The sequence below is a fragment of the Bacillus sp. FSL H8-0547 genome (assembly GCA_038002745.1).
In the GTDB taxonomy this organism is placed as follows: Bacteria; Bacillota; Bacilli; order Bacillales; family Bacillaceae; genus Bacillus_P.
In genome coordinates this window covers 1-115,343 of the sequence record JBBODD010000001.1, presented here as the reverse complement: position 1 = coordinate 115,343, position 115,343 = coordinate 1, and the positions used below count along the sequence as shown (strand labels likewise).

The following is a 115,343-nucleotide window of genomic DNA, read 5'->3' as shown; positions in this document are numbered from 1 at the left end:
GCGGATTATTAAAAATGAAGAAAACAAAGTGACAGGTGTTGAATGCATTAAAATGGAGCTTGCTTCAGCAAGTGAAGGAGAGCGGCCGCGTCCAGTGCCTGTTGAAGGATCTGAATTCATCATTGAAACAGATGCGGTCATCCGGGCGATCGGCCAATCAAGATATGTATCTCTCATAGAGAGTTTTGGCCTCGATCATGCAGACGGAGTCGTAAAGCTCACAGCAGGGACTTATCAGACCTCAAACGAAAAAGTATTTGCCTGCGGTGATGTTATCTTCGGCAAAGGCCAGGGTGAAGCCATGGTCGTCTCCGCTGCCCAGCAGGGGAAACTGACAGCTTATCAGATTCACAAAAAACTAATTTCAGAGGCGCTGAACCCGGCTTTGTAATTTCTTTTGTCATTAGGAACTGCCCAAGGCGGTTCCACATTTCGCATTGTCCAGTTCCACCGCCTAACTCCTCGGCCAGAACAAAATCCCCGTAAAAGGCAAACCCGGCCTTTTCCGGTGATTTCTTTTCTGTCTTTCGGAGCTGATCGAGGCGGTTCCACATTTCGCATTGTCCAGTTCCACCGCCTAGCTCCTCGGCCAGAACAAAATCCCCGTAAAAGGCAAACCCGGCCTTTTCCGGTGATTTCTTTTCTGTCTTTCGGAGCTGATCGAGGCGGTTCCACATTTCTTATAAAGGAGGATCCAAAACATGGCTGATTTAAAGATTGATCTTGCCGGGATACGGTCTCCGAATCCGTTCTGGCTTGCTTCAGCTCCGCCTACAAACTCGGGCTATCAGGTTCAGAGGGCATTTGAAGCAGGCTGGGGAGGAGCTGTCTGGAAAACACTCGGTGATCCGATTCTGAATGTTTCTTCAAGATTTGCAGCAGTCAGTTTTAATGGACAGCGCGTTGCAGGCTTTAACAATATTGAGCTTATTACGGACCGGCCGCTTGAAGTGAACCTGAAGGAAATTTATGAAACGAAAAAAAGGTTTCCGAATCATGCAATTATCGCTTCTTTGATGGTTGAGCCAAAACAGGAAAAGTGGCATGAAATTGTCAAGCGTGTTGAAGATGTCGGAGTTGACGGGCTTGAACTAAATTTCGGCTGTCCTCACGGAATGGCAGAGCGCGGAATGGGCGCGGCCTCCGGACAAGTGCCTGATCTCGTCGAAAGGCAGACCTACTGGGCGAAAGAAGCTGCGAAAACGCCTGTTATCGTGAAGCTGACGCCGAATATTACCGATATCACCGTGACCGCAGAAGCTGCAGCGGCAGGCGGAGCTGATGCCATCTCGATGATCAATACGATCAACAGCCTTGCAGGGGTGGATATTGATACATGGAATACAATTCCGCATGTAGCAGGAAAAGGGGCCCACGGAGGATATTGCGGTCCTGCTGTTAAGCCGATTGCGCTGAATATGGTCGCTGAATGTGCGAGAAATCCCCGCATTAATGTTCCGATATCAGGAATAGGAGGGATTTCAAACTGGAAGGACACAGTTGAATTCATTCTGATGGGAGCAACCGGAGTGCAAGTATGCACAGCTGCCATGCATCATGGCTTCCGAATTGTTGAGGACATGATTGAAGGTCTTTCAAACTACTTGGATGAAAAGGGCCTTGCATCTGTTATGGACCTCGTCGGGAAATCGGTTGAAAGGTATTCAGACTGGGGCGAGCTTGATCTGAATTATAAAATTGCTGCAAGAATTAATGAAGACGTCTGCATTAACTGCAATAAATGCCATATTGCGTGCGAAGACACGTCCCATCAGTGCATTGATATGCTGATGACGTCTGACGGAAAACCATACTTAAAAGTAAGGGAAGAAGATTGCGTAGGCTGCAATCTCTGTTCCATCGTCTGTCCTGTTGACGGGGCTATTGACATGGTTGAACTTGCAAATGAACTGCCTCCAATGACTTGGAATGAGCGGCAGTCAGCGATCGCTTCTCTTGGAACGTCCAATGCTGTGAAATAGGAAAGGGGGAGGAATTGTGAAAAAACTCATTAAAAACGGAACGATTGTGACAGCTTCGGATACATTTCAGGGAGATATTCTCATTATCGGAGAACAGATTGCTGCAATTGGCCTCAATCTGACAGAAAACGGTGCAGAAATCATTGATGCAAACGGATGCTACATTTTCCCGGGAGGAATTGACCCTCATACACACCTTGATATGCCGTTTGGAGGAACCGTTACAAAAGATGATTTTGAAACAGGGACGACGGCAGCGGCCTTTGGAGGCACAACGACCATCATCGATTTCTGCCTGACGGAAAAAGGAAAGCCATTAAAGGATGCCATAAAGACTTGGCATAAGAAATCCAAAGACAAAGCCGTAATCGATTACAGCTTCCACTTAATGATCTCAGAAATCAATGATCATGTCCTTGATGAATTGCCTTCAGTCATTGAAGAAGAAGGAATTTCTTCCTTTAAAGTCTTTATGGCCTACAAAAATGTTTTTCAGGCAGATGATGAAACCCTTTTCCGGACACTGCTGACCGCAAAAGAGCTCGGCGGACTTGTCATGGTCCATGCAGAAAACGGGGATGTCATTGATTATTTAACAAAAAAAGCACTGGAAGAAGGCAAAACAGATCCGGTTTATCATGCTCTTACACGTCCGCCTGAAGTAGAAGGCGAAGCGACGGGAAGAGCAGCCCAGCTTACAGGTCTTGCGGGATCGCAGCTGTATGTCGTTCATGTTTCCTGTGCAGAAGCTGTAGAAAAAATAGCCGAAGCAAGAAGCAAAGGATTTGATGTCTGGGGAGAAACATGCCCGCAATATCTTGTACTTGATCAGTCTTATTTAGAAAAGCCTGAGTTCGAAGGCGCCAAGTACGTCTGGTCACCGCCGCTCCGCGAGAAGAAGCACCAGGATGTTTTGTGGAACGCTATGAAGACAGGCGTACTGCAGACACTCGGTTCTGATCAGTGCTCGTTTGATTTTAATGGCCAAAAGGATCTTGGCAAAGGCGATTTTACGAAAATTCCTAACGGCGGGCCGATTATTGAGGACCGTTTCAGCATTCTTTTTTCTGAAGGGGTAAGTAAAGGAAGGATCAGTTTAAATCAATTCGTTGATTTGACGAGCACCAAGGCTGCGAAGCTGTTCGGCCTGTATCCGAAAAAAGGAACCATTGCAGTTGGATCTGATGCCGATCTTGTTCTGTTTGACCCTGCAGCTGAGAGAACGATTTCTGCTGCGACCCACCACATGGCTGTGGACTATAATGCGTTTGAAGGCATGGAGGTGAAAGGAGTGCCTGTTTCTGTTCTTTCAAGAGGGGAATTTGTCGTGCGCGACAGACAATTTGCAGGCAAAACCGGGAGCGGACAATATATAAAACGCGCTAAATATGGGAAACAGCTTGGAACAGCCGGCTCTTCAAAGGTCTCAATCTAAGAGTATGGGCAACCTCAAAATTTAATTGTTTCATGCGGAAGGGGACATGTATTGTGGCGAAAGGTTATTTGAAATCTCCGGATTTGCTGCCGATTCCTCATCATAAGAAAAACATCGGTTCACTTGGTTTTGGCCTGATTTGGGTAGGGATGGCTGTTGTTCTTGCTGCATTTGCCATTGGGGGTTCCGGGGTCCAGTCTCTTCCGCTTGGATGGGTCGTGGCCGCCACAATACTGGGATCCGTTGCTCTTGGTTTTATTATGACGCTTACGGGCGACATAGGTGTTGAGCACGGCTTGAGTTTTCCGGTTTATATGAGAGCGCCGTTTGGGACATTTGGGACACACATTCCTTCTATTGTGAGGGGATTTGTTGCTTCCTGCTGGTTTGGAGTCAATACGTTTTTCGGAGCAAGCGCGATGAATGCGATTCTTGCAACGTTATTTGGATTTGATAATTGGATGGTCTGCTTTTTCATCTTTGCCATTCTGCAAGTTGTCAACACGGCTCTCGGCATGAAAGCGATCGAGCGCTTTGCAGATCTTGCGGCACCCGTTATTATTCTTATTTCCGGATGGATGTATTTTACGCTGTCAGATCAGGCGCTGGCGCAGGGAAGAAGCGTCTGGTCGTGGGTAGAGAGTCCGGCAGCCGGAGGGGCAGCTGTCACCGCTTTTATGGTTGTCATCATGGCGAACATGGGGTTTTGGGGAACGCTTGCGGCAGATATGCCCTCCCTTTCCAGGTTTGTAAAGGCTCCTAAAATGGAGCGTAATTGGTTTAAGCGGAACAGGAGCCAAATTGCAGGAAATCTGATCGCTTATCCCATTGTTCAAACGTTTATGGTCGTGATTGGTGCGGTTTCCTATATCGCTGTGACGAACTACGACCCGGTTGTTGCCCTGCAGCAGTCTGCAACAGGCATCGTTCTCGGCGTACTGCTCATCATGATAGTCCTTGCGCAGTGGTCGACCAATACGTCAGCCAACCTGATACCTGCTGCCACTATCTTTTCAAATGTAGGGGGTCCGAAAGTGCCTTTCTGGGCGGGAGTTGCCGTTGCAGGCCTAATTGGAATTGTCGTGCAGCCTTGGAGCCTGTTTGGTATCATAATTGAAATTCTGCTCGTCGTCGGGGGCATTCTTTCCGCCATCTGCGGCATTTTAATTTCAGACTACTATCTTCTCAGAAAGCGAAGAGTGAATGTAAAGGACCTCTACGAAACAGAAGGACAGTACAAATACTATAAAGGCATTAATGCAGCGGGCTATATAGCATGGATAGCCGGGGGAGCGGCTGCTGTCATATTTAAAGACTACTCATTTATCATTGGTTTTGCAGCCGGTGGGGCAAGCTACTATTTTCTTGCAAAATACTGGTGGTTTAAAAAATATGCACAGGCTGAAATCACTGACCCGGATGATTCAAAATACCTCGGCATCACCGCAGGAAACGACTGGATCATTGATCTTGAAGAAGAATATGAGCCGAACATAGCAATCTCGCCTGCTCCAACAGAACACATATAATAGGAGGAGAAAGATGTCAGATTACCAGGAGTATCTTGCTGAACGGGACAAAATCGATTACTATCTCGGAAAAGGGTGGAAGATATCTTCCGTTACAGAAAACCTCAACGGAGCATTCCTTGTCTTCAAAGATCAGGATGATTCTGAAGCGGAAATGCAAGTGAAAACGGCTGATGGCAGAAAATACTTTTCGGCCATGCTGATTGCACAAGCTAAAAATTGACATTGTTCGACGCGGATAGGGCAGATTTTGTCCTATCTTTTTTGTGAGAAAAGCTGACAAACGTATAGTGTTCACCCTGTGCCTCTTTTATAATATAAGGAAGCGACATCAAAAAAGGGGTGTGCGGATGAAATCATACATAACGATTGATGAGATTTTAAATCGAAAGCATTTTTCCCGGACTGAAGTCATTGCAGGAGCAAATGGCCTGCGGCGGCAGTTAAAATGGGTGCATATTGTCGAATCGATTCAAATCAGCAATCTCTTAAATGGTCATGAACTGATTCTGACTACCGGTCTTGGTTTCAAGGATCATCCCGGACAACTTGTTTCTTTTCTTCAGCAGTTAATCGACAGGCAGGCTGCCGGACTGTGCATTGAGCTCGGCACTCATATCCATACCATACCTGAAGATGTTATTGAACTTGCTGATTCCCGCCATTTTCCCATCATTCTGTTTCATCACGAAGTGCCTTTTGTTGAAATTACACAAGATGTGCATTCCCTCATCATCAATAAACAATATCAACTATTATCTGAACTTGAAACCTATTCTCAGCAGCTGAACAAAATGCTTCTTGAAATTGAAGATTACAAACAAATCCTCAAATTTATGCAATCTTATCTGGAGGTACAGGTGGCGGCTGTTCTTGGAGGGAATAAAACCGACTTTTTCCCGGAACCTGACATCAGCGAAAAGGAAGCATTGCTATTTTCATTAAGAAGTGAGGAAAAGAAAGCATGGGCGGCCAGACAGCCCGTCCAAATTCTCGGCGAAACATATGCAGAATTGCATATATGGACCGAGTGCAGAGAACTGAACGAATTTGACCTTCTTGTACTGGACCGAACGGCAAATGCATTTGCCCAGCATTTGCTTAGGGACCTCTATGTAAAAGAGAAAAAAATGGCTGAAGAAAGCGAGTGGCTGACCAACTGGCTTGAGGGGGAATATACCGATGAAGTGATCAAAGAGCAGCTTGCTTTTCAAGATCCTATGCTGAGGCTTAACGGAGGCGCGGTGTGCATCTGCAAATTATCCCCTGATGCCGCAGGCCAGACCCAAAATGCAGACAGCACTTACTTTAAGTTATTATTCAGAACCGTTTTTGAACAATTCGGCTTTCACTTGTTTACCGTAGAAGTCCGCCATCACCTGATTTTCATTGCAGGAAACAAACGGAACAAGCAGGACTGGAAAGACCGCATGAGCGGAGCGATTTACAGAATATATTCAGGAAGCGGAACAGAGAGGCAGAGAGCCTCCTCCCTCACTATCGGTGTGGGAAAATTCGCGGACAGACTGGGGAATATACCGTACAGCTATCAGACGGCCAAAGAAACTCTCGCCCTGCAGGACTCACTCTCAGCAGAAGGAAAAAGCTGCTTTTATCAGGATCTTCATATGTACAGAATGATGTCTCTCTTAAAAAAACACGGTGACCTTGAAGAGACAATCAATGAATACCTCGGTCCTGTTCTTGAATACGACCGCAAGTACAACGGTGATATGCTGATTACGCTGAAAACCTATCTTGCCTGCAGCGGGTCGAAGCAGGAAACCTCCAAAAAGCTCTTTATTGTCAGGCAGACCCTGTACCACCGCATCGAAAAACTTGAGCTGTTGCTTGGGGAGAACTTCATGAATTCAGACAAACGCCTAGCCCTTGAGTTTATGCTCATGGCCTATGATTTTATCCGGAACACAGAAGGGACCATTCCGCTGCAGCATAAAATTGAATAATAGATTAGGAGCACTTCTAAGTGGAGGTGCTCTTTTTTGCTGTGCGGGAGGGGAGATTGCATCTAGTAAAACTGAAAATCGGTTTTGGAGGGCGAGATAGCTGCTGGACCTGACCCTCGAAAACCGTAAATCGATAACGGAGGGTAAGCAAGCGTTAGAATCGTACCCTCGGAAACCGAGAAACGATGTGGGAGGGTAAGCAAACGCGTGAATCGTACCCTCGGAAACCGAGAAACGATGTGGGAGGGTAAGCAAACACGCGAATCGTACCCTATCAAACTGAAAATCGATAACGGAGGGTAAGCAAACGCGTGAATCGTACCCTCTTAAACTGAAAATCGATAACGGAGGGTAAGCAAACGTTGGAATCGTACCCTGTCAAACTGAAAATCGATAACGGAGGGTAAGCAAACGTTGGAATCGTACCCTCTCAAACTGAAAATCGATAACGGAGGGTAAGCAAGCGTTGGAATCGTACCCTCTCAAACCGAAAATCGATATCGGAGGGTAAGCAAACGTTGGAATCGTACCCTCTTAAACTGAAAATCGATATCGTAGGGTAAGCAAGCGTTGGAATCGTGCCCTCTTAAATTGAAAATCGAAATCGGAGGGTAAGCAAACGATCGATTCCGGTGATTTCTTATCTGACTGCCAGGCCTGAACAGTCGGCTCCGCTTTTCTTGTGTCCAGCTGCGCCTCCTAGTCCTTCTGTCAGAACAAAATCCCCGAAAAAGTCAAAATCGGACTTTTCCGGTGATTTCTTATCTGACTGCCAGGCCTGAACAGTCGGCTCCGCTTTTCTTGTCACTATGTAGCATTCTTCCTTTCTTTTGTTTTACAGTGTGTCTAATGAACATGGTGGTGTTGTGGGGGATAATGAATTTATAGAATTTTCAGTAATCAGGAGGGATGAGAATGACAGTTGCTAATGAGGCAGCGGTTATAAAGAATTTTATTAACGGGAAATGGGTGAGTGCTGCTGGAAGTGAGATGCAGGATGTCATCAATCCTGCGACGGGAAAGAAAATAGCATCGGTGCCGATTTCAACTGGAGAGGATGTGCATGCAGCTGCAATGGCAGCGGCAGAAGCTTTTAAAACCTGGAAGCGTGTGCCTGTTCCAAAGCGGGCCAGAATTCTTTTTGCCTATCATCACTTATTGTCCCAAAACCATGAGGAGCTTGCGAAACTGATTGTTTCAGAGAATGGCAAGGCTTATAAAGAAGCCTACGGGGAAGTCCAAAGGGGAATCGAGTGTGTGGAGTTTGCGGCTGGGGCTCCAAGTCTGATGATGGGCGAGTCGCTTTCTGGAATTGCTGAGGAGATGGACTCTGAAATGTTCCGTTACCCGCTTGGGGCAGTCGGCGGCATTACGCCTTTTAATTTTCCGATGATGGTGCCGCTTTGGATGTTCCCTCTTGCAGTAGCATGCGGAAATACTTTTGTGCTGAAGCCTTCTGAACGAACTCCGCTCCTGTCAAACAGACTTGCGGAGATGTTTACGGAAGCTGGGGCTCCGGCCGGTGTGCTGAACGTTGTTCACGGAAGCCGCGATGTGGTTAACGGCCTGCTCGGGCATCCGGAAATAAAAGCGATTTCATTCGTCGGCTCACAGCCGGTCGCCAAATATGTCTATGAAAAAGCTGCTGCTAACGGAAAGCGCGTGCAGGCGTTATCGGGAGCAAAAAATCATCATGTCGTAATGCCGGACGCTGACTTTGAAAAAGCAGCCCAGCATATTGTCAGTTCGGCATTCGGCAGCGCGGGCCAGCGGTGTATGGCATGCAGTGCAGTTGTCACGGTCGGAGACGGAACCGAGTTCATGAAGATCCTTAAGCGAAAAGCGGATGAACTTGTGATGGGGAATGGCCTTGATGATGAGGTTTTACTTACACCGGTTATCAGGGATTCCCATTTGAAGAAAGTGATAGGCTATATTGAGAAGGGGATGGAAGAAGGAGCGGCTCTTGTCAGAGACGGACGGAGAGATATGGAAGCCAACAACGAAGGCTATTTCCTCGGAGCGACCATTTTTGACGAAGTCACCCCGGACATGACCCTTGCAAAAGAAGAAATCTTTGCGCCGGTACTCAGTGTTCTGAGAGCATCAGACCTTGACGTGGCTCTTGAATATATCCGCAAATCCCGTTATGGAAACGGGGCAACCATTTATACGAAGGATGCGCATGCTATCCGCACATTCAGAGAAGAAGCGGATGCGGGAATGCTCGGCATCAATGTAGGCGTGCCTGCGACGATGGCATTCTTCCCGTTTTCAGGATGGAAGGATTCTTTTTACGGTGATCTACATGTTAACGGAAAAGACGGCGTAAACTTCTATACGCGGAAAAAAATGATTACATCCCGATTTGATTTTTAACAGACAGGGAGGATGATTATGCAAAAGAGTACAGATGTAAAAGATGCCCTGCAAAAAGACGAAGCGCATCTGTGGCATTCCATGAAGCCGTTCAATCCAGAGGCAACCATAATCGCGAAAGAAGCTAAGGGAGCATGGGTGACAGATGCCGGCGGCAAGAGGTACCTTGATGCCATGGCTGGATTATGGTGCGTCAATGCTGGCTACGGGAGAACAGAGCTTGCAGAAGCAGCCTATGAACAGCTGAAAAAGCTTGCATATTTTCCGCTGACACAGAGTCATCTGCCTGCCATTGAGCTTTCGGAGAAGCTGAATGACATGCTTGGCGGGGATTATGTCATCTTTTTCTCAAACAGCGGATCTGAGGCGAATGAAACAGCGTTTAAAATAGCCCGCCAATACCATCACCAGACAGGAAGCAATGAGCGGTACAAGATTATTTCACGGTACAGAGCCTATCACGGCAACACTCTTGGTTCACTGGCTGCAACCGGCCAGGCGCAGAGGAAGTACAAATATGAACCTCTCGCTCCGGGCTTTATCCATGTAGCACCGCCCGATCAGTACCGTTTTCCTGAAGAAGAAGGAACAAAGCCTGCTGAGCTCAAATCGGTTCAGGCGATTGATCAGGCCATGACGTGGGAGCTCAGCGAGACAGTCGCTGCGGTTATTATGGAACCGATCATTACCGGAGGCGGCATTCTGATGCCTCCTGAGCAGTACATGCAGGGTGTTAAAGAATCGTGCGAGAAGCACGGCGCACTCCTGATTGTGGATGAAGTCATCTGCGGATTCGGCCGGACCGGGAAAGCATTCGGCTTTATGAACTACGGAGTAAAGCCGGATATCATCACCATGGCAAAGGGAATTACAAGCGCCTATCTTCCTCTGTCTGCAACGGCTGTGAAAAAAGAAATCTATGAAGCCTTTAAAGGGACGGAGGAATACGATTATTTCCGCCATGTGAATACCTTTGGAGGAAATCCGGCAGCATGTGCCCTTGCCCTTAAAAACATTGAAATCTTTGAAAAAGAGAATTTGTTTGAGCGCTCAGCAGAGCTTGGCGCAAAAATAAGATCGGAACTCACCTCAAGGCTGCAGAAAAATCCTCTGGTCGGCAATGTGAGAGGGAAGGGTCTTCTTATTGGAGTCGAGCTTGTCGAAAGCAAAGAAACAAAAGCCCCGTTAAATGCCGGTCTTGTCAATAAAGTCATGGCTGCATGCAAGGAAAAAGGGCTGCTGATCGGCAAGAACGGGGCTACAGTGGCAGGCTATAACAACGTGCTGGCCATCTCACCGCCTCTGAATATCGAGGAAGAGGATGCAGCATTTATTGTAGAAACGCTGATTTCAGAATTGAATGCAATCGCGGACCTGTCTTAAATACCTCGAGCAGTGCAGAGAAATCTGTGCTGTTTTTTTATTTTGCAGTGCTTAACAAAACATGAAAAAAAGAGTAAGATTTTAGGTATCAAAAATCAGAAGGAGCGACAACTATGAGAACGGAAAAAGAGATCATGCTGGCAGGAGAAATGTACGACCCTCAAGACAAAACGCTCGTAGAGGAGCGAATAAGAGCAAGGAAACTTGTCCGTCATTTTAACGAAACAACTGAAACAGACCCTGAACGTGTCAGCCTTCTGAAAGAGCTTTTAGGTTCAACTGGCGACCATGTCTACATAGAGCCGACCTTCCGCTGTGATTACGGCTCGAATATCCATGTCGGCGAAAACTTTTTTGCTAATTTTGACTGTGTCATTCTGGATGTATGCGAAGTAAGATTCGGAGACAACTGCATGCTTGCACCTGGTGTTCACATCTATACGGCAACTCATCCCTTAAACGCGAAAGAACGTAACAGCGGCAGAGAGTTCGGTAAGCCGGTTACCTTTGGAAACAATGTATGGATCGGAGGAGCTGCTGTTATCAATCCTGGCGTAACGATTGGCGACAATGCTGTGATTGCTTCCGGTGCGGTCGTGACAAAGGACGTGCCTCCAAACACAGTTGTCGGAGGAAATCCGGCAAAGGTTTTAAAAGTAATTGAAAATAACTGACACCAAAAGCTGAAATCGACCACGATTTCAGCTTTCATTATGTAATGAATGAGGAACTTTCCGGATGTTCCTATTCATCCCGCCTTTTTCGAATGGTTGTCTTCGGCCCTGCTTCCCCGGATTGTTCAAACAGTCTGTTTGTTTTTTCAGAAATCTTATCCGAAAGTTTCGATTGATACGTTGTGCCGATGTTCAGCTGGCCGCTTAATTCGTTGATGCCAAGCTGCCCAAAGTTGCTGCTGAGATCGGCCTGATCGATGTTCAGGTTTTCAATGGTTACGTTCTCGATAATGATCGAACGGGATTCATTCTTCCAAACATCTTTCACCTGTTCTTTAGCCAAATGCTTAACAAGAATGCCGATTTCGTTTTCAAGAGATTCAATTTTTTTCACCAGCTGATCCCGTTCAATCATTGTCTGATCTGTAAGGTCTGCCAGCAGTTTTCTTTTTAAGTAGGAAAATAGCATAGTATCACACACTTAAGTTAGATTGTTGTGACCTTCTATTGGCTGAATGGGTTCCGCTCTCGAAACAGGATAGGCAGCATAAACAAGACCATGATCAAAGTGGAGGCTGATTTGACTGGCGTGAGCAGGTTCAGGAAGCCGGATGACCCACTCGAAATCCCCGTAGGCCCGATGTTTTTCAACTTCCATCTCCTGGGGGTACAGGGCCCTTTTATGACCTTTTACTATTAAATCGATATTGGATTTAAGCGCAAATGTGACATCATCCCGTCCAACCCCGGGGAGCTCAATGACTGCACATACATGTGTATCGCTTTTATATAGGTCATAAAGAGGCTTATGGTTTTCCTCAAAAAGCCGCTCAGGCTTTTGCTGATCAAAAATATTCTGCCAGAAATCATTCTTCTGATTGGCATTCGTAAATTCCAGCCATTTTTGAACCTTGTGAATATCCATAGAGCTCCTCCTTTAATCCCATTTTTATATCTGACTGACAACCGGCATCGACGGATTCGCGATTTGATCCTGATCGCTTACGTCCGGATCAATTGTACATGTGTTCATTTGTGAAAAAGTTGGAGAAAAATTGCCGAGGGAAAAATTAACGCCAAAGAATTTGCTGTTTGCGGTATGACTGTTATGGACAGTAGGACCCAAGTCAACATTCCCGTTCTGGGTAACACCGTTGACCTGAAAGTTAAACACATTTATCTGAAAGGGCATATCTTTAACTCCTTACTTTTTAGTAATCGGAACATATACCTCAGGAGGTAAATCCATATTTGAACCAGGACCAGCCATTGCGGGCACCGGAAATGGAAACCCGTTTACCGGCGGATTTGGAATGGGAACAGGAACCTGCGTCGGAACACCTATACTGATAGGATCAGAGTTGGCAATATCGGTTTGATCATTGACATCCGGATCAATATAAACGTTTTCCATCAATGCCTCTGCAGGGGAGGTGTCACCGTAAGAAGAGTTAAGTCCCTGAGATTTATTGTTGGATGTATGACTGTTGTGAATCGCTTCCCCAATTGTTACGGATCCGTTGCCTGAAATACTGTTTACCTTTAAGCAGTAGAGATTAACAACTGTAGGCATTGCTTCACCTTCTATTCATCTTTACGTTATCCATATGCAGAAAAGGGCTCATCGGTTCTTGCCCGGAAAAAATAAGAAACGGGAAGAGTCATTCTTCCCGTTTTCAATAATAGCCGTAATAAGGATAATAAGGATATCCGTATCCATAATAATATGGATTGTACAGCGAGCTCAGCGCGAGTCCTCCGAGAAGTCCGCCAAAGAACGGAAAACCAAATCCAAACGGATAAAATCCAAACGGTCTGCCAAATCCAAACCCAAATGGACGTCCGAAGCCAAACCCGAACCCCGGTCTGCCAAATCCAAATCCCGGTCTCCCGAAACCAAACCCCGGTCTTCCAAACCCAAATCCCGGCCTTCCAAAACCGCCAAATCCAAACGGTCTTCTGACATCATTCATATCAAGCAGTTCCTGCTGATTTTCCATTTTAACATCTCCTTGAACAGGGATAAGCATTTCATTGATGCCTGCACAAAAAAAGTATATGCTGGGAAAAGCTTTGCCGGGTGGGCGTCTTTGGAGAAAAATCGTTCGTACCGAAGTCATGCAAAATGCTTTAAAAAAGCTTACAGGTAATGGTACGATAGTCAAGGTGAATTTTTATAAAGGAGTCCTGCATATGAAAATTGAGCTTGCGGCATATGATCCGGCTTGGAAAACACTGTTCCAGCAGCAAAAAAGAAAGCTTGAAAAATGCTTTAAAAATGCGGAATTTAAAATTGAGCATATCGGAAGCACGTCTGTTGAAGGTCTGTCTGCCAAGCCGATAATCGATATTCTGATCGGCGTCCCTGGTGAAAAGGACTTGCCCGATGTGGTTTCAGCTCTTGCAGGAGAGCCATACATATACAAGAAAGTTTACGATCAGGCACTGCCCTTCAGGCGGTTTTTTATTGGGGTAAAAGAGGATGTGCTTGACCTCTATCCAAATCCTGTTGAAGATGAGGGTCTGACGGTTGCCAGGGAGCACAGAACCGCTCATATTCATGCTGTGCCGGTTACGCATCAGTGGTGGGAGGATCATCTTTTGTTCCGTGATCATCTTCGGGCCAGTCCCGATGACCTCAAATACTATGAAGAAACAAAAAGAGCCCTCTCTGAAAAAGAGTGGGAAAGCGGCAATGACTATGCATCTGCAAAATCAGATTGTGTCATGCACATACTAAACAAAGCAAAACAGCTGAAAACAAATCAAGAGGAAGTGTCGGAATGAGTTTATTAGCCATATATGGAAGCAGCCGGGAGAACGGCAATTCAGAAAAATTGGCAGATTGGGTGTTAGAGGGAACAGAGCATACGGCTATCCATCTCCGTAAAAAAACCATCCTGCCGATTGCTGATAAGCGGCATGAGGAAGGGGGCTTTCAGCCGGTTGAAGATGATTTTGATTCTGTCATTGACGCCTTTCTGAAGGCGGACACGGTTGTCTTTTCAACCCCGCTGTACTGGTACGGAATGTCTGGTTCAATGAAGGACTTTTTCGACCGGTGGTCACAGGCATTACGGGATGAAAAATTATCTTTTAAAGAAACAGTTAAAGGGAAAAAAGCCTATGTAGTCATTGCTGGCGGAGACTCCCCTAGAATAAAGGCATTGCCGCTGATTCAGCAGTTTCAGTATATCTTTGATTTCGTCGGCATGGAATTTTGCGGCTACATTATTGGGGAAGCCAATGCGCCCGGAGATATGGAAAAAGACAAAAAAGCAGCTGCAGAAGCAAAAGTCATGAACGCGCAGATTAAGCATATGAATAGGTAATGTTCAGAAAACATGGATGAGTTCATCCATGTTTTTTTCATGTAAGACCATGGATGGAGGCGTTTCATGATAAAGTTTTAAACCTGTTTCATTAATTAGCATTAATTTTTTAAAAATTGAGTAAAATGACTAGAAATATATTTCGAAACCCGATATATTAAGTAATACGTTGTAAATTTAAACAGTTGAGGAAACGGTTGAGGCCGGAGGAGGGATAAGAAGTGGAAACATTTAAGAAGCTTAAGGCCTTCTATATGCCTTACAAAAATGATTTTTTATGGTCAATGGCTTTTTTGCTCATTATGACGGGGATTACTGTTGTGTATCCAATGGTGCTTCAGTTTACGATTGATGATGTGGTGCTGAAAGAGCAATTTTCGCTTGTGCCGTGGATTGCCCTGGGCTTTGTCGGAATTATGGTGGTTAAAGGAGTTGCGACATACTTTCATCAGTATCTTGGCGACATGTTCGGCATCAAATCTGTTTACAGATTGAGAAATGAACTATATGAAAAACTGCAGAGGCTTCCGTTCCGCTACTATGATAATGCGAAAACAGGCGACTTGATGTCACGGCTGACAGCAGATGTAGAAGGCTTCCGGTTTTTTCTTTCATTCGGGATTGCTGAACTTATCCGCTTCATTATTCTTATTGCCATCAGTCTGTGCGTCATGTTCTATTACTCTGTGCCGCTCACTTTTGTTACAATTGCGGCTCTTCCGTTTCTTGCCGTAGCGGTCTACCGTTTTGACAAGAGGGTTCATCCGGCATTCAGAAGCATCAGAAAATCGTTTGGAAAGCTGAACACAAACGTGCAGGAAAACATCAGCGGCATTCATACTGTAAAATCATTATCCAGAGAAGATTTTGAAATTTCAAAGTTTAATTCCTCCAACAATGAATACAGACAAAAATATTTGGATACTTCTGATGTCTGGGCAAAGTACTTTCCGCTGATGGAGTTTATCGGCAACATCTCCGTAGTTGCTTTATTGGGCTTTGGAGGATATATGGTCATAAACGAAAGTCTTCAGCCCGGGGAACTTGTAGCCTTTTACAGTCTCGTCTGGTACATCATGTGGCCGATTATGAACCTTGGATTTGTCATCAACTTATTTTCCCAGTCAAAGGCATCCGGGGAAAGGCTGCTCGAAATTCTGGAAGCAGATGAAGAAATTACGGACAGGGATGAACAGCTTTCCAGAGAAAAGCTGTCAGGGCATGTCACCTTTAAGAATGTCTCCTTATCATACAATGATCAAGATGTTCCTGCCCTTACAAATGTGTCATTTGATGCGCCTCCAGGGAAAACAATCGGGCTGATAGGCGCCACAGGTTCAGGAAAGACGACGGTCACCCAGCTGATGACACGTTTTTACGAAGCCACTTCAGGACAAATCCTTTTGGACGGCAAAGATATAAAAGATCATACAATTAAAACACTGCGGGGCAGTATTGGAGTTGTCCTCCAGGAATCATTCCTTTTTTCTACGACAATCAAGTCTAATATTGCTTACGGGAAACCAAATGCCACGATGGATGAGATTGTAAATGCGGCAAAACGGGCCCAGGCGCATGATTTTATTATGGAGCTTCCTGAAGGCTACGACACGATGCTCGGTGAGCGGGGAATGGGACTTTCAGGCGGTCAAAAACAGCGGATTTCGATAGCGCGGGCTATATGTGTTGATCCGAGCATTCTGATTCTGGATGACTCAACGAGTGCTGTTGACATGGAAACAGAATTCCGGATTCAAAAGGATTTAAAAATGGTGATGAAGGACCGTACAACGATCATCATTGCCCACCGCATTTCTTCATTAAAACATGCAGATGAAATTATTGTCTTTGAAGACGGCGGGGTCGCAGAGAGAGGGACGCACGAACAGCTGCTTCAGGCTGAAGGCCCATACAGACGAATCTATGATATCCAGTACAAAGATCAGCAAGCCGTAGTTCAGTCAAACGCAGGGTAGGTGGGAACATGAAAACGGATGAAAAACAAAATTTGATTAAACAGAGGTTCTATTATTCAACGGACCAGATTATTGAAAAACCTTTTAACTGGAAGCAGATGGGGCGTCTGATGGGCTATATTAAGCCTTATTCAAAGAATCTTCTGCCGCTGTCTTTTTTAACGGTCATTCTGACAACGATCGTCAGGCTGATTGTGCCGATCCTGATTGGCGTCTATACCCTTGACAAAGCGATCGTCCAAAAAGACCTTGATCTGCTGTGGGTGCTTGTCGGTTCGATTTTCGGACTGTATCTCGTTTCCTATGTTGCGAATACCCTCCGGATCAGGTGGATGAATATGCTCGGGCAAAACGTGATCTATGATTTGCGCAAGCATTTGTTCACCCATGTACAGTCCCTTTCCCACCGTTTCTTTGACTCAAGGTCGGCGGGGTCCATTCTGGTAAGGATCATGAATGACATCAATTCCCTTCAGGAGCTGTTCACAAGCGGGGTTATCAATCTATTAATGGATTTCCTGCTGCTGATCGGCGTTATCGTCATTCTCTTTACCATCAGTCCGCCGCTTGCCCTTGCCATTATGATTATTCTGCCGGTGATGTTCTTTATCTCAACAAGCCTGCGGAAAAAAATCAGAAGATCATGGCAGACAGTAAGACTTAAGCAGTCCATGCTGAATTCGCATTTGAACGAGAGTATTCAGGGAATTCGCGTGACGCAGGCGTATACTCAGGAAAAAGAGAACATCGAGTTCTTTGACGGAATCAACACAGAGAACTTCAGCAGCTGGCAGGATGCGACCCAGAAGAATGCCGTGTTCCGTCCATTCGTTGAAATGACTAATGCGATCGGAACAGCGATTCTTATCTGGTTTGGCGCTTCTCTCATTGCAAATGAATCGATTACAATTGGAGAATTTGTTTCGTTTGCTTTTTATCTGGGCATGTTCTGGGAGCCGATTTCAAGACTTGGGCAGGTGTACAATCAGCTGCTGATGGGGATGGCTTCCTCTGAACGGATTTTTGAATTTCTTGATGAAAAGCCAATTGTTTCTGAAAAGGATGACCCTGTTGTCCTGCCGGATATGAAAGGAAACATCGCCTTTGATGAAGTCGAATTTTCCTATGACGGCACCCGAAAGGCATTAAACAGCGTTTCTCTTGAAATCAAGTCCGGCCAGACTGTAGCACTTGTCGGACATACCGGCTCAGGAAAAACAACGATTGCGAGTCTGATCAGCAGGTTCTACGATGCTACCGGGGGCGAAGTGAAAATCGACGGCTACAACATTAAAGATCTTTCAATAGGAAGTCTCCGTTCACAAATCAGTGTGGTTCTGCAGGATACGTTTATCTTTTCCGGCACAATAATGGAAAATATCCGTTTCGGCAGACCGTCAGCGTCAGATGAAGAGGTGATTGCAGCAGCCGAAGCGGTAGGTGCTGATGAATTTATAAAAGATTTGGCGAACGGTTACGCGACAGAAGTGGAAGAGCGGGGGAATGTTCTGTCTGTCGGTGAGCGCCAGCTTCTTTCTTTTGCAAGAGCCATTCTTGCAGACCCCAAAATTCTCATACTTGATGAAGCAACAGCAAGCATTGATACGGAGTCTGAAATGAAAATTCAGCAGGCATTGAAAACGCTGTTGAAGGGCAGAACCGCCATTATGATCGCCCATCGCCTGTCAACCATCCGCGAGGCAGACAACATCATCGTCCTCGACCACGGAAACATTATGGAGAAGGGCAATCATGATGCATTAATGAAACATCAGGGAATTTATTTTGAACTGGTAAAGTCACAGTTTAAAATGCTTGATGCAGGATAACAGCAAAGAGTCAGCCGTTTCGGCTGGCTCATTTTTTTAAGTCTTAATGCTTATTTTGAGGGAAGATTCTATTAAAATGAAACGTTTAGTCAATTGAATCGTATTTTCTAAGAAAGGAGAGTGATATTTTATGGTGAAGAAAAAATCGCTTCTGATAGGTGTGATTTTGATTTTGGCAGCACTTTTTACAGCAGCATGCAGCGGTGAAGAAGACAGGAAGCAGGAAGAGACAGCAGTCAACGAAGTACTGAACCGTCTTTTCACAGGTCCTGATGAAACATTTGCAGATTTAATGCTGAATCCTAAATACAGGAAGGTAGTTAATGGCGAGGAAAAGAATGAGAAATTGGATGCATACATAAAAAAAGAATATGGGCCGTACATGACAGAAGATTACTTAAATACGTTCCTGTCGACGATTGGTGCTCAATACACAATACTGGCATACGAAAATGGATACACGCTGAGTCTTAAAAATCTGACGGTAAAACAGGATGAGAACCAATCCGCGCTTTATATGTTCAGTGCAGAGGTCGGCTATCAGCATAAAAATGGAGAAGAAAAAACGGCAAATGTAGAAGGGGAAGCATTATTCTCAACGCAGGAAAAAGAAAAGATCCAGGGATTTCAGAACCTGGATGACGATGGACTGGCAGAAGATTTGAGAGAGGCCGAATAAGCCAGGAATCAGCCGTATGAAAACTCATTAACTGCAAAATATTTTGGGAGTTTTAAAGAAAAACTGAAACCTTCTGCTAAAATACACGTATTACTTACAGAATACATAAAAAGTGGAGGTATATGGATATGGAACATCAAACGAATCCTGTTTTGGAAGGAAACACACCGCCGCCGAATAAACCATCATTATTCGGTATGATTATGAACCCGGGTGAGCAATTTGACCGCATCCGCCAAAACCCTAAAGTGCTTGCGGGTTTTCTGCTTGTTACACTCATGATTTTAATCGGGACAGTGCTTACCGTTTTTCATACGCCGGCGCTAACTGAGGATATGCCGTCTGATATCGGAATGTCATCAGAAGAAGCGGCCATGTTCACTACTGTGATGACTATTGTCGGCATGGCTGTAGGAGCAATCGGAAGCATTGTTGTTCTTATTATTATGGCTGCTATCACTTTAGCTATCGTGAAAATGACCGGTTCGGCTGTAAAGTTCAAACAAATTCTTTCTATGACAATCTATATTTCTTTTGTTACGTCAATCGGCACTCTTTTAAATGGACTTATTGCTTTCTTCATTAAAGATGAAAATTATGTGAATCCTTATACTAGTGTGAACAGCATTGTCGGCGCTGAGGGCGGCCTTGGCGGTCTTTTAATGACGGTTGAAGTTTTCACAATCTGGGGTGTTGTTCTGACGGCGCTGGGTCTTCAGAAAGTGGCAGGTCTATCTAAAGCAGCTTCATGGACAATCGCCCTTATCTTCTTTGCACTTGGAGCTGTTCTTGCTGTAGCCGGCGGAGTGCTGCAAGGACTTGTACCGGCAGCATGAAGAAAAAAATCTGGATATCCATCGGAGTTGCAGCCATTATCGTATTACTTGCAGGTGTGAATGTATACCGTGCCATGAATACAGAAGAGGTTAAAGTCAGCACAGTGAATCTATCAGACCGGGAAATCGTTTCAAATGTAATGGTTCCCGGGACACTTAAGTTTCAAAGCGAGCAATACATCTATCAGGAACCTGAGAAAGGCCGGATCGTCGAAATTCTGGTGAAAGAGGGGGATGCTGTTAAAGAAGGAACCCCTCTTCTCCGGTATGAAAATGAACAGGCAGCACTTGAAAAAGAACAAAATATGCTATCTATTGAATCAAGCTATCTTAAGATCAGCCAGCTGAAAGATCAGCTGGAGGATCTTGATGAAAAAGAAAAAGAGTTAGCTGAGCAGGCAGGTAAAAAAGAAGCAGAAAAAACTGTTGAAGCAGAGCGTGACCAGCTGAAGATGGAGCTTAAAATGGCAGACATCGAATTGCGCCAGCTGAATCTTCAAAAAGAAACAGTCCAAAAGCAGCTTGAGAATCTTGAAGTAAAAAGCGAGATGGCCGGCACCGTTATTGCCGTTGAGGATCAGCATACACAGTCTGCAGACGGTACGCTGAAAGCGGTCATACATATTGCAAAAACAGATTCCTATATTGTAAGCGGAGTTCTGTCAGAATATGATTCTCTTAAAGTTGCCAAAGACCAGCCTGTAACCCTTCGTTCTGATGTTGTGACAGATGCTGAATGGAAGGGGAAAGTCAGTAAAATCGGCCTTCTTCCAGAAGTTGCAGCAGGAACGATGGGAACTGAAAATACAGCCGTTCAATACCCTGTTGAAGTCATCATTGAAGGCAGTGAAATGCAGGCAAAACCCGGTTTTAAGCTGATTATGGAAATTGAAACAGAAAAGCGGAACGTACAGACAGTGCCTGTAGATGCGGTCAAACAGGACGGGGAAGACTATTATGTCTATACAGTAGAAGAAGGCAAAACAAAGAAGAAAACAGTTGAAATTGGTACAGCTTCTTCTGACTATATGGAAATTAAAGAAGGGCTGACAGACAAAGATCAAGTGGTGGCAAAACCCCAAGACAATCTTCTGAGCGGGACGGAAGTGACGGTGAAATGATCAGTCTTTCCGGCATCACAAAGAGCTATAAGGTCGGAAAAGAATCCTTCGACGTGCTGAAGAACATCAACCTTGTCATTGAAGAGGGAGAATTCATCTCGATCATGGGACCGTCCGGTTCAGGCAAGTCAACGCTGATGAACATTATCGGCTGTCTGGACCGGCCGTCAGAAGGCCAATACTTCCTCGATGGTACAGATGTGGCAGGCTATCAGGATTCAGAGCTTGCAAGTGTGCGGAATCTCTCCATCGGCTTTGTTTTTCAGCAGTTTCAGCTTCTTCCGAGACTTACAGCGATTAAAAACGTTGAATTACCCATGGTTTATGCCGGCATTAAAAAGAAAGAGCGCGAAGAAAGAGCAAGACTTGCGCTTGAAAAGGTCGGCCTTTCAGAGCGAATCAATCATCTTCCAAATGAACTGTCGGGGGGGCAAAAGCAGCGTGTTGCCATTGCCCGTTCTATCGTTAATCAGCCCCGTCTGATTCTTGCTGACGAACCGACAGGGGCTTTGGATACAAAAACAAGTGTATCAATCATGGAGCAATTTGCTGCCCTTAATCTGGAAGGCACGACTGTCATAATCGTCACTCATGAACAGGAAGTAGCCGATTATACAAAAAGGGTCATTATGGTCAGAGACGGTGAAATTATCTCTCAGGGAGCAGAAAGGAGAAACGCATGAGTTTTGTTGAAAACATCAGAATGGCGTTCTCCTCTGTTCTGGCTCATAAACTTCGGTCGATCTTAACAATGCTTGGCATCATTATCGGGGTTGCGTCCGTTATTTTAGTTGTAGCCATCGGGCAGGGCGGAGAGCAAATGCTTAAATCACAGTTTACCGGTACCAGCAATACGATCGAAGTTTTTTACCAGCCGAGTGAGGAAGAAATGCAATCAGACCCCAATGCGTATATGAAGTCTGCTTTTGACCAGTCAGATATTAATGACATGGCAGGCATTCCAGAGGTTGAAAAAGTTGTTGCTTCAAGCTCTGAGTTCATGCCGGTGCGTCATAAAGAGGAAACGGCGGATACGTCAATTTTCAGCATTAATCAGGCTTACATCGAAGTAAATCAGCTGAAGATCGAATCTGGAAGAAATCTGATGGAAGCTGATTTTATCGGAGGCGAAAGGGCCGGCATTATCAGCCAGGAGACGAAAAAAGAGCTCTTCAAAGACACTGACCCGATCGGGGAAATTGTCTGGATCAATGGTCAGCCGATTGAAATTGTCGGAGTTCTTGAAAAACCGGAGGGGCTGTTTTCGTTCGGTTCAATGGAAATCTACATCCCGTCCAATACGTATCGCGCTTCTTTCGGCAAATCAGATTTTAATCAGGTGACGCTGCAGGCAAAAGATGCAGAAAGCCTGCAGGAAGCAGGAAAAAAAGCCACTTCCATGCTGAATCAAAAGCATGATACGGAAGATTCCTATCAAGTGTTTAATATGGAAGAGATTGCCCAAGGGATTGGTCAGGTAACAAGGATCATGACCTTGATCATTGGTTCAATCGCAGGCATCTCATTGTTTGTCGGCGGAATTGGCGTCATGAACATCATGCTCGTTTCCGTAACAGAAAGAACCCGTGAAATCGGCATAAGAAAAGCGCTTGGAGCGACAAAGCGTCAGATCCTGACCCAGTTTCTCATCGAATCCATCACGCTTACCCTCATTGGAGGCATCATTGGCATCCTACTCGGTGCAGGAGGGGCTTCACTCGTTTCCGTGTTTGCCGGATGGCCGTCACTCGTATCCTGGCAAGTCGTCCTGGGAGGACTAGCATTCTCAATGGTCATCGGCATCATTTTCGGCATGCTGCCGGCAAACAAAGCAGCCCGTCTTGATCCGATCGATTCCCTGCGTTATGAATAAACATCTTCCTTTGAACCGCTTTGGTTCAGGTTGACTGAGAAAGATATTTTTAAGACACACCGAAGAGCTATAGCAATCGGTGTGTTTTTTTATGAGTGCTTTTAAGAAGTACGAATTAATACTAGTGGACTGAAGCGGAAGGCACTTGACTCCTTGTCCAGCTGCAGCGCCCAACTCCTCGGTCAGAACAAAATCCCCCAAAAAGTCAAACCCGGACTTTTCGGGTGATTTCTTATCTGACTGCCGGAGCAAAACGGGCGCTTCCGCTTTTCTACGGGAAGAAGAGGGCACTGAAGATCCCGCAAGCGCAGCGAGGAAGCTTCAGGAACTCCCCGCGGAAAGCAAGTGACTGGAGCGCAAGGGAACGGTGTTGCAGAAGCTGAAAGTATTAAATCATTCAATAGAAACCAAATCTAAGCACCATCCAGAAAAAGGAAAATCTAAGAAAACCCTTGCTACGCGGTTGTGATGATGATACAAAGGGAATAGAGATTTTATGTGCCACGAGATTGGAATGATGTAAGATGAAACTTGCAGGAACGCTTATAAAACTGACAATGATAGCGGTTATCGGACTGTTCCTTTATTCTTCAGCAAGCATATGGTTCTATGGAAACAAACATGATTCAGTCAAAACAGATGCAGCAGTAGTTCTTGGAGCAGCCGCCTGGGGAGAAGATCCGTCTCCTGTTTTCAAAGAACGCATCAATCATGCCATTAAACTGTACAAGGAAAAAAAGGTGGAGAAAATTATTTTTACAGGCGGAAAAGCGATTCAGACCGATCTTCCTGAATCTGTAGTCGGTAAAAACTATGCAGTCGATCATGGTGTCCGCGAATCAGATATTTTAGTTGAGACAAGTTCCAGACTGACAGAAGATAATTTGAAATTTGCCTATGAAAAAGGGAAAAAAGCAGGCATTGAATCATATACCATTGTGAGTGACCCCTACCATATGAAGCGATCGGTGCTGCTGGCAGAAAAAATCGGGATGAACGTTTACTCATCTCCAACCACCACATCCGCATACAGAACATGGGAAACGAAACTTCCCGTTTACTCAAAGGAAGTGCTGTTCTATGCAGGGTATCTTGTGACGCTTCCATTTGAAATGATGAACAAAAAAGAGGAATTGCCCAGCGGGTAATCCTCTTTTTTGTTTAAATAAGCAGCGTGAACAAATGTGAAAGCAAATAAAAACTGTACCCAAGGAGATAAGCTCCGGCAGCAAACGATACAGCTTTTAGAATCCAATCCTTCAAATAATTTCTTAGAAAATGAACCGTCATCGCAACATTGATGTTCCATAATATAATCCCTGCAATGATCAGCATGCTGAAGAGGAAAAGGTACATGAAAGAATGTCCAGGGCCAAGAGTTGTTAAACTTGAACCGTAAACACCAAGCCAGAAAATGAAAATAAACGGATTGGCAAGAGCAATGGAAAACCCTGTCCAGTAGGAACTCTTTTCAGCAGTGGTTTCACTTGCGTGGTCCAGCATGTTTTCATCAGACAGCGCGCTCTTCATGCTTTTTATGCCAAGCCTGGCCAGCAATAAAAAACCGGCCGCGCTAAGAACATAAGAAAAGAACGAATGAGTAAGATAAACGGCAAGTCCGAGAAATATAAGAAACATAAGGACCATATCGATCGTGACCGCACCGAGTCCGACGAACATGGAAGGCCAAAACCCCCCTCTAATCCCCCTTCTGATCATCTCGAGCTTTATCGGGCCGACCGGAGCAGCAAGACTGATCCCAAGCACAAGCGGTTTTATAATAAACAGAATCATATCCAATTTGTTCATCTGCCTTTCCATCCTTGTCCCTAAAGTGTATTCAGATGGCTGTCTATTTCGTCCTTCAATTTTGGGGGAAGAGGAATTTTTTAACTTTAGAGGAATTTTACTTGTTTTCGGCAAACTTAATTACAAACGCCTGCTTTTTTGGAATTTCACAAATAGGTTGTCTGGAAGGACTGCAGAGGAGGTTGATTAGTCGAATGAAGCGGCATTCTTTTATTGAATGGGGAAAGGCAGTTCTTTTTGCAGCAGGACTGGCTCTTTTAATCAGACTGTTCTTATTTGAACCCTACATGGTGGAGGGTTCTTCGATGGATCCGACGCTTCATGACGGAGAGAGACTGTTTGTAAACAAAGCCCTGTTTGTCTCCGGTGGCATAAGGCATGGTGATATTGTGATTATCAGCGGACAAGAGAAAGGGATTCATTATGTCAAGCGGGTGATTGGACTGCCGGGAGATCGTATAGAAGTGAGAGACCACAAGGTGCGTGTAAATGGAATGCCGTCAGATGAACCGTATATCAAATCGAACGAGCAGAAGGCAGCGGAACTTGGCACATACATTATGGAGGACTTTCCGCCAGTCAAAGTTCCAAAAGACAAGGTGTTTGTCATGGGCGATAACCGCGCGAACAGCATGGATTCACGAAATGGACTCGGCAGCATTAAAATCAGCCGCATCGAGGGAAAAGCGGCATTCATTTTTTATCCTTTTGAAAAAATAAGGTCAACAAAATAATAGAAAGAATGTAACGAAATGGAAAACACTCTCGTCTAATCGTGTAAAGAAAAAGGGGAGTGTCAATCCATGAGAAAATTCGCGGTATCTTTATTCATGATTATTTTAATCCTGATCGTCTCAGCCTGCAGCAGCTCAGAGGAATCAAAAATGGACAGCTCAGGAAGTTCATCAGGAGAAATGTCCAATGCTGACTTTGCGGAGAAATCCGAAAAACCGGCTCCTGAAGAAACGACGATGCAAAATGACAGCAAAACAGCAGCACCTATTCCGCAAGACCGCAAAGTGATCTACACGGCTGACATGTCCGTGAGGGTGAAAAGCTATCAGGAAGCTGTGTTATCCATACAGAAAACACTTGCTTCACTAGGCGGATATATCATGGAATCAAATACATATTCAGGGGAAGAAGACCAGCCCCAGGAAGGGACGCTGACCGTAAAAGTCCCTCAGGAAGCCTTTCAGTCATTCCTGAATACGGTTGAAAAGGGAAGCATCAAGGTTGAAAACCAAACAGTTTCAGGACAGGATGTAACGGAGGAATATGTGGATTTAGAATCAAGGCTTAAATCAAAAAAGACTGTTGAGGAGAGGCTCCTGAGCTTTATGAAAGAAGCTCAAAAAACGGAGGACCTTTTGAAAATTTCAAATGATTTAAGTGCTGTTCAGGAAGAAATTGAACAGCTTACAGGAAGAATCAATTACTTAAACAATCAAACATCTTTCGCCACTGTTTCCATACATCTATCAGAAAATAAAATCAATGTTCCCGGCCTTGAGAATGAAAACCTGAATACATGGCAGAAAACAAAACAGAAGTTCATGGAAAGCTTAAATACCCTTTTGTCAGCAGGTTCAGCCTTCATCGTCTTTACAGCAGGAAATTTGCCTGTACTTGCCGTGCTCTTCCTTGCCGGCTTTGCCATATGGCTTGCTGTAAAAAAACGTATGAACAGGAACGATCCGGCACCTCCGGCTGATATGGGTGACTGATTCTGTGTTTTCTTTTTTCTCAGATTGGGAAAAAGAAGGAAAAGGCGGGATGAATAATGACAATAAAAGCATGTTCAAAGCTTACAAAAAATTGTGTGTCAACGGCAAATGAAAAAGGCGGACGGAGCATGAATCCCATCACGTATTCATGCAGTGCATCTGAAGCAATGAATCACCTGCGCAATGTTCTTTATTCCATGAAGGGCGCTGAAATTGCCGAGCAGAGCGGTACCCGTCTTCATGCGGTATTTACGTCGGATAAAATGAAATTTAAAGATGATGTGGAATTTGAAATGAATGACAAAGCAAAAAAAATTCATTTTAGATCGGCTTCCCGAACCGGCTATTATGACTTCGGTGTTAACCGCAGGCGCATGGAGGAGATTGAGGAGAGATTTAAAAAAGAATGCGGAACGTAAAAAATCAGACAGGTGTCTGATTTTTTTTACGTATAGATGAGGGTTAAGATCAGCATGGTGATAAAGACAGAACCAATTATCCCAAGGATTGTTTTTGGAAACGAAACTCTTTCATCTATTTTTCCAAGCCGGGTTAGAATCTTTTTGCTGAAGTAATGCACTAGCAGATAAATAATCACAAGACCAATGAAAAAGGTCATGTTGCTTGTTTTAAATCCTGTATAAGCGAGAAAGAGCCCCGTAAAGAAGATATACAGAGAATATTCCATTAAAGTCAGTAATTTCATAGCAGATACCTCCGTGATGTACTGAACATAATCCTACCATAAAAACCGGAGATTCAACATGTCAGGACTGTGAACATTGAAATCAGTTCCTGTATGCATATTTTTTTCTTCCGGTTCGTGTTATAATTTTGTAGATATTGTATAGATGGAGGCTTAACTTTAATGATAACAGTAAGCAATGTAGGATTGCGCTATGGTGACCGCAAACTTTTTGAAGATGTTAATATAAAATTCACACCGGGAAACTGCTACGGATTAATCGGGGCAAACGGTGCAGGCAAATCAACATTTATTAAAATTCTCTCTGGAGAAATTGAAGCACAGTCCGGCAATGTAAGCATGGGACCTGGAGAGCGTCTTGCTGTCCTGAAACAGAACCACTTCGAGTACGAGGAAATTGAAGTGATGCAGGTCGTTATTATGGGCCATGCACGTCTGTATGAAGTCATGCAGGAGAAGGATGCAATCTATATGAAAGCTGATTTCTCAGATGAAGACGGCATGCGTGCGGCTGAGCTTGAAGGTGAATTTGCAGAGCTTAACGGATGGGAAGCAGAAAGTGAGGCTGCCATTCTTTTAAAAGGACTTGGCATCACTGAAGATCTTCATGCGAAGAAAATGGCAGATCTTACGGGCGGAGACAAAGTGAAGGTTCTTCTTGCACAGGCTCTGTTCGGCAAACCGGATGTTCTTCTTCTGGATGAGCCTACCAACCACCTTGACATCAAGGCGATCCAATGGCTTGAAGAATTCCTGATCAACTTTGAGAATACCGTCATCGTTGTATCCCATGACCGTCATTTCCTGAACAAAGTATGTACTCATATCGCTGACCTTGACTACGGTAAAATCCAGCTTTATGTCGGAAACTACGACTTCTGGTACGAATCAAGCCAGCTTGCATCCCGAATGGCTTCGGATGCGAACAAGAAAAAAGAAGAAAAAATCAAAGAGCTTCAGGCGTTCATTGCACGCTTCAGTGCGAATGCATCAAAATCCAAGCAGGCCACTTCAAGAAAAAAACTGCTTGATAAAATATCGCTTGATGACATCAGGCCTTCTTCAAGACGCTATCCGTATGTCGGATTTTCACCTGAGCGCGAAATCGGGAATGATGTTCTCCGCGTAGACGGCATTTCTAAAACGATTGACGGCGTGAAAGTGCTTGATAATGTCAGCTTTATCATGAACAAAGAGGACAAAATTGCGTTAGTCGGCCGCGACGAAATTGCGATTACAACGCTCTTCAAAATTCTGATGGGTGAAATGGAGCCTGACAGCGGAACGTTCAAATGGGGAATTACAACTTCCCAGGCCTATTTCCCTAAAGACAACAGCGAGTTCTTTGAAGGGGTCGACATGAACCTTGTTGACTGGCTCCGCCAGTATTCGCCGAATGACCAAAGCGAGAGCTTCCTTCGCGGTTTCCTTGGCAGAATGCTGTTCTCAGGTGAAGAAGTGCTTAAAAAAGCAAGCGTTCTGTCCGGAGGAGAAAAAGTACGCTGCATGCTTTCAAAAATGATGCTCAGCAGCTCAAATATCCTGCTTCTTGACGAACCGACGAACCACTTGGACCTTGAGTCGATTACAGCACTGAACAACGGTCTTATTGCTTTCAAAGGCGCTATGATCTTTACGTCACATGACCATCAGTTTGTACAGACGATTGCCAACCGCATCATTGAGGTAACTCCAAACGGCGTTGTCGACAAGCAAATGACGTATGATGAGTACCTTGAAAATGAAGATGTTCAAAAGCAAGTACAGGGGTTGTACGCTTAATTTAAACAAATAAAAGACCGCCGATTCATTCGGCGGTCTTTTGTTCTGCTCTTTTTTGAGCTTGAAGTATTCTCGAGGTGTGTTATTCTTCGGTCCAGCTGTCGACAAGTTCCCTGTTTTTCTCAATCCACTTTCTTGCCCCTTTTTCATAGGCATCAGGTTCCTGAGTCAGTGATTCTTCCTGTACTTCTTTAATGAGGGAATTCAGCTGTTCATCATTCATTTCCCATTCAGACATCCATTTGCCGATTTCAGGATGGTCCTTTTCGAATCCTGTTCGTGACATAGAATGTATTTTATCAGGCGCACCAAATACGTTTTTAGAATCCTTCAGATACTTTATTTCATAATCTGCAAAAACCCAATGAGGATTCCAGAGAGTGACTGCAATTGGCTGTTTCTTTTCATACGCTTTTTTAAATTCAGTCAGCATGGCAGCTTCCGAAGACTCGACAAGTTCAAGTTCAAGCCCGTACTCTTTTTTGGCTTTCGATGTCAGCTGCATCAAGCTTGATCCCGGGTCGATTCCGATGATTTCCCCGTTTAGCTGCCCTTTTTTTGAATTCAGATCTTCGATGCTGTTAATATCTTTTACGTATGCCGGTACAGCAATCCCCATTTTTGTACCTTCAAACCAAGGTTCCCCGATTTCCACATCTTCTTTAAACTTATCGTACAGGGGCTTGTCTGTCAGAGGGAGCCATACTTGTCCGGTGACATCAATATCACCTCTGGATATACCGGTCCATAGAGCAATTTTTTCAAGTTCGATAATTTCTGTATCATAGCCTTTCTCTTCCAGGATGATTTTCCACAAGTAAGCAGTAGAAATGTTATCAATCCAGTTCACCATGCCGATTTTTATCTTCTTGTCTGAATTTGCCGGGGCACAGGATGCAAGTAATGCTGATAAAAGAATAATTGAAGATAGTGCATAAAAATATTTTTTCACGTATTGAACCTCCAAAGGATATATGTATATCACGTTATATTCCCTTAAAAACTTTTCTGGAAACATAAAATTGTTTTGTTTTTCTTAGGATCGGGTACTATCTATTAGGTCCCAAACATCCGTCCTTCTTTATTCTGCCAATTAGAACGGAAAACTTACATATTTCATTTTTATGATGTGAAAACTGATACAAAGAAGTCGCTAGCGAGAGGTGTATGATGAAAACGGTAAAGTTGAAAGTTGATGAAGTCACAAAAGTATTCGGAAAGAACCCGCAAAAAGCAGTTGCTATGCTTAAAAAAGGGAGCTCAAAGGCGGATATTCTGAAAGAAACCGGAATGACCGTCGGTGTTAACCGGGCGAGCTTTGAGGTCTATTCGGGAGAGATCTTCGTCATTATGGGTCTGTCAGGCAGCGGGAAATCAACGTTGGTCAGGCTGCTGAATAAGCTTATTGATCCTACATCCGGCCATATTTTTATAGATGATGAAGACATTATGAAGCTGAAGGGAGATGCTCTCAGAGAAATTCGGAGAAAGAAAATGAGCATGGTTTTTCAGCGATTTGCTTTATTTCCCCACAGAACGGTCGTTGAAAACGTTGAGTATGGTCTTGAAATTCAGGGCTGGAAGAAAAAAGAGCGTTATCAGCGGGCCAGAGAATCTCTTGAGCTCGTAGGATTAAAAGGGTACGCAGACAGCTATCCGGGTGAACTGAGCGGGGGCATGCAGCAGCGGGTGGGCCTTGCCCGTGCACTGGCAAACGCACCGGATGTTCTTTTAATGGATGAAGCCTTCAGCGCACTTGATCCGCTGATTCGGAAAGATATGCAGGATGAACTTCTTGAGCTTCAGGAAAAAATGGAGAAAACAATTATCTTTATTACCCATGATCTTGATGAAGCACTTCGCATTGGGGACAGGATTGCTCTGATGAAGGACGGATCAATCGTCCAGATAGGGACTCCTGAGGAAATTATGACTCATCCGGCTGATGAATATGTTGAGCGGTTCGTAGAAGATGTGAATCTGTCCAAGGTCATAACGGCAGGATCCATCATGAACCGGGCGGAAACCATCCAGATCGACAGAGGACCTCGTGTAGCATTGACGCTTATGCGTGATGCAGGCTATTCGAGTGTGTATGCCGTAGATAAAAAGCAGACACTGATCGGCCTGATCACAGCTGACGATGCGGTAAAAGCGATTAAAGAAAACGTGCCGACTGAAACATATGTGAAAAGAGAAATGCCTTATGTGGAGCTTGACACAGTGCTTGAGGATCTTTATGAAAAGATGGCTGCGAGCAAGTACCCTCTGCCGGTAGTAGATGAAAACAGAAGAATCAAAGGTGTTATAAAACGCGAGAAAGTCATTCAGGCACTGGCGGGAACAGAATCAAAGGAGGTGCAGCCGCATGAATAATATCCCCAAAATACCTGTTGGAAAATGGGTCGATGGATTTGTTACCTATTTAAATGAAAGCTTTGAAGGTTTCTTCGGATGGCTTTCAAATGGTATTGAAGGATTTACTGATTTCATTGTTTACGGGCTGATGGCGATACCTGCACTGCTGCTGATAGTGATTGTCGCAGCAATAGCCTGGTTTGTCAGCAGAAGCTGGTCCCTTCCTTCACTGTCACTGGCAGGGCTTCTGTTTATTTTGAATCTTGGATACTGGGAGCAAATGATAGACACACTCTCACTGGTCCTTACTTCTGTAATCATTTCCGTTATTATTGGAGTGCCTCTTGGTATCATTGCTTCACAAAACGATACCTTTTCAAAGATTTTAACGCCAATACTGGACCTGATGCAGACTATGCCCGCTTTTGTTTACTTAATTCCAGCCATTCTCTTTTTTGGAATCGGCGTTGTGCCTGGCATTATTGCTTCTGTCATTTTTGCCATGCCGCCTACCATCAGGCTTACTAACCTTGGAATCAGACAGGTTCCGGAGGACCTCGTTGAAGCGGCGAACGCTTTCGGATCGACTACCGCTCAGAAATTGATGAAGGTAGAACTGCCGCTTGCCACAAAAACCATTATGGCAGGTGTCAACCAGAGCATTATGCTTGCGCTGTCCATGGTGGTCATCGCTTCTCTGGTCGGTGCACCGGGACTTGGAGTCGACGTTTACCGGGCGGTCACACGTATTGAAGTAGGAAGAGGATTCGAAGCAGGAATATCAATCGTTATCCTTGCCATTATTCTGGACCGTATCACACAGCATTTGGGCACTCGTAAAAAAGAGGTATAAAGAGACTTTGCACAAGTATGAAATACTGAAGACTGTGCAGCTCAGTATAGACGTTAAAAAACCTTCCTGCAGCAGGTGTGCAGGAAGGTTTTTCAGTGCTGCAGACTGGTAAGCTTTTGCTTCAGCCAGTCATGATCCAGGTTTTCTCCAATAAAGACAAGGGTTTTTTTCATTTTAACAGGTTCTTTCATATAAAGCGGCATCCCGTAGGAATACTGAAAAAGATACGTTTCCGCCGAGCGGGTAAAAGCAACATAGCCTTTTACCCGGTAGATCGTATCAGGCATCGTTCGCAGGAAGTTCTCAAATGAGTCAAAATCAATTGGACCTGTAAAGGTATGAACATACGTTTTTAAATGAAGCTGGTGCTCGACATGTGTCTGCTCGTGCTCACGTCTCTTCATGCGTGACACCTGCTGAAAATCACTCAGGCGGACGGATGCAAACTGGGTAAGAAGTACCTTGGATGCAGGAGCTATGTTCTGAATATCCATTACAAGGGACGCCTGCTCAGAATCTGATAAGGAATCGATTTTATTAAGAAGCACTACATCTGCATGATGAATCTGCTCCTGAAGCAGTTTCTGAAGCTGAATGCTGAGACCGGTACGGTCGTGATAGCGTGGGCCGTCAACAAGGGTGACAATGGCTCCAATAGCAAGTTTGTCTGCAAAAACAGGAGACAAACAGGCGTCAAGGACTTCAATAGGATGTGCTGCACCTGTTGTTTCAATATAGATGGCATCAAGCTCATACTGCGAAAGCATGCCTTGAAGCTGTGCTTCGAGCTGTCCCTGCATCGTGCAGCAGACACACCCGTTGAGCAGTTCTTTCAGCGGAATATCATCAGAAACAGCATCCGAATCTATGGATATTTTACCGAGCTCGTTCATCACGACGGCAATTTTTCTTCCGTTTTCTTGTTCCTGTTTTAGAATATTTTTTAATAGAGTGGTTTTCCCTGCCCCTAAAAATCCGGACAGAATGTAGACTTCAACAGATTTCATATCATGTACGCTCCGTTCTATAAGCTATTTTTCTATGGTACATGAAGGCTGTATGCAGCGTCAATTCCAATAGAAAAACCTGCACGAATGCCATGCAGGTTTGGGTAAAGCCGCTTGAATTAAATAGCCCATGTTCCTTTTCTGAAAATCGGTTCGCTTGTGCCGTCTTCAAGAATGCCGTCAATATCCATTTCTTCAGAGCCAATCATAAAGTCAACATGAGTGATGCTTGAATTGACGCCGTTTTTCTCAAGCTCTTCTCGGGACATTTTCTTTCCGCCTTCAATGCAGAATGCATACGCATTGCCGATTGCCAGATGGTTCGACGCGTTTTCATCAAACAGCGTATTATAGAAAAGAACATTTGACATTGAGATCGGGGAGTCATGAGGTACGAGAGCAACTTCGCCAAGGTAGTGAGATCCCTCATCAGTAGCGACAAGCTCCTTCAAAATCTCTTCGCCCTCTTCTGCTTTCACATCTGAGATTCTCCCGTTTTCAAACGTGATGGAGAAGTTGTCGATCAGATTCCCGCCATAGCTTAACGGCTTTGTGCTGGTTACTGTGCCGTTTACGCCTTCTTTTGCAGGTACAGTAAAGACTTCCTCTGTCGGCATATTGGCCATAAAGTCATGACCTTGTTCATTTGTGCTGCCTGCGCCGATCCACAAATGTTTTTCGGGAAGCTCTATCGTTAAATCGGTTCCTTTTGCACGGTAGTGAAGCTTTTTATATTTCTTGCCGTTTAAATACTCGACTTTGCTGTTCAGTGACCGGTCATGTTCTTTCCATGCCGAAACAGGATCTTCAAGGTCAGTGCGTGTTGCTTTAAAAATAGCATCCCACAGCAGATCTACAGCCTGGTCTTCTGCATCAGGGAACACTTTTGCCGCCCACTTTTCAGAAGGAACAGCAATGACAGACCAGCTGACTTTGTCTGCCTGTATGTAATTTCTGTAGGTTGAAAGCGCCGTTCCTGCAGCTTTTGAACTGGCTGAGATGCGTTTTGAATCAATGCCTTTCAGCAAATCAGGCGTTGATGAAACGATGGACATGAAGGCAGCTCCGCCTTCGGCAAGTGCTTCAAGCCCTTTTGCGCGCCACTCAGGAAATTCACTGAACGCTTCCATCGGAGCAAGCTCAAAACGGGCGCGCGTCACTTCATCATCCGCCCAGTCAACCTGAACGTGTTTTGCGCCAGTCTCATATGCTTTTCTGACGACAAGACGGACGAATTCCGCTGCATCAAGAGAAGCATTGATGACAAGCGTTTGTCCTTTTTGAATATTTACGCCGACTTTAACGGCTAGCTCAGCATATTTTTCTAAGTTTGTTTGAAAAGAAGTCATTTGTTTAGCTCCTTATATGTAAGATTGGTTCTATTTTATCAGAACTGGCGGTTTTAGGAAATAAAAAAGACTGAGTATTCTATTTTCTGGAGCTGCTCAGACCGGAATTCTTTTCAACGATGTATGAAAGAGATAAAATATAGTCAGAAAGCGGGTGAGTGTATGCTGAATTCATCTTTTATCAAGACCGATAAACAAAAACAGCTTGCCGCAAAGGCGGAGAAGCTTGCTGAAACCTTTTCTGAGCGTGCGGAATATTATGACCGCCATGCGCTCTTTCCATTTGAAAACTTTGATGACTTGAAAAAAGCCGGTTTTTTGACATTGTCTATACCGGATGCATACGGCGGATCAGGACTGTCTCTTTATGACTTTGTCATGGTCCAGGAAACCCTGGCGCAGGGAGACGGACCGACAGCGCTTTCGCTTGGCTGGCATCTCGGCATTTTAATGAATATAAGAGAAACCAATAGATGGCCGGAAGAAGTGTACGCGCAGATTTCCCGAGAAATCATACAGTTCGACAAAATCATCAACAGCGCTGCTTCCGAGCCGAACAGCGGCAGTCCAGCAAGAGGGGGAAAACCGGAAACAACGGCTGTCCGCAGGGGGGATAAGTGGGTCATCAACGGGAAGAAGATCTTTACATCGCTTGCCCCTGCCCTTGATTATTTTTTAATTACAGCAACAATAGAAGAATCCGGTGAAGTGGGAGAATTTATTATTCCGAAGGATTCAAAAGGACTTTCCATCATGGAGACGTGGGATACGCTTGGCATGAGAGGGACCAGGAGCGATGATCTCATTCTGGACGATGTTGTGCTCGAAAATCAGGCGCTTGCTTCTTACCGTTCAAAACCTGCCAAAAAACCGATGCCGCAGGGCTGGCTCCTTCATATTCCGGCCTGTTATCTTGGAATCGCGATTGCCGCAAGAAATTTCGCCGTGGAGTTTGCGAAGAAACATCAGCCAAACAGTTTGGACCATCCGATTTCTGAGCTTCCTGAAGTCAGAAGAAAGACAGCAGAAATGGATGTAAAGCTTATGACGGCAAGGCACCTTTTGTACGGCACGGCAGAAAAGTGGGATGAGAGTCCCGATACGCGGCACACACTTTCAGCAGAACTGGCGGCTTCCAAAACGGTTGCAACCAACACGGCCGTAGAAATCGTTGATCTTGCAATGAGAATTGTCGGCGGACAAAGTATATTCCGTTCTCATCCAATTGAACGCTATTACCGGGATGTAAGAGCCGGACTTCATAACCCCCCGGCAGATGACATTACTTATAAGCTTCTGGCCGACCAGGCATTCAGTGAAGGATCATGATGTTTCCTGAAACGTTCAAGCAGACAATCCGCGGCGTTCATGGTGAGAATGGAGATGTCTGGCTTCGGGAACTTCCTGCCAGGCTGGCCGGGTGGGAGCAAAAATACGGCATCAGGATTGGCAAATTCTATCCAATGACCTTTCATTTTGTTGCTGAAGTTACGCTTAATGGCGGCGTGGAAGCGGTTATTAAAGTGGGATTGCCTGCTAATAAAGAGCTTATTAACGAAAAAAACGCCCTTGCTGTTTTTGGAAAAGGCGCCGGAATGATCAAGCTGCTTGAGGATCATACCGATGAAGGATTTTTGCTGCTTGAAAAGGCAGTTCCGGGTACGGTTCTCTCAGACAGCATGGAAGATGAAAAAGCAGTCGCTGCGGCAGCGGCTGTTATGGGGAGTATTCGTACTGATGACTGGGGCAGCATGCACTTTCCTCATTTATCTGACTGGTTTAAAGGTTTGGACCTTGCAGAAGATATTCCTGAAAGGTACCTCAAGAAGGCATCTGTGATCGTAAATGAGCTGCTTTTTGAAATGCATCATCCCTCTCTTTTGCATGGAGACCTGCATCAAAATAATATCCTCAGCCATCAAGGGGAATGGAAAGCGATTGACCCGAAGGGCGTGATTGGCGAAAAGGAGTTTGAAGCTGCCGCTTTTTGCAGGAATTATCTTTTTGACAAACACCATCCATTTGCTGTCCTTCAAAACAGACTGTCATTATTTGAGAAAGCAGCCGGACTTAACCTTAAAAAGATGATCCGGTGGGGCTATTGCGGGGCCGTTTTAAGCGCCTGCTGGTGCAAAGAAGATCATATGCCGTGCGCTGATGAAAATCTGATACTCGCTGATTTGTATGAAAAACTGCTTTGAATATGCCATTTTTTGTTGACTTCTAATCAGAATACTGAATATACTGAAGTATAGTGTATTTTTGGAAAGGAAAAGGTGCTTGAAACAATGTGGAACTAATCTTATTTTCTAAACGTTTTTTGAATAAAGAAAAAACGGGACCTAGAGAATAGGATGAGTGCGCTCATTTTTCATACCATTTCCGAATTGAAAAGATTTTTCTGTGCATCTGTATGCCAGGTTCTTTCGGTTTCTTTCATATGGTTGAAAATCCTCTCTAGGGCAAACTGGGAGGTTTTTTTATGGCTAAAAATAGTCGAAACGAAAAAGCAATTGTAAAAATAAACGGACTGACAAAGCATTTTGGAGATAAATTGGTTTTTGAGGATGTCAGTTTTGACATCAGAGAAGGTGATCGTGCCGGACTGGCAGGCTATAACGGTACGGGAAAGACAACACTTGCGAATTTGCTGTATGGAACAATTGAACCTGACAAAGGCAGCTTGACAAGGAAAGCAGGCCTTGAAATTGGCTATTTGCTTCAGTCGGTAGATTATTCCGTACAGAATTTTAAAGACGCATTGAACAGCGAAGGGGATCAAACAGTGCTTGAAGCAGCAGGCAGGCTTGGACTTGAAAAGGTGGCTGACTGGGAAGAAGATCGGCTCCTGCATTTGAGCGGGGGAGAAAAGCTGAAGCTTGCTCTTGCTCAGGTCATTTCATCAAATCCCGACCTGCTGATTCTGGATGAACCAACCAATCATCTGGATTATCATGGCATTGAATGGCTGGCAGACTGGCTCCAAACATTCAGGGGAGCAGTACTGATCATCTCCCATGACCGGCATTTTCTGGACCGGACTGTTTCACACATTTTTGAACTTGAGAACAAAAAGCTAAAGGAATACAAAGGAAATTATACTGCGTACAGACAGGAAAAAAAGCGGCAGCTTGAGGAACAAAAGCATGATTATGAATTGCAGCAGAGGCATAAAGCGAAAATTGAGGGACAAATGGAGAACCTGCGCAGCTGGTCTGAAAAGGCACACCGGAATTCAACAAAACAGGGAAGTCTGTCTGAGCGCAGGCAAATGGGCTTTAAAGAGTATCACCGGGCAAAAGCAAAAAAGATGGATGTGCAAGTTCGGTCTAAAATGAAAAGGCTCGAAGCAGAGCTTGAAAAAAATAAAATTGAAAAGCCTCTTGAGGATACGGCTGTACAGTTTGAATTTGATGCTGCAGGGAAGAGGGGAAAACGGATTTTTGAAGCAAAAGGTCTTCAGAAATCATTTGCAGGACGCACTCTGATCGGCAGCAGCCATTTTTACATGAAACATGGAGAAAGAATAGGAGTCATCGGGAGAAACGGTGCAGGAAAGACGACTCTTATAAGGATGCTTCAGGGAATTGAAGGATTGTCCGGCGGAGAATTATGGAGGAGCCCTACACTGAAAATCGCTTGTCTGAGCCAGGATGTGGGTGACTTAAATGCAGATGAAAGTGTTCTCGAAGCCATGCAGGCAGCCGACAGGGATAAGTTGCTTAAAGCAAGGACACTGCTTGCCAATATGGGGCTTAAAGAAGACAAAATAGAGCAGAAGATTGGCTGCTTGAGTCTTGGTGAGAGAACCAGAGTGAAACTTGCCGGGCTCATCTTAAACGAATACGATTGTCTGATTCTGGATGAACCGACGAACCATCTTGATCTGCCAAGCAGGGAGCAGCTGGAGGAGACGCTCAGTCAGTTTGAAGGCACCCTCATCATCATCTCCCACGACAGATATCTTGTTGAAAAACTGTGCGATAAACTGCTGGTTTTTGAGTACGGGAGCATTAGAAGAGCCGAGATGAGAATTGGTGAGTATTATTCTGCATTAAAGAATGAAAATACCGTGCCTAATGACGATGAGGAAGAACTGCTGAAAGTGAATAACCGTCTGACAGCAGTCATAGGAAATCTCAGCCTTATAAACAGAGATCATCCAGAATTTCAGGAATATGACAATGAATTTGCAAGGCTTATCCGCGAGAAAAATCTTCTTGAGAAACGCAAAAAAGGCTGAGACGGAATTCCGTCTCAGCCTTTTTCCATGCAGCGACCTATTTTATTTTACTGCTTCTATGATCTGAACTTGAAGGCTGCCGTTTGTTAGATCTGTCATTGTTTTAATAATAACAGGATGGTCTTTGCTGTTCATAAACTTAAAATCATATCCGTTCCATGAAACGGTAGCATCCTTATTGATCGGCACATAGCCGACTTCTTTGGAATGGTGGTGAAGCTCAATGATTTCAAGTCCTGCCTGTGCCACTGCGTTGTACAGGGTGCTTGAAGTCTGGCAAATTCCGCCGCCTATGCCTTCTACAAATTCCTTGTTGACGATCTCCATTGCTTTTTGGTAACCGCGTGCCGGAGTCCGTTCGCCAACTGTCTGATTGAAATAAAATCTGTCTCCAGGACCAAGTACAATCTGGTCAATCGCATTTGCAGACAAAGCGATATTCATGCTCCTGCCCTTTACTGAAGCATTAAATGTTGTTCTGTAGGTTCCAATCACTTTCTGAGAAGCTCCGGTCAATGATTCTGCCGTAACGTTTGGTGATGTTTCTGTGATCGGAAGGATAATATCCCTGTCAAAAGCAGGAAGCGACATCAGCTGCTGGAGCAATGCTTTTTCATCCAGAATTACTCTGCTTTGACCAGGTTCCAGCTTGCCGTTTCTTATCTTTGAAGGTGTCATTGGCCTGTCATACTGTCCGGCAAGCTCTTTCACAAGCTTTTCCATATTTTCTGCGTGAGCTGCTTTATCTGACAGAGGAGCGGCTTCAATGGTTTTGACCGCTTTGCCGTCCCTTGGGTCGATTAAGGCAAACTCCCGGCTGATTTCAGCAGCTTTTGCTGAGACCGCTTTGGCGCTGACGGCATTTTTAGCTGTCAGCAGCACCTCTTTTTCTCCCAATCCGCATCCGCTTAAACCTGCAACAATACATACAGCAATTAAAAAGCGTTTAATGGTGTTCTCCCCCAGTTATCTATCATTTATTGTGAATCATACATTAGATAAGACGAAAAGGAAAGAGATAAAGTTTCAAAAATTTGGAGAAAAAAAGAATATTTTGCTAAGGTTGAATTTGGTAGCAAAAGCTGATAAAATAAAAAAATAGGAACGCATGTTCTGATATTAACGAGAAAAAGAACCGCTCAGGGAGCGGTCCATTTCCGGTTATTTAGAGACTTTCTGAAGCTTATGAATAACCTGCAGAGATCTTCCTGTTCCAATCGCCACAGATTCCAGAGGGTTTGGTGCAAGGTGAACAGGAACGACAATCTCTTCGCTCAGCCACTCCTGCATGCCTTTCATTAAAGCCCCTCCTCCTGTCAAAATCACACCGCGGTCTACGATATCACCGCTCAGCTCAGGCGGGCAGTCTTCAAGAGTAGCGCGTATCGCTTCAAGAATGTGAAGCAGTGATTCTCTCATAGCGTTTTGCATTTCTGCAGATGACAGTGTAATCGTTTTTGGAAGTCCTGTCACAAGATCACGGCCTCTGACATCCATATGAAGCTCTTCATGTTTGACCAGGGCATAGCCGATTTCCATTTTGATGTTCTCTGCTGTGCGTTCGCCAATCAGCAGGTTGTAATTTTTGCGGACGTAGCCGATAATATCTTCATCAAGCTGATCCCCGCCAATTCTGATAGAGTGGCACGATACAACACCGCCGAATGAAATAATGGCAACTTCAGTCGTGCCGCCGCCGATATCAACAATCACATTTGCGATCGGTTCATCAACTGGCAGATCAGCGCCAATTGCAGCAGCAACCGGCTCTTCAATTAAATGAACAATTTTTGCACCTGAATTCTTAACAGCATCGTGGATGGCGCGGCGCTCAACGCTTGTAGCGCCAGAAGGCGTGCACACGACAACGGTTGGTTTTCTGATTGAAAATCCAAGTTTCTTCGACGCTTTTTTCATGATTTGCTTAAGCATTTCGGTGGTCACATCATAATCAGCAATGACACCGTCTTTAAGAGGCCGTACAGCCACTATTTTACCAGGCGTTTTGCCGATCATGCTTTTTGCTTCCGTGCCGACGGCGAGTACATTTTTTGTAACAGTATCAATCGCCACTACGGACGGTTCATTAAGAGCAATTCCTTTATCCTTGCTGTAGACAAGAATGTTTGCTGTGCCTAAATCAATTCCAATTTCAGAAGTAGAAAACATTTATCTTCACCCAATCCTCATAGATTTCGAGTCTTTCATAAGTATTCTGCAAAGAGTGTCGATTTATGGGGGCAGGATCAACTATTTCCTCATGAATTTTTTCGGTTTTTATGGGCATACAAAGTAAAGGACCGAAAAAGGAAGTGAATGTAAGTGGAAATAAAGTTCTGCCGACACTCTTTTGTTGTGAAAACGAGCATTGTCCTTCCGTCAGATACAAATAACTATGGTACGTTATTCGGTGGAAGGCTCATGTCGTATATTGACGATGTTGCAGCAATTGCAGCAATCAGACATGCAAGGACGCCGGTCGTCACGGCATCCACAGATTCTGTTGATTTTCTTCATCCTATTTATGAAGGGAATTCAGTCTGTCTTGAAGCATTTGTGACGTATACAGGAAGAACGTCAATGGAAGTATTTGTGAAAGTCATTTCCGAAGATCTCCTGAACGGCAACAGAAACCTTTGTGCCATGTCGTTTTTAACAATGGTTGCCGTAGACAAACATAACAAGCCTACTCCTGTTCCGCAGGTGGTGCCTGAATCAGAAACAGAGAAAATGCTGCATGACTCCGCTCTGAGGAGGGCAGCAATCAGAAAAAAACGCAAAGAAGAAGCTGCTGGCATGGCAGCTGCATTTGGAACGGACTATCCGTGGTGCTGAAGCGAAAGCTGCAGGACCACGCGGTTTTTCAGGAAATCAGCATACATGTTCCCTGAGATAGATTTTAAGTATACTGGCTTTATAAATTGTTTGTTTCTTTACTTAAAGTTTAGCATGCATGCACCGCTGAAATGAACAAGAACAAACTTCCAGGAGGATGGATATTGGGATGAAAGAGCTTTGTATTATACCGTGCGGGAACAGGAAAATATGGGATAAGGAGCCGCATATTGGTGAAGTGGAAGCAAAATACGCCTATACTGGAACGTTTCATTTGCTTTGCAGACAGTATGCAGATCTTTTCTATAGTGATCAATGGGTGATTCTTTCGGCTAAACACGGTTTCCTGCTGCCGGTAGACCCCGTGCCCGGTTCGTATAACCTTTCTTTCAGCATGAAATCAGACGAGATTATAAAACTGGAAGACTTGAAGAAACAGGCAGCAGATAAAAATCTGTTGCAGTATGAGCGGCTAATAGTCCTTGGCGGAAAAAAATTCAGACCTATAGCAGCTGCGGTGTTTGAAGGTGAAGCTGTTTTTCCTTTAAGCGGGTGCAGGGGAATCGGCTATATGCAGCAAAAACTGAAAAAGGCCATTGCAGAAAAAAGAAGGATTCACTGCTGAATTGCCGGTTCTGTCTGAATATACCGACAAATAAGGAAATGGTATACTTGGGTAAATCATCCGCTGGTCTTGCAGAAAGACAAGCATGAAAGGAGCAAGAAAGCATCATGAACGTTCACTTGTTTATTTATGGAACACTCCGCCATGGAGAAAGCAATTTTACATATATGAAAGGCGCCTTGTGCCTGGCTGAACAGGCGCGTACGTCAGGAAGACTTTATGACACAGGGGAAGGATATCCTGCGATGACAGCTGAATCCGGAGCGGTTTATGGTGAGCTGTTGGAACTGGACGAAGAGAACCTTGAAAAGATCCATGAATTAGAGGGGTACCTCGCTGAAAACCATCAAGATAACTTATTCGAACTTAAAGAAATCACTGTTATGACGGATACCGGAGAATTCCGGGCTTTAAGCTACATCATGAACACAAGCAAAACAACCCGAATGAAACAGATTCAAAGCGGCGACTGGAAAGAATACATGTTTGCTTCCGAATTACCGGAAGAAACGCTGTATTTTGCTTACGGATCGTGCATGGATACAGAACGGTTCAAACTTGCAGGAGTCGATCATCACTTTGCTGAAGTAATAGGGGCGGGGAAAATTGAGCGATATACGGTGAAATTCACGATTTCCGTACATGACGGCGGACGTGCAGATCTTGTTGAGGAACGCGGGGGAGCAGAAGGAATTCTGTACAGAGTTCCAAAAGAAGCTGTCGAGTATCTTTATGTGAGAGAAGGGGTAGGAACAGGAATGTACCGGCCTGCATTTGTAAAAGTGGAGGTGAATGGCCGGGTATACGAGCAGTGTCTGACTTTTACAGTCATCGACAAGAAAGAAGAGTTTCGGCCACCTGGTCATTATTCGTCAGAGATTTTAAAAGGTGCTGAAGGCAGATTGAGTCCGGAGTATGTGAAGCGAATGAAACGCTATATGGATGAGCTGCCTGAAATGTAGTATTCCACTTTTGGAAAAGACATCTTGATTAAGCGGCAGATGCTTGCCATTTTAGTTCATTGGGTTTAAAGTAATGGTAACATTTGTTTAAAGAATGATAGCTGGAGGAAATACATATGAAAAAAGATTTTGCAGTTATCGGCCTTGGCCGTTTTGGCGGGAGCATTTGCCGCGAGCTCAGCGAAGAGGGCATGGAAGTAATGGCGATTGACCTTGATGAAGATAAAGTAAACGAATATGCTAATATAGCTTCACATGCCGTAGTAGGAGATACAACAGATGAAGCTGTATTAAAAAGTCTTGGAATCCGTAACTTTGATCATGTCATTGTTGCGATTGGGGATAACATTCAGTCGAGCATTCTTACAACGCTGATGCTTAAAGAGCTTGGAGTGAAGTTTATTACAGTCAAAGCCCAGAATGATTATCACGAAAAGGTGCTTTCCAAAATAGGCGCCGATCAGATTGTCCATCCAGAGAGGGATATGGGAAGACGGATTGCCCATAATCTTATTTCAAACAATGTGCTTGATTATCTTGAGCTTTCTGATGAACACAGCATCGTTGAGATTGTGGCAAACAGCAAGCTCGATGGAAACACGCTGATTGATCTTGATATTCGTGCCAAATACGGCATTAACATTGTTGCCATTAAAAGAGATAAAGAAATTTTTGTTTCTCCCCAGGCAGATGAAATTATCCAAAAGGGCGATATTCTGATCGTCATCGGTGCAGATACAGATATAGACCGGTTTGAAAAGCGGGTTCTGGAAGCTTAAAAAGACACATTTCGTGTCTTTTTTTTCTTAGTTCCTGCCTTGTCTGTCCGTTTGTGTTTTTGGAAAAGTGGCATACTTGATAATGTATACATGCTGGATTCCAGCTGGGCGGTCGGCTGAGCCCCTGTCTCTTTTCTTTTGAAGCAAAGGAAGGGGGTGATGCCCGGATGACAGTCTTTGAAAGCTTGACGTTAGCTATCTCTTTCGCCACGCTTATCATTGCCATCCTGTCATTTGACCAAAAAAAATAGACCCCCGGCTGTTCGGCTGCAGGCGAGGTCTGGAATGTTCTTTGACTGTTTCTTTCAGGCCGGCCCCAGATTCGGGACCCTTGTATGCAGGCCGCAGGCTGTAAGGGCACCTGCGGCTTTATCTATTGCCTTCCTTTTATAGCCTTCCTCAGGAGGCGTTTTTTATAAGCAGAAAAAAAGATTGACTGCAAGGCTGATGTGTCTTAGTATATGAAACTAATTAAACATCTTTTCTCGTATAATTTTGGAAATAAGGTCCAAAAGTTTCTACCGAACTGCCGTAAAAAGTTTGACTGCGGGGATTATATTAGAACAGGCGCAAACACATGCGTCTTTCTTTTGCATCCTCTTCGCAATCCTATAAAAGCGAGGGGTTTTTTTATGACTGAAAAAGAACAATTGAAATACAAGATCTGGGCTGCATCAAAAAAAGAAAAAGCAGAGCTTGTTTTTAAAAATGCCCGTATCGTGGATGTGTTTAATTTGGACATCATCCATGGCGATGTTGCCGTTTCAGCGGGGAAAATAGTCGGCATCGGGGACTATGAGGGGCATGATGAAATCGATGCATCAGACAAATTCATCTGTCCCGGCCTGATTGACGCTCATGTCCACATTGAATCCTCCATGGTTCCTCCTCACGAATTTGCTAAAGCTGTGCTTCCGCACGGAGTAACTGCCGTGATAGCAGATCCTCATGAGATCGCCAATGTCTCGGGTGCGGCCGGCATACAGTACATGCTTGACAGTTCAGAGGACATACTGCTTGATGTTTTTATCATGCTGCCATCTTGTGTACCGGCGACAAGTTTTGAGCATTCTGGTGCAAAACTTGAAGCGGAGGACCTTGAACCTTTTTTTCAGCATGAACGTGTTATTGGGCTAGCGGAAGTGATGGATTATGTGGCTGTGAAAAATACGTCGGACAGTATGATGGATAAACTTAAAATGGCGCAGAAGCATTCCAGCTTGATTGATGGCCATATGGCAGGGCTTCCTGTGGATATGGCCAATGTTTACAGATCGGCCGGAATAAGTACGGATCACGAAGTGACGACTGCCCAAGAGGCAATTGAACGGGTGCAGCGGGGAATGTATGTACAGATCAGGCAAGGTTCTGCGGCAAAAGACTTCCACCGTGTTATTGGGGCGGTCAATGAGAAAAATGCACGGAGATTTTTATTCTGCACAGATGATAAACACCTTGATGATCTTGTAAAAGAGGGAAGTGTAGACCATCATATCAGACTTGCAGCCAAACATGGACTGAATCCTGTGACAGCCATTCAGATGGCGACTTTGAATGCTGCAGAATGCTACGGTCTTAAAAGCAAAGGGGCAGTAGCGCCGGGATATGATGCAGATCTTGTGCTGGTAGATGATTTAAGCAGTTTTAAAGTTGATTCTGTGTACAAGCGAGGGGTGCTTGCCGCAATCCATGGAAAAACGGTGAAAAAAGCTGCAGACCGGAGAAAGGTTCCCGGCATGCTGCTGGGTTCTGTCGTTCTTCCTGAAATCGATTCCTCCATGCTTGCTGTACGTGCAGACGAAAATCAGCTGATGACCATGATCGAAGCAGTGCCGAATCAGCTTGTTACACGAAGGGCCGAGGAGATCGTTCATACTGTAAACGGATTTTTTGTGCCATCGGCAGACCTTGGGCACGCAAAGCTGATCATGGCTGAACGCCATAAAGGAACCGGGCTGATCGGCAAAGGAGTTCTGAAAGGGTTCCCCATGAAGCGCGGCGCCATTGCAGCGACGATTGCACATGACTCCCACAACCTCATTGCAGCCGGAATGAGTGATGAGGATCTGATACTCGCTGCAGCAGCAATCAAGGAAATGGGGGGAGGACTTGCTGTTGCGGCTGACGGGGAAATCCTCGCACAGCTGCCTCTTCCTGTATCGGGTCTACTGTCAGATCAGCCTTATGAAAAAGTTCTTGATGGCCTGCAAAAAATTCATGATGCCCTTGCTGAAACCGGACTTCCGGACAGCTTTAATCCATTTCTGACATTGTCGTTTCTAGGCCTTCCGGTTATTCCCGAGCTGAAAATAACGTGTGAAGGGATATTTGATGTTACTCAATTCAGACATATTTAACAGAAAAAACCGGTCTCAGAAATTTCTGAGACCGGTTTTTTAATTTATGTAAGAATGCAATGCTGCTCTAATTTTCAAACTGAGTCTTTCTGTCGATCTGCAAAAGAGTGACCGCCTTTTTAGTGGCAGGGCTGATCACGTCCGCCTTGACACCTTTTTCTTTTAAACGCTGTACAAATTTTTCAAGAGAGGATGGCTTTTTCATCGCTTAGGCACTACCTTTCTGAATCTAAAAGTACTTGACTGAACGGTCAGTTCATTATACCTTAAATAACACTCAGCTTCAAGATGGTTTAAGGAGGAGAATGTGCCGGTAAAAGCAAAATAACTTCGGAGAATGAAAAAGACTGCCGCTAGACGGGCAGTCTTCGTCAAAGAATATAAGATGGTGCGTCCGGAAAGAATTCCGGATTAGCAGTCATTTAGATTAAACCTCCATGATGATCGGCAGGATCATCGGGCGGCGTTTTGTTTTTTCATACAGGAACGGTGCAAGTGTGTCTGTTATTTCATTTTTGATTTCAGACCACTGGCTTGTACGGCGTTCCATCACTTTATTCAAGTGTTTTGTAATCAGAACCTGGGCGTCATTGATCAGGTCGCCTGATTCTCTCATATAGACAAATCCGCGAGAGATGATGTCTGGACCGGCTGAAATTTTAAATTCTTTCATATTAATGCTCACTACTACAATCACAAGGCCTTCTTCAGAAAGAATACGGCGGTCTCTGAGAACGATGTTCCCGATATCGCCAATTCCGCTTCCGTCAATGTAAACAGAGCCTGAAGGGATTTTGCCTGCTACGGACACTTCGCGGTCGCTTAATGCAAGCACTTCGCCGTTGTCCATGATAAAGCAGTTTTCTGCAGCTACTCCGCAATCCTTTGCGAGCTTGGAGTGCATAATCTGCATGCGGTATTCACCGTGAATCGGCATAAAGTATTCAGGTTTCATAAGGCGCAGCATCAGCTTTTGTTCTTCCTGGCCGCCATGGCCTGAAGTATGAACGTCACTCAATGAACCGTGAATGACTTCTGCTCCTGCACGATAGAGCTGGTTAATGGTCCGGCTTACGCTGATTGTGTTGCCCGGAATCGGTGAAGATGAAAAAACAACAGTATCGCCTGGAATAATCTGAATCTGGCGGTGTGTTCCGTTCGCTATACGGGACAGAGCAGCCATTGGTTCACCCTGGCTTCCTGTGCAGAGAATGGTGACTCTGTTTGCAGGAAGGCGGTTAATTTCATGAGGCTCAACGAATGTATCTTTCGGACACTGAATGTAGCCAAGGTCCTGGCCGATTGTAATGGCAGATTCCATACTCCGGCCAAAAACAGCAACTTTTCTGCCATGCTGAACCGCAGCTTCTACTACTTGCTGAAGCCTGTGAATGTTAGATGCAAAGGTAGCGAAAATGACGCGTCCATCGACTTTCCGGAAAATTTCCTGGATGCTTTCGCCAACGCGGCGCTCTGACATAGTGAAATGGGGAATTTCGCTGTTTGTGCTGTCTGATAACAGGCACAGTACGCCTTCTTTGCCGATCTCAGCCATTTTCGTCAAGTTGGCAGGTTCGCCGACAGGTGTGAAATCAAATTTGAAGTCACCTGTATGGACGATATTTCCCGGCGGTGTTTTGACAACGATTCCATAAGAATCCGGAATGCTGTGAGTTGTACGGAAGAAAGTAACAGACGTTTTTCTGAACTTAATGATGTCATCTTCTTTAATTTCGATGAGTTTAGCCTGGCGAAGCAAACCGTGCTCTTCTAATTTGTTGCGGATAAGTCCGAGGGCAAGCTTGCCTCCGTAGATCGGAATGTTCACTTGCTTTAAAAGGTAGGGAATTCCTCCAATATGATCTTCGTGGCCGTGCGTGATGAAAAGTCCCTTAATTTTATCCTCGTTTTTTACTAAGTACGTATAATCGGGTATAACATAATCAATTCCAAGCAGTTCCTCTTCAGGAAACTTAATGCCGGCATCAATCATGATGATCTCATCCTGGAACTGGACACCGTACGTGTTTTTCCCGATTTCTCCAAGTCCACCAAGAGCGAAAACCGCTACCTGGTCATTTTTAACAAATTTCATAAAATCAAATCTCCAATACTTTAAAGTTTTCGTTTTGTTTTTCGTATTCTAAGTAAGCACCTTCAACAGATTGAATAAATTCAATGTTGTGATTGCGTTCCTTCAGTTTATTGCGTGCATCGCCTTCTGTTCTCGCTTCAATATAAAGGGTTTTTGTTTTTTCGCGAACAGGAACCTCTCCGAGTTTTTCCTGAAAATAAACTTTGTATAGCATTGCCAAATCTCTCCTTAACTGCCGTATGTTAGACTAACTTGTTCTATTATATTCGATAATGGCCTCTAAGCCAACCCTCACCCGGTCCCGGGGCGTTTTTGGAGGAAAGAAAAAACCTTTCTGCGGGCAGAAAGGTTTCATTACGCTATTGATTTTCTGCCAAGAATGCTATTCCATTGAGACCGCAATCTGCGTCTGAGTTTTTTCATCATGATTTTCCACACTCCCATCTTGTCCAATTTTCGGAATGTTTACCGTTCGAATCTGCCAGACTTAGTATATGTGAATATCGGAAAAGATAACATGGATATTTATGGCAGGTGCAGCTGCGGGAAAAAATACAGGTGTTTTGGTTGTGGCTCCATTTATTTTCCGCTATGATGAGTCATGTAAAAGCTGTCAAAACTACGAACAAGTAAGGAGACCTATATTATGACCGGAAACGTAATCTTTTTTGATATAGACGGAACATTGCTTAATCATGATAAGGAAATTCCTGATTCAACTAGAAAAGCGATAGATGATTTGAAAAAAGCGGGACACCATGTTGCAATTGCAACAGGGAGAGCTCCGTTCATGTTTGAAGACCTCCGCCGCGAGCTTGGAATCGATTCCTTTGTCAGCTTCAACGGGCAATATGTTGTTTTCGAAGGTGATGTGATTTATAAGAACCCGCTTCATACAGAACGTCTGGAAGAATTATATGAGTACGCAAAAACTTCGGATCATCCGCTTGTCTTTATGAGCAATGAAACAATGATGTCTACAGAAACAGATCATCCGTACATACATGAAAGCATGGGAAGCCTGAAATTCAAGCACCCTGAACTTGATCCCGAGTTCTACCGGAATCATGAGATTTATCAGACACTGCTGTTCTGCAAAGAAGGCGAAGAAGAGGCGTATAAAAAATACGAGGATTTTCACATCATCCGCTGGCATGAACTTGCGACAGATATTCTTCCATTTGGCGGATCAAAGGCAGAGGGGATAAAAAAGCTTATCGAACGCCTCGATATCAGCAAGGAAAATGTATATGCGTTTGGTGACGGACTGAATGACCTTGAAATGATTAAATTTGCCGGAACTGGTGTGGCTATGGGGAATGCCGTTGCCGAATTAAAGGAAATTGCAGATGAAATCACAACGAATGTAGATGAAGACGGCATTTTGAACGGCTTGAAGAAAACCGGTCTTCTATAAGAAAAAACCTGTCTGCTAAGCAGACAGGTTTTTCGTGCTTCCTTTTACCGTTCGATTGCGATGGCGCCTTCAGGTTCTTTCAAAGGATCTTCGCTGCTGATGTGATCGTAGAACATTACACCGTTTAAATGGTCAATTTCATGCTGAAAGACGATGGCAAGCAGCCCGCGAAGTCTGAGGTCCACATTTTCTCCTTCAAGGGATACTGCTTTTACCCGGATTCTCGCATAGCGCGGAACGTATCCCGGAACAGGTCTGTCAACTGAAAGACATCCTTCTCCGCTTGTTAAGTAGCTTTTCTCAACTGAATGGCTTACAATTTTAGGGTTAAACAGAGCGTAACTGTGCAATTGGCCCTTTTCATCTGTTAACCGGATGGCAATCATCCGTTTGGAGACATTTATTTGAGGGGCTGCAAGGCCAATCCCGGGTCTCAGGCCGTATTTTTCGATCATCTCGGGATTCTGGCTGTTCTGGACATAATCAAGCAGCTCCTGTAGCGTTTTTTTATCTTCATCAGAAGGCGGCATCGGCACTTCTTCTGCAGCTTTACGCAAGGTTGGATGACCTTCCCTGATAATATCCTCCATAGTAATCACCCGGACTCACACTCCTTTTCCTGCTGAATTATCTTACTAAGTATAATGGAACTTAGATCAAACGAAAAGTCCTGCTTGTCCACCAGTATCATTTTTGGATGCGGCGGCCCACATTGTATGTGGGCTCTGCTGCCGCAAGCCATTATTAGCAGTGGCCTACAAACGCTGCTCCTACGATAATTAAAAGAATAAACAATACAACAATCAGAGCAAACGTGCGTCCATAACCAGGATAGCCGCAGCCGCCATAACCGTATCCAGGATAACCGTACATGAGAAAACCTCCTTTGAATGTAACGCTTTACCTCTGCAGCCTGTGCATCAGCCTTCAGCGTCTAATATAACCTATGTTTTTTGGTTGAATGTGTATAGACGATAGCCCAGTTCCCCAAAAAATGAATGTCATTTTGAGTTTTGAAACAAATAAAAATATTGTAAAAATAACCAGAACCTTTTATAGTAAATATGTTGAATGGGTTAGGGGGACTCGCGGTGAAAAAAATGGTTGCAGCTTCTGCAGCGCTGCTTGCCGGAGCATTATTTCTGGCAGGTTGCAGCGGACCTTCTGCAGAAGAAGAAATGTATAATGCTCTTGAAAAAGCCGTTGCGGCGGAAAGTTCGTTCGAAGATCAGCAGAAGCCATTGGTGGAACTTGAGAAAAAAGAAAACGAACTTTACGAAGAAATTATTTCACTCGGCATGAAAGAGTATGAAAAAATTGTTTCACTTTCTGAAGAAGCGCTTTCTGTCGTTGAAGAAAGAGAAAAAAGAGCCGAAGATGAAAAAGAGAGCATCATGGATTCAAAAGAAGAATTCAAAGCAGTTGAGGACATTTCAAAGGACCTGGATGATCAGGCGCTGAAAAGCAAAGCTTCTGACCTGCAAACATTGATGCAGCAGCGCTACGATGCTTACGATACGCTTTCTCCAGCATATAATGAAGCAATCGCTCTTGATAAAGAGCTGTATCAGCTTTTTCAGAAAAAAGATCTGAAGCTTGAGGAACTGGAAGCGAAAATTACGGAAATTAACAGCAGCTACGAAAAGGTGGCGGCTCTGAATAAAGAATTCAACGATCTTACTGAAAAGTACAACAAGGCTAAGATGGATTTTTACAAAAAAGCCGGAATTGAAGTCGAGCAGTCAGATGATAAAGGAAAAACGTCATGATCAAGTTCAGTGAATGCAGGGAGCAGCCGCCCCTGCATTTTTTGTATGCTGCCGAAGGATGTGTTTGGAACTGCCAAAACAAACAATGCTGTATCGATTTTTATAGTACAGAATATCAAATAGTTATAGTACAGATTGATTAAAAGGGAATAAAAGTAAAATAAAATGCGGCAAAAAGGTTGAAAGAATATCAGTATAAATCAATTGACGTATACATTTTTAATGGTGTACACTAAAACATGTTGAAATGAATTGTATTAATTTTTTTCTTCCCTTTAATTAGTACAGATTTTTGTACTGTCCAATACATAGAGAACGTTTCGGCATTCTCTAAAGTGGTATAAAGATATGTAGAGTGAAGCCTAAAAGAATGTGTCATAAGATGTCATTTTGGGAAGGCTAATGCTGTATGTGTCATATAATCAAGAATTATTTTTTATAAGAGAAAGGACAGGTGACTTAGATGGCTGCTAAAACGAAAAATGCTGTAGTTGACAGCAAAAAGCAATTTGAAGGAATTGCCAAGCAGTTTGAAACGTTCCAAATTCTGAATGAGCAGGGCGAGGTAGTAAATGAAGCTGCAATGCCGGACTTGTCAGATGACCAATTAAAAGAATTAATGCGCCGTATGGTGTATACGCGTATTTTGGACCAGCGCTCAATTTCATTGAACCGCCAGGGCCGTTTAGGCTTTTATGCACCGACAGCAGGACAGGAAGCTTCACAGATCGCTTCTCATTTTGCACTTGAAAAAGAAGATTTCGTTCTTCCTGGATACCGTGATGTGCCTCAGATTATCTGGCACGGACTTCCTTTGTACCAGGCATTCCTTTTCTCACGCGGACATTTCCACGGAAACCAGTTCCCTGAGGAAGTAAATGCATTGTCTCCTCAAATTATCATCGGTGCGCAAATCATCCAGACAGCGGGTGTTGCACTTGGTCTTAAAAAGAAAGATAAAAAAGCTGTTGCAATTACTTACACTGGTGACGGCGGAGCATCTCAGGGCGATTTCTACGAAGGAATCAACTTTGCAGGCGCTTATAAAGCACCGGCTATCTTCGTTGTGCAAAACAACCGTTTTGCAATCTCAACTCCGGTTGAAAAACAATCAGCTGCACAGACAATCGCTCAAAAAGCGGCTGCTGCAGGTATCGTAGGTATTCAAGTTGACGGCATGGATGCACTTGCTGTATACGCTGCTGTGCGTGATGCACGCGAGCGCGCTGTAAACGGAGAAGGCCCGACACTTGTTGAAACACTTACTTACCGCTATGGCCCGCATACAATGGCCGGCGATGATCCGACACGCTACCGCACAAAAGAGCTTGACACTGAGTGGGAAGAAAAAGATCCTCTTGTACGCTTCCGCAAATTCCTTGAAACAAAAGGCATCTGGAGCGAAGAAGAAGAGAACAAAGTGATCGAACAGGCGAAAGAAGATATTAAAGAAGCGATCAAAAAAGCGGATGAATATCCAAAACAAAAAGTAACAGATCTAATGGATATCATGTATGAAGAAATGCCATTCAATCTGAAAGAGCAATATGAAATCTACAAAGCAAAGGAGTCGAAGTAAGCCATGGCTCAAATGACAATGATTCAAGCAATTACGGATGCTCTCCGCACAGAACTTAAAAACGATTCAAACGTTCTTCTATTCGGAGAAGACGTTGGCGTAAACGGAGGAGTATTCCGTGCTACAGAAGGACTTCAAAAAGAATTCGGCGAAGACCGCGTGTTTGACACGCCGCTTGCTGAATCAGGAATCGGCGGTCTTGCAATCGGACTTGGCCTGACAGGTTTCCGTCCGGTTGCTGAAATCCAGTTCTTCGGTTTCGTTTACGAAGTAATGGATTCAATTTCAGGACAAATGGCACGTATGCGCTACCGTTCAGGCGGCCGCTGGAATTCTCCTGTTACAATCCGTTCACCGTTTGGCGGAGGCGTTCATACTCCTGAGATGCATGCTGACAGCTTAGAGGGTCTTATGGCGCAGCAGCCTGGTGTGAAGGTTGTTATTCCTTCAACTCCATACGATGCTAAAGGACTTTTAATCTCAGCTATCCGTGACAACGACCCAGTCGTTTTCCTTGAGCACATGAAGCTTTACCGTTCATTCCGCCAGGAAGTTCCGGAAGAAGAGTACACAATTGAAATCGGAAAAGCAGAAGTGAAGCGCGAAGGTTCAGACCTTTCCATCATCACTTACGGAGCAATGGTTCATGAATCTTTAAAAGCGGCTGAAGAGCTTGAAAAAGAAGGCGTTTCTGCAGAAGTTATCGACCTTCGCACAATCAGCCCGATTGATATTGACGCAATTATTGCATCTGTTGAAAAAACAGGACGTGCAATCGTTGTACAGGAAGCTCAAAAGCAAGCCGGCATTGCAGCTAATGTAGTGGCTGAAATCAACGACCGCGCTATTTTAAGCCTTGAAGCACCTGTGCTTCGCGTAGCTGCTCCTGACACTGTTTTCCCATTCTCTCAAGCAGAGGGCGTTTGGCTTCCTAACTTCAAGGATGTCATTGAAACAGCTAAGAAAGTAATGAATTTCTAATTATACATTTATGAAAAGAAATCAGTTGGTCCGGGCAGAGTGTTATTGTTTCATGATGGAGCGCATCGAAGGCGCAAAAGCATTTGAACGAACAAAGTTCTTCCGAAACCTGATACCTGGTTTCTTTTCCATATGAAAAATAGGAGGTAGTATACCGTGTCTTTCGAATTTAAAATGCCGGATATCGGTGAAGGTATCCACGAAGGTGAGATTGTAAAGTGGTTTATCAAGCCTGGCGATGAAGTAAACGAAGATGATGTTCTGGCTGAGATTCAGAATGATAAAGCAGTCGTAGAAATTCCTTCTCCTGTTAAAGGAAAAGTAATTGAAGTTAAAGTAGAAGAGGGAACTGTTGCTACAGTTGGACAAACCCTGATCACATTTGATGCACCAGGTTACGAAAACCTTAAATTCAAAGGTGACGACCATGGTGATGAGCCTGCTAAAGAAGAACCTAAAAAAGAGGAAGCTCAAGTTCAGGCTACAGCTGAAGCCGGCCAGGACGTGAAAAAAGAAGAAGCTCCTAAACAGGAAGCAGAAGCAGCAACTGGTGCAGGTGCACAAGATCAGGCTGATGCAGATCCAAACAAGCGAGTAATCGCAATGCCTTCAGTACGTAAATATGCCCGTGAAAAAGGCGTTGAAATCCGCCAGGTATCAGGTTCAGGCAAAAACGGCCGCGTAAGCAAAGAAGATATCGACGCATTCCTTGAAGGCGGTTCGAAACCTGCTGCTGAAGCTCAGGCTGAAGCTCCGCAAGCAGAAGCTAAGGAAGAAAAAGCAGAGCAAAAAGCACCTGCTAAACAAGCTGTTCCAGAAGGCGATTTCCCTGAAACACGCGAAAAAATGAGCCCGATGAGAAAAGCTATCGCTAAAGCAATGGTTAACTCCAAGCATACAGCTCCTCACGTAACATTGATGGACGAAGTGGACGTAACAAAACTTGTTGCTCACAGAAAACAGTTCAAAGGTGTTGCAGCCGAGCAGGGTATTAAGTTAACATATTTACCGTACGTAGTGAAAGCTCTTACATCAGCGCTTAAGAAATACCCGGTTCTTAATACTTCAATCGATGACAAAACCGAAGAAGTTGTTCAAAAGCATTACTACAACATCGGTATTGCTGCTGACACAGAAAAAGGACTTATGGTTCCTGTTGTTAAAAACGCAGAACGCAAATCAGTCTTTGAAATTTCTGATGAAATTAACGGCCTGGCAACTAAAGCCCGCGACGGTAAACTTTCTGCTGCGGAAATGAAAGGCGCTTCTTGCACGATTACAAACATCGGTTCTGCAGGCGGACAGTGGTTCACTCCGGTTATCAACCATCCAGAGGTTGCGATTCTTGGAATCGGCCGCATCGCTGAAAAAGCAATCGTTGTTGACGGAGAAATTGTTGCTGCTCCAGTACTTGCGCTGTCACTTAGCTTTGACCACCGCATGATTGATGGTGCTACAGCACAAAATGCTCTAAATCACATCAAGCGTTTATTGAACGACCCACAACTTATTTTAATGGAGGCGTAATTCAATGGTAGTAGGAGATTTCCCTATTGAAACAGATACTCTTGTCATTGGTGCGGGACCTGGCGGCTATGTAGCTGCCATCCGCGCTGCACAGCTCGGACAAAAAGTAACAATCGTAGAAAAAGCAAACCTTGGCGGCGTTTGCCTTAACGTAGGATGTATTCCTTCAAAAGCTTTAATTGCTGCAGGTCACCGCTTTGAGAATGCCAAGCATTCTGAAGACATGGGAATTAAAGCCGAAAACGTAACAGTTGACTTTACAAAAGTACAGGAATTCAAAGCTGGCGTTGTAAAGAAACTTGTCGGCGGAGTTGAAGGACTTCTTAAAGGAAACAAAGTTGAGATTGTCCGCGGAGAAGCTTACTTTGTTGACAGCGAATCTATTAAAGTAATGGATGACAACTCATCTCAAACGTACAAATTCAAAAACGCAATCATTGCTACTGGATCCCGTCCAATTGAAATTCCAGGATTCAAATACTCTAAAAGAGTGCTTGATTCAACTGGTGCTCTAAGCTTGAACGAAATTCCAAAGAAAATTGTTGTCATCGGTGCAGGCTACATAGGCACTGAGCTTGGTACAGCTTATGCCAACTTTGGTTCTGAAGTTGTCTTCATTGAGGCAATGGATGAAATCCTTATGGGCTTTGAAAAGCAAATGAGCTCTCTTGTTAAGCGTAACCTTAAGAAAAAAGGCAACGTTGAAATTCATACAAAAGCAAAAGCAAAGTCTGTTGAAGAAACAGAAAACGGCGTAAAAGTAACCTTTGAAGTTAAAGGCGAAGAGCAGACAGTTGAAGCGGATTACCTGCTTGTAACGGTTGGCCGCCGTGCGAACACAGATGAGCTTGGACTTGAGCAGGTAGGCGTTGAAATGTCAGACCGCGGCGTGATCAAAATTGATAAGCAGTGCCGTACAAGCGTTTCTAACATCTACGCAATCGGTGACATCGTTGAAGGTCCTCCGCTTGCTCATAAAGCTTCATACGAAGGTAAAATTGCTGCTGAAGCAATTGCCGGCGAGCATGCTGAAATCGACTACCTCGGAATTCCTGCAGTTGTATTCTCTGAGCCTGAACTGGCTACAGTTGGATACACAGAAACACAGGCTAAAGAAGAAGGAATCGAAGTTGTTGCAGCGAAGTTCCCATTTGCTGCTAACGGACGTGCTCTTTCTCTTAACGAAACAGACGGCTTCTTGAAACTTGTTACACGCAAAGAAGACGGACTTGTCATCGGAGCGCAAATTGCAGGTGCGGCTGCTTCTGATATGATTTCAGAACTTAGCCTTGCAATTGAAGCTGGCATGACTGCTGAAGATATCGCAATGACGATTCATGCGCATCCAACATTGGGAGAAATCACAATGGAAGCTGCTGAAGTTGCAATCGGAAGCCCAATCCACATTATTAAATAAGTACCAAACCCCCTGATGGCATGCATCAGGGGGTTTTTTTGCATAAAAAAATAGACGGTGTGAAAGCCGTCTATCGATCTCCGCTGCTGCCTGAAAGTGCTTTAACAACGGGATTAATAATTTCTTCCTTTGTTCCTACGTGGCCTTCAATCTGGAAGAGGACGCGATTATCGTCTACAACCACAAGGGAAGGAAATGTATCAATATCTACCGGATAGTCTTCATCACTGCTTGTTTCAACAAATTCCAAGTCTTCCACTTCGTCGGGAAAATCCTGTTTCAGATCAATCAGAGCATCAAAATAAACAGATTCCCGGTGTTCATCTTGTTCATCTGAAAAAAACAGCAGTTTTTTATCATCGTCTTCTGGACGCAGCGATTCAGAGGATATATTCAGACTGCAAGATGAAAGAAGAAAAACTGGCATGATGAAGGCGACAATGACCGACTTTGCCATATTGTCCACCCCTTTTAATGAAATGGTCGTAACGGTCCGAACTAAGTCCTACTTCGTACCCATTTTACAGTTTCCGTTAATCTAAATTAATGCTATTTTATCATGTTTTCCGAATATTCCCCTGAATGTTACCTATTTGTCACAAAAATGAAAAATAGAAAGACAGTTTGTCGCTAAAATTAACAATTAACTTTAAAACAAGGTGGATCGGTGAGAGGGAGACGGAAGAATGCATACCCTTCAAAACTGAAATTCGATATGGGAGGGTAAGAAAGAGGAGAATGCGTACCCTCCGAAACTGAAAAACGATATGAGAGGGTAAGCAAGAGGAGAATGCGTCCCCTCGAAAACTGAAAAACGATATGGGAAGGTAAGCAAGAGGAGAATGCGTCCCCTCGAAAACTGAAAAACGATATGGGAGGGTAAGCAAGAGGAAAATGCGTACCTTCCGAAACTGAAATTCGATATGGGAGGGTAAGCAACAGGAGAATGCGTCCCCTCATAAACTGAAATTCGATATGGGAGGGTAAGAAAGAACAAAGAAAAAGACACTTTTTTATAAAGTGTCTTTTTTAGTCTCAGTCCGATTCATGACAGGGAATTTTTCGCGTCTCAATGATTTCATCAATGATATGACCATCAAAATCATGATGACAGCAAACGGAAGTGCAGCAATTATCGATGCCCTCTGAAGAGCTTCAAGACCGCCAATCCATAATAGAACGGCAGCTGCAGCAGATTGGATGATGCCCCATACAAATTTGATTTTGCCAGATGGATTTAAGTCTCCGTCTGTTGTCTGCATGCCAAGCACGAAAGTTGCCGAATCGGCTGAAGTAATAAAGAAAGTGCTGATCAAAAGAATAGCAAGCAGAGACATAAACATGCCAAACGGGAATTGTTCAAGGACAGCAAACAGGGCGACTTCCATTCCCTTGTCATTGACAATATCCATAATGGGCTTTTTCATAAAGTGCTGCAGGTATAAAGCAGAACCTCCGAATACTGAGAACCACAATGCCCCGAAAATGGTTGGAACAGCAAGAACACCAATCAGGAATTCTCTGATCGTTCTTCCTCTGGAAATCCGCGCGATAAATGTCCCCACGAACGGAGCCCACGAAATCCACCATGCCCAGTAAAAGATTGTCCAATCCTGAACCCATGTGCTTTCCTCGTTAAATGGCGTAAGGCGGAAGCTCATGTAGGTTAAATTCTGCAAATATCCGCCAATGGTTGTCGTGAACAAATCCATGATGAAATTTGTCGGCCCTGCAAAAAGCAGAAAGAGCATGAGGGCAATAGCAAGGATAATATTTACATTACTGAGAATTTTAATTCCTTTATCAAGCCCTGTTTGAGCAGACAGCATGAAAAGAAAGGTTACAATCACAATAATAATCAGCTGGGTTGAAAACGAATTGCTGATTCCATCAAACAAGTAGGAGACACCTGCACCAATTTGAATGGCGCCGAGTCCAAGTGACGTTGCGACTCCAAAAATGGTGGCAAACACTGCAAGGAAGTCTATCAGTACACCAAGCTTTCCATCAGCACGGTCTCCAAAAAGCGGTCTGAGAATATTGCTGATGACTCCGTTTTGATTTTTCCTGAACGTAAAATATGCAAGTGATAAAGCGATAACCGAGTAAATGGCCCATGGATGAAGCCCCCAATGGAAAAAGGAGTAGCGCATTGCAGCACGGGCAGATTCATCCGTAAACCCTTCACCGGATGGAGGTGCGCTGTAATGATTCATCGGCTCAGATACTCCCCAGAACACAAGCCCGATTCCCATGCCGGCACTGAAAAGCATCGCAAACCAGCTGAGGTAAGAATACTTCGGTTCATCATCATCATTTCCAAGCTTGATATTTCCGTATTTTGTAAATATTAATCCGATGGCAAAAATGAGAAAAAAGGAAGCGGTCAGCATATAAAACCAGCCGAATTTTTCAATAATAAATCCGTGGATAAGTGTCGTTACGTTTGACAGATTGGCACTTCCGATTATGCTCTTTGGAATGGCTCCCCATACAATAAAAAGAACAGAAACGATGAGAGAAAGGACAAAAACAGGTGTCAGTTTTTTCATATTCAGACCTCCTTCAAAATAGGAAATAAGAAGTGTTGTTAATTAATTCCTCTTCCTATATAGTGAAGCAATCGGCGGCAAATTATTCTAAAAAGAATATACCGGGGAGGAAAGAACGTGAGAAAAGCACTCTGTATGACGGCAGCAGCTTTTTTGCTTGCAGGATGCACTGCATCAGGGACCGGCGGCAATAAAGAAGAAAATCCTCCTGCGGAAAAGAAAACGGTACATGAAGCAGGGAAGGAAAAACCAGAGCCTGCAGCGGATTTGGAATCAGATAAAAAGGCTGAACAGCCAGCCATATTGGATAAAACACCAAAATATAAACTTGATCCGGCAAATTGGTCAATTAAGCCTTTGAGTCCTGACGTCAGCCCGAAAGCGGTGCTTCTGACTATCGATGATGCTCCAGATCAGTACAGTGTGGGGATGGCACAGACATTGAAAAAGATGGGAGTAAAGGCGATCTTCTTTGTAAATGGTCATTTTCTGGATACGGAAGAGGAAAAAGCAAGACTAAAAGAGATTTATCAGCTTGGTTTCCCTATAGGAAATCATACAATGACCCATTCCAATCTTAAGGACCTGACCCCTTCAGAACAGAAAAGCGAAATTGCCGGTCTGAATGATCTTGTTGAGCAAATAACGGGTGAACGTCCCCGTTTTTTCAGAGCTCCGTTTGGAAGCAACACAGATGAAAGCAGAAAAATTGCGGAAGAGGAAAAGATGGTGCTGATGAACTGGACGTACGGCTACGACTGGGAAAGTGATTACCAGACAAAAGAAGCACTGACAGAAATCATGATCAATACTCCATACTTGACTGATGGTGCAAACTTGCTGATGCATGACCGCAAGTGGACAAGCGAAGCATTAAGCTCCATTGTGACAGGACTTAAGCAAAAAGGGTATGAAATTGCTGACCCTGATGCAATTGAAACTCCACTTTAGAACAAAAAAAGCGATCTTTGATGATCGCTTTTTTCATCGTTTATAATAGTACATCTTCCTTCCATTGAATAAGGTCAGTTCCCCTTTTAGTTTTTTTGCCAGAAACTTTGAAAATTCATTTGCTTTATTTCTGTCGCCGTATTTCGAATCTGCCGGCAGGGTAATTTGCAGAAATGAAAAGGCCTCTTCATTTACGGGACCTGCTCCAATATACATTTTTGCATAGCCGCGCTCCTCAGAAGTAAGGGAGAGATACCCTTCCTTTTGAGTGCACTCGTATGGAAAAGCTGACTGGTCATAGTCAAACTGCAGCTGTTTGCCCGTTTTGCCTGTTATCTCTTTGTAATAAAGAAAGAGCTCCTCAACCTGTTCAAGGGATATTGTCTGCTGAGCAGAACCTTCAACTAAATGAATAAAAGCGTGTGAGGCCATTGCGTCAACTCCTAAGCACAATTTTATAACTGTCCGATTATTTAAAATATTACATATTATCCGCCTGCTTGCAAGTTCAAGGGGAAATGATTGTGCTCTCTTGAATTATGAAGTATAATTAATCTGAATAATCTGATAAAAAGAAGGAGGCCATCATGAACACATTGGAAAAGTTTTATGATGATACCGAACAGGCGAATGTCAGGTATGTTGGTTTTGCTTCCAGTGATTTGAGGTACGATATGGCCATCGTGTATTCAGGCATGTTTTTTGGCAAACCGCTCGTCATCTGCCTTCAGACCGGAAAATCAGTTCTCCTTGACTCATCAGATATCGAAGACCTCGAATTCCTCATGCGCACCTTTCGGATTGAAACACTGCAGCAGGCAGCAGAACTGTCAGATTTCTTCCGTGACGTCATCCCTTCCGCCCAATTAACCACTCAATATGAATAGTGAACTAAAAACTGGCGAACAGATCCGTTCGCCAGTTTTTTTATACCTTTTCAAAAAAAGAATACTTTTAGAGATAAAAAGATTAAATGTGTTATACAATTTAGGCTTGACGGATTAAATGTGTTATATTATTATAAACTTACAAAGTATTAAGCGCTTTCAAATAGTGCTAATCCATTCAAAAAGGGGTATGGAAATGGGAACAATCGTCTGTCAAACCTGCAACGGAACAATCGATCATTTTGAAGATGAAAAGGTCAGTGTTTTGTACGGAAAATGCACAAGCTGCGATTGCCAAGTACTAGAGAGAGAAATGACAGTTATTCAAGGGGTTTAAATAGAGGATTGAAAAGCATGCAGGGGGGCCTGCATGCTTTTTTTGCTGTCTAAAAAAGGGCGGTGCACAAGGCAGAGATAGAAACCTATAAAGCAGACGGAACAAATTATAGGTATGCAAAGCGTTAAAATGGTACCTCATAAATCAGACAGAACAAATTATAAGGATGCAAAGCTTCAAAATGATACCCCATAAATAAGTCGGAGCAAATTATAGGGAAGCAAAAAGCGAAATTGGTACCTCATAAATCAGACAGAATAAATCATAGGGATGCAAAGCTTCAAAATGATACTTCATAAATCAGACGGAGCAAATTATAGGGATGCAAAGCGTCAAAATGGTACCTCATAAATCAGACAGAACAAATTATAGGGAAGCAAAAAGCCAGAATGATAACCCATAAATCAGACAGAACAAATTATAGGGAAGCAAAAAGCGGAAATGGTACCCTATAAATAAGACAGAGCAAACCATAAGGCTGCCCAGCATCACACCGACCACTGTTATCCTCAGCACAATGGCTGAGCAATTCAGTCAGATAAATGATAAATCAAACCCCCGGGAACTGAATCCCGGGGGTTTTAGCATGCGCCATGCTTCGATTAGATTATTTAATTGCTCTATGCTCTTTGATTACGCGCAGGTAATGGAGTTCCGGATCTTCCGGCCCCTGGACGGGAAGACCGACTTCAAGATTTTTGCGCACATATGAGAGATTCTCTTCTGAAATGATTTCTCCTGGAATGAAAATTGGAATCCCCGGAGGATACACCATGATAAACTCTGCAATGATCCTGCCTGCAGATTCTGAGAATGGAACGATTTCTGTGTCAGCGTAGAAAGCGTCACGCGGCGTTAAAGCTAATACTGGAATATCCGGCAGCATGACCTCCGGCTTTGCTTTATCAGCTGATGCGTGTGCAAATTGCGCGGACAGCGCCTGCAGCGCTTCAACGAGGATTCCGGTTTCTCTTTCCGTGTCACCAGGTGTGATGATGCAGAGAATGTTGTATAAATCGGACATTTCCACTTCGATGTTATAGTTTTCGCGCAGCCATTTTTCTACATCGTAGCCGTTCAGTCCGAGTTCCTTAATGGAGATAATTAATTTCGTCGGATCGTAGTCATAAGCAGCCTTTGTGCCGATGATTTCTTCTCCGATGCATTCAATTTTATCAATCGCGTTGATTCTGTTTCTTGTCTCATTGGCAAGCTGTATCGCTCTTTCAGCAAGAGCGCGTCCCTCTGTGGCCAGCCTCTTTCTTGCAACGTCAAGTGATGCAAGAAGCAGATAGGAAGTGGACGTTGTTGTCAGCATGCTCAGGATTGTCTGGACTCTCTGAACCGAAACAAGTCCTTCCCGTACATTGAGGATCGAACTTTGGGTCATTGAGCCGCCGAGCTTATGAACACTTGTAGCAGCCATATCAGCGCCTGCCTGCATCGCTGAAAGCGGCAGGTCATCATGAAAATGAATGTGCACGCCGTGTGCTTCATCGACAAGGACCGGCACGTTATAGGAATGGGAGATTTCTACGATTTTTTTCAAATCAGCTGAAACGCCAAAGTACGTAGGGTTGATGACGAGCAGCCCTTTTGCATCAGGGTGCTGCTCAAGCGCATGTTCAACAGATTCGGTTGTTATGCCGTGTGAAATGCCGAGGTCTTTGTCAATCTCAGGGTGGATAAAGATCGGTGTTGCACCTGAGAAAACAACAGCGGACATAACAGATTTATGAACATTGCGCGGGACAAGAATTTTATCTCCAGGTCCGCAAACGGCCATTACCATGGTCATGATGGCTCCGCTCGTGCCCTGCACAGAGAAGAATGTATAATCAGCTCCGAATGCTTCTGCTGCGAGTTCCTGGGCTTTTTTTATCATGCCTTTAGGAGAGTGGAGATCATCCAGAGGGCCGATGTTGATCAAATCTATAGATAAAGCAGATTCCCCGATAAAAGATCTGAATTCAGGGTCAATGCCTGCTCCTTTTTTATGTCCAGGAATATGGAATTGTACAGGATCTTTCTTTGCGTGTTCTTTGAGCCCTGTAAATAACGGTGTTTCATATTGCGACAATTTGTATTCCCACCTTCTTTAGTGCGTAATCTATTTTCATCACGTTCATTTACACATAAAACAAGTGAATTATATCACTTTCTACAAGGATTGGAAAGGAGTTTTTAGCGGGCAGATATACGAGGGACAGTGAATATTTAACAGAATTTTTAGAATAATAGTTGTCTTTTTTGGGAGAATCATATTATGATAGAAACAGAACTACATACCAACCGGTTAGTAAGGTGGATGAAAGGGTGATGAGAGTTGAATTTCTCGTATTCAGAAAAGGTAGTTGAGCTGCAGAAGCAGGTAATTTCTTTTATGGAAGAATTCGTCTATCCGAATGAAAAGAAATATGAAGAGCAATTAAATGAACAGGAAACGAGATGGTCTGCTATTCCTCCAATTATGGAGGAGCTGAAAGCCAAAGCAAAGGAACGGGGACTGTGGAACTTGTTCCTGCCTGAAAGCGAATATGGTGCCGGGCTGACAAATCTTGAATATGCTCCGCTCTGTGAGATTATGGGCCGTTCGCTGCTCGCTCCGGAAGTGTTCAACTGTGCCGCACCAGATACCGGAAACATGGAAGTGCTTGTGAGGTATGGATCGGATGAACAAAAAGAAAAATGGCTGAAACCGCTGCTTGCCGGCGAGATCCGTTCTTGCTTCTCCATGACAGAACCGGACGTTGCGTCAGCCGATGCGACAAATATTGAAGCGAGCATTATCCGCGATGGCAATGAGTATGTCATCAACGGGAGAAAATGGTGGTCCTCAGGTGCAGGCGATCCGCGCTGCAAGATTGCGATTTTTATGGGGAAATCCGATTTTCATGCTCCTAAATATGAACAGCAGTCTATGATTCTCGTGCCGCTCGATACTCCGGGAGTTACCATTGAAAGAGTCCTTCCTGTTTTCGGCTATGATCACGCTCCGCACGGCCACGCTGAAATTACGTTTAAAGATGTCCGCGTTCCTGCAGAAAATATGCTTCTTGGAGAAGGAAGAGGATTTGAGATTGCACAGGGACGTCTTGGCCCGGGCCGCATCCATCACTGCATGCGTTTAATAGGAGCTGCAGAACGTGCTCTTGAAGAATTATGTAAGCGTGTACAAACAAGAGAAGCCTTCGGCAAACCGATTTCAAGCCAGGGGGTTGTCAGAGAATGGATCGCTGATTCCCGGATTGAGATTGAGCAGGCCAGGCTGCTGACGCTGAAAGCCGCCTATATGATGGATACGGTCGGAAACAAACAGGCGAAAACGGAAATTGCCATGATTAAAGTGATTGCTCCAAACATGGCATTGAAAGTCATTGACCGCGCCATCCAGGCATTCGGAGCAGCTGGGGTCAGCGAAGATACACCGCTTGCGGCTCAGTGGGCAGGTGCAAGAACGCTCAGAATCGCCGACGGTCCTGATGAGGTTCACCGTGCACAGCTGGCAAGACTTGAACTGAAAAAATACGATGTGAATCTGCAGACCGTATAAGGAGGAATATCATGCACATCAAGGAACTTTTTGATCTAAAAGACAAGGTCGCCATTATTACAGGCGGCGGCAGGGGTCTTGGTGCCCAGATGGCGGAAGGCTTCGCCCAGGCCGGCGCATCACTTGTGCTCTGCTCCAGAAAGGCTGCTGCATGCGAGGATACAGCCCAAAAGCTGAGCCGTGAATACGGAGTCAAGGCGATCGCACTCGGCTGTGACGTGACGAATCAGGATGATGTAAAAAATGTGGTGCAGACAGCAGTGGACACGTTCGGAAAAATTGACATTCTCGTCAATAACAGCGGTGCTACATGGGGAGCTCCGGTACAGGACTTGCCGCTTGATGCGTGGAATAAAGTCATGAATGTGAATGTAACAGGCACCTTCCTGATGTCACAGGAAGCAGGAAGGCACATGATCCAGCAGAAAAGCGGAAAAATCATCAACATTGCTTCCGTTGCAGGCCTTGGAGGGACGGACCCCCGTTACATGGACACGATTGCCTATAACACCAGTAAAGGAGCCGTTATTACCTTTACAAAAGATTTAGCTGTGAAATGGGGGCAGTACAACATCAATGTCAACGCCATTGCCCCGGGATTTTTCCCGACAAAAATGTCCCAGGTCATTATTGAAAATGGAAAAGACCATTTCCTGAACATGACGCCGCTCAAGAGGTTTGGGACGGACCAGGATTTAAAAGGAGCTGCATTGTTCCTTGCAGCTAAAGCATCAGACTTTATGACTGGTGATGTTCTCGTCATTGATGGCGGAACACATGCCATGTAAGGAGGAAGAAGAATGAACAGAGATCCTGTCATTGTAGCGGCAGTCAGAACACCCATCGGACGGCAGGGCGGTGCGCTCTCCGCCATGGAACCGAATGAGTTCGGGGCAATCGTGATAAAAGAAGCCATGAACCGTGCAGGCGTTACGGCAGATATGATTGATGACGTTATTTTTGGAAACGTCCTGTCAGGCGGAGGCAATATTGCAAGACTCACTGCCTTGACAACCGGCCTTTCCATCAGCATTCCGGGACTGACAGTAGACCGGCAGTGCGGCTCTGGCATCAATGCAGTCTGTCTTGCTGCCCAGGCCATCAAAGCCGGTGACGGAGATGTCTACATTGCCGGAGGAACAGAAAGCATGTCCCTTGCGCCATATTTAATGGAAAAGCCGAAAAAAGCATTTAGTCCTGCGCCTCCGAGATTTAAGTCAGCCGTTCTTTCACCGAAGGAAATCGGTAATCCGCCAATGGGCATTACGGCTGAAAATCTGGCGGTTAAATACGAAATAAGCAGGGAAGAGCAGGATGAATATGCACTGAGAAGCCAGCAGCGGATGGCTGCAGCTGTCGAAGAAGGCAGATTTGACGAACAGATTGTGCCCGTCCCGGTCCCTCAGCGAAAAGGGGAGCCGCTTCTATTTGAAAAAGACGAGCACCCGCGTCCGAATACGACGATTCAGGGATTGGAAGCACTCCAGCCTGCATTTAAAGAAGGCGGAACCGTTACAGCAGGAAGCAGTTCAGGCTTAAATGACGCGGCATCTGCTGTTGTGGTCATGTCACGCGAAAAAGCGGCGGAGCTTGGACTAAAACCGCTGTGCACAGTCAGACAGTATGCAGTCGCAGGCGTAGACCCGAACATTATGGGGATAGGTCCGGTTCCGGCAGTAAAGCTTGCACTTGAGAAATCAGGCCTTTCACTCAGCGACATGGATTTGATTGAACTTAACGAGGCGTTCGCCGCTCAAGTTCTTGCATGTGACCGTGAACTGCAGTTTGACCACAGCAAATTGAACGTTAACGGCGGGGCGATTGCCCATGGACATCCATTAGGTGCGACAGGCGCGATTCTTATGACGAAAGCCGTATACGAACTGCAGCGGTCAGGCGGCCGCTTTGCGTTGATTACGGCCTGCATCGGAGGGGGCCAGGGAATCGCCGCCATTATTGAAAGAGAGTCTGAGTGATGAGGCTTAAGGGGAAAACAGCTGTCATAACGGGGGGAGCGGGAGGAATAGGCAGAGCAACGGCTTTCCTCTTTGCTGAACATGGAGCAAATGTCGTGATTGGAGATGCCGATCAGGAGGCCGGGGAAAAAACAGCTGCAGCTGTGAGAGAAAAAGGCTTCTCCTGTCTTTTTGTCCATACAGATGCAGCAAAGGCTGAAGATGTAGAAAGACTGATGGATGGGGCTGTTGGCGAATACGGGGGTCTTCATATCCTGTTTAACAACGCCGGTGTTTCAAATCAGAGTGTAAAGCTTCATGATATGGAAGAAATGGAATGGGACAGAGTCGTTGACATTAACTTGAAGGGTGTTTTCCTCGGCATGAAATATGCTGTTCCGCATATGAAACAGAGCGGAGGCGGATCGATTATCAATACGTCGAGCGTGTTGGCATAAAAGGAAAAAAGCGAATGGCTCCTTATAATGCCTCGAAAGCCGGAGTCATCGCTCTCACTAAAAATGCCGCGCTTGATTATGGGAAAGACGGGATCCGGGTCAATGCCATTGCTCCGGGTGTGATTGATACAGCCATTGTGGATGAATGGCGGAATGATGAACGAAGATGGGGAATTTATACAACTTCCAATGCGCTCGGCAGAATCGGCCAGCCTGAAGAAATCGCTAAGGCTGTGCTGTTTTTGGCAAGCGATGATGCCTCATATGTAACAGCTGCTGCTCTGTTGGCAGATGGAGGAACGATTACCTTTTGAAAAAGTATATCTTTTTTAGCATAAGGAGGAATTCAATTGGATCAATGGCTAGCTAATTATCCGGATACTGTCAGTCACGAGATCGACATTCCCTATATTTCCATTCCGCAGATGCTTGAAGAAACCGTTGAGAATTACGGCGATAAAGAGGCGATTTCATTTTACGGAAAATCCATCTCCTACCGTCAGCTGTACGGGATGACCATTGCCTTTGCATCGGCGCTTCAGAAAAAAGGCGTTCAAAAAGGGGACAGGGTGGCTATTATGCTGCCAAACTGTCCGCAGTATCCGGCAGCCTATTACGGAGCCCTAAAAGCAGGAGCCATTATCACCCAGGTGAATCCGATGCTAGTTGAGCGGGAGCTTGATTATATTCTGAATGATTCCGGCGCGGAAACGATTGTCGTGTATGATGCGCTTTATCCGCGGGTAAAGGCAGTCCGTGCAGGCACGGCTTTAAAGCAGATTATTACCGTCAGTCTTCAGGAGGAAATGACACCTGAAGAAGGAGATTTTACGTTTTCGCAGTTTCTTTCTTTTTCAACAGGAGAGGTTCTGCCCGTGCAGATCGAACCTGAGCACGATATCGCAGTGCTTCAGTATACAGGAGGAACGACCGGTCGCTCAAAGGGGGCGATGCTTACACACAGAAATTTAATCGCCAATATTTATCAGTCTTTCGAATTTTTTAAGCATGAAGTTCAGACCGGCTCAGAACGCTGCCTGACAGTGATTCCGCTCTTTCACGTCTTCGGAATGACCTCATGCATGAATTTGACCGTCCTGAGAGGAAATTCTATGATTCTGCTTCCGCGCTTTGACCTTGAGGAAGTGATGCAGACCATCAAACGTGAACAGCCGACCATTTTTCCGGGTGTACCGACGATGTATGTGGCCATTACCAACCATCCTAAAGCTGAGGAGTACGGGATCAGCAGCATCCGCATCTGCAACAGCGGCAGTGCACCGATGCCTGTTGAGCTGCTGAATGAATTCGAGCGCAAAACGGGTGCTAAAATCCTTGAGGGCTACGGATTATCAGAGGCTGCTCCGACAACTCACTGCAACCCGCCGTTTGCCAAGCGGAAGCCTGGGAGCGTCGGAATCGGAGTGCCGGGCACGGCTTATAAAATTGTTGATGTGGCAACAGGCAAAGAAGAAGTTCCTGCCGGGGAACTTGGAGAAGTCATCCTTAAAGGCCCCCAGGTGATGAAGGGCTACTGGAACATGCCGGAGGAGACGGCCAATACGCTAAGAGACGGCTGGCTGTTTACAGGGGATATCGCAAAGGTTGATGAAGAGGGATACCTTTACATCGTTGACCGGAAAAAAGACCTGATTATCGCAAGCGGCTACAATGTGTACCCGAGAGACATAGAAGAAGTTCTCTATGAACATGAAGCGGTGCAGGAGGCAGTCGTTATCGGGGTGCCTGATCCATACAGGGGAGAGACGGTGAAAGCTTTTGTTGTCTTAAAAGCAGGGCGTCAGGTGTCAGATGAAGAGATAATTGCTTTTTGCAGGTCCAATCTTGCGGCGTACAAAGTGCCGGCGATAATTGAATTCAGAAACGAACTTCCAAAAACAAGCGTGGGCAAAATCCTCCGCAGGGCCTTGCGGGAAGAAACCCTTCAAAGATAACAGGAAACTATGAATCTCTTAAAGTGCTTATGGTATACTTTTTTTAATCTAAGCTAGAGAGGATTAGCCAATATGAAGGAAAAAATCATCCAGGAAAGCATTCAGCTGTTTGGAGAAAAAGGCTTTAAGGAAACGTCCATTCAGGACATCGTCGATGCACTCAGTGTCACTAAAGGCACTTTCTATTACTATTACAAAAGCAAAACTGAGCTGCTTATGGCCATCCATTTAAAATACATCGATGAGCTTCTGAGAAAACAGGAGGAAATCATCCATGACAGTTTAAAGGCATATAAGCAAAAACTGCATGAAATTGTTTATATGCTGATTCACGATATTGAAAAAGAAGGCTTAAGCGCAAAAGTGTTTTTCAGGGAAATGAGAAATTTGACGGAAGAGGATATGGCTGAGGTCATTAAAAAACGCGACCAGTTCAGACTGAACATTCAGCAGCTGCTTGAAGCAGGAAACGGTGAAGGGGAATTCCGGTCTGACTTGCCGATGGACATTGTCACCTTCGGGATTCTCGGCATGACAAACTGGAGCTACTTCTGGTTTGATCCAAACGGAAGGGTGTCTGATGCTGAAGTATCGGATATTTTTCTGAAGATGGTGCTTGAAGGACTGACAGGGTAAAGGGGGTTCCGGGTTCGTCCCGGAGCTCTCCACGACCCCATTATACCGACTGGTCAGTAGTTAAAAGGAGAGATGATGATGAAAAAGGAAGATATTCAGCAGATTTCAGTTATTGGAGCGGGTCAGATGGGCCATCAGATTGCCATGCTGTGCGCCCTTGGCGGTTATGAAACGGTGATTCAGGACGTGCAGGAAAGCGCTTTAGAAAAAGCGGAAGCATCTCTCCGCAACTTGATGGACAAATGGGTATCAAAATCGAAACTGACGGAGGAGCAAAAAGAAGCGGCCTTTGGAAGGCTCACCTTTACAACGTCACTTGAACAGGCTGCTGCCCATGCTGATTTTATCATTGAAGCAGTCGTTGAAAAGCTGGATGTTAAAAGAGAATTGTTTGCAAAGCTTGATCAAATGGCAAAGCCTCATGCCATTTTTGCATCCAACAGCTCAACCATTGTCAATTCACTGATCGCATCCGCAACAAATCGTGCAGACAAAGTTGTCAACATGCATTTCTTTTTTCCGCCGCTTGTCATGGACTGTGTGGAAGTTGTCATGAGTGAGGACACGTCAAAAGAAACGGCCGATTTGACGATGGATGTCTGTAAAACGATCAACCGCACAGCCGTCCTTCTGAATAAGGAGATTTCCGGCTTTATCGCCAACCGGATTTTAGGTGCCCTGCAAAGAGAAGCCGTTTACCTGTATGAAGAAGGGTATGCAAGTTTTCAGGATATCGACACCATTTGCCGAAAAGCACTGAATCATCCGATCGGGCCGTTTGAGCTAATGGATCTTTCCGGGATTGATGTCGGTTACTATGTCATGCAGCAGAGATATGCGGAGTCTGGAGACCCTGCTGATAAGCCGTTTGCCTGCATTGAGCAGAAGGTGCGTCAAGGTGATCTTGGACGAAAAACGGGCAAGGGATGGTACACCTATCAAAAAGAAGAGGTGAAAAAATGAGCGTTGTGTCATATGAAAAACATGGAGCAGCTGCCGTTGTCACAATCAGCAATCCACCTTTAAATGTCATGAACCAGCAGGTCACAAGAGAGTTGAAAGAAGCCTTTGCAAGTCTCAGAGAAGACAATGAGATACTTGCGGTCATTCTGACAGGAGCGGGTGACAGGGCGTTTATGGCTGGAGCTGATATTAAGGAATTTCCGAACCTCATCGGAAAAAAAGGCATCAAAGCCAATTTCCTTGAAGGGCATGCATTTTTAAATGAAATTGAACAGTTCCCTAAACCGGTGATTGCGGTTTTAAACGGAATGACCTTCGGCGGAGGGTGTGAACTCGCTTTAACATGCGATCTCCGAATAGCTGAGGAGCATGCCCAGGTTGGACTTCCGGAAATTAAGCTCGGATTATTTCCAGGTGGAGGCGGCACTCAAAGGCTTCCGAGAGCGGTTGGTGCAGCTAAAGCAAAAGAGCTGATGTTCACAGGAGATCCGATTGATGCAGCTGAAGCGAAAAGAATTGGGCTTGTCTCGTATGTTGTACCCAAGGGAGAAGGACTTCAAAAAGCCCTTGAACTTGCCGGCCGCATGACCCGACACTCGCTTCCCGCCCTGTCTAAAATTAAAAAAGCGGTGGATGAGGGCATGAGCAGCACGCTTGAAGAAGGTCTTGATCTTGAAGCGGGCCTGTTTGAAGAAGTATTTCAGACAGAAGATATTAAAGAGGGCGTACAGGCGTTTATTGAAAAAAGAAAGCCTGCTTTCAGCCATAAGTAAGGGGATGATTTCTCCATGCATGAAGCACGGATGAGAGTCAGGTTTTGCGAAACAGATGCGCTTGGGCATGTGAACAATACAAGCTACTTCATTTACCTCGAAGATGCGCGCGTTCAGTTTTTTGAAGCATTGGGATATTGCATGTCTTCAGGGGACTGGCCGTTTATTCTTGCCAGAGCAACATGCGATTTTCGCGGTCAGGCTTATTTTAATGAACACCTGATCATTCAAACCTCCGTTATGAAAATCGGCTCCAAAAGCTTCACCGTTCATCATGAAATTACGGAGCAGGAATCCGGAAGGCTGATTGCAGAAGGTGAAGCGGTCATTGTGACCTTTAACTTTAAAACCCAGGAAACAGAAGAGATGCCAGATCATCTAATAGAACAGTTAAAGACCCATGCTTTAAAAATAAATATCTGAATTTTCAAAAAGAGGTGGCGTGATGTCTCAGCTTATTCCGGTAAGAACAGGAGAAGAACTGAATGCGGGGGTTCTTGAGACATACTTAAGAACGGAAATGGATGAGCTGCCGGAAGGTCCCCTTCAAATCAAACAGTTCGGGACAGGTGCATCGAATTTGACGTATGCCCTTAAGATCGGGAGCTGGGAAGGGGTGCTCAGAAGGCCGCCGCTTGGACCAGTGGCTCCTAAAGCGCATGATATGGAACGGGAGTTTGTCATTTTAAAAGACTTGCACCCTTTGTTTCCTCTGGCTCCGAAACCTTATGTTTTCAGCAGCGATGAGTCGATTGCAGGCAGCCCGTTTTTCATCATGGAAAGACGGCACGGAGTATTAGTCGACACTGAGCTTCCAGAAGGAATGGAAGCAACCGTGGAACTTGGCAGCTCTCTGTCTGAGCTGATGGTCGATACGCTTGTCCGTCTTCATGATGTTCCTTATAAAGGTACGGCGCTTGAAAAACTGAGCAGGCCTGAAGGGTTTATGGAGCGTCAGGTACACGGCTGGATCGGCCGCTATCACAGGGCAAAAACAGATGATATTCCAGAAGTCAGCCTGCTGACAGAGTGGCTTGAGAATAACCTGCCTGCTTCACCTGACCCGACCGTTATCCATTATGATTTCAAATTGAATAATTCGCTTTTTTCAAGTGATCTGAAAGAAATGACCGGCCTGTTTGACTGGGAGATGACCACGATCGGGGATCCTCTCGCAGACCTTGGGGCCGCCATGAGCTACTGGATGGAGGAGGATGATCCCGAGCCTTTGAAAAAAGGAATGGGCAAGCCTTCCGTTACGGCGAGCGGCATCTTCTATACAAGAAAGCAATTTATAGAAAGCTATGCCAGGAAAAGCGGCAGAGATACAGCAAACATTCATTACTACACCACATTTGCCACCTTTAAACTTGCCGTCATCTGCCAGCAGATCTATTACCGCTTCAAAAAAGGGCAGACACATGACCAGCGCTTTGCCCGCTTTGGGCCATATACTGAAATCCTGATCCAGCATGCACTGCGGCTGGCACATAAGGGCTGACCATGGGAAAAATACATGTTGTGACCAGAAAAGAAGAAATAGACGGAGCCAAAATGAAAGACAAAATTGCGGTAGTCTTTGATGTGCTGCTTGCTACTTCAACCATTGCCACTGTTCTTGAGCATGGTGCCCGTTCCGTCATCCCTGTGCTGGACGGTGAACAGGCCCGAAGCCTTGCAGCGGAAATGAACAAGGATGACTGCATGCTTGTCGGCGAATATGAGGGAAGGACGATTGATGGATTCCTGGATCCTAATCCCTCCGCATTGAAGGCCTTTGCCAAAGGGAAAAAAATCATTTTATCTACGACAAACGGAACGGTTGCCGTTCATAAAAGCAGTCCTGCCAGAAGGATTTTCGCCTGCTCGCTCTTGAATGCCAAAGCAGTGGCAGATGCCCTTGCTCAAGACCACCGCGAGGATACTATTATCCTTGTCTGCTCCGGTTCGTCCGGGCATTTCAGTTTGGAGGATTTTTACGGGGCAGGCTGCCTGATTCAGCACCTGGATGAGGCGGGGTGCTATGAACTAAGTGATGCCGCCCAGACAGCGAAGCTGTTTTATGAAGGCTGCAAAGAAGAACCGGCCGTCGTACTTGCTAAATCCAAAGTGGGAAAAATGCTGAAGAAATACGGCTTTCAGGAGGAAATCACCTTTATTTCCACTAGAGACTGCTTTTCATGTGTGCCGGTCCTATATGGAGATGAATTGATCGATTACCGCCATCTGAAGGTAAAGTCGTCGTGAAAGGAGAGTGAAAAAAATGAGATTTCATAACCAAATCGCTGTTGTGACAGGCGGAGGGAGCGGTATCGGGCTTGAGACGGCAAGAAAGCTTGCATCAGAAGGCGCAAAAGTCATTCTTGCAGGAAGAAGCAAGGAAAAACTGAAGGCCGCGGCAGAGCAGCTGAATCATTCTGAGCAAACTGCGTTTCCTTTTGCAGCTGATGTTACTAAAGAAGAGGATGTTCTCTCACTTCTCTCCTTTGTAAAAGAAGAATTCGGTGAGCTGCATATTCTCGTCAACAACGCAGGCGGATCTGTACACTCGAGAATTATGGATACAACAGCCGAACAATGGGATTTTGTACAGAATGTCAATCTGAAAAGTGTTTTTCTTGTTTCAAAAGTGCTTGGCGGTTATATGGCTGAGTGCAGCGGTGCGGGTAATGAGAACAGGGCAATCGTCAACGTGGCGTCTCTTTCAGGACATAAAGCGGGGGCAGAAATTCCGCATTACAGCGCAGCTAAAGCGGCCGTCATTCATTTTACAAGAGCGCTTGCGCATGAGTTCGCGCGAAATGGCATCAGAGTCAACTCGGTCTCACCGGGTTTTATTGAAACACCTCTGACAGAGCAGGGTCTGCAAAACGCAAGATTCACAGAAGCGATTAAGCGGAATACCGCACTGAAGCGTGTCGGCAAGCCCGAAGAAATTGCGAATATTATTGCATTTGCTGCTTCTCACGAGGCATCATATATGACCGGTTCTGATCTGCTTGCAGACGGCGGCTGGCTGATTACATAAACCAGGGAGGAATAAAAATGAGCGATCTATTAGTAGAAAAAAGCGGAAATGTACTGTTTTTAACACTGAACCGTCCAGAAAGACTGAATGCTTTCAGCGCAGAGATGATCTTATCACTGACGAATGAACTTGCCGCGGCAAAAACAGATGACAGCATCAGAGCCGTTGTCCTGTCAGGATCAGGACGGTCGTTCAGTGCAGGCGGGGACGTCAAAACGATGGGAGAGGCTGACGGGCAGCAGGTTTATGATCATATCGGCCGCCTGAATGAATGCATCAAGGCTTTTAAAGAACTTGATAAACCTGTCATTGCCGCCGTAAATGGATTTGCCGCAGGTGCAGCTTTCAATCTGGCATTGGCGTGCGATCAGATTCTCGCTGCGGAAGACAGCAAATTTGTGATGAGCTTTTCACAGGTTGGGCTGATTTCAGACGGGGGTGGCCTTTATTTTCTGCCGAGGATCATTGGACCTTATAAGGCGAAGCAATTGTTCTTCAATGCAGAACCGATTACTGCTGTACAGGCTGAAGAATATGGCATTGTAAACAAAGTAGTCCCGCTTGAGCAGCTTAAGGATGAAGCTGTCTCATATGCTCATAAGCTCTCACAGGGACCTGTAAAAGCGTATGGCATGATGAAAAAAATCATCAATGCCTCAGCGGTGAGCACACTTGAAGAAATTCTGGAGCAGGAACGGATTGCACAGACACTGATGATCTCAACAGAAGATCATCAGGAAGGCATTCACGCATTTAAAGAAAAACGCAAGCCAGTCTTTCAGGGGAAGTGAAGATGATGATGAGAGCGATTCAATTAAAAGAATACGGCGGACCGGAAGTATTGAAAGTAGTAGAACTAGATGTCCCTAAGCCTGTTGAAAACGAAGTGCTGATTAAGATTGAAGCAATTGGCGTCAATTATGCAGATACAGCAAGAAGGGAAGGGCAGTATGTGATTGATACGCCGCTTCCATTTGTTCCCGGAGCGGAGGTGGCAGGAACAGTTGCTGAGACGGGAAACGGGGTTACCCGTTTTAAAAAGGGAGACAAAGTCGTTACCCTTCTTGGATCAAGCAGGGCTACAGGCTATGCAGAATATACCGTTGCAGAAGAACGCGGACTGATTCCCGTTCCTGAAGGAGTAGACCTTAAGCAGGCTGTCTCTCTGCCTCTGCAGGGACTGAGCGCTTATCATATCTTAAAAACAATGGGGCGTGTTGAAAAGGGCGAAACGGTCCTTGTTCATGCGGCTGCAGGCGGAGTCGGGACTATTGCCGTCCAGCTTGCCAAATTATTTGGAGCAGGCAAAGTCATTGCAACAGCCAGTACGGCTGAAAAAAGAAGACTTGCCCTTGAAATGGGTGCAGATGAAGCTGTTGATTATACGCTTGAAGGCTGGGAGAAGGAAGTGCTTCAGCTGACGGACGGCAAAGGTGTAGATGTTGCTCTTGAGATGGCTGGGGGAGATGTTTTCAGGAAAACCCTCTCCTGTATGGCTCCATTTGGCCGCCTGGTCATTTACGGCGTGGCGAGCGGGGAGCAATCAAGGCTTTATCCGTCATCGCTGATGGCTCAAAACCTGTCTGTCATCGGATTTTTTCTTCCTCAGATGATGAGAAAGAAAGAAATCTATCTTCAAAGTTTGTCTGACCTGCTGGGCTATCTCCAAAAAGGAGAACTGAAGCTTACGATCGGCGGCGTTTATCCGCTGGAACAGGCAGGCGAAGTTCATGAAATGCTTCAGGGCAGACAGACGAAAGGAAAACTGATTCTAGTGCCTTGATTTTTATGCGGGGGGCTTTAGTCCCCCTGCCTCTTATCTATTACTATATCCATCCTTATCCAGCAGCTGTTTTGTAAAAACTCCTCTCTTATACCCTGATCTATACCTGCCATGAATATTTTCCAGATGGACTGCAATTGAAGAAAATAAGCATGAGTAAGGGGGCCGCTATGGAATTATTTCTTCAGCAATTATTTAACGGAATTACAATTGGAAGCGTTTACAGTCTTGTGGCTTTAGGGCTGACGCTTGTGTTCGGCATTCTGCATATCCCGAATTTTGCCCACGGTTCATTCTATATGATCGGCGCTTATGTCAGCCTTTTATTTATGACTCAGTATGGCATGAACTACTGGGCAGCACTCATTTTGTCGATCCTGATTGTTGCTGCTCTCGGCATTCTCTGCGAACAAGTTGTGTTTAAATACCTTGGAAATGTTAATCCCATGAGAGTCATGGTTGCTGCAATCGGCCTGATGCTGTTTTTTGAAGCGCTGGCGCAGCTGATTTGGGGAACAGATTACAAACAGATGCCGACGCCTTTTTCAGGTGTAGTGGAAATATTCGGGCTCACCATCACACAGCAGCGGATACTGGTTGTTGGTTCATCCATCCTCCTGATGCTTGCTCTGCATTTTTTCCTGACAAAGACGATGATTGGAGCTTCCATTGTCGCGATGTCGCAAAACAGGGATGGCGCCTTTTTAGTCGGCATCAACGCCAATATGGTGGCCATGCTGACATTTGCCATTGCTGCGGCGCTCGCTTCTGCAGCAGCTACTTTAGCTTCTCCTATCAATCTCGTCTTTCCGACGATGGGGAGCCTGGTCATTATGAAAGCCTTCGTCATCATCATTATCGGAGGGATGGGCAGTATTCCCGGGGCAATAGCGGGTGGGTTTCTTCTTGGGCTGACTGAAAGCATGGGAGCTACTTATCTCTCAAACGATTATAAAGACATCTTTGCATTTCTCCTCCTCGTGGCCATTTTAACCATTAAGCCAACCGGTCTTTTTTCAAAGGGGGCACGCACGTGAAGATTCAAAAAATACTGTTGCCGGTTATATTGCTGATTGCGGTGCTGTTTCCATTGTTGTCTCAAAATCATTATCATAAGCAAATCCTGATCCTGGTCATGATCTGGTCCATTGCTGTTTACGGACTTAACATCATCTCGGGGTTTACAGGCCAGCTGTCGTTAGCCCATGCCGGTTTTTTTGCGGCAGGAGCCTACACACTCGGCATACTGACATCCACTTATCAGGTGAATTTCTGGCTTGCATTTGCAGCAGCGCTTGCCGTTACAATAACCCTGAGTTTTGTGATCGGTCTGATCGCGCTAAGGACAAGACACCATTTTTTCGCCATATACACGATGTGTGTGGGGTTTATTATTTATCTGGTTATCGACAAGTGGGATGAAGTCACCGGGGGAGTCAGGGGCCTGATCGGCATTCCGGTGCCATCGGCTCTCGGACCACTGACATTTGACACGATTGAATCGCAGTACTATTTTATCTTGTTCTTTTTGCTTGGAACCATCATGGCAGTTAAAAGAATCAAGGACTCTCTTTTCGGCAGAACGCTCTTTGCCATCAGGGGGAGTGAGGATCTGTCAAAGACAATCGGGATCAATATTATGAAAAATCAGCTGCTTGCCTTTGTCCTTTCCGCTTTTTTTGCAGGTCTCTCAGGCGTGCTGTATGCGGGTTTTATCCGATTTCTCGGGCCCGATATCTCAGCGATTACTGTCACGTTTGAAATGCTGATGTATCTTCTTGTCGGAGGAATCGGCACGATGACAGGACCCGTTCTTGGCACATTTTTGATTGTCACTGTCACACAGTCCCTGCAGTTTCTTGAAGAATACAGAATGCTGATATTCGGTCCGATTGTCGTTTTGATCATGCTTTTTTATCCGAAAGGGCTTGTCGGAAGCTATCACTCTCTGAAAATGTATTTCTCGCAGCGCAGACCTGCTGATGCTAAGAGAAAAATAAAGGAGGCTGGATGATGCTGATAGAAATCAGGCAGCTGACAAAATCTTTCGGGGGATTGACGGCTGTAAATGAGGTTGATCTTGGGATTGAAAAAGGGAAAATCACCGCAATCATAGGGCCGAATGGAGCCGGAAAATCCACATTTCTGAATCTGATCAGCGGTTTTCACAGGCCGACTTCAGGGACCATCCTGTTTAACGGGACAGATGTGACAGCAGCAAAGCCTGCCAGAATGGCTAAGCTCGGAATTGGCAGGACGTTTCAGACGACAAGTCTTTTTTCGGACGCTACTGTCATAGACAATGTGCTGATCGGACATCGCCTCAGAACGAAATCTAACTTGTTTGACGGGATATTTAAAACGAAAAGGGAACGGTCAGAGCAGCAGCTTTGCTATGACAAAGCGATGGAAGCTCTTGCCTTTTGCGGGGTTGAGCATTTAGAAGGCGAAATGGCTTCTGTCATCTCACAGGAAGCCCAAAAACGGGTGGCCATTGCGCTTGCTCTCGCAACAGAACCGGAGATCATCCTTCTTGACGAACCTGCAGCAGGAGTTAATCCAGATGAAACAGATGGACTGTCCGAGCTAATTCTCAAATTGAAGCGCAGCGGATATACAGTCTGTTTTATCGAACATAAGATGAAGATGGTCATGAGTCTGGCTGATAAAGTGATGGTTCTCAATCACGGCAAAAAAATTGCAGAAGGACTGCCGTCTGATATTCAGGCAGATCCAAACGTGATCGAAGCTTATCTTGGAGGACATGCCTATGCTGAAGCTGCAACATATTGATGTTTTTTACGGCCGGTTTCAGGCACTGAAAAACGTATCCATGGAAATCGGGCAGGGAGAGCTTGTGACCATTCTCGGGGCAAACGGCGCAGGGAAAAGCACGCTTTTTCATACGCTGTCAGGCCTGAATAAGGTTTCTTCCGGTGACATTCTTTTTGAAGACAGGAAGATTCATAATATGGCGCCCTATAAATTAGTAAGAGCAGGTATTGTCCAGTGCGCCGAGGGCAGAAAGCTGTTTTCTGAAATGACTGTTTATGAAAATTTGAAAATGGGAAGCTATACCCGGCGCAGAGATAAAAAGGCTGTCCAAAAACAGCTGGAGGACATTTATGCTCTGTTTCCGATTCTTTTTGAAAAACGGAAAGATGCTGCAGGATCACTTAGCGGCGGACAGCAGCAGATGCTTGCAATCGGCAGGGCTCTCATGGCGAAGCCGAAAATCCTGATGCTTGATGAACCTTCTCTCGGACTAGCACCGCTGATCGTAGACCAGATGTTTAAAGTCATTCAGGAAATTCATAAGCACGGAACGACGGTGTTGCTTGCTGAACAGAACGCGCATGCTGCTTTGTCCATCTCAACAAGGGGCTATGTGATGGAGAACGGACAGATTGTGATGCAGGGGACAAAAAAAGAGCTGTTTGATAACGATGAGGTCAAACGCGCCTATATTGGCGCCTGACATAGCATTTTTTTCGCAAATGGCAGGTCTGCAGCACAAACAGGTTAAAAAACGAGTCGATTTTGATGAAAACAAGGGGGAATTTCTGTGAAATCGCTTAAAAAGATCGGGATGGTTCTTGGACTTTCGGTGTCGTTAATTGGTCTTGCGGCATGCAATTCAAGCGGTGCGTCAGGCGGGGGAGATGCAGGCGGAGAGGGCACAGTCAATATCGGATACAGCGGCCCGCTTTCCGGTCCGGCTGCTTTTTACGGCGAGAATACGCTGAGAGGCTTGACGATGGCAGCAGATGAGATTAATAAAGAAGGCTTTGAAGTCGACGGAAAAACATACAAAGTGAAAATTGTATCCCTTGATGACAAGTACCTTCCGAATGAAACGGGAACAAATGCCCGCAGGCTTGTACAGGAAAATAAAGCACCGATCGTTTTTGTTCCGCACAGCGGCGGTGTTTTCGCCACTCAAGTTTTTAACCAGCAGGAAAACTTCATCATTGGAGCCTATACGAGCGAACCGAAAATCCAGGAACAGGGCAATAAGCTGACATTGAGCATTCCTCCTGCATATGACGCGTATCCTGAGCCGTATGCTGACTATCAGATGGAACGCTTCGGGAAGAAGCTCGCACTGATTCCGACAGCTACACAGTACGGAAAAGACTGGACGGCTACCATTAAACCTGTCTGGGAAGAAAAAGGCGGAGAAATCGTTTTTGACGGTTCAGTGGATTTCAGCAAAGAAACAGACTTTTTCACCATCATGACAAATGCTCTTAAAGAAAAGCCGGACGTATTGTTTGTCGGAGGACCGTCGCAGCCGACGGCGCTGCTGATCAAACAGGCGAGAGAGCTCGGGTTTAAAGGCGGTATCATGATTATGGACCAGGCGAAGTTTGAAGAAATGGAACCGGTCCTCGGAGGATATGAAATGCTTGAAGGCGCAATCGGCACACTGCCAATCAGTGAAAGCGACGCACCGGGAGGCCAGGCGTTTGTCGATAAATATGCGGAACTGACAGACGGCATACCGACAGCCGAAAGTGCATTTAACTACCAGGCCCTTCACGTCGCAGTGAAAGCAATGCAGGAAGCAGGCACTGTCTCAGACCCGGCGGAAATCATGGAGAATATGGAAAAAGGAATTAAAGAACTTGAAGACGAGCAAATGGTATGGCATCTGACCGGAATGGAAAACAACGGCTTTAACTGGAAAACATCCATTCATGTTGTAGAAGACGGAAAGCTTGTGAAGTTGGATAAGTAAAGATCTACTGGATGAAAGAACGAATCTTTACAGTTTCCCGCTGTATACAGCGGGAAACTGTCTTTAATTAAGGCTGTGTTCGTACTTATGGTTGCTGAAAAGTATTTAAATAAGACACCAGTGGACTGAAGCGAAAGGGATCGGGTATGATTTCCAAAATACAAAAACAGTCATTTACCAGAACATGAAAAGATGCAAATAAAAATTTTCTCAAAGGAAAAAGGTATTTATCAGAAAAGTTAGAAATATTACTGTAAGCGCTACCAATAACAGTCGGGAAGGTGAAATGCACATGATTCAATCACATTTCAAGCATTGGCCGGTAAGAGTGCCGTACACACTGACAGTACCTGAAACAACCCTGTACGAAAATTTGGAACTATCTGCAAAAAGATACCCGGACAAGACAGCCATTCATTATTACGGCGCAGAGCTTACATACAGGCAGCTTTTAAAAGAAACCGAAGATCTTGCCGGATTCCTTGAAAAGAAAATGGGCGTTAAAAAAGGTGAAAATGTTCTGCTGTTTGTTCAAAACTCGCCCCAGTTTGTCATCGGGTATAACGCCATCCTCCGTGCCGGCGGCGTGGTTGTGCCGATTAATCCGATGAACACCTCGGAAGAACTGAGATTTTATATAAATGACTGTGAGTTAAAGTCAGGTATTGTAGGACAGGAACTGTACTCCAAAGTGCTTCCGCTGCTTGACTCAGTCCCGCTGAAGAATATCATTGTATCAACCTATTCTGATTATTTGCATGCGGGTGAACCCGGTCATGAAATACCGGAAGAAGTAAAAATGGGTCCAATTGAGCTTGCTCAAACCGGGCATATTCACTGGAAGGATGCGCTGTCGAGCCTGGAAGTGCCTTCCCGGATGACGGCATCAGCAGATGATCTCGCTGTCCTGCCGTACACTTCCGGAACGACAGGCCTTCCAAAGGGGTGCATGCATACTCACCGCACCGTTCAGGCCAATACATTCGGAGGCTATCACTGGCTGAATGCAACGTCTGATGCGGTATGTCTTGCGACTTTGCCCCTGTTTCATGTAACAGGCATGGTGCACAGCATGCACATTCCGATTCTCTCCGGAGCCACCATGATCATGATGACAAGGTGGGACAGGGAATTTGCGAGAAATACCATCAGGGATAAAGAAGTAACCCACTGGATAACAATCAGCACGATGCTGATTGACTTTATGGCCAATCCTTCCCTGAAAAAAGAGGACATGGCAAGCCTGATGAATCTAGCGGGAGGTGGTGCAGCTCTTCCTGCAGCCGTTGGAGAAAGGCTGTACCAATTGTCCGGCCTGAAATTTATCGAGGGCTACGGCCTTTCAGAAACCATTGCCCAGACACATTTTAATCCGCCTGACAGATCGAAGCTTCAATGTCTTGGCATTCCTTCTTTTGATGTAGATGCAAGGGTTATTGATCCCGTAACATGCCGGGAGCTTGAAAATGGAGAAGAAGGCGAAATTGTCGTGAACGGGCCGCAAGTCTTTTTGGGCTATTACAGAAGACCGGAGGAAAATGAAAAATCGTTTGTCGAGCTTGACGGGAAAAAATTCTTCAGGACAGGCGATATCGGAAAACGCGATGAAGAAGGCTATTACTTTATCGTGGACAGAGTAAAACGAATGATCAACGCATCTGGCTTTAAAGTGTGGCCGACAGAGGTTGAAGGCATGCTATATCAGCATCCTGCCGTCATGCAGGCATGCGTGGTCGGCGTACCGGATGAACGCAGGGGAGAAACAGTCAAAGCCTTTATTATTCTGAATCAGGAATATAAGGGGAAAATTGACGGCGAGGAAATCATCAGCTGGGCAAAAGAAAAAATGGCAGCCTACAAGTATCCAAGAATGATCGAATTCAGAGAAAGCCTGCCTATGACTTCAAGCGGAAAGCTGCTATGGCGGAAGCTTCAGGAAGAAGAAAAACAAAGGGTGATGGGGTGAAGCGCAATGACCGGCACAGTTGAAACCGTTACAGGGCCTATCCCGGCTGATCAGCTCGGCAAAACGCTGATTCATGAACATTTTGTTTTCGGGTATCCGGGTTTTCACGGTGACGATTCCCTTGGAGGATTTGATGAGCAGGATGCCCTTGAAACAGGCATTACCGTCGCTCTTCAGCTGCTTAGCTTCGGGGTCGATACAGTAGTAGATCCGACACCGAATGAGTGCGGCAGAAATCCGGAGCTGCTGAAGGAAATATCTGAAAGAACCGGTCTCCAGATTATCTGCGCCACAGGATATTATTATGAAGGGGAAGGAGCCACCCCTTACTTTAAATTCAGACAGGGCCTCGGTACGGCAGAAGAAGAAATTTATGAAATGTTTAAAAAAGAGCTGACAGAAGGCATTCGGGTGACGGGCATCAAGCCCGGAATCATTAAGCTTGCATCAAGCAAGGGTGAAATTACGCCTTATGAACAAATGTTTTTCAGAGCGGCTGCAAGGGTTCACCGCGAAGAAGGCACGGTCATTCTTACCCACACCCAGGAAGGAACAATGGGGCCGGAACAAATCAGACTGCTCATTGAACTTGGCTGTGATCCGAAAAAAATTGTTATCGGACACATGTGCGGCAATACGGATCCTGACTATCATTCAGCTGTTCTGGAGCACGGAGGTTATATCGCTTTTGACCGTTTCGGCATTCAGGGCATGGTGGGAGCACCTGACGATGACATAAGAATAAAGACGCTGATGGAATTACTTGAAAAAGGGTATGCAGATCAAATTATGATGTCTCACGATACCGTAAACTACTGGATGGGAAGACCGCTGATCCTCCCAAAGCAGGTTCAGGAGAAAATGAAGAACTGGCACCCTGCCCACCTGTTTGAAAATGTCATTCCAGCTCTTCGGGATAAGGGAGTGCAGGAAGAGGACATCAGAACCATGACAGAAAAAAATCCTTCCAGACTGTTTGCCGGTGTGGGGGCAAAGGTCAGATTTTAGGGCCGGGGCATAAGGAATTCAGGAAGAAATCCGGACAGTTTAAGCTGTTCGGATTTTGTCTGTTCCAATCGGTTAATCTGACTGGGAATAACTTGTTAGTCACGCCGTTTCCCTGGGTGATGCCACTTTTATCGTTGAAGGGTCTTCGGAAGTGGCGTCATTCCGTTGAATGCTGCCAGTTTTGATGTTGAATGATCTTAGGAAGTGGCGCCATTCCCCATAGTAGTGCCACTTATACCGTTGAGGGGTCTTCGAAAGTGGCATCATTACGCAGAGTGGTGCCACTTTTGCCGTTGAGGAATCTTCGAAAGTGGCGTTATTACGTTGAGTGGTACCACTTTTACCGTTGAGGGATCTTCGGAAGTGTCGTCAATCCAGATGACTTGATTTACCCCGATATCTATTTATTCACCCCTTTTTTCACCACAGCAAGAAGGAGAACGGCTGTCTTAAGAGAAGTGGATATAGAGGAAGATATTAATGGCAGGGGGATCATGATGAACTGGAAAACAAGAATAACCGATATGCTTAATATTCAGTACCCGATTATACAGGGAGGTCTTGCGTACCTCGCTTATTCGGAACTTGCTGCGGCAGTGTCGAATGCCGGGGGGCTTGGGCAGATCACGGCGATGTCGCTTGGAGAGCCTGAATTGCTGAGAGAAGAGATTGCCAGAGTCAGGATGAAGACTGATAAGCCGTTTGGCGTCAACTTCGCAGTCGGCCAGCACGGCAGACCTTATTCTGACCTGCTTCAGGTGGCTATTGATGAAGAAGTTCCCGTGATTACGATGACAGGAGGAAACCCTGCACCCATTTTTGATCAATTAAAAGGGGTAAATGTGAAAAAGCTTGTGCTGGTGGCTGCAAGAAGGCAGGCCGAAAAAGCTGAGGAACTCGGAGCTGATGCTGTTATGGTGGTCGGCCAGGAGGGCGGAGGACATCTCGGACGGGATGATACAGGTACATTTGTCCTCATTCCGCAGGTTGTGGATGCGGTTTCCATCCCGGTCATTGCATCAGGCGGAATTGGAGATGGAAGAGGCCTCATGGCTGCTTTAAGTCTTGGTGCAGAAGGAATTGAGATGGGGACAAGGTTTATCGCTACAAAGGAATGCACCCATGCCCATGAGGCATACAAGAAAGCCCTTGTGAACAGTTCTGAAAGAGATACAGTCGTGATTAAACGCAGTATCGGTACACCTGCCAGGGCGCTTGCAGGTACGTGGACGGACACCATTCTTGACATGGAGCAAAAAAAGGCAGATTATGAGCAGCTGAAAGATTATATTAGCGGACAAGCTAACAAAAGATACATATATGATGGTATGATAGACAATGGTTTTGCCTGGGCAGGCCAGGTTACGGGCCTGATCAGGGATGTTCCGAGTGTGGATGAGCTGTTTTCAAGAATTATATCAGAAGCCTCGGAAATCAGAGGGAAATGGAACTAGCAGCAGGATAAAGGCAGGTGAACAGAGTGGATTATCAATATCCAATACAGCCGGATTGGTCGACAGCAGAAATCATCGATGTCATCTCGTTTTTTCAGGCAGTGGAGAAAGCCTATGAAAAGGGGATCAGCAGAGAAGACTTTATGAAGAAATACCGCAGGTTTAAAGAAATTGTCCCGAGCAAAGCAGAGGAAAAAAACATTTGCGATGATTTTGAGGAAATAAGCGGCTATTCTACCTACAGGGCTGTGAAAAAAAGCAAAGATAACAGCGATGCTGAAATGATTAAGATGTAAAAAGGGCGGTATGTTCCGTCCGAAAAGCAAAACAGGGTACCATCCTCTTAAGGATGGTACCCTGTCTGAGTTTTAAGCCTTAACCGCAGCTTTTTGAGAGAGCTTATAAAGCGGGAGAAGTGTTTTGAATGTATCTTGTACGGTGCTGATAAATTCGTCACCGCTCATCTTTACTGCGTCATCGCGGTCAATCCTGATGCCGCAGAGTAATTCAGCTTTTTTAACGGTTTGAAGACGCTTGAACAGGTTTTGAAGATCCGTATTGCTCAACTCTTTCTGAACAAGGGTTTGAGGTTTCGTATGATCACCTGACCAGACAAAGTGATCAGGAATATTCTTTTTCAATTTGCTCCAGTTTTTTTCAATCGCTTCACCGTATTCTTCTTTTACCGGCGCTTCGTATATGACAGCAAACCAGGCAAAAGCATGTGTCTCCCAAAGTCCGATCTGGAAGTGCGGCAGCATTTTGTAGCCGCGTTTGCTGCCTGCAAATGCCACCCACGTATCATTCGGCGGGTTAACCGACCGGCGGGCATGCTTTGCAACATGAGGGAACATCTCTTCTCCCGTCATGGCCGACAGCTCATCCGCGAACACTTCCCCGAGCACTTCAAGCTTTGGTCTGACAACTGAAATGAGCGCCTCCATCCGCTGATCAAGTCCATCTATTTTAAAAACATCAAAATCTTCATTTGTAAAACCTTTAAATTCCATATGATTGCCTCCCGTTTGCAGGTAATGAAATCAGTTTAGCACAGGTGTGCGCATATTCGAAAGGAACTTGCACGTTTCGACACTCCTTCAATGTGGTATTTAAAAAATAATAGGTAAATACACAATTTTCACTTCCAAGTTGCATCCTATTTCCATATCTCATATCATATATAAAAATATCAGAAAATTAAGTCAATCGATTAAAAGTCACCGGTTAACAATTATAGACAATTTTTGAAAGGGGCGGTAGAAAGATGAAACAAATCGTCAGAACGACAGGACAAAAGGAATCAGATCATCGCATAGGGGTGCTAAAGCTCGAACTGGACTATGAATTGGCCACCCTTTACGACGCCATGACCGATAATGATGAAACGAAGAAGAATGAATGCAAACGCAAGCTTGAGAGACTCAGAAAAGAATGGCTCAGACTTCAGGCATAGCAGCCGCAAACAAAAGCGAACCTCAGCACAGGGTTCGTTTTTATCTGAGCAGACATATCCTCCCCGCAGAGCGCTTGCGTTTCTTAAATTCATTGCGTTATTCTTACTATATAGAAGTCGTTCACAGCCTTTAACCCTGCAATTAGGTTACCTACATAGAAAGAAGGTTTATACATGGAAAATTGGAGTAAGATTGAAGAGGATGCTAAAACGTGGATTTATGAGGCAGGAGAAAAAATCAGGCAGTCTTTTCAGAAGGTCCTTTCTGTTCAGGCCAAATCAAATCCCGATGATCTCGTTACGAATATGGACAAAGAAACAGAACAATATTTAATTTCTAAAATCAACCATACATATCCCGAACATAAAATTCTTGGAGAAGAAGGTTTCGGGGACAAGCCTGAGTCGATGGACGGCGTTATCTGGATTGTTGATCCGATCGACGGAACGATGAACTTTGTTCACCAGCAGCGCAATTTTGCCATTTCCATCGGAATTTATGAGAACGGCGTCGGACAGGTCGGCCTGATCTATGATGTGGTGCACAATGAGCTTTACCATGCGGTTAAAGGAAAAGGCGCCTATATGAATGATACGGAGCTTCCTAAGCTTAAAGATGTGCCGCTGAATGAAGCCGTCATAGCCCTGAACGCTACCTGGGTCATGGAGAATAAACGATTTGACCATAATAAGCTTGTTCCTGTTGCAAAAGCGGTCAGAGGGACAAGGTCATATGGTTCAGCAACGATTGAATGCGCATATGTAGCAGCGGGAAGGCTTGACGCCTACATCACTTTGAGGCTTGCCCCGTGGGATTTTGCAGCCGGCCTTGTGCTGCTTGAGGAAGTCGGAGCAAAAGCAACCACGCTTGATGGAAAACCAATCAATATGCTTGGACAAAACAGCATTTTCGTAGCGAAAAAAGGGATTCATGAAACGATATTGAATGAGTACCTAATTAAATAATGATTGAGAGCAGACCATACGAGGATGCAGATCTGGATTTTTTCAAGGAGCTCATTTCTTCAAGCCCTGCATGGCAAAAGGAAGAATGCCTCCCGGAACAGGCTTCAGAGTACATGATCTCTCATAAGATGTATAACGGTGAATGGCAGATTTGGAGCTGCAATAACGAAGCAATCGGCATTTCCTTTCATATCAGCTGGTCTCCTTCAAACGAGAAACCATGGATTGGAACGGTACTTGTTAAAGAAGATCAGCGAAACAAAGGGTACGGAAAAGAAATCGTTTCGCACATCTCAGCCAATCTGAAGAAGGCAGGCCATAAAGCCGTTTTTGCCGGCTGTCCGGCTGAAAAGCTTGACTGGCTGAAATTTCTCGCATCGTGCGGCTTCGAGCAGCTGAAGCTTGAACGGGATGCGGATGGTAAAGAGTATATGATTACAGTGAAGCCTGCTTAGCAGGTTTTTTTCATGCGATAAAAAAATACAAAAATAAAGCCCGGACACATATCCAGGCTCCCTAAAGCATTCCTTTATCGCGCATTTTCTTTTTTGTGGCAAAGCCAAATCCCATTGCTCCAGTAAGTGCAAGCAGCGAGAGAACGACTCCGATTATGCTTCTTTGCCCGACAGCGATGCCGACTGCAACCATAGATGCCGCCGCTGTAAAAGCCAAAAGAAAGAAAATCCATTTTCCGGATTTCATCGTTGTTTTCATCCCCTTTAAAGCGGTTTGGACAGAAAATACTGCCCCTTTTATCAGTTTACATAAAATGATTTCTTTTTTCTACAAAAGTTTGTGGTATAATACACTAGGTTATTTTAAATTTTTAGGAGATGAAAATGTGAAACTTCGAAATGATATTCGAAACATTGCGATTATTGCCCACGTAGACCACGGGAAAACGACGCTTGTAGACAAATTGCTTCACCAGGCAGGAACGTTCCGTGCGAACGAACAAGTTGCAGAAAGAGCGATGGATTCAAACGACCTCGAACGCGAGCGCGGAATCACGATCTTGGCAAAAAATACGGCAATTAACTATAAAGATACACGCATTAACATTATGGATACACCAGGACATGCCGACTTTGGCGGAGAAGTAGAGCGAATCATGAAAATGGTTGACGGCGTACTTCTTGTTGTTGACGCTTATGAAGGATGTATGCCCCAAACACGCTTCGTGCTGAAAAAAGCACTTGAGCAAAAGCTGACGCCGATTGTTGTTGTCAATAAAATTGACCGCGACTTTGCACGTCCTGAAGAAGTGGTGGATGAAGTTCTTGACCTGTTCATCGAACTTGATGCAACGGAAGAACAGCTTGAGTTCCCGGTTATCTTTGCATCTGCAATGAACGGAACGGCAAGCACAAGTCCGGACCCTGCTGATCAGGAAGAAAACATGGTTGCATTATTTGATTCTATTGTTGAGAACATTCCTGCACCAGTTGACAACACAGATGAGCCTCTTCAATTCCAGGTAGCTCTTCTTGACTACAATGACTATGTAGGACGTATCGGAATCGGCCGTGTATTCCGCGGAACGATGACTGTCGGCCAGCAGGTTTCATTAATGAAAATCGACGGAAGCATCAAAAACTTCCGTGTAACGAAATTATTCGGATTCCAGGGATTAAAACGCGTTGAAATCGAAAGCGCTAAGGCAGGGGATCTTGTTGCCGTTTCCGGAATGGAAGACATCAACGTAGGGGAAACAGTCTGCCCGGTTGAGCATCAGGAAGCATTGCCTATCCTCCGCATCGATGAGCCTACCCTTCAAATGACGTTTGTTGTCAACAACAGCCCATTTGCAGGCCGCGAAGGAAAATATGTGACGTCACGTAAAATCGAAGAGCGTTTAATGGCGCAGCTTCAGACAGATGTCAGCCTTCGTGTTGAGAACACAGAATCTCCGGATGCGTGGATCGTTTCAGGACGCGGTGAGCTTCACCTTTCTATCCTGATCGAAAACATGCGCCGCGAGGGCTATGAGCTGCAGGTTTCAAAACCTGAAGTTATCGTAAAAGAAATTGACGGAGTACGCTGTGAGCCGGTTGAGCGTGTTCAAATCGATGTTCCTGAAGAGCATACTGGTTCTGTTATGGAATCAATTGGTGCCCGCAAAGGCGAAATGCTTGATATGATCAACAACGGCAACGGTCAAGTCCGTTTGATTTTCAACGTGCCTGCACGCGGATTAATCGGCTACTCTACTGAGTTCATGTCTATTACACGCGGTTTCGGCATCATTAACCACACATTTGACAGCTACCAGCCAATGCAGCCTGGCCAGGTTGGCGGACGCCGTCAGGGTGTACTGATTTCAATGGAAAACGGAAAGTCAACGACTTACGGTATCCAGGGAATTGAAGACCGCGGAATCATCTTCCTTGATGCAGGTACAGACGTGTATGAAGGAATGATCGTAGGAGAGCACAACCGCGAAAACGATCTTGTTGTCAACATCTGCAAAATGAAGCAGCAGACAAACATCCGTTCAGCGAACAAAGATCAAACGAGCACAATGAAAAAACCTCGCATCATGTCACTTGAAGAATCTCTTGAATACTTGAACGAAGATGAGTATTGCGAACTTACGCCTACTTCAATCCGTTTGAGAAAGAAAATTCTTGATAAGAACGAACGCGAAAAGCAGGCAAAAAAGAAAAAGCTTGCAGGATTGCTTTAAGTCTGACTCTGGACGTGCAATGGAGGGGATAGCGGGATGAACGTATACGAAAGTATGTGGCCGGTTGCCTACAGCATTTATACGGCAACTGAACCCGATACACAAACAGGGGCAAATATCTTATATTTGGTCATTCTCGGATTGTCAATTGTCGTATTCAAGCTGGGGTTTGCTAAAAAGCTTCCCCTTCTTCAGACAATTGTCATCTACTTGTTTTTGATGTTCGGCTGTACGGTTCTGACGTTTTTAGGAGCGTTTTTGCCTGTTGCAGAAGGACTTATTGTGGCTGCTCTGATTTTGATTATTTATAAAATCAGACTCCACAGGTCAAAAAAAGCCGAGCAGCAGGATGCCGCAACATGAAGTCGATTCAGGACTCCCTCTACAATTGGCTCTCCATTAAAACAGTGGCAGACGCCCGTCCTGAAGACACGGCAGCAGCAGATACATTCAGCCTTTTTGATCAGCTGCTGAAGGAAAATCATGATATACAGGAAATTTCTGTCCAAAAGGACGAAGTGATGTACCTGGTCGCATATAAGCTGAATGGGGAACTGAAATCATCCAGATTTCCCGTTGAACTGATTGACAGCATGATTGAGCAGATTGAAGCTGAGCCTGAAAAATATAAGAACTATTAAAAAAGACACCTCAACTCCGAGGTGTCTTTTTGTGTATGCATGCCGCAAGAACTGCGGCAAACAGAATATGGCCGGCGATCCACCAGCAGATCGCTTCAATATTAAAAATGCCGGGTGTTTCTTTAACAGCAAGAATGGTAAGAGGGAAATAAAGGAGGGCTGCAGGCAGGGTAAGGAGGAAAGAAGCAGCCCATACTTTTCCGGCAGACAGCCTGAAAGCACGGGTCATCCAGCTGCAGACGATACCGATTGCAACAGCCACCGCCAAATGAAGAATGAATTCAGCCAGTTCAGGGAGAGGCCTCCTGTATATAAAGTCAATATTAAGGAGTAAAACATATACTTTTTCGCCGCTTAATTGTTCGGCAAATTTAAGAAAAAGCCCCAAAAGAATTCCGCTCAGCAGGCCGGCAATGGCCCCTCTCAGTGCCACTACCAGCTGTCCTCTGTTTTTTTATCTCTGTAAAGCTTGAAATTCCCGGTATTTGCGCGTTCAATTGTCCGGTTTTCAATTCTGATTTCACACTCTTTGCACATGTATGTATGGATAGGCCTGTTGCGCAGACGCTTAGCCTGGAGTGTTTCATCATGGATCGTTTCAACTTTGTCGCACAGCACGCATTTTACTCTCATGTGACACCTCATTCTTATTTATTGGAGATAATGAATTGATTAAGCCGCCCGTCCCATTCGTAAGTTCAGCAGGCAGCGGAGATATATCGGCAAAAAGGATGTCCGAATTTGAATGTAGCAAGCATTAGAAAAAAAAGGTATGATAGCATTATACAACGAATATGGAGGGAAGAAAATGGCTAATAAGTCAGAAACCAAATTGATTCAGCCTTTGTTTGACAATCTCCAGAAAGAACGTTTTGCTGTTTTTGCCACAATTGACTTTGAAACAGGCGCTCCGAATGTTTCTGCCGTCTCCTGGGTTTTTGCACCGGATGAGGAGCGGGTGTACCTTGCCGTTGATAACCGCTCGCGGATTGTCAAAAATGTCAAAAAACATCCTGCTGCAGCTCTGACGCTGCTTGCAAACGAGTCTACATATACAATTAACGGAAATGCACATATAAAAGAAGAAAAACTTGAATCTGTCCCTCTGAAGCTTGCCCTGATCGAACTGGTGATCTCTGAAGTAAGAGATGTGATGTTTTACGGTTCGAAAATTTCGGCTGAACCAGCATATGAAAAAACATATGATGAAAAAGCAGCAGCTAAGCTTGACGGCCAGGTTCTTGAAGCCATGAAAAAAGCTTAGTTCAGGATGAACTAAGCTTTTTGTGTTTGTTATGGAATTATTCATGGTTCCAGTGAATATTACGATTAGTTTTCGTCGTCCAGCTCCAGCGCCTAGGTCCTCTGTCAGAACAAGGCGCTTGGTCTTTTGAGTTAGTTTCTGTTTAAGTGGTTCTCTGACTGATCATTCTGTTCGCGGTCAAGCTCTTTTTGCTCTTTTGAGTTGAGCTGATTGTTGTCCTGTTCAGTCGGTCTGTTATGGCGGTTTTGATTGTTAAGAGCATCATTCGGGATTTCGGGCATCACGCGTCCGACAATGGCAGCAAGCTCATCAAGAATGCCTGAAATCGGTTTGCCCTGCTGAATGTCTTTGCCGATTGCTTTTAGACGCACTGTCGTATCAGCATCTGCAATGATAACAGCATTTGCACCGTACGGGTCATGCTGAATGCTTTCTGCTACCGCATATTTAATGGATTCAGCCTTGTTTCTGTCAAGCTCTGAGTTCACATCAATCCCTACAATGGCATATCTTCCGAGAACAACGGCGCTGGCATCATTTACACCAGGCACCCGGCCTGCAAGATCAACGAGGCGGCGTGAAATCTGCTGGCCTGTTTTCTTTTCAACCGGCTCATTGACAGAGTTCCTGACGTTCATCGGCTTTCCATTTTGATCTTCAGAACGGTTTTGTTCTGATCCCTGATTAAAAGAACAGGCTGAAAGCATAAGCACAAGGACCAATGCTGAAAATGTCATACTGCGCATGTAATCACTCCTTTTAGACCATGCTTTTTAATTTTATTGTCCGATAAATCTTCTATCTTTATGCACCATTTCATATATTTTAGCAACGCTTCAATTACAGCTTGATTATTTCAGGACCCCGAGCACGCGCAGCACGCTCTAAAAACCCGTATAAGGTAGGAGGCGGAAGGTTGAGTAAAATCTATGTTTTGGATACGAATGTCTTACTTCAAGATCCGAATTCCATTTTTTCATTTGAAGAGAACGAAGTAGTCATTCCAGCAGTTGTTCTAGAAGAGGTCGATTCAAAAAAAAGGTATATGGATGAAATAGGACGAAATGCAAGACATGTTTCCAAACTCATTGATAGCCTAAGGCTCATCGGAAAGCTGCATGAAAAAATACCGCTGCCGGGCGGAGGCTTTTTAAGAATTGAACTGAATCACCGCTCGTTTCACGAGCTGCAGGAGATTTTTATTGAAAAAACAAATGATAACCGGATCCTTGCGGTGGCGAAAAATCTGTCAATTGAAGAAGAGACAACCGAAAACGGCAGACCTGTCATATTGGTAAGCAAAGATACGCTGGTCAGAGTTAAGGCTGATGCAATCGGGCTCATTGCAGAAGATTTTCTGAGCGACAGAGTGGTTGAGATTGACCGGATCTACACGGGCTATCTTGATTTGTATATAAGCGGGGATGATCTAAACAGGTTTTACGAAAAAAATGAGCTGATTCTGGCAGAGGTGACAAATCATCCATTTTATCCGAATCAGTTTGTCATTATGAAAAATGCTCTCGGCGGTTCATCATCTGCTATTGGAATTGTGGACAAAACCGGGAAAAAGGTAAAACGTCTGGTCTTTGATCATGATCATATTTGGGGGATAAAACCGAGGAACGTACAGCAGACAATGGCGATGGAGCTGCTTCTGAGAAACGATATGCCTCTTGTGACGCTGATCGGGAAAGCGGGAACAGGCAAAACGCTGCTTGCTTTGGCCGCTGGACTTATGCAGACAGAGGACCTGGGATCATTTAAAAAACTGCTTGTCGCAAGGCCGATTGTGCCGGTCGGAAAAGATATCGGCTATTTGCCGGGGGAAAAGCAGGAGAAGCTCAGACCGTGGATGCAGCCGATTTATGATAACCTCGAATATTTATTTAATGCCAAAAAGCCGGGGGAACTGGATGCCATTCTTGCCGGAATGGGTTCAATTGAAGTAGAAGCCCTCACATATATAAGAGGAAGAAGTATTCCTGAACAGTTCATTATCATTGATGAAGCTCAGAATTTAACCAAGCATGAAGTGAAAACAATCCTTACGAGGGTAGGGGAAAAGAGCAAAATTGTCCTCATGGGGGATCCCGAGCAGATTGATCATCCTTACTTGGACGAATACAACAACGGGTTAACCTATGTTGTGGAGAAATTTAAAGACCAGCAGATTGCAGGGCATGTCAGACTTGTCAAAGGTGAGCGCTCTGGCCTCGCGCAGCTGGCAGCTGATTTGTTATAAAAAACACGAAAAGCCGCTGATCTCAGCGGCTTTCTTATGGGAAAGCAGAGAATGCTTTCTATTCAACAATTATTTTTATTATTTTTTTAACAGGATTGTCTTTATTGCTTCCGTCACCATAGTAAAGAGTCGCAGGACCATCTTCAGTTAGGGGTTTCCCGTTTCTGCTGAAGCCGATTACGGCGTTTGAGGCTTCTTCCAGAGTCAGTTCAATTTCTCCTTCGCCAGTGAAAAAAATGACTTTTCTTGCATCAGCTTTCGGCTCGGCATTTTGGAGAAACGGGAAAAATGGAATTCCGAACGTTCCGTTGAGCAGCGCTTCTTTTTTTGAAACTTTTCTTTCTTCCGGCAGCCGCGCACCTTCTTTTATTTCCTGATCCCAGTGTTTTGAAACAGCTTTAGTGTATTCCTCAAGCTCGTCAAGGGAGTCTCTGCTTTCTTCGAAATAAGTGTTCAGATCCACTTTGCGGTCATCAAAAATCCAGACCCCCGGGTCGAGTGTAATTGAATAGGCTACATTTCCTGTAAGAGTAATGATGGATTCCATTGCTGCACGTCCTTCCTTTAGTAAGCTCTTTGTAAAGTATAAGCGCTTTCCTGTATTTTGTCATGCCGCTCATGCTGATTCTTTTAATTGGGCAAACTACGTTTCATAATGATGAACAGATGAGGTGAACGGAAATGCCGTGCAAGACGAATGAAGAGCTTGCTGAACTGGTGGAAGAAGCGAAAAAGGTGACGTCAGAAGGAAAAGTAGCGGATTATATACCTGAGCTTGGAAAAGCAGAAGCGGATGATTTGTCAGTTGCCATTTACCATGTGGGAAATTCCTGTATGTCTGCCGGGGATATTGAAAAGACGTTCACTCTGCAGAGTATATCAAAAGTACTGACTCTTGCACTTGTTTTAATGGATCACGGGGAGCCGTACGTTTTCAGCAAAGTTGGAATGGAACCGACCGGAGATCCGTTTAATTCCATCGTCAAACTCGAAACACACGAAAAACAGCGCCCTCTGAATCCGATGATCAATGCCGGTGCGCTTGCGGTCACAAATATGATTAAAGGCTCGACAATGGAAGAAAAACTGCTGAGGTATATTGATTTTATACGGAAGCTTACGTTTAACAAGAAAATAAACATCTGCAAAAATGTGGCCGCGTCTGAATTTGAAACCGCCTGGCTGAACAGGTCGCTCTGTTATTTCATGAAAAAAGACGGGATCATTGAAGGGGACGTTGAAGATCTGATTGATTTATACTCCAATCAGTGCGCTATTGAGATGCACAGTTTGGACCTGGCAAAGATAGGGGCTGTTTTTGCGCTCGACGGCAAGCACCCCGAAACTGAACAGCAGGTGATTCCAAAGGATATTTCCAGAATCTGCAAAACCTTTATGGTAACGTGCGGAATGTATAATGCTTCGGGCGAATTTGCAATAAAAGTAGGCATTCCGGCAAAGAGCGGGGTCTCAGGCGGAATTATGGGGATCGTCCCCTATCAGTTTGGAATCGGCATCTTTGGGCCGTCTCTTGATGAAAAGGGGAACAGTATTGCAGGAATAAAACTCCTCAATCTTTTGTCAGAAAAATATGAATTGAGCATCTTTTAGCAAAAGAGGGCCGGCGTGCGGGAAACACCCTGTTTTTTCTTGATTTTTTCACGCTTACCCTATAATATTAATAGATAGATTAAGGTAATCGCTCGGGAACGGAGGGGTTCAATTGGCGTCTGAGATTGCAATTGATCATCGAGAAAAAGCACTTGCTCTTTTAAAAGCGGATGCTGATAAAATTACGAAGCTGATTCAAGTCCAAATGGACAATTTGACGATGCCTCAATGTCCTCTTTACGAAGAGGTTTTAGATACACAAATGTTTGGACTTTCAAGAGAGATTGACTTTGCTGTCAGGCTTGATCTCATCGAAGAAAGAGAAGGCAAAGCGATCCTCGACACACTTGAGAGAGAAATGTCTGCACTTCATGAAGCTTTTACGAAAAAATAAGCTTCGCGTTAAAGCTTACTGAATGAAAATGAAAACTCAAACTGCCTGAAAAATGCAGTTTGAGTTTTTTTATAAGGTAAATCAATCCCGGAGCTTTAGACCTACATACTTTTTTAACTTGTTTCCGCCTGTTTAGCGCGTTACCATAAGTCGTGCCCCTGAAAGCAAGATTTCAGAAGGAATTCCGTCTGCCAATCTCGAACAATAAAAGGAAAAGAACTTCATCATGAAAACAGCAACTTGTAACGATAGGAAGCGATAAAATGATAAAAAAAATCTTAAAATCATATGACTACTCACTTATCCTTGCGGTTCTTCTTCTGTGCGGATTCGGACTTGTCATGGTATACAGTTCCAGCATGATTTCAGCGGTTGCAAGGTGGGATTATGCGAGCGACCATTTCTTTATCAGACAGGCAATCTTCGTTGCCGCGGGGTTTGTTGTTCTGCTTTTGGCCATGTTTTTCCCATACAGAGCTTATCTGCAGCCGGTTTTTCTAAGAAGCGTCGTCCTGATATCCATCGGCATGCTGCTCGCGATCTTTGTGTTCGGATCGGTAGCAGGGGGAGCCAGAAGCTGGTTTTCCGTTCTGGGTTTTAAGCTTCAGCCTGCTGAATTTGTAAAGCTGAGTGTGATCCTGTATCTCGCTGCAGTTTATGAAAAAAAACAGGCTTATATCGATCATTTTGGAAGAGGGGTTCTGCCTCCGATCATCTTTACAGGGTTTATCTGTGTCCTGATCATTCTGCAGCCGGATATCGGTTCTGCTTCCATTATTGCCATGATTGCCGTATCAATGGTACTGTGCTCGGGTCTAGGCATGAAGAATATTGTAAAACTGCTGATTCTCGGTCTTGCAATGGCTGTTCTGATCAGTCCGCTTGTTCTTATTATGTGGGACGATATCTTTACAACGGAGCGTGTAAGCAGATTCACAGGCTTTATGGATCCATTTGCTGATGCAGGAGATTCAGGTTTCCACCTCATCAATTCCTATTATGCCATCAGCTCAGGCGGGCTTACGGGCCTTGGCCTTGGTGAAAGTATTCAAAAGTACGGGTATCTGCCTGAATCGCATACAGATTTTATTCTTGCGATTATATCAGAAGAGCTTGGCATTTTTGGCGTGTTATTTGTCCTTGTTCTCCTGGCCTTTATTGTGCTGAAAGGATTTCATATTGCACGCAGCTGCGATGATGCATTCGGCACACTACTTGCCATTGGCATTTCCAGCATGATCGGAATTCAGACAGCCATAAATGTCGGCGGCCTGACCGGACTTCTTCCAATAACAGGGGTTACGCTTCCGTTTATCAGCTACGGGGGATCGTCGATGATCCTGCTGATGCTTTCAATGGGGCTGCTAATAAACATTTCAATGTTTGTTAAATACCGCTCTGTTTATCAGAAGGATGAAGTGAAAAAAACAGCTGAACTGAAAGGCAACGCGGTTCCCTTTCAGCAAAATTAAAGTGATATACTAATTTCTAATGTGTTATACTATTAATCGAACAACTGATGAAGCCTAAGGGGGATTCCTATGACGCAGAAAAAAATTCAGAAAATACTTGTAGCTAACCGCGGTGAAATTGCCATTCGCGTGTTCCGCGCCTGCACGGAGCTGAACATCAGAACGGTCGCTGTATATTCCAAGGAGGACTCTGGCTCTTTCCACCGTTATAAAGCAGATGAAGCATACATAGTCGGTGAAGGGAAAAAACCGATCGATGCCTATCTTGATATTGAAGGTATTATTGAAATTGCGAAAAACAACGGGGTTGACGCCATCCATCCCGGATACGGATTCCTGTCGGAAAACATTCACTTTGCAAGAAGATGCGAAGAAGAAGGCATTATTTTTATCGGGCCTAAATCCGCACATCTCGATATGTTCGGGGACAAAGTAAAAGCTAGAAAACAGGCCGAACTGGCAGAAATCCCTGTCATTCCAGGCAGCGACGGACCTGTTGCAAGCCTTGAGGATGTAGTTGATTTCGGACGCAAAAACGGATATCCGTTCATTATCAAAGCTTCCCTTGGCGGAGGCGGACGCGGCATGAGGATTGTCAGAAGTGCTTCTGAGGTGAAAGAAAGCTATGAGCGCGCCAAATCTGAAGCGAAGGCTGCATTCGGCAATGACGAAGTGTATGTTGAAAAGCTGATTGAAAATCCAAAGCACATTGAAGTTCAGATTATCGGGGATGACCACGGAAACATCGTGCATCTTTATGAGCGCGACTGTTCGGTTCAGCGCCGTCATCAGAAGGTTGTGGAAGTTGCACCAAGCGTATCTGTAAGCGAAGAACTCAGACGGGAAATTTGCGATGCAGCTGTGAAATTGATGAGCAATGTCAGCTATGTAAATGCAGGAACGGTTGAATTTCTTGTTGCAGGCGGAGAATTCTACTTTATTGAAGTCAATCCCCGCGTACAGGTAGAGCACACGATTACTGAGATGGTGACTGGCATTGACATTGTGCAGACGCAGATTATGGTTGCACAGGGACATGCCCTCCACAGCAGTAAAATCGGCATACCGCAGCAGGATGAGATCAGAGTAACAGGCTATGCCATTCAATCAAGGGTGACGACAGAAGATCCTTTGAACGGCTTTATGCCGGATACAGGAAAAATTATGGCCTACCGCTCAGGCGGCGGATTCGGGGTCAGACTTGATGCCGGCAACGGATTCCAGGGAGCTGTCATTACACCTCACTATGATTCTTTGCTTGTAAAGCTTTCAACACAGGCGCTTACATTCGAACAGGCAGCTGCCAAAATGATCAGAAACTTAAGGGAGTTCCGCATCCGCGGTATTAAAACAAACATTCCGTTCCTCGAGAACGTAATCAGGCATGAAAAGTTTATGTCAGGTGAATACGATACTTCTTTTATCGACTCGACACCGGAGCTGTTTGTTTTTCCGAAGAAAAAAGACCGGGGAACAAAGATGCTTTCCTATATCGGCAATGTGACCGTCAACGGATTTCCCGGCATTGAGAAGAAAAAGAAACCTGTATTTGACAAGCTTCATATTCCGAAAGTCAAATACTCAGAACCGGTCCCTGAGGGAACAAAACAGATTCTTGACAAGCTTGGGCCTGAAGGTCTTGTAAACTGGCTGAAAGAGCAAAACGAAGTGCTGCTGACGGATACAACATTCCGCGACGCCCATCAGTCTCTGCTTGCCACAAGACTGAGAACAAATGACATCAAACATATTGCAGAGCCGACAGCAAGACTTCTTCCTAACTTGTTTTCTCTTGAAATGTGGGGCGGCGCTACATTTGATGTAGCGTACAGATTCTTAAAAGAAGATCCGTGGGACAGACTGCTGACAGTCAGAAAACAAGTCCCGAATGTTTTGCTGCAGATGCTCCTCCGTGCTTCAAATGCTGTTGGGTATAAGAACTATCCTGACAATGTGATCGAAGAATTTGTAGAAAAGTCAGCCTATGCCGGCATTGACGTTTTCCGGATTTTTGACAGCCTGAACTGGGTAGAGGGAATGCGGCCAGCCATTGAAGCGGTAAGAAAATCAAACAAGCTTGCAGAAGCGGCTATTTGCTACACAGGCGACATTCTTGATCCTTCCCGCCGAAAATATGATCTTGCCTACTATACGAACCTTGCGAAAGAACTTGAAGCATCAGGGGCGCATATTCTGGGAATTAAAGATATGGCGGGTCTTCTTAAACCGCAGGCTGCCTATGATCTGATTTCCGCTTTGAAAGAAACAATTGATATCCCTGTTCATCTTCATACACATGATACCAGCGGAAACGGCCTGTTTACATATGCCAAAGCGATTGAAGCAGGTGTTGATGTTGTGGATACAGCGGTGAGTTCGATGGCAGGTCTGACTTCACAGCCGAGCGCCAATTCCCTTTATCATGCTCTGCAGGGAATGGAGCGGCGTCCGAATATTGATATTGAAGCACTGGAAGAGCTTTCGCAGTACTGGGAAGGCGTGCGTCACTATTACCGGGATTTTGAAAGCGGCATGAATGCCCCTCACTCTGAAGTTTACATGCATGAAATGCCCGGCGGACAATACAGCAATCTTCAGCAGCAGGCTAAAGGAGTCGGCCTTGATGACCGCTGGAATGAAGTAAAGGAAATGTACAGACGCGTCAACGATCTTTTTGGAGACTTGGTGAAAGTGACGCCTTCTTCTAAAGTAGTCGGCGATATGGCCCTGTTTATGGTTCAGAACAACCTGACAGAAAATGATATCTTTGAGCGCGGCGAATCGCTTGATTTCCCTGATTCAGTTGTAGAGCTGTTTGAAGGCTATCTCGGCCAGCCGCATGGCGGATTTCCTGAAGAACTGCAAAAAATCATTCTTAAAGGCAGAGATCCAATTTCGGTCAGACCGGGAGAACTGCTTGAGCCGGTTGATTTTCCTGCTTTAAAAGAAGACCTGTTTAAAACGCTTGGCCGTCAGGTGACAAGTTTCGATGCGATTGCCCATGCTCTATACCCTAAAGTCTTCCTTGACTATGCAAAGACGTTTGAACAATTCGGTGATATTTCTGTGCTTGATACACCTACATTCCTTTACGGAATGAGACTTGGCGAAGAGATTGAAGTCGAAATTGAACAGGGTAAAACCTTGATCGTAAAACTAGTATCAATAGGCGAACCTCAGCCGGACGGTACGCGGGTCGTTTATTTTGAACTGAACGGACAGCCGCGTGAAGTCATCATCCGCGATGAAAACGTCAAGGCAACGGTTACCGCCAAAATGAAAGCTGATAAAGGCAACAAGGATCACATTGGTGCGACAATGCCCGGAACAGTGATAAAAGTACTTGTTGAAAAAGGCGAAAAAGTAAGCAAGGGCGATCATCTTCTTCTCACTGAGGCTATGAAAATGGAAACGACCGTTCAGGCTCCATTCTCAGGTACCGTAAAAGAGATTCATGTTGCAAACGGTGAAGCCATTCAGACTGGTGATCTGCTGATTGAAATGACTGAGTAATTCTTACTTATATAAACCGAAAAGGCAAGAGCCCGGTGTGAACCCGGCTCTTGTCTTTTTCTTTGTTAAGGAAATGATAAAGAGCAAAAGGCTGTGGATTACATAACAAAGTTATCCTCGGCAAGCGGAAGCGCCTAAATCCTCTGTCAGAACAAATCCGTCAAAAAAGGCGGGACCCGGACTTTTCCGACGGATTTTTATCTGCCTATCGGAGCGGACTTTGGCGCTTACGCTTTTGTTCTTTACCGAGCCTATCATTTCTTTCATTCGCCGGGGGAAAACAGTACAATCATGAAAGAGGTGATTGTCATGAAGACAGCAGCAGTCTGGTTCAGAAGAGATTTAAGGCTGCAGGATCATACAGCCCTGTCAGAGGCCGTAAAATGGGCAGAAGAACATAACGGAAAGCTGTTTTTGTTTTTTCAGCTGAATCCGGCTTTTCTTGAAAACCCGGCAGACTTCCGCCATCACTATTTTTTTCAGACATTAAAGGCGTTTATGGATCATTGCAGGGAACATAAAATTGCCTTTCATCTGATGTATGGCGAGACAGAAGAAATAATGGAATCATTAATTAAAAAAATACCTGAGATCACCCTGTTTTTATTTAATGAAGATGAAACAGGCTACGGAAAAGAACGCGATGAAAAGGTGAAAAAGGTTCTGAAAGAAAATGAGGTCGAGTACTGGACGTTTCAGGATCATTTCCTTCATGGGGCTCAGGAAGTTAAAAAGCAGGACGGCTCCCTTTACAAAGTATACACGCCTTATTACAAAGCGTGGAGCAAGCTTGAAAAAAAACAGCCTGCCGAAATCGATCTGAAAAAACTAAGTGCCTGCACCGTTTCAAAGCAGGACCTTCCTGGTAATGGGGCTGAAAAGCTTAAGGAGATTATCGGCAGCCTTGAAGAAAGAGAGGACGTCGGGGAAGAAGCTGCTCTTAAAACCCTGCAGGAGTTTACAGACGAAAAATTGGAAGATTACCATAAAAAAAGAGACCTTCCGGCTGAAGTGGGGACAAGCAGACTCTCTAGATATTTAAAAACTGGAAGCATCTCTATCCGCACTGTCTATCACCACATTATGCAGAGTGAGGATCATCTTCAGGATAAGGGAAAAGAAACATTCATCAAGGAGCTTGCCTGGCGGGACTTTTATAATATGGTGTACGTTCAGTTCCCAAACAGCGTGAATGAAGAAGCGGATCAGCGCTACCGGACAATTAAATGGAATACGGATAAAGAGAGGCTGAAAGCGTGGAAAGAAGGAAAAACAGGCTATCCAATCGTTGATGCGGGCATGAGGCAGCTGAATGCAGAAGGATGGATGCATAACCGGCTGAGAATGATCACAGCTTCCTTTTTAACGAAAGATTACCTGCTTGACTGGAGGCTCGGGGAGGCGTATTTTGCAGAAAAACTAGTCGATTATGAGCCCGGATCCAACATTGGAGGATGGCAGTGGGCAGCATCTGTCGGAACAGACCCTGTCCCGTACTTCAGAGTGTTTAATCCGGTCACACAATCAAAAAAGTTTGATCCTGATGGAGAGTATATCAAAAAATACGTGCCCGAGCTTCGGGACGTAGACGCTAAACGGATTCATGAGCCGTGGAAGATGAGCAGAGGGGAACAGAAAGAAGCTGGCTGCATCATCGGAAACGATTATCCGGAACCTACAGTCATACACAGCGAACAGCGGGTAAAAGCAATTGAAATGTTTCAGGGCATATAAAAAAGAGAGGCATAATGCCTCTCTTTTTTATATGGCTTTCTTATCTTCTTTATTCTTCAAAGCCTCACGGTTTATCCGGTTGCGGCTGATCAGCAGAATGAAATAGCTCAGCACTCCGAACAGACAGGAAATAATAAGTGCGTGGGCCAGGGCAACGCCAAGGTTCAGCCCGGTTAATACGACAAGCGCGCCTGATGCGACCTGCATGGAAATAAGGGCAAACGCTATGATCCATCCATAATAGACAGCTTTCTGATGTTTATAGTGCTTAACTGCGGTATAAGCAGCATATGCCACCCAAACAAAAATCAGAGCAGCTGCAAATCTGTGGCCCATCTGAATCCACTCATGCAGAGTTCCAGGCAGCCCGTATGGCCTGTTGCTGCACATCGGCCATTCCGGACATGCGAGGCTTGCCCCCTTATGTCTGACAAATGCACCTGTATAGACCACGATATATGTGTAGCAGATGATGCCGATGCTGTGGAATTTCATCCTTTTATCAATAATAAGGGACTCTGTATCAAACTTTTTGTCTACTTCAAAAATCAGCAGGGTGAGCAGCAGCACTGATGCAAAAGAGATAAGAGAAATACCGAAATGCAGGGCAAGAACGGCATCAGATTGTCCCCATTTTACTGCGGCTGCACCAATAAGCGCCTGAAGAATCAGGAAAAAGAAAGAAAGAGCAGCCAGAAATTTCGTTTCCCTCTTATGTCCGATTTTGATCCAGGAAGTTACAGCCAACAGCAGGACAAGAATGCCCGCAAGTCCGCTGACAACCCTGTGGCTGAGCTCAATGACAAGCTCCGGGGTAATTTCAGACGGAATCAGTTCTCCGTGGCAGAGCGGCCAGGAATCTCCGCATCCTGCGCCGGATTCCGTTTTTGTGACGAGTGCTCCCCCTAAAAGCACAAGAAGCATCACTAGTGTTGTGAGCACACCAATTCCTTTTAATGCTCGATGCAAGATGTTCACCTTCTTATTCGTAGTAATGAGCTTATGAAAACCGGACACTTTAAAGTCCGGCAGGCAACAAATAATGACAATATCTATCTACTGTTTATTATACTGGCAAAACAGAATGAATGAAAAGGAATGATATGGAGAAATCCCAATAGAATCATTTTTTCGCAAAAGATTCCATTATCTATAAAAAATTCCTGACAGGTATGATAGAATGTTAACGTGGTCATAAAGGTGTGCCATTTATTTTTAGAGTATCAGTGAATGAATTGCTTTTCAATGAATTAGCCGGCTCTCCTGTTCTGCTTCACAATTTCGACAAAACTTCTTCATATTTTGTTCACAAAACAAGAACCGATTATGGTTTAATATCAAGAAGGAAGCGATTTTGAAAATATTGCTTAATTTAGTATGATATAGCAAGCTGCACAGCCGGCAGCAGAGTTAAAAGGGGGACTGTCATACGTGCCTGATTCAAGGACCTCGAAAGAAACAGGATTCGGTGAAGTAGTTTATGAATCAACCGTCTTAAAAGACTTTTTGAGCCTTATTAAAATGGGAATCGTCAATTCCAATTTAATCACCGCGTTCACTGGCATCTGGCTTGCGCTGTATTTTAACGGGCTAAGTTTTCTCGGCAATATTGACACAGTTCTGTATGCGCTGTCAGGATCCGCTCTTGTGATTGCAGGATCTTGTGCCATCAACAACTTTTATGACCGTGACATAGACCATATTATGGAGCGGACAAAGACGAGACCGACTGTCACAGGCAGAATGAATCCAGTTCAGGCACTGTGGATTGGTGTTTTATTGCTTGCATTCGGATTTATCATGCTCTCCATGACAACGGCAGCAGCAACGCTTATCGGGTTGATCGGCGTAATTACATACGTCTTTTTATATACAATGTGGACAAAACGCCACTATACGCTGAATACAGTTGTCGGCAGCATCTCCGGTGCCGTTCCTCCTCTCATTGGATGGGCAGCTGTTGATGCAGACCTCAGTGTGACGGCATGGGTATTGTTCTTGATCATGTTTATCTGGCAGCCGCCGCATTTTCTCGCTCTCGCAATGAAGCGGGTTGAGGAATACCGGGCAGCCGGGATACCAATGCTGCCTGTCATTCACGGATTTGCTGTTACAAAAAGGCAAATGATGGTCTGGGTAATCTGTCTATTGCCTTTGCCGTTTTACTTGTTTCAGCTTGGTGCAGCATTCATTATTCTGGCAACTGCCCTGAACCTCGGCTGGCTAGTGCTTGCCGTGTCCGGCATAAAGGCTAAGGATGACCTGAAATGGGCAAAGTGGATGTTTATTTATTCGCTGAACTACTTAACGATCCTTTTTGTGGCGATGGTACTTTTCACGATCAACTAGGTTAGAAATTCTTTCTTTTAGGAATTTACATAGAAGGAATTGACAATTCCTGTGAGCATGCGGGGATTAATTTACTGAAAGAGGGGTTTGATTTAGCTATGGAAAAGAGGCTGACAAAATTTCGTCTCGTTGCCGTATTTGCAATGCTGACACTTGTCCTAGCCGGCTGTGGTGAACCATATCTTTCCGCTCTTCAACCAGCTGGTGAAGTAGCGGATATGCAGTACTCGCTTATGATTTTGAGTACACTCATCATGGTCATTGTAATCGCAGTCGTAACTGTGATCTTCATTTATGTGGTTGTGAAGTTCAGACAGCGCAAAGGTGAGGAAAATAAAATTCCCGAGCAAGTAGAGGGAAGTCATAAACTGGAAATCATTTGGACTGTTATTCCTATTCTTTTACTGCTTGTGCTGGCGGTTCCTGTAGTATCTGCAACATTTGAGCTTGCAGACGTCAAGGCAATGGATAAAAAAGACCGCAAGCCTGAAGATGCAGTCGTTGTAAACGTAAGAGCAAACCTTTACTGGTGGGAATTTGAGTATCCTGACTACGGGATCATCACGAGCCAGGATTTAGTTGTGCCGACAGATGAAAGGGTTTACTTTAACCTGATTGCTTCTGATGTTAAACATTCATTCTGGGTGCCTTCTGCAGGCGGAAAAATGGATACAAACACGGAGAATGTGAATAAATTCTGGCTTAATTTTGACGGTGACCGCGCTGAGCAGGCCGGAGAATACTTCTACGGAAAATGTGCTGAGCTTTGCGGACCTTCACACGCTTTGATGGATTTTAAAGTTGAAACAAAATCCAAGGAAGAGTTTGTTCAGTGGGCTGAAGAAATGAAGAATGCCAAAGCTGTTGCATCTTCTGACCTTGCTAAAGAAGGAGAGAAGCTGTTCCAGGAAAAAAGCTGTATCGGCTGTCACGCTGTCACTCCGGTGGATGAGCGTCCTGAACAGGCAAGAACTGCTCCCAACCTTGCAAGCTTCGGCGAGCGTTCACGAGTTGCAGGAATTCTTCCTCATAATGAAGAGAACATCAGAAACTGGCTGAAAGATCCTGAACAGTACAAACCGGGCAATAAAATGACAAAAACATACCCGGAACTGAATGATCAGGAACTTGATGCTCTTACAGAATACTTAAGCGGCTTGAAGGTAGAAGCCAAATAAGATTGTCTTAGCAGAATAAAAGGGAGGTAACACTGTGAGTACGTTAACTCAGAAAAAAGGGTTCGGCGCAGTTCTCTGGGACTACCTGACAACGGTAGACCATAAGAAAATCGCCATCCTTTACCTGGTTTCCGGCGGCTTCTTCTTCCTCGTGGGAGGTCTGGAAGCGATGCTGATCCGTATTCAGCTCGCTGTACCGGATAATGATTTCATCTCAGCCGGACTATATAATGAAGTTTTAACCATGCATGGAACAACCATGATTTTCCTGGCAGCCATGCCGCTGATTTTTGCATTTATGAATGCGGTGGTTCCTATTCAAATCGGAGCCCGCGATGTTGCATTTCCTTTTTTAAACTCTCTTGGCTTCTGGCTTTTCTTCTTTGGAGGATTGTTCCTGAACATGGGATGGTTTTTAGGAGGAGCTCCTGATGCAGGCTGGACGAACTATGCGTCGCTTGCTCTTAATTCACCTGGACACGGAATCGATTTTTATCTATTAGGTCTCCAGATATCAGGATTTGGAACACTGATTGCCGGGATTAACTTCCTTGCAACCATCATCAATATGCGCGCACCAGGAATGACTTACATGCGCATGCCGCTGTTTACATGGACAACGTTTGTAGCATCTGCACTTATCTTGTTCGCTTTCCCGCCGCTTACAGTCGGCCTTGCTATTATGATGTTTGACCGCATTTTCGGAACAGGGTTCTTCGTTCCTGAACTAGGCGGAAATACAATCATCTGGGAGCATTTATTCTGGATCTTCGGACATCCTGAGGTTTACATCCTGATTCTTCCTGCATTCGGAATTTTCTCTGATGTCCTTCCTCATTTTTCCAAAAAGCGTCTTTTCGGATACTCTTCCATGGTATTCGCAACTGTACTTATCGGCTTTTTAGGATTCATGGTATGGGCGCATCACATGTTTACAACCGGTCTCGGACCGATTGCAAATGCAATTTTCGCGGTTGCCACAATGGCAATTGCTGTTCCTACAGGCATTAAGATCTTCAACTGGATGTTTACAATGTGGGGCGGAAGCATCCGCTTTACCGTTCCGATGATCTGGTCTGTAGCATTCATCCCGACGTTTGTAATGGGCGGAGTAACAGGAATCATGCTTGCTGCTGCTCCTACAGATTATCAGTATCATGACACGTATTTCGTTGTAGCCCATTTCCACTACGTTATTGTAGGCGGAGTTGTCATGGGATTATTTGCAGGCCTTCACTACTGGTGGCCGAAAATGTTTGGAAAAATGCTCGGAGAAAAGCTTGGCGTCGTTACATTTGTCCTGTTCTTTACAGGATTCCATTTAACTTTCTTTATTCAGCATTTCCTTGGACTGATGGGGATGCCGCGCCGTATATTCACATTCCTGCCTGGCCAGGGACTTGAAATGGGTAATTTTATCAGTACAGTCGGTGCATTCCTGATGGCAGCCGGAACAATCGTATTGCTCTGGAACATCATTATTTCATCGATTAAAGGTGAAAAAGCTGCAGGAGATGCATGGGGAGACGGGCGCAACCTTGAGTGGGCCGTTTCATCGCCGGCACCTGAATACAACTTCAAACAAACTCCGCTTGTACGCGGGCTTGATGCACTGTGGGTAGAAAGAATGGAAGGCAATAAAGGAATGACTCCAGCCGAGCCGCTTGGCGATATTCATATGCCTAACGGATCGATTCTTCCTTTGATCATGTCTTTTGGATTGTTCGTTGCTGCATTCGGACTGCTTTATCATTCAGAACACGCATGGGGCGTTCCGGTTATTATTATCGGATTTGCCATTACTCTTGGCTGTATGTTCCTGCGTTCTGTCATTGATGATCACGGTTATCACATCCACAAAGAAGATTTGATGAATGATGATAACGATAAGGGGGTAAAGGCATAATGCATGTTGAGGAAAAATTGACAGCTGAAACGTTCCCTGCCTCACCTGAAAAGGCAACCCTTGAAGGCAAAAATAAGTTTTTGGGTTTCTGGCTGTTCCTGGGCGGAGAGACGGTTCTGTTCGCTTCTTTATTTGCCACGTTCCTGGCACTCAGGGATTCTGACAACGGAGGGGCAACAACCCAGGAGATGTTTGAGCTTCCGCTCGTATTTGGTGCAACAATGCTTCTTTTGACAAGTTCTCTGACGAGTGTATATGCAATGTATCACATGAAGAACTTTCAATTTAAAAAAATGCAGCTATGGATGGGAATCACGGTTCTTTTAGGAGCTGCCTTCCTTGCACTTGAGATTTATGAATTCAATCATTATATTCATGAATTCAAATTCACTATGACAAGCAGTGCACTTGGCTCTGCCTTTTACACGCTTGTCGGAACACATGGTGCCCACGTGGCATTCGGTCTCCTTTGGATTACAACATTGATGGTCCGCAATGCAAAAAGAGGACTGAACTTATACAACGCACCTAAATACTACGTTGCAAGTCTTTACTGGCATTTCATTGACGTTGTATGGGTATTCATCTTCACAGTTGTATACTTAATGGGAATGGTGGGATAAACTGATGGCAAATCAAAACTCAGGAAACCCAAAAGTAGATCTTGCATATCGCCGCAAGAAAAACAAAGAAGATATGAAATATCAGGTCGTAACCTTTGCACTGATGATCTTCCTGACTGTCATTGCTTTTGTTGCGATCGGATATGACGGCATTGCAGAATGGTTTAAGATTCCATTTATCCTTCTTCTTGCTGTCGTACAGGTTATTTTCCAGCTTTACTACTTCATGCACATGAGCCATAAAGGACATGAGGTGCCTGCGCTTTTCCTTTATTCAGGAATCGGCGTTGCGTTTTTAACAGTCCTTGCTTTTGTCACAATCATATGGTGGTAAGTTCTGATCCGGCTGATTTTTCAGCCGGATTATTTTTATGTTTTTCTTTCAGGCAATCCTGGAAGTCCTGTGTCTTTGTCATAGAACGTTCATTGATAGCGCTTCATCTAAGGTGTATAATAGGACAGGGAGTACTAGCAGAAATAGGAGTTGAACTCATTGTTAAATTTAGAAATGTTTGGCTTTAGAGCAATGTGGAGCCCGTACTTTTTTCTGTTTACAGCAAGTATTCTAGTGGTCTATTTCCTTGCAGCAGGGCCGCTTAGAAGCCGTTTTAAAGACAGTGAACCTGTCACGTTCAAACAGAAATCCCTGTTCACGGCGTCTATTCTTCTTCTTTATGCGGTAAAAGGCAGTCCTCTGGATTTAATGGGGCATTTAATGTTCAGTGCACATATGACACAAATGGCCCTCTTATATTTGCTCGTTCCGCCGCTTATGATCTATGGTGTGCCCGTATGGATGTGGAGAGCCATCATTTACAGACCGGTTATTAAACAGACAGTTTCCTTCCTGTCCCGTCCGCTGATTGCCCTTTTTGTATTTAATGGCGTTTTTTCGCTCTATCATATTCCTCTTGTTTTTGATGCGGTGAAAACAGACCATATCCTTCATGCGGCTGTTACCATCTTTATTTTTATTGCCGCAATGCTTATGTGGTGGCCTCTGTTAAATGAGCTTCCTGAATGGAGAGAGCTTGGCGGAATTAAGAAGATCGGCTACATATTTGCAAATGGAATGCTGCTTACACCGGCATGTGCGCTGATTATCTTCGCAGATATATCTTTGTATTCCACCTACACGAATCCAGCTGCCTGGGCGAGTGCTCTTGAACTGTGCGTTCCTGCAAGCATGCTGGCAGGACTTGATCTTACCGGCCCGGAAATGTTTAATACCCTTCCATTAGTGGAAGACCAGCAGCTTGGCGGCATCATGATGAAGATTATTCAGGAATTTGTCTATGGGGGACTGCTCGGGATTATTTTCTTTAAATGGGCCCGAAAAGAAAGAGAGAGAGACGAACTTGAAGAACGCAGCCGTCTTGCTCCTCAGCCGGTAAAATAAGATACGCTCCGGTTTTTCTGCTTATCAATCTATGATTACTATATTAGGAGCTGCCAATATGAACGTACCTCTTTTACCTACTATCAGTACAGCCTTTATCGTTCTCAGCGCTGCAGCCGTTGCTGTTGGATGGTATCTTATCAAACAGCGGAGAATAGAGGCGCATCAGAAGGCGATGATGACGGCCGCTGTTTTTGCGATAATCTTTTTTATTGTCTATGCATCACGGACAATCTTTGTCGGGAACACTGCTTTCGGCGGACCTGATTCTATCAAAATCTACTATACAGTATTTTTGATTTTCCATATCACTCTTGCAACTGTAGGGGCAGTGCTTGGAATCATCATGCTGGTCTCAGGTTTTAAAAACAGGCTCGCAAGGCACAGAAAGCTTGGACCCGGAACAAGCGTCATCTGGTTTTTTACTGCAATCACAGGAGTTGCTGTTTATTTTCTCCTTTATATTCAATACAAAGGCGGAGAAACGACATCTGTGTTTAAAGCGATATTTGGATTTTAAATGAGGAAGCAATAGAATGAAAGATTTCTATTGCTTCTTTTTTATGCTCTGAACATGAAAAAACGGACTGCAGGAAGTATAGGACGCTCATTATGGCCATAAAATGAAAGTATGAGGGAGTTCTTGAAAGGGAGTGTCGGGAAGATGATTGAAATTATAACAGACCGGCTTTTAATTATTCCTTGTTCATTGGATATTGCAAAATCGCTGATTTTCCACAGAAAGGAACTGGAAACCCGGTCCCCGATTGGAATACCCTGTGCCTGGCCTTCTTCTGCTGTAAGAGGGATGCTCCCGCTGTATATTGAAAAGCTCGAGGAAAACGATCAGGAGTACGGATGGGGCCTTTGGCTGATCATTTTATACAATGAAAAAAGAATTATCGGCGATTTGTTTCTTCAGGGAATGCCTGATGACAGCGGGACAGTTGAGCTGTGCTACAACATTCATGAAGCTGCTGATGAAGAAAGTCTGACCTATGAAGCGATTGACGCTGTCATGGAATGGCTGACAAGTGAACGAAAAGTAGCCAGCATTCAGATGGAGTGTCTGGATGAGAACAGCAAATCCATTAAACTGTTTGAAAAGCTCGGTATGATCTGCACGAAAAAAGAAGATGTTTTTTTATCCTGGGAGCTGAAAAAGAAAGCATAGAAGAGAGGTGTTAAGCATAGGAAGAGCCGAAAAAAGAATGGAAGCAGATCTGCCGTTTTTTCAAGGTGCACCCGGGGAAGATTTAATTGTCCGCATTAGAGAGTTAACTTATTCGGGTCATAAGCTTAAAGCCGTTCAAGTAAGCGCATCCCCTTTCTTTAATTGGAGGTCCCGCAAGTTGGACAGGCAAATGAAGGGTCTTTTTGAAGACTGGAGAAATCAGGGATGTCACTTGGTTTTTTTTGATGACGTGCCTCTCTCCTTCAAAAGGAAGTATGGCGTTGAAACTTTAATAGGTGCAAGGGAATGGAGAATGGCAGCGGAATGCCTTTATTTACGGTCATTTAACAGTACCTGTGAAGTATTTGAAGCTGATGGAATCAGCGGTGAATACTTGTCAAAACAGATTGTGAGGAAATTATCCGGGCATCACACCTGTCTAATTTCTTCTTCCGACAACCTCACTGATCATAAGAGTGTGGGACAAAACTCGCTTTTTGCAGCGGTTAACGACAAAGGTGAAGTCATTGGCTATATGAAATGTTTCCTGGCTGATCAAAAGCTTCATATAAAAGAATGGGCTGCAATCAGCCCGAAGGCTAAACCGGCCCTTTGGAACAAAATCAGGACGCTTCAAGTAAATGAAATAGTTTTGACTGCACAAGAGAATGATTCATTTCCATATCAGTTGAAAAATCGGTTTTTATCAAGCCGCCATATTCCAGCTATTATTGGGAAAATTACGAATCTGCCTGATTTTTTAGCTATGTTTCCTTTTGAAAACGAAGGAAGTCCGCTGTATTTACACGTTACGGATTCATCCATGCCTGCAAACAGCGGCACATACTGCATTGAAGGAGGCGCGGGAAGAGCTGTACGTTCTGACGCCAGTAAAATGGGGCTGTATATGGACAGCGGTATTCTCGCTGCGGCATTGTTTAAAAGTCTTAATCCAAGGGTGCTTTTTGAAGCAGGATATATAAAGGGTTCTAAAAATGATATGAGCCTGCTGGAGAAGATTTTGCCGCGTCAAAAGCCCCATTGTTATGTATAAATGGAAAAGCCGGACAAAAATGTCCGGCTTTTCTATCAGATCTTTTTCAATTGTGACGATTGCTTCAAAAAAACAAAAGCTGCAAGAGCTTTTGCTTTTCTGCCATCTGCTTCTGCACTTGCCAGAGACAGTTTAAACGATGCGGCCGATTTCTTCTTTCAGCTGTTTCAGAAGATTTTTGCTTGTGTTTAAAACAGCGTTTGGAAAATCCTCGCCTTCTCCGTATTCAACACCATGAGGATAATAGTGCTTTCCAAGAAGAGGAGTCATGAGTTTAATTACTGCATGTCTTGATCCGATATCACCTTCAGCGGCATAGCCCGGAATGCGCAGGTAGAACGTTTCCCCTTTGTTTTCAAACTTGCGGTCATATGTAACGCGCTCATAATCCCATTGGCCTGCACGGACAATTCCAAGATCATCCATGATTTCATCCAGTCTGTTCAGTTCAATTGTAAGCCCGTCAAGTCCCGTGTTTTCCATTTTCATTATGTATTCCCTCCTAAAAACCTTGTCGCGGCATTTTCATTAGTAAAGCGCTTTAATGAACTCCCCTTCAATCATAGTACGAATGCATCGAACTTTCAATCTTTACCTTTTATTTTACATCTTTATCTTGTTTTTGGACAAACTGGGTGTATTGGAACGGTTCCGTTCACATATCGTTTGTCAGGAGGATAAAAGATGCAAAAAGTGAAAGATATTATGTCTGAAGATATTCAGGTATGCACACCGCTTGATAATGTTTATGAGGCTGCTGTTAAGATGAGGGACTGGGATGTAGGTTCGATTCCCGTAGTCGAAGGGGATAAGCTGATTGGAATGATTACAGACCGTGATTTGGTTATTCGGGGAATAGCTGAAAAACATCCGGGGTCCAACAAGGTGACAAACGTGATGAGTGATCACCTCTGTACAATCGGCCCGGATGCAACAGCGGAAGAAGCTGCAAGGCTCATGGCCGAGCATCAGATCAGACGGCTTCCTGTAGTGGAAAATGGCCGTATGCTGGGGATGGTTTCACTGGGAGACCTGTCACTTAATCATCTGACAGATCAAAGAGCAGGAACGGCGCTCTCAGACATTTCTGAACATGGAAGCCATTTCCACTGAAGATGAAAGGAGCATGCAGCTGCATGCTCCTTTTTAAATATTTAGCACTTTTGAACCTTACGATTTGAAAAAAAACCTGTTTTTTGATTAAATGACGTATAAAAGGATATACTATCTGCCAATCTTGTGAAATACTGTTTACTAGTATATAGATTTTGCTGTTTCATATAATGGCAGAAACGAAAGACCTGGAGGGATGAAAGCTGGGCGGTATATTTAAGACGTTTTTTCTTTTGCTGATTATTGCAGGTTCTTATTTTTTATATATTCAGTATGGAACTCATGAGCAGCCGATCAGACAGCAGGATGAGAGCGAACAGCTCGCCGGGCAGTCTGAAGAGCAGCTGAACGTGCCGGAAGAAGGGGTATTATCCTTCATTGGAAAATCATCAGATG

Annotated in this window: 116 protein-coding genes, 2 pseudogenes and 1 riboswitch (1 of these 119 running past the window's edge); of the genes and pseudogenes, 88 read left to right on the top strand and 30 right to left on the bottom strand. The window is 44.8% G+C overall.

The features are described from left to right. The 6 genes from MHB63_00590 to MHB63_00565 all read left to right on the top strand — a co-directional run. On the top strand, nt 1-391 hold the end of the coding sequence (locus MHB63_00590; protein ID MEK3805082.1) for an NAD(P)-dependent oxidoreductase. Its footprint begins 968 nt before the window's first position; the window shows 391 of its 1,359 coding nt (coding positions 969-1,359); its start codon lies beyond the left edge, outside the window; it ends in the stop codon at nt 389-391. 310 nt (nt 392-701) lie between these two features. Continuing rightward, on the top strand, nt 702-1,982 hold the full coding sequence (gene preA, locus MHB63_00585) for an NAD-dependent dihydropyrimidine dehydrogenase subunit PreA (GenBank protein MEK3805081.1): 1,281 nt from the start codon (nt 702-704) through the stop codon (nt 1,980-1,982). Nucleotides 1,983-1,998: 16 nt separating this feature from the next. Next, complete coding sequence (gene hydA / locus MHB63_00580) at nt 1,999-3,417, top strand: dihydropyrimidinase (GenBank protein ID MEK3805080.1); 1,419 nt, start codon at nt 1,999-2,001, stop codon at nt 3,415-3,417. 53 nt (nt 3,418-3,470) lie between these two features. Then, on the top strand, nt 3,471-4,946 hold the full coding sequence (locus tag MHB63_00575) for an NCS1 family transporter (protein MEK3805079.1): 1,476 nt from the start codon (nt 3,471-3,473) through the stop codon (nt 4,944-4,946). Between the two features lie 13 nt (nt 4,947-4,959). Next, entirely contained in the window at nt 4,960-5,169 is a 210-nt protein-coding gene (locus tag MHB63_00570) for a hypothetical protein (protein ID MEK3805078.1), read from the top strand. Nucleotides 5,170-5,296: 127 nt separating this feature from the next. After that, nucleotides 5,297-6,913 carry a PucR family transcriptional regulator ligand-binding domain-containing protein gene (locus MHB63_00565; GenBank protein ID MEK3805077.1) on the top strand — a complete coding sequence of 539 codons (1,617 nt, stop codon included), beginning with the start codon at nt 5,297-5,299 and terminating at the stop codon, nt 6,911-6,913. A gap of 640 nt (nt 6,914-7,553) precedes the next feature. Here MHB63_00565 and MHB63_00560 read toward each other — a convergent pair. Further along, entirely contained in the window at nt 7,554-7,721 is a 168-nt protein-coding gene (locus MHB63_00560) for a hypothetical protein (GenBank protein ID MEK3805076.1), read from the bottom strand. Nucleotides 7,722-7,828: 107 nt separating this feature from the next. Between MHB63_00560 and MHB63_00555 the strand changes: the two genes are divergently transcribed. From MHB63_00555 to MHB63_00545, 3 genes are all read left to right on the top strand, one after another. Next, nucleotides 7,829-9,292, top strand: coding sequence for a CoA-acylating methylmalonate-semialdehyde dehydrogenase (locus MHB63_00555; GenBank protein ID MEK3805075.1), 1,464 nt, complete (start codon nt 7,829-7,831; stop codon nt 9,290-9,292). Between the two features lie 18 nt (nt 9,293-9,310). Then, complete coding sequence (locus tag MHB63_00550) at nt 9,311-10,675, top strand: aspartate aminotransferase family protein (protein MEK3805074.1); 1,365 nt, start codon at nt 9,311-9,313, stop codon at nt 10,673-10,675. A 113-nt stretch (nt 10,676-10,788) separates the two neighbouring features. After that, a complete protein-coding gene (locus MHB63_00545) occupies nt 10,789-11,349 on the top strand; it encodes a maltose acetyltransferase domain-containing protein (protein ID MEK3805073.1) in 561 nt (186 codons plus the stop codon). A 70-nt stretch (nt 11,350-11,419) separates the two neighbouring features. Here MHB63_00545 and MHB63_00540 read toward each other — a convergent pair whose 3' ends face one another. The 5 genes and pseudogenes from MHB63_00540 to MHB63_00520 form a co-directional block, all read right to left on the bottom strand. Further along, nucleotides 11,420-11,818, bottom strand: a complete 399-nt coding sequence (locus MHB63_00540; protein ID MEK3805072.1) for a hypothetical protein — start codon at nt 11,816-11,818, stop codon at nt 11,420-11,422. 12 nt (nt 11,819-11,830) lie between these two features. Further along, a complete protein-coding gene (locus MHB63_00535) occupies nt 11,831-12,274 on the bottom strand; it encodes an Hsp20 family protein (GenBank protein ID MEK3805071.1) in 444 nt (147 codons plus the stop codon). Between the two features lie 24 nt (nt 12,275-12,298). Beyond that, nucleotides 12,299-12,541 (bottom strand): spore germination protein, encoded by a 243-nt coding sequence (locus tag MHB63_00530; protein MEK3805070.1) that lies wholly within the window; start codon nt 12,539-12,541, stop codon nt 12,299-12,301. A 150-nt stretch (nt 12,542-12,691) separates the two neighbouring features. After that, nucleotides 12,692-12,922, bottom strand: a pseudogene (locus tag MHB63_00525) (spore germination protein). A gap of 103 nt (nt 12,923-13,025) precedes the next feature. Beyond that, nucleotides 13,026-13,322: a hypothetical protein gene (locus MHB63_00520; protein MEK3805069.1), complete on the bottom strand. Its 297-nt coding sequence runs from the start codon at nt 13,320-13,322 to the stop codon at nt 13,026-13,028. Nucleotides 13,323-13,542: 220 nt separating this feature from the next. Here MHB63_00520 and MHB63_00515 point away from each other — a divergent pair, with 220 nt between their 5' ends. The 10 genes from MHB63_00515 to MHB63_00470 all read left to right on the top strand — a co-directional run bounded on the left by MHB63_00515 (nt 13,543) and on the right by MHB63_00470 (nt 24,143). Beyond that, nucleotides 13,543-14,136, top strand: a complete 594-nt coding sequence (locus tag MHB63_00515; GenBank protein ID MEK3805068.1) for a GrpB family protein — start codon at nt 13,543-13,545, stop codon at nt 14,134-14,136. Continuing rightward, nucleotides 14,133-14,681 carry a flavodoxin family protein gene (locus MHB63_00510; protein ID MEK3805067.1) on the top strand — a complete coding sequence of 183 codons (549 nt, stop codon included), beginning with the start codon at nt 14,133-14,135 and terminating at the stop codon, nt 14,679-14,681. Before MHB63_00515 ends, MHB63_00510 begins: the two co-directional genes overlap by 4 nt. 221 nt (nt 14,682-14,902) lie before the next feature. Next, nucleotides 14,903-16,657 (top strand): ABC transporter ATP-binding protein, encoded by a 1,755-nt coding sequence (locus MHB63_00505; protein MEK3805066.1) that lies wholly within the window; start codon nt 14,903-14,905, stop codon nt 16,655-16,657. Between the two features lie 8 nt (nt 16,658-16,665). Next, the gene (locus MHB63_00500; protein ID MEK3805065.1) at nt 16,666-18,486 is read left to right on the top strand and encodes an ABC transporter ATP-binding protein; all 1,821 of its coding nucleotides are present in this window, start codon (nt 16,666-16,668) and stop codon (nt 18,484-18,486) included. Between the two features lie 130 nt (nt 18,487-18,616). Beyond that, entirely contained in the window at nt 18,617-19,165 is a 549-nt protein-coding gene (locus MHB63_00495) for a hypothetical protein (protein ID MEK3805064.1), read from the top strand. A gap of 128 nt (nt 19,166-19,293) precedes the next feature. Beyond that, entirely contained in the window at nt 19,294-20,001 is a 708-nt protein-coding gene (locus tag MHB63_00490) for a Yip1 family protein (protein MEK3805063.1), read from the top strand. Beyond that, complete coding sequence (locus MHB63_00485; protein MEK3805062.1) at nt 19,998-21,122, top strand: efflux RND transporter periplasmic adaptor subunit; 1,125 nt, start codon at nt 19,998-20,000, stop codon at nt 21,120-21,122. The genes MHB63_00490 and MHB63_00485 overlap by 4 nt, the downstream gene beginning before the upstream one ends. Beyond that, a complete protein-coding gene (locus MHB63_00480) occupies nt 21,119-21,805 on the top strand; it encodes an ABC transporter ATP-binding protein (GenBank protein MEK3805061.1) in 687 nt (228 codons plus the stop codon). The genes MHB63_00485 and MHB63_00480 overlap by 4 nt, the downstream gene beginning before the upstream one ends. Further along, the gene (locus tag MHB63_00475) at nt 21,802-22,995 is read left to right on the top strand and encodes an ABC transporter permease (protein MEK3805060.1); all 1,194 of its coding nucleotides are present in this window, start codon (nt 21,802-21,804) and stop codon (nt 22,993-22,995) included. The genes MHB63_00480 and MHB63_00475 overlap by 4 nt, the downstream gene beginning before the upstream one ends. Nucleotides 22,996-23,519: 524 nt before the next feature. Continuing rightward, on the top strand, nt 23,520-24,143 hold the full coding sequence (locus tag MHB63_00470) for a YdcF family protein (protein MEK3805059.1): 624 nt from the start codon (nt 23,520-23,522) through the stop codon (nt 24,141-24,143). A 13-nt stretch (nt 24,144-24,156) separates the two neighbouring features. Here the strand turns inward: MHB63_00470 and MHB63_00465 are convergent, their stop codons facing one another. Further along, nucleotides 24,157-24,804, bottom strand: a complete 648-nt coding sequence (locus MHB63_00465) for a LysE family transporter (protein ID MEK3805058.1) — start codon at nt 24,802-24,804, stop codon at nt 24,157-24,159. 194 nt (nt 24,805-24,998) lie between these two features. Here MHB63_00465 and lepB point away from each other — a divergent pair, with 194 nt between their 5' ends. The 3 genes from lepB (at nt 24,999) to MHB63_00450 (ending at nt 26,950) form a co-directional block, all read left to right on the top strand. After that, nucleotides 24,999-25,538 carry a signal peptidase I gene (lepB, locus tag MHB63_00460; protein MEK3805057.1) on the top strand — a complete coding sequence of 180 codons (540 nt, stop codon included), beginning with the start codon at nt 24,999-25,001 and terminating at the stop codon, nt 25,536-25,538. Between the two features lie 69 nt (nt 25,539-25,607). Next, nucleotides 25,608-26,531: a DUF4349 domain-containing protein gene (locus MHB63_00455; GenBank protein MEK3805056.1), complete on the top strand. Its 924-nt coding sequence runs from the start codon at nt 25,608-25,610 to the stop codon at nt 26,529-26,531. A 56-nt stretch (nt 26,532-26,587) separates the two neighbouring features. Further along, nucleotides 26,588-26,950, top strand: a complete 363-nt coding sequence (locus MHB63_00450) for a DUF1499 domain-containing protein (protein MEK3805055.1) — start codon at nt 26,588-26,590, stop codon at nt 26,948-26,950. 26 nt (nt 26,951-26,976) lie between these two features. Here MHB63_00450 and MHB63_00445 read toward each other — a convergent pair whose 3' ends face one another. Beyond that, nucleotides 26,977-27,237 (bottom strand): hypothetical protein, encoded by a 261-nt coding sequence (locus MHB63_00445; protein MEK3805054.1) that lies wholly within the window; start codon nt 27,235-27,237, stop codon nt 26,977-26,979. Between the two features lie 162 nt (nt 27,238-27,399). Here MHB63_00445 and MHB63_00440 point away from each other — a divergent pair, with 162 nt between their 5' ends. Next, nucleotides 27,400-29,019 (top strand): ATP-binding cassette domain-containing protein, encoded by a 1,620-nt coding sequence (locus MHB63_00440; protein MEK3805053.1) that lies wholly within the window; start codon nt 27,400-27,402, stop codon nt 29,017-29,019. Between the two features lie 82 nt (nt 29,020-29,101). Here MHB63_00440 and MHB63_00435 read toward each other — a convergent pair whose 3' ends face one another. After that, nucleotides 29,102-29,971: a glycine betaine ABC transporter substrate-binding protein gene (locus MHB63_00435; protein MEK3805052.1), complete on the bottom strand. Its 870-nt coding sequence runs from the start codon at nt 29,969-29,971 to the stop codon at nt 29,102-29,104. Between the two features lie 218 nt (nt 29,972-30,189). On the opposite strand from MHB63_00435, the gene MHB63_00430 reads away from it, so the two are divergent. Further along, nucleotides 30,190-31,395: a glycine betaine/L-proline ABC transporter ATP-binding protein gene (locus tag MHB63_00430; protein MEK3805051.1), complete on the top strand. Its 1,206-nt coding sequence runs from the start codon at nt 30,190-30,192 to the stop codon at nt 31,393-31,395. Then, nucleotides 31,388-32,230 (top strand): proline/glycine betaine ABC transporter permease, encoded by an 843-nt coding sequence (locus tag MHB63_00425; protein ID MEK3805050.1) that lies wholly within the window; start codon nt 31,388-31,390, stop codon nt 32,228-32,230. The genes MHB63_00430 and MHB63_00425 overlap by 8 nt, the downstream gene beginning before the upstream one ends. Before the next feature lie 92 nt (nt 32,231-32,322). Here the strand turns inward: MHB63_00425 and MHB63_00420 are convergent, their stop codons facing one another. Together MHB63_00420 and MHB63_00415 are read right to left on the bottom strand one after the other, a co-directional pair. Next, entirely contained in the window at nt 32,323-33,237 is a 915-nt protein-coding gene (locus MHB63_00420) for a GTP-binding protein (GenBank protein ID MEK3805049.1), read from the bottom strand. Between the two features lie 119 nt (nt 33,238-33,356). Then, nucleotides 33,357-34,586: an aminopeptidase gene (locus tag MHB63_00415; GenBank protein MEK3805048.1), complete on the bottom strand. Its 1,230-nt coding sequence runs from the start codon at nt 34,584-34,586 to the stop codon at nt 33,357-33,359. 162 nt (nt 34,587-34,748) lie between these two features. On the opposite strand from MHB63_00415, the gene MHB63_00410 reads away from it, so the two are divergent. The 3 genes from MHB63_00410 (at nt 34,749) to abc-f (ending at nt 38,829) form a co-directional block, all read left to right on the top strand. Then, nucleotides 34,749-35,915: an acyl-CoA dehydrogenase family protein gene (locus MHB63_00410; GenBank protein MEK3805047.1), complete on the top strand. Its 1,167-nt coding sequence runs from the start codon at nt 34,749-34,751 to the stop codon at nt 35,913-35,915. Further along, the gene (locus MHB63_00405; GenBank protein ID MEK3805046.1) at nt 35,912-36,787 is read left to right on the top strand and encodes an aminoglycoside phosphotransferase family protein; all 876 of its coding nucleotides are present in this window, start codon (nt 35,912-35,914) and stop codon (nt 36,785-36,787) included. Before MHB63_00410 ends, MHB63_00405 begins: the two co-directional genes overlap by 4 nt. 281 nt (nt 36,788-37,068) lie before the next feature. Continuing rightward, a complete protein-coding gene (abc-f, locus tag MHB63_00400; GenBank protein ID MEK3805045.1) occupies nt 37,069-38,829 on the top strand; it encodes an ABC-F type ribosomal protection protein in 1,761 nt (586 codons plus the stop codon). Nucleotides 38,830-38,871: 42 nt separating this feature from the next. On the opposite strand, the gene MHB63_00395 is transcribed toward abc-f, so the two are convergent. Further along, nucleotides 38,872-39,726 carry a VanW family protein gene (locus MHB63_00395; protein ID MEK3805044.1) on the bottom strand — a complete coding sequence of 285 codons (855 nt, stop codon included), beginning with the start codon at nt 39,724-39,726 and terminating at the stop codon, nt 38,872-38,874. 264 nt (nt 39,727-39,990) lie between these two features. Next, nucleotides 39,991-40,998 carry a rod-share determining protein MreBH gene (gene mreBH / locus MHB63_00390; GenBank protein MEK3805043.1) on the bottom strand — a complete coding sequence of 336 codons (1,008 nt, stop codon included), beginning with the start codon at nt 40,996-40,998 and terminating at the stop codon, nt 39,991-39,993. A gap of 153 nt (nt 40,999-41,151) precedes the next feature. On the opposite strand from mreBH, the gene MHB63_00385 reads away from it, so the two are divergent. The 5 genes from MHB63_00385 (at nt 41,152) to ade (ending at nt 46,387) form a co-directional block, all read left to right on the top strand. Next, the gene (locus MHB63_00385; protein MEK3805042.1) at nt 41,152-41,664 is read left to right on the top strand and encodes an acyl-CoA thioesterase; all 513 of its coding nucleotides are present in this window, start codon (nt 41,152-41,154) and stop codon (nt 41,662-41,664) included. A gap of 169 nt (nt 41,665-41,833) precedes the next feature. Beyond that, complete coding sequence (locus MHB63_00380) at nt 41,834-42,289, top strand: DUF6884 domain-containing protein (protein ID MEK3805041.1); 456 nt, start codon at nt 41,834-41,836, stop codon at nt 42,287-42,289. Between the two features lie 107 nt (nt 42,290-42,396). Continuing rightward, nucleotides 42,397-43,251, top strand: coding sequence for a gamma-glutamylcyclotransferase (locus tag MHB63_00375; GenBank protein ID MEK3805040.1), 855 nt, complete (start codon nt 42,397-42,399; stop codon nt 43,249-43,251). 116 nt (nt 43,252-43,367) lie between these two features. Next, a complete protein-coding gene (locus MHB63_00370) occupies nt 43,368-44,030 on the top strand; it encodes a TrkA family potassium uptake protein (protein MEK3805039.1) in 663 nt (220 codons plus the stop codon). Nucleotides 44,031-44,495: 465 nt separating this feature from the next. Next, nucleotides 44,496-44,597: riboswitch (purine riboswitch) on the top strand. Between the two features lie 65 nt (nt 44,598-44,662). Further along, nucleotides 44,663-46,387 (top strand): adenine deaminase, encoded by a 1,725-nt coding sequence (gene ade, locus MHB63_00365; protein MEK3805038.1) that lies wholly within the window; start codon nt 44,663-44,665, stop codon nt 46,385-46,387. Between the two features lie 67 nt (nt 46,388-46,454). On the opposite strand, the gene MHB63_00360 is transcribed toward ade, so the two are convergent. From MHB63_00360 to MHB63_00350, 3 genes are all read right to left on the bottom strand, one after another. After that, entirely contained in the window at nt 46,455-46,592 is a 138-nt protein-coding gene (locus MHB63_00360; GenBank protein ID MEK3805037.1) for a hypothetical protein, read from the bottom strand. Between the two features lie 222 nt (nt 46,593-46,814). Next, a complete protein-coding gene (rnjA, locus tag MHB63_00355; GenBank protein MEK3805036.1) occupies nt 46,815-48,482 on the bottom strand; it encodes a ribonuclease J1 in 1,668 nt (555 codons plus the stop codon). A gap of 4 nt (nt 48,483-48,486) precedes the next feature. Next, nucleotides 48,487-48,696, bottom strand: a complete 210-nt coding sequence (locus MHB63_00350; GenBank protein ID MEK3805035.1) for a DNA-directed RNA polymerase subunit epsilon — start codon at nt 48,694-48,696, stop codon at nt 48,487-48,489. A 432-nt stretch (nt 48,697-49,128) separates the two neighbouring features. Here MHB63_00350 and MHB63_00345 point away from each other — a divergent pair, with 432 nt between their 5' ends. Then, a complete protein-coding gene (locus tag MHB63_00345; protein ID MEK3805034.1) occupies nt 49,129-49,899 on the top strand; it encodes a Cof-type HAD-IIB family hydrolase in 771 nt (256 codons plus the stop codon). A 44-nt stretch (nt 49,900-49,943) separates the two neighbouring features. Here the strand turns inward: MHB63_00345 and def are convergent, their stop codons facing one another. Continuing rightward, the gene (gene def, locus MHB63_00340) at nt 49,944-50,498 is read right to left on the bottom strand and encodes a peptide deformylase (protein ID MEK3805033.1); all 555 of its coding nucleotides are present in this window, start codon (nt 50,496-50,498) and stop codon (nt 49,944-49,946) included. Between the two features lie 145 nt (nt 50,499-50,643). Beyond that, the gene (locus MHB63_00335) at nt 50,644-50,772 is read right to left on the bottom strand and encodes a YjcZ family sporulation protein (protein ID MEK3805032.1); all 129 of its coding nucleotides are present in this window, start codon (nt 50,770-50,772) and stop codon (nt 50,644-50,646) included. Nucleotides 50,773-50,999: 227 nt separating this feature from the next. On the opposite strand from MHB63_00335, the gene MHB63_00330 reads away from it, so the two are divergent. The 5 genes from MHB63_00330 (at nt 51,000) to lpdA (ending at nt 57,172) form a co-directional block, all read left to right on the top strand. Then, entirely contained in the window at nt 51,000-51,668 is a 669-nt protein-coding gene (locus MHB63_00330; protein MEK3805031.1) for a YkyA family protein, read from the top strand. 463 nt (nt 51,669-52,131) lie between these two features. After that, nucleotides 52,132-53,247: a pyruvate dehydrogenase (acetyl-transferring) E1 component subunit alpha gene (gene pdhA / locus MHB63_00325; GenBank protein MEK3805030.1), complete on the top strand. Its 1,116-nt coding sequence runs from the start codon at nt 52,132-52,134 to the stop codon at nt 53,245-53,247. A 3-nt stretch (nt 53,248-53,250) separates the two neighbouring features. Continuing rightward, entirely contained in the window at nt 53,251-54,228 is a 978-nt protein-coding gene (locus tag MHB63_00320) for an alpha-ketoacid dehydrogenase subunit beta (protein ID MEK3805029.1), read from the top strand. 156 nt (nt 54,229-54,384) lie between these two features. Further along, on the top strand, nt 54,385-55,755 hold the full coding sequence (locus tag MHB63_00315; GenBank protein MEK3805028.1) for a dihydrolipoamide acetyltransferase family protein: 1,371 nt from the start codon (nt 54,385-54,387) through the stop codon (nt 55,753-55,755). 4 nt (nt 55,756-55,759) lie between these two features. Next, on the top strand, nt 55,760-57,172 hold the full coding sequence (gene lpdA, locus MHB63_00310; GenBank protein MEK3805027.1) for a dihydrolipoyl dehydrogenase: 1,413 nt from the start codon (nt 55,760-55,762) through the stop codon (nt 57,170-57,172). Nucleotides 57,173-57,242: 70 nt separating this feature from the next. On the opposite strand, the gene MHB63_00305 is transcribed toward lpdA, so the two are convergent. Together MHB63_00305 and MHB63_00300 are read right to left on the bottom strand one after the other, a co-directional pair. Continuing rightward, the gene (locus tag MHB63_00305; protein MEK3805026.1) at nt 57,243-57,629 is read right to left on the bottom strand and encodes a hypothetical protein; all 387 of its coding nucleotides are present in this window, start codon (nt 57,627-57,629) and stop codon (nt 57,243-57,245) included. A gap of 556 nt (nt 57,630-58,185) precedes the next feature. After that, a complete protein-coding gene (locus MHB63_00300) occupies nt 58,186-59,724 on the bottom strand; it encodes a BCCT family transporter (GenBank protein MEK3805025.1) in 1,539 nt (512 codons plus the stop codon). Between the two features lie 117 nt (nt 59,725-59,841). Here MHB63_00300 and MHB63_00295 point away from each other — a divergent pair, with 117 nt between their 5' ends. Then, nucleotides 59,842-60,675, top strand: coding sequence for a polysaccharide deacetylase family protein (locus MHB63_00295; protein MEK3805024.1), 834 nt, complete (start codon nt 59,842-59,844; stop codon nt 60,673-60,675). Between the two features lie 33 nt (nt 60,676-60,708). Here the strand turns inward: MHB63_00295 and MHB63_00290 are convergent, their stop codons facing one another. After that, nucleotides 60,709-61,107, bottom strand: coding sequence for a DUF1885 family protein (locus tag MHB63_00290; protein ID MEK3805023.1), 399 nt, complete (start codon nt 61,105-61,107; stop codon nt 60,709-60,711). A gap of 155 nt (nt 61,108-61,262) precedes the next feature. Between MHB63_00290 and MHB63_00285 the strand changes: the two genes are divergently transcribed. Continuing rightward, complete coding sequence (locus tag MHB63_00285) at nt 61,263-61,562, top strand: DUF3055 domain-containing protein (protein MEK3805022.1); 300 nt, start codon at nt 61,263-61,265, stop codon at nt 61,560-61,562. Nucleotides 61,563-61,758: 196 nt separating this feature from the next. Next, nucleotides 61,759-61,899, top strand: a complete 141-nt coding sequence (locus tag MHB63_00280) for a GapA-binding peptide SR1P (GenBank protein MEK3805021.1) — start codon at nt 61,759-61,761, stop codon at nt 61,897-61,899. Between the two features lie 607 nt (nt 61,900-62,506). Here the strand turns inward: MHB63_00280 and MHB63_00275 are convergent. Next, nucleotides 62,507-63,979 (bottom strand): aminotransferase class I/II-fold pyridoxal phosphate-dependent enzyme, encoded by a 1,473-nt coding sequence (locus MHB63_00275; GenBank protein MEK3805020.1) that lies wholly within the window; start codon nt 63,977-63,979, stop codon nt 62,507-62,509. Between the two features lie 246 nt (nt 63,980-64,225). Between MHB63_00275 and MHB63_00270 the strand changes: the two genes are divergently transcribed. The 23 genes and pseudogenes from MHB63_00270 (at nt 64,226) to MHB63_00160 (ending at nt 86,468) form a co-directional block, all read left to right on the top strand. Further along, complete coding sequence (locus MHB63_00270) at nt 64,226-65,452, top strand: acyl-CoA dehydrogenase (protein MEK3805019.1); 1,227 nt, start codon at nt 64,226-64,228, stop codon at nt 65,450-65,452. A gap of 11 nt (nt 65,453-65,463) precedes the next feature. Next, nucleotides 65,464-66,240, top strand: a complete 777-nt coding sequence (locus MHB63_00265) for an SDR family oxidoreductase (GenBank protein ID MEK3805018.1) — start codon at nt 65,464-65,466, stop codon at nt 66,238-66,240. Nucleotides 66,241-66,252: 12 nt separating this feature from the next. Beyond that, entirely contained in the window at nt 66,253-67,428 is a 1,176-nt protein-coding gene (locus MHB63_00260; GenBank protein MEK3805017.1) for a thiolase family protein, read from the top strand. Further along, nucleotides 67,428-68,179: pseudogene (locus MHB63_00255) on the top strand (SDR family NAD(P)-dependent oxidoreductase). The gene MHB63_00260 and the pseudogene MHB63_00255 overlap by 1 nt, the downstream one beginning before the upstream one ends. 30 nt (nt 68,180-68,209) lie before the next feature. Beyond that, nucleotides 68,210-69,820, top strand: a complete 1,611-nt coding sequence (locus tag MHB63_00250; protein ID MEK3805016.1) for a long-chain fatty acid--CoA ligase — start codon at nt 68,210-68,212, stop codon at nt 69,818-69,820. Between the two features lie 72 nt (nt 69,821-69,892). Further along, nucleotides 69,893-70,456 (top strand): TetR/AcrR family transcriptional regulator, encoded by a 564-nt coding sequence (locus MHB63_00245; GenBank protein ID MEK3805015.1) that lies wholly within the window; start codon nt 69,893-69,895, stop codon nt 70,454-70,456. A 78-nt stretch (nt 70,457-70,534) separates the two neighbouring features. Beyond that, nucleotides 70,535-71,419, top strand: a complete 885-nt coding sequence (locus MHB63_00240) for a 3-hydroxyacyl-CoA dehydrogenase family protein (GenBank protein MEK3805014.1) — start codon at nt 70,535-70,537, stop codon at nt 71,417-71,419. Then, nucleotides 71,416-72,192 carry an enoyl-CoA hydratase gene (locus MHB63_00235; protein ID MEK3805013.1) on the top strand — a complete coding sequence of 259 codons (777 nt, stop codon included), beginning with the start codon at nt 71,416-71,418 and terminating at the stop codon, nt 72,190-72,192. The genes MHB63_00240 and MHB63_00235 overlap by 4 nt, the downstream gene beginning before the upstream one ends. Before the next feature lie 15 nt (nt 72,193-72,207). Further along, nucleotides 72,208-72,615 carry an acyl-CoA thioesterase gene (locus MHB63_00230; protein ID MEK3805012.1) on the top strand — a complete coding sequence of 136 codons (408 nt, stop codon included), beginning with the start codon at nt 72,208-72,210 and terminating at the stop codon, nt 72,613-72,615. A gap of 22 nt (nt 72,616-72,637) precedes the next feature. Further along, nucleotides 72,638-73,693, top strand: a complete 1,056-nt coding sequence (locus tag MHB63_00225; protein MEK3805011.1) for a phosphotransferase family protein — start codon at nt 72,638-72,640, stop codon at nt 73,691-73,693. A gap of 2 nt (nt 73,694-73,695) precedes the next feature. Continuing rightward, the gene (locus tag MHB63_00220; GenBank protein ID MEK3805010.1) at nt 73,696-74,439 is read left to right on the top strand and encodes a 2-phosphosulfolactate phosphatase; all 744 of its coding nucleotides are present in this window, start codon (nt 73,696-73,698) and stop codon (nt 74,437-74,439) included. A gap of 16 nt (nt 74,440-74,455) precedes the next feature. Continuing rightward, nucleotides 74,456-75,220, top strand: a complete 765-nt coding sequence (locus tag MHB63_00215) for an SDR family oxidoreductase (GenBank protein ID MEK3805009.1) — start codon at nt 74,456-74,458, stop codon at nt 75,218-75,220. An 11-nt stretch (nt 75,221-75,231) separates the two neighbouring features. Then, nucleotides 75,232-76,011, top strand: coding sequence for an enoyl-CoA hydratase (locus MHB63_00210; protein ID MEK3805008.1), 780 nt, complete (start codon nt 75,232-75,234; stop codon nt 76,009-76,011). 8 nt (nt 76,012-76,019) lie between these two features. Continuing rightward, complete coding sequence (locus MHB63_00205) at nt 76,020-77,003, top strand: quinone oxidoreductase (GenBank protein MEK3805007.1); 984 nt, start codon at nt 76,020-76,022, stop codon at nt 77,001-77,003. A gap of 170 nt (nt 77,004-77,173) precedes the next feature. Continuing rightward, entirely contained in the window at nt 77,174-78,040 is an 867-nt protein-coding gene (locus MHB63_00200) for a branched-chain amino acid ABC transporter permease (GenBank protein ID MEK3805006.1), read from the top strand. Beyond that, a complete protein-coding gene (locus tag MHB63_00195; GenBank protein MEK3805005.1) occupies nt 78,037-79,017 on the top strand; it encodes a branched-chain amino acid ABC transporter permease in 981 nt (326 codons plus the stop codon). Before MHB63_00200 ends, MHB63_00195 begins: the two co-directional genes overlap by 4 nt. Then, nucleotides 79,017-79,796 carry an ABC transporter ATP-binding protein gene (locus MHB63_00190; protein ID MEK3805004.1) on the top strand — a complete coding sequence of 260 codons (780 nt, stop codon included), beginning with the start codon at nt 79,017-79,019 and terminating at the stop codon, nt 79,794-79,796. Before MHB63_00195 ends, MHB63_00190 begins: the two co-directional genes overlap by 1 nt. Next, entirely contained in the window at nt 79,774-80,481 is a 708-nt protein-coding gene (locus MHB63_00185; protein ID MEK3805003.1) for an ABC transporter ATP-binding protein, read from the top strand. The genes MHB63_00190 and MHB63_00185 overlap by 23 nt, the downstream gene beginning before the upstream one ends. A 111-nt stretch (nt 80,482-80,592) precedes the next feature. After that, nucleotides 80,593-81,744 (top strand): ABC transporter substrate-binding protein, encoded by a 1,152-nt coding sequence (locus tag MHB63_00180; protein ID MEK3805002.1) that lies wholly within the window; start codon nt 80,593-80,595, stop codon nt 81,742-81,744. A 292-nt stretch (nt 81,745-82,036) separates the two neighbouring features. Next, nucleotides 82,037-83,710, top strand: a complete 1,674-nt coding sequence (locus tag MHB63_00175; protein MEK3805001.1) for a long-chain fatty acid--CoA ligase — start codon at nt 82,037-82,039, stop codon at nt 83,708-83,710. 6 nt (nt 83,711-83,716) lie between these two features. Further along, nucleotides 83,717-84,718, top strand: coding sequence for a phosphotriesterase-related protein (locus MHB63_00170; GenBank protein MEK3805000.1), 1,002 nt, complete (start codon nt 83,717-83,719; stop codon nt 84,716-84,718). 497 nt (nt 84,719-85,215) lie between these two features. Next, nucleotides 85,216-86,172 carry a nitronate monooxygenase gene (locus MHB63_00165; GenBank protein MEK3804999.1) on the top strand — a complete coding sequence of 319 codons (957 nt, stop codon included), beginning with the start codon at nt 85,216-85,218 and terminating at the stop codon, nt 86,170-86,172. A 26-nt stretch (nt 86,173-86,198) separates the two neighbouring features. Further along, on the top strand, nt 86,199-86,468 hold the full coding sequence (locus MHB63_00160; GenBank protein ID MEK3804998.1) for a UPF0223 family protein: 270 nt from the start codon (nt 86,199-86,201) through the stop codon (nt 86,466-86,468). Between the two features lie 72 nt (nt 86,469-86,540). On the opposite strand, the gene MHB63_00155 is transcribed toward MHB63_00160, so the two are convergent. Then, a complete protein-coding gene (locus MHB63_00155; GenBank protein ID MEK3804997.1) occupies nt 86,541-87,182 on the bottom strand; it encodes a DUF1054 domain-containing protein in 642 nt (213 codons plus the stop codon). 254 nt (nt 87,183-87,436) lie between these two features. Here MHB63_00155 and MHB63_00150 point away from each other — a divergent pair, with 254 nt between their 5' ends. The 3 genes from MHB63_00150 to MHB63_00140 all read left to right on the top strand — a co-directional run bounded on the left by MHB63_00150 (nt 87,437) and on the right by MHB63_00140 (nt 89,046). Further along, on the top strand, nt 87,437-87,625 hold the full coding sequence (locus MHB63_00150) for a hypothetical protein (GenBank protein MEK3804996.1): 189 nt from the start codon (nt 87,437-87,439) through the stop codon (nt 87,623-87,625). Between the two features lie 174 nt (nt 87,626-87,799). Further along, a complete protein-coding gene (locus MHB63_00145; protein MEK3804995.1) occupies nt 87,800-88,591 on the top strand; it encodes an inositol monophosphatase family protein in 792 nt (263 codons plus the stop codon). Beyond that, a complete protein-coding gene (locus MHB63_00140) occupies nt 88,591-89,046 on the top strand; it encodes a GNAT family N-acetyltransferase (GenBank protein MEK3804994.1) in 456 nt (151 codons plus the stop codon). The genes MHB63_00145 and MHB63_00140 overlap by 1 nt, the downstream gene beginning before the upstream one ends. Nucleotides 89,047-89,107: 61 nt before the next feature. On the opposite strand, the gene MHB63_00135 is transcribed toward MHB63_00140, so the two are convergent. Further along, complete coding sequence (locus tag MHB63_00135; protein ID MEK3804993.1) at nt 89,108-89,305, bottom strand: YlaF family protein; 198 nt, start codon at nt 89,303-89,305, stop codon at nt 89,108-89,110. Between the two features lie 127 nt (nt 89,306-89,432). Between MHB63_00135 and typA the strand changes: the two genes are divergently transcribed. The 3 genes from typA to MHB63_00120 are packed head-to-tail and all read left to right on the top strand — an operon-like array spanning nt 89,433 to nt 91,918. Beyond that, nucleotides 89,433-91,277: a translational GTPase TypA gene (typA, locus tag MHB63_00130; GenBank protein ID MEK3804992.1), complete on the top strand. Its 1,845-nt coding sequence runs from the start codon at nt 89,433-89,435 to the stop codon at nt 91,275-91,277. Nucleotides 91,278-91,313: 36 nt separating this feature from the next. Then, nucleotides 91,314-91,640 carry a YlaH-like family protein gene (locus tag MHB63_00125; protein MEK3804991.1) on the top strand — a complete coding sequence of 109 codons (327 nt, stop codon included), beginning with the start codon at nt 91,314-91,316 and terminating at the stop codon, nt 91,638-91,640. Beyond that, the gene (locus MHB63_00120) at nt 91,637-91,918 is read left to right on the top strand and encodes a hypothetical protein (GenBank protein ID MEK3804990.1); all 282 of its coding nucleotides are present in this window, start codon (nt 91,637-91,639) and stop codon (nt 91,916-91,918) included. The genes MHB63_00125 and MHB63_00120 overlap by 4 nt, the downstream gene beginning before the upstream one ends. A 10-nt stretch (nt 91,919-91,928) precedes the next feature. Here the strand turns inward: MHB63_00120 and MHB63_00115 are convergent, their stop codons facing one another. Both MHB63_00115 and MHB63_00110 read right to left on the bottom strand, forming a co-directional pair. Then, the gene (locus MHB63_00115) at nt 91,929-92,351 is read right to left on the bottom strand and encodes a hypothetical protein (GenBank protein ID MEK3804989.1); all 423 of its coding nucleotides are present in this window, start codon (nt 92,349-92,351) and stop codon (nt 91,929-91,931) included. Beyond that, nucleotides 92,351-92,551, bottom strand: a complete 201-nt coding sequence (locus MHB63_00110) for a YlaI family protein (GenBank protein MEK3804988.1) — start codon at nt 92,549-92,551, stop codon at nt 92,351-92,353. Before MHB63_00110 ends, MHB63_00115 begins: the two co-directional genes overlap by 1 nt. Before the next feature lie 175 nt (nt 92,552-92,726). Between MHB63_00110 and MHB63_00105 the strand changes: the two genes are divergently transcribed. Continuing rightward, nucleotides 92,727-93,182: a pyridoxamine 5'-phosphate oxidase family protein gene (locus MHB63_00105; GenBank protein MEK3804987.1), complete on the top strand. Its 456-nt coding sequence runs from the start codon at nt 92,727-92,729 to the stop codon at nt 93,180-93,182. Between the two features lie 131 nt (nt 93,183-93,313). Here MHB63_00105 and MHB63_00100 read toward each other — a convergent pair whose 3' ends face one another. Beyond that, nucleotides 93,314-93,928 carry a YhcN/YlaJ family sporulation lipoprotein gene (locus MHB63_00100; GenBank protein ID MEK3804986.1) on the bottom strand — a complete coding sequence of 205 codons (615 nt, stop codon included), beginning with the start codon at nt 93,926-93,928 and terminating at the stop codon, nt 93,314-93,316. 170 nt (nt 93,929-94,098) lie between these two features. On the opposite strand from MHB63_00100, the gene MHB63_00095 reads away from it, so the two are divergent. Then, complete coding sequence (locus MHB63_00095) at nt 94,099-95,427, top strand: PhoH family protein (GenBank protein MEK3804985.1); 1,329 nt, start codon at nt 94,099-94,101, stop codon at nt 95,425-95,427. Between the two features lie 58 nt (nt 95,428-95,485). Here MHB63_00095 and MHB63_00090 read toward each other — a convergent pair whose 3' ends face one another. After that, nucleotides 95,486-95,974: a peptidyl-prolyl cis-trans isomerase gene (locus MHB63_00090; protein MEK3804984.1), complete on the bottom strand. Its 489-nt coding sequence runs from the start codon at nt 95,972-95,974 to the stop codon at nt 95,486-95,488. Nucleotides 95,975-96,108: 134 nt separating this feature from the next. On the opposite strand from MHB63_00090, the gene glsA reads away from it, so the two are divergent. The 5 genes from glsA to MHB63_00065 all read left to right on the top strand — a co-directional run bounded on the left by glsA (nt 96,109) and on the right by MHB63_00065 (nt 104,151). Further along, on the top strand, nt 96,109-97,038 hold the full coding sequence (gene glsA, locus MHB63_00085) for a glutaminase A (GenBank protein ID MEK3804983.1): 930 nt from the start codon (nt 96,109-96,111) through the stop codon (nt 97,036-97,038). Nucleotides 97,039-97,150: 112 nt separating this feature from the next. Continuing rightward, on the top strand, nt 97,151-97,432 hold the full coding sequence (locus MHB63_00080) for a YlaN family protein (GenBank protein ID MEK3804982.1): 282 nt from the start codon (nt 97,151-97,153) through the stop codon (nt 97,430-97,432). A gap of 263 nt (nt 97,433-97,695) precedes the next feature. Beyond that, a complete protein-coding gene (locus MHB63_00075) occupies nt 97,696-98,904 on the top strand; it encodes an FtsW/RodA/SpoVE family cell cycle protein (protein MEK3804981.1) in 1,209 nt (402 codons plus the stop codon). 69 nt (nt 98,905-98,973) lie between these two features. Beyond that, nucleotides 98,974-102,417: a pyruvate carboxylase gene (gene pyc / locus MHB63_00070; protein ID MEK3804980.1), complete on the top strand. Its 3,444-nt coding sequence runs from the start codon at nt 98,974-98,976 to the stop codon at nt 102,415-102,417. Nucleotides 102,418-102,726: 309 nt separating this feature from the next. Further along, entirely contained in the window at nt 102,727-104,151 is a 1,425-nt protein-coding gene (locus tag MHB63_00065; GenBank protein ID MEK3804979.1) for a deoxyribodipyrimidine photo-lyase, read from the top strand. Nucleotides 104,152-104,178: 27 nt separating this feature from the next. On the opposite strand, the gene MHB63_00060 is transcribed toward MHB63_00065, so the two are convergent. Continuing rightward, nucleotides 104,179-105,120, bottom strand: coding sequence for a heme A synthase (locus tag MHB63_00060; GenBank protein ID MEK3804978.1), 942 nt, complete (start codon nt 105,118-105,120; stop codon nt 104,179-104,181). A gap of 462 nt (nt 105,121-105,582) precedes the next feature. On the opposite strand from MHB63_00060, the gene cyoE reads away from it, so the two are divergent. The 9 genes from cyoE to MHB63_00015 all read left to right on the top strand — a co-directional run bounded on the left by cyoE (nt 105,583) and on the right by MHB63_00015 (nt 113,834). Further along, nucleotides 105,583-106,500 carry a heme o synthase gene (gene cyoE, locus MHB63_00055; protein ID MEK3804977.1) on the top strand — a complete coding sequence of 306 codons (918 nt, stop codon included), beginning with the start codon at nt 105,583-105,585 and terminating at the stop codon, nt 106,498-106,500. A gap of 98 nt (nt 106,501-106,598) precedes the next feature. Next, on the top strand, nt 106,599-107,678 hold the full coding sequence (gene coxB, locus MHB63_00050) for a cytochrome c oxidase subunit II (GenBank protein MEK3804976.1): 1,080 nt from the start codon (nt 106,599-106,601) through the stop codon (nt 107,676-107,678). Between the two features lie 34 nt (nt 107,679-107,712). Continuing rightward, nucleotides 107,713-109,584 carry a cytochrome c oxidase subunit I gene (gene ctaD, locus MHB63_00045; protein ID MEK3804975.1) on the top strand — a complete coding sequence of 624 codons (1,872 nt, stop codon included), beginning with the start codon at nt 107,713-107,715 and terminating at the stop codon, nt 109,582-109,584. Next, nucleotides 109,584-110,207: a cytochrome c oxidase subunit III gene (gene ctaE / locus MHB63_00040; GenBank protein ID MEK3804974.1), complete on the top strand. Its 624-nt coding sequence runs from the start codon at nt 109,584-109,586 to the stop codon at nt 110,205-110,207. The genes ctaD and ctaE overlap by 1 nt, the downstream gene beginning before the upstream one ends. Nucleotides 110,208-110,211: 4 nt before the next feature. Further along, nucleotides 110,212-110,541 (top strand): cytochrome c oxidase subunit IVB, encoded by a 330-nt coding sequence (gene ctaF / locus MHB63_00035; protein ID MEK3804973.1) that lies wholly within the window; start codon nt 110,212-110,214, stop codon nt 110,539-110,541. A 159-nt stretch (nt 110,542-110,700) separates the two neighbouring features. Beyond that, the gene (gene ctaG / locus MHB63_00030) at nt 110,701-111,606 is read left to right on the top strand and encodes a cytochrome c oxidase assembly factor CtaG (protein ID MEK3804972.1); all 906 of its coding nucleotides are present in this window, start codon (nt 110,701-110,703) and stop codon (nt 111,604-111,606) included. Nucleotides 111,607-111,664: 58 nt separating this feature from the next. Next, nucleotides 111,665-112,126 carry a DUF420 domain-containing protein gene (locus MHB63_00025; GenBank protein ID MEK3804971.1) on the top strand — a complete coding sequence of 154 codons (462 nt, stop codon included), beginning with the start codon at nt 111,665-111,667 and terminating at the stop codon, nt 112,124-112,126. Nucleotides 112,127-112,270: 144 nt separating this feature from the next. Then, nucleotides 112,271-112,780 carry a GNAT family N-acetyltransferase gene (locus tag MHB63_00020; GenBank protein MEK3804970.1) on the top strand — a complete coding sequence of 170 codons (510 nt, stop codon included), beginning with the start codon at nt 112,271-112,273 and terminating at the stop codon, nt 112,778-112,780. 37 nt (nt 112,781-112,817) lie between these two features. Beyond that, nucleotides 112,818-113,834, top strand: coding sequence for a sterol carrier protein domain-containing protein (locus MHB63_00015; GenBank protein ID MEK3804969.1), 1,017 nt, complete (start codon nt 112,818-112,820; stop codon nt 113,832-113,834). 132 nt (nt 113,835-113,966) lie between these two features. On the opposite strand, the gene MHB63_00010 is transcribed toward MHB63_00015, so the two are convergent. Further along, nucleotides 113,967-114,323: a YugN family protein gene (locus tag MHB63_00010; GenBank protein MEK3804968.1), complete on the bottom strand. Its 357-nt coding sequence runs from the start codon at nt 114,321-114,323 to the stop codon at nt 113,967-113,969. 195 nt (nt 114,324-114,518) lie between these two features. Here MHB63_00010 and MHB63_00005 point away from each other — a divergent pair, with 195 nt between their 5' ends. Beyond that, nucleotides 114,519-114,947 carry a CBS domain-containing protein gene (locus MHB63_00005; GenBank protein ID MEK3804967.1) on the top strand — a complete coding sequence of 143 codons (429 nt, stop codon included), beginning with the start codon at nt 114,519-114,521 and terminating at the stop codon, nt 114,945-114,947. Nucleotides 114,948-115,343 lie beyond the last annotated feature (396 nt).

Bases quoted from the DNA above. Each gene is read 5' to 3' on its own strand.
- preA (MEK3805081.1), top strand. From the start codon at position 702: ATGGCTGATTTAAAGATTGATCTTGCCGGGATACGGTCTCCGAATCCG.
- MHB63_00570 (MEK3805078.1), top strand. From the start codon at position 4,960: ATGTCAGATTACCAGGAGTATCTTGCTGAACGGGACAAAATCGATTAC.
- MHB63_00565 (MEK3805077.1), top strand. From the start codon at position 5,297: ATGAAATCATACATAACGATTGATGAGATTTTAAATCGAAAGCATTTT.
- MHB63_00555 (MEK3805075.1), top strand. From the start codon at position 7,829: ATGACAGTTGCTAATGAGGCAGCGGTTATAAAGAATTTTATTAACGGG.
- MHB63_00550 (MEK3805074.1), top strand. From the start codon at position 9,311: ATGCAAAAGAGTACAGATGTAAAAGATGCCCTGCAAAAAGACGAAGCG.
- MHB63_00545 (MEK3805073.1), top strand. From the start codon at position 10,789: ATGAGAACGGAAAAAGAGATCATGCTGGCAGGAGAAATGTACGACCCT.
- MHB63_00540 (MEK3805072.1), bottom strand. From the start codon at position 11,818: ATGCTATTTTCCTACTTAAAAAGAAAACTGCTGGCAGACCTTACAGAT.
- MHB63_00535 (MEK3805071.1), bottom strand. From the start codon at position 12,274: ATGGATATTCACAAGGTTCAAAAATGGCTGGAATTTACGAATGCCAAT.
- MHB63_00530 (MEK3805070.1), bottom strand. From the start codon at position 12,541: ATGCCCTTTCAGATAAATGTGTTTAACTTTCAGGTCAACGGTGTTACC.
- MHB63_00520 (MEK3805069.1), bottom strand. From the start codon at position 13,322: ATGAATGATGTCAGAAGACCGTTTGGATTTGGCGGTTTTGGAAGGCCG.
- MHB63_00515 (MEK3805068.1), top strand. From the start codon at position 13,543: ATGAAAATTGAGCTTGCGGCATATGATCCGGCTTGGAAAACACTGTTC.
- MHB63_00510 (MEK3805067.1), top strand. From the start codon at position 14,133: ATGAGTTTATTAGCCATATATGGAAGCAGCCGGGAGAACGGCAATTCA.
- MHB63_00500 (MEK3805065.1), top strand. From the start codon at position 16,666: ATGAAAACGGATGAAAAACAAAATTTGATTAAACAGAGGTTCTATTAT.
- MHB63_00495 (MEK3805064.1), top strand. From the start codon at position 18,617: ATGGTGAAGAAAAAATCGCTTCTGATAGGTGTGATTTTGATTTTGGCA.
- MHB63_00490 (MEK3805063.1), top strand. From the start codon at position 19,294: ATGGAACATCAAACGAATCCTGTTTTGGAAGGAAACACACCGCCGCCG.
- MHB63_00485 (MEK3805062.1), top strand. From the start codon at position 19,998: ATGAAGAAAAAAATCTGGATATCCATCGGAGTTGCAGCCATTATCGTA.
- MHB63_00480 (MEK3805061.1), top strand. From the start codon at position 21,119: ATGATCAGTCTTTCCGGCATCACAAAGAGCTATAAGGTCGGAAAAGAA.
- MHB63_00475 (MEK3805060.1), top strand. From the start codon at position 21,802: ATGAGTTTTGTTGAAAACATCAGAATGGCGTTCTCCTCTGTTCTGGCT.
- MHB63_00470 (MEK3805059.1), top strand. From the start codon at position 23,520: ATGAAACTTGCAGGAACGCTTATAAAACTGACAATGATAGCGGTTATC.
- MHB63_00465 (MEK3805058.1), bottom strand. From the start codon at position 24,804: ATGAACAAATTGGATATGATTCTGTTTATTATAAAACCGCTTGTGCTT.
- lepB (MEK3805057.1), top strand. From the start codon at position 24,999: ATGAAGCGGCATTCTTTTATTGAATGGGGAAAGGCAGTTCTTTTTGCA.
- MHB63_00455 (MEK3805056.1), top strand. From the start codon at position 25,608: ATGAGAAAATTCGCGGTATCTTTATTCATGATTATTTTAATCCTGATC.
- MHB63_00450 (MEK3805055.1), top strand. From the start codon at position 26,588: ATGACAATAAAAGCATGTTCAAAGCTTACAAAAAATTGTGTGTCAACG.
- MHB63_00445 (MEK3805054.1), bottom strand. From the start codon at position 27,237: ATGAAATTACTGACTTTAATGGAATATTCTCTGTATATCTTCTTTACG.
- MHB63_00440 (MEK3805053.1), top strand. From the start codon at position 27,400: ATGATAACAGTAAGCAATGTAGGATTGCGCTATGGTGACCGCAAACTT.
- MHB63_00430 (MEK3805051.1), top strand. From the start codon at position 30,190: ATGAAAACGGTAAAGTTGAAAGTTGATGAAGTCACAAAAGTATTCGGA.
- MHB63_00425 (MEK3805050.1), top strand. From the start codon at position 31,388: ATGAATAATATCCCCAAAATACCTGTTGGAAAATGGGTCGATGGATTT.
- MHB63_00420 (MEK3805049.1), bottom strand. From the start codon at position 33,237: ATGAAATCTGTTGAAGTCTACATTCTGTCCGGATTTTTAGGGGCAGGG.
- MHB63_00415 (MEK3805048.1), bottom strand. From the start codon at position 34,586: ATGACTTCTTTTCAAACAAACTTAGAAAAATATGCTGAGCTAGCCGTT.
- MHB63_00410 (MEK3805047.1), top strand. From the start codon at position 34,749: ATGCTGAATTCATCTTTTATCAAGACCGATAAACAAAAACAGCTTGCC.
- MHB63_00405 (MEK3805046.1), top strand. From the start codon at position 35,912: ATGATGTTTCCTGAAACGTTCAAGCAGACAATCCGCGGCGTTCATGGT.
- abc-f (MEK3805045.1), top strand. From the start codon at position 37,069: ATGGCTAAAAATAGTCGAAACGAAAAAGCAATTGTAAAAATAAACGGA.
- mreBH (MEK3805043.1), bottom strand. From the start codon at position 40,998: ATGTTTTCTACTTCTGAAATTGGAATTGATTTAGGCACAGCAAACATT.
- MHB63_00380 (MEK3805041.1), top strand. From the start codon at position 41,834: ATGAAAGAGCTTTGTATTATACCGTGCGGGAACAGGAAAATATGGGAT.
- MHB63_00375 (MEK3805040.1), top strand. From the start codon at position 42,397: ATGAACGTTCACTTGTTTATTTATGGAACACTCCGCCATGGAGAAAGC.
- MHB63_00370 (MEK3805039.1), top strand. From the start codon at position 43,368: ATGAAAAAAGATTTTGCAGTTATCGGCCTTGGCCGTTTTGGCGGGAGC.
- ade (MEK3805038.1), top strand. From the start codon at position 44,663: ATGACTGAAAAAGAACAATTGAAATACAAGATCTGGGCTGCATCAAAA.
- MHB63_00360 (MEK3805037.1), bottom strand. From the start codon at position 46,592: ATGAAAAAGCCATCCTCTCTTGAAAAATTTGTACAGCGTTTAAAAGAA.
- rnjA (MEK3805036.1), bottom strand. From the start codon at position 48,482: ATGAAATTTGTTAAAAATGACCAGGTAGCGGTTTTCGCTCTTGGTGGA.
- MHB63_00350 (MEK3805035.1), bottom strand. From the start codon at position 48,696: ATGCTATACAAAGTTTATTTTCAGGAAAAACTCGGAGAGGTTCCTGTT.
- MHB63_00345 (MEK3805034.1), top strand. From the start codon at position 49,129: ATGACCGGAAACGTAATCTTTTTTGATATAGACGGAACATTGCTTAAT.
- MHB63_00335 (MEK3805032.1), bottom strand. From the start codon at position 50,772: ATGTACGGTTATCCTGGATACGGTTATGGCGGCTGCGGCTATCCTGGT.
- MHB63_00330 (MEK3805031.1), top strand. From the start codon at position 51,000: ATGGTTGCAGCTTCTGCAGCGCTGCTTGCCGGAGCATTATTTCTGGCA.
- pdhA (MEK3805030.1), top strand. From the start codon at position 52,132: ATGGCTGCTAAAACGAAAAATGCTGTAGTTGACAGCAAAAAGCAATTT.
- MHB63_00320 (MEK3805029.1), top strand. From the start codon at position 53,251: ATGGCTCAAATGACAATGATTCAAGCAATTACGGATGCTCTCCGCACA.
- lpdA (MEK3805027.1), top strand. From the start codon at position 55,760: ATGGTAGTAGGAGATTTCCCTATTGAAACAGATACTCTTGTCATTGGT.
- MHB63_00305 (MEK3805026.1), bottom strand. From the start codon at position 57,629: ATGGCAAAGTCGGTCATTGTCGCCTTCATCATGCCAGTTTTTCTTCTT.
- MHB63_00300 (MEK3805025.1), bottom strand. From the start codon at position 59,724: ATGAAAAAACTGACACCTGTTTTTGTCCTTTCTCTCATCGTTTCTGTT.
- MHB63_00290 (MEK3805023.1), bottom strand. From the start codon at position 61,107: ATGGCCTCACACGCTTTTATTCATTTAGTTGAAGGTTCTGCTCAGCAG.
- MHB63_00285 (MEK3805022.1), top strand. From the start codon at position 61,263: ATGAACACATTGGAAAAGTTTTATGATGATACCGAACAGGCGAATGTC.
- MHB63_00280 (MEK3805021.1), top strand. From the start codon at position 61,759: ATGGGAACAATCGTCTGTCAAACCTGCAACGGAACAATCGATCATTTT.
- MHB63_00265 (MEK3805018.1), top strand. From the start codon at position 65,464: ATGCACATCAAGGAACTTTTTGATCTAAAAGACAAGGTCGCCATTATT.
- MHB63_00260 (MEK3805017.1), top strand. From the start codon at position 66,253: ATGAACAGAGATCCTGTCATTGTAGCGGCAGTCAGAACACCCATCGGA.
- MHB63_00245 (MEK3805015.1), top strand. From the start codon at position 69,893: ATGAAGGAAAAAATCATCCAGGAAAGCATTCAGCTGTTTGGAGAAAAA.
- MHB63_00240 (MEK3805014.1), top strand. From the start codon at position 70,535: ATGAAAAAGGAAGATATTCAGCAGATTTCAGTTATTGGAGCGGGTCAG.
- MHB63_00235 (MEK3805013.1), top strand. From the start codon at position 71,416: ATGAGCGTTGTGTCATATGAAAAACATGGAGCAGCTGCCGTTGTCACA.
- MHB63_00230 (MEK3805012.1), top strand. From the start codon at position 72,208: ATGCATGAAGCACGGATGAGAGTCAGGTTTTGCGAAACAGATGCGCTT.
- MHB63_00225 (MEK3805011.1), top strand. From the start codon at position 72,638: ATGTCTCAGCTTATTCCGGTAAGAACAGGAGAAGAACTGAATGCGGGG.
- MHB63_00220 (MEK3805010.1), top strand. From the start codon at position 73,696: ATGGGAAAAATACATGTTGTGACCAGAAAAGAAGAAATAGACGGAGCC.
- MHB63_00215 (MEK3805009.1), top strand. From the start codon at position 74,456: ATGAGATTTCATAACCAAATCGCTGTTGTGACAGGCGGAGGGAGCGGT.
- MHB63_00205 (MEK3805007.1), top strand. From the start codon at position 76,020: ATGAGAGCGATTCAATTAAAAGAATACGGCGGACCGGAAGTATTGAAA.
- MHB63_00200 (MEK3805006.1), top strand. From the start codon at position 77,174: ATGGAATTATTTCTTCAGCAATTATTTAACGGAATTACAATTGGAAGC.
- MHB63_00190 (MEK3805004.1), top strand. From the start codon at position 79,017: ATGCTGATAGAAATCAGGCAGCTGACAAAATCTTTCGGGGGATTGACG.
- MHB63_00185 (MEK3805003.1), top strand. From the start codon at position 79,774: ATGCTGAAGCTGCAACATATTGATGTTTTTTACGGCCGGTTTCAGGCA.
- MHB63_00180 (MEK3805002.1), top strand. From the start codon at position 80,593: ATGGTTCTTGGACTTTCGGTGTCGTTAATTGGTCTTGCGGCATGCAAT.
- MHB63_00175 (MEK3805001.1), top strand. From the start codon at position 82,037: ATGATTCAATCACATTTCAAGCATTGGCCGGTAAGAGTGCCGTACACA.
- MHB63_00170 (MEK3805000.1), top strand. From the start codon at position 83,717: ATGACCGGCACAGTTGAAACCGTTACAGGGCCTATCCCGGCTGATCAG.
- MHB63_00165 (MEK3804999.1), top strand. From the start codon at position 85,216: ATGAACTGGAAAACAAGAATAACCGATATGCTTAATATTCAGTACCCG.
- MHB63_00155 (MEK3804997.1), bottom strand. From the start codon at position 87,182: ATGGAATTTAAAGGTTTTACAAATGAAGATTTTGATGTTTTTAAAATA.
- MHB63_00150 (MEK3804996.1), top strand. From the start codon at position 87,437: ATGAAACAAATCGTCAGAACGACAGGACAAAAGGAATCAGATCATCGC.
- MHB63_00145 (MEK3804995.1), top strand. From the start codon at position 87,800: ATGGAAAATTGGAGTAAGATTGAAGAGGATGCTAAAACGTGGATTTAT.
- MHB63_00140 (MEK3804994.1), top strand. From the start codon at position 88,591: ATGATTGAGAGCAGACCATACGAGGATGCAGATCTGGATTTTTTCAAG.
- MHB63_00135 (MEK3804993.1), bottom strand. From the start codon at position 89,305: ATGAAAACAACGATGAAATCCGGAAAATGGATTTTCTTTCTTTTGGCT.
- MHB63_00125 (MEK3804991.1), top strand. From the start codon at position 91,314: ATGAACGTATACGAAAGTATGTGGCCGGTTGCCTACAGCATTTATACG.
- MHB63_00120 (MEK3804990.1), top strand. From the start codon at position 91,637: ATGAAGTCGATTCAGGACTCCCTCTACAATTGGCTCTCCATTAAAACA.
- MHB63_00110 (MEK3804988.1), bottom strand. From the start codon at position 92,551: ATGAGAGTAAAATGCGTGCTGTGCGACAAAGTTGAAACGATCCATGAT.
- MHB63_00105 (MEK3804987.1), top strand. From the start codon at position 92,727: ATGGCTAATAAGTCAGAAACCAAATTGATTCAGCCTTTGTTTGACAAT.
- MHB63_00100 (MEK3804986.1), bottom strand. From the start codon at position 93,928: ATGCGCAGTATGACATTTTCAGCATTGGTCCTTGTGCTTATGCTTTCA.
- MHB63_00090 (MEK3804984.1), bottom strand. From the start codon at position 95,974: ATGGAATCCATCATTACTCTTACAGGAAATGTAGCCTATTCAATTACA.
- glsA (MEK3804983.1), top strand. From the start codon at position 96,109: ATGCCGTGCAAGACGAATGAAGAGCTTGCTGAACTGGTGGAAGAAGCG.
- MHB63_00075 (MEK3804981.1), top strand. From the start codon at position 97,696: ATGATAAAAAAAATCTTAAAATCATATGACTACTCACTTATCCTTGCG.
- pyc (MEK3804980.1), top strand. From the start codon at position 98,974: ATGACGCAGAAAAAAATTCAGAAAATACTTGTAGCTAACCGCGGTGAA.
- MHB63_00065 (MEK3804979.1), top strand. From the start codon at position 102,727: ATGAAGACAGCAGCAGTCTGGTTCAGAAGAGATTTAAGGCTGCAGGAT.
- coxB (MEK3804976.1), top strand. From the start codon at position 106,599: ATGGAAAAGAGGCTGACAAAATTTCGTCTCGTTGCCGTATTTGCAATG.
- ctaE (MEK3804974.1), top strand. From the start codon at position 109,584: ATGCATGTTGAGGAAAAATTGACAGCTGAAACGTTCCCTGCCTCACCT.
- ctaF (MEK3804973.1), top strand. From the start codon at position 110,212: ATGGCAAATCAAAACTCAGGAAACCCAAAAGTAGATCTTGCATATCGC.
- MHB63_00025 (MEK3804971.1), top strand. From the start codon at position 111,665: ATGAACGTACCTCTTTTACCTACTATCAGTACAGCCTTTATCGTTCTC.
- MHB63_00020 (MEK3804970.1), top strand. From the start codon at position 112,271: ATGATTGAAATTATAACAGACCGGCTTTTAATTATTCCTTGTTCATTG.
- MHB63_00015 (MEK3804969.1), top strand. From the start codon at position 112,818: ATGGAAGCAGATCTGCCGTTTTTTCAAGGTGCACCCGGGGAAGATTTA.
- MHB63_00010 (MEK3804968.1), bottom strand. From the start codon at position 114,323: ATGAAAATGGAAAACACGGGACTTGACGGGCTTACAATTGAACTGAAC.
- MHB63_00005 (MEK3804967.1), top strand. From the start codon at position 114,519: ATGCAAAAAGTGAAAGATATTATGTCTGAAGATATTCAGGTATGCACA.